This is a genomic window from Streptomyces sp. NPDC002776 (assembly GCF_053592195.1).
The window spans coordinates 214,050-326,796 of the sequence record NZ_JBSFVG010000003.1 but is presented as its reverse complement, the minus strand read 5'-3'; the positions used below and the strand labels follow the sequence as shown (position 1 = coordinate 326,796).

Annotated in this window: 107 protein-coding genes, 1 tRNA gene and 4 pseudogenes; 35 read left to right on the top strand and 77 right to left on the bottom strand. The window is 71.4% G+C overall.

Translation table 11 applies throughout. The features are described from left to right. Positions 1–245: 245 nt before the first annotated feature. Positions 246–2,072, bottom strand: a complete 1,827-nt coding sequence (locus ACWD11_RS09090; RefSeq protein ID WP_451282159.1) for a prolyl oligopeptidase family serine peptidase — start codon at positions 2,070–2,072, stop codon at positions 246–248. A 220-nt stretch (positions 2,073–2,292) separates the two neighbouring features. Between ACWD11_RS09090 and ACWD11_RS09085 the strand changes: the two genes are divergently transcribed. Continuing rightward, positions 2,293–2,487, top strand: coding sequence for a hypothetical protein (locus ACWD11_RS09085; RefSeq protein WP_451282157.1), 195 nt, complete (start codon positions 2,293–2,295; stop codon positions 2,485–2,487). Between the two features lie 43 nt (positions 2,488–2,530). Continuing rightward, complete coding sequence (locus ACWD11_RS09080; RefSeq protein WP_451282155.1) at positions 2,531–3,316, top strand: SURF1 family protein; 786 nt, start codon at positions 2,531–2,533, stop codon at positions 3,314–3,316. A gap of 484 nt (positions 3,317–3,800) precedes the next feature. On the opposite strand, the gene ACWD11_RS09075 is transcribed toward ACWD11_RS09080, so the two are convergent. The 7 genes from ACWD11_RS09075 to ACWD11_RS09045 all read right to left on the bottom strand — a co-directional run bounded on the left by ACWD11_RS09075 (position 3,801) and on the right by ACWD11_RS09045 (position 10,326). Beyond that, on the bottom strand, positions 3,801–4,850 hold the full coding sequence (locus tag ACWD11_RS09075) for a hypothetical protein (protein WP_451282153.1): 1,050 nt from the start codon (positions 4,848–4,850) through the stop codon (positions 3,801–3,803). Positions 4,851–4,936: 86 nt separating this feature from the next. Then, positions 4,937–5,620, bottom strand: coding sequence for a SigE family RNA polymerase sigma factor (locus ACWD11_RS09070; RefSeq protein WP_451282151.1), 684 nt, complete (start codon positions 5,618–5,620; stop codon positions 4,937–4,939). A 371-nt stretch (positions 5,621–5,991) separates the two neighbouring features. Then, positions 5,992–7,050, bottom strand: a complete 1,059-nt coding sequence (locus ACWD11_RS09065; RefSeq protein WP_389416817.1) for an aspartate-semialdehyde dehydrogenase — start codon at positions 7,048–7,050, stop codon at positions 5,992–5,994. Between the two features lie 163 nt (positions 7,051–7,213). Further along, a complete protein-coding gene (locus ACWD11_RS09060) occupies positions 7,214–8,491 on the bottom strand; it encodes an aspartate kinase (protein ID WP_389416816.1) in 1,278 nt (425 codons plus the stop codon). 184 nt (positions 8,492–8,675) lie between these two features. Beyond that, positions 8,676–9,335 (bottom strand): DUF5063 domain-containing protein, encoded by a 660-nt coding sequence (locus ACWD11_RS09055; protein WP_389416815.1) that lies wholly within the window; start codon positions 9,333–9,335, stop codon positions 8,676–8,678. Further along, positions 9,328–9,927, bottom strand: a complete 600-nt coding sequence (recR, locus tag ACWD11_RS09050; protein ID WP_389416814.1) for a recombination mediator RecR — start codon at positions 9,925–9,927, stop codon at positions 9,328–9,330. The genes ACWD11_RS09055 and recR overlap by 8 nt, the downstream gene beginning before the upstream one ends. A 60-nt stretch (positions 9,928–9,987) precedes the next feature. Then, positions 9,988–10,326: a YbaB/EbfC family nucleoid-associated protein gene (locus ACWD11_RS09045; protein ID WP_328876602.1), complete on the bottom strand. Its 339-nt coding sequence runs from the start codon at positions 10,324–10,326 to the stop codon at positions 9,988–9,990. Positions 10,327–10,554: 228 nt separating this feature from the next. Here ACWD11_RS09045 and ACWD11_RS09040 point away from each other — a divergent pair, with 228 nt between their 5' ends. Beyond that, complete coding sequence (locus tag ACWD11_RS09040; RefSeq protein ID WP_389416813.1) at positions 10,555–11,265, top strand: SLATT domain-containing protein; 711 nt, start codon at positions 10,555–10,557, stop codon at positions 11,263–11,265. Between the two features lie 24 nt (positions 11,266–11,289). Here the strand turns inward: ACWD11_RS09040 and ACWD11_RS09035 are convergent, their stop codons facing one another. From ACWD11_RS09035 to ACWD11_RS09015, 5 genes and pseudogenes are all read right to left on the bottom strand, one after another. Continuing rightward, the gene (locus tag ACWD11_RS09035; protein WP_451282325.1) at positions 11,290–12,837 is read right to left on the bottom strand and encodes a PstS family phosphate ABC transporter substrate-binding protein; all 1,548 of its coding nucleotides are present in this window, start codon (positions 12,835–12,837) and stop codon (positions 11,290–11,292) included. Positions 12,838–12,967: 130 nt separating this feature from the next. Continuing rightward, complete coding sequence (locus ACWD11_RS09030) at positions 12,968–13,378, bottom strand: hypothetical protein (RefSeq protein ID WP_451282334.1); 411 nt, start codon at positions 13,376–13,378, stop codon at positions 12,968–12,970. 942 nt (positions 13,379–14,320) lie between these two features. Next, positions 14,321–15,709: pseudogene (locus ACWD11_RS09025) on the bottom strand (protein kinase domain-containing protein); the annotation flags it as partial. Positions 15,710–15,787: 78 nt separating this feature from the next. Continuing rightward, positions 15,788–16,246: a MarR family winged helix-turn-helix transcriptional regulator gene (locus ACWD11_RS09020; RefSeq protein ID WP_389416812.1), complete on the bottom strand. Its 459-nt coding sequence runs from the start codon at positions 16,244–16,246 to the stop codon at positions 15,788–15,790. Continuing rightward, positions 16,243–16,848, bottom strand: a complete 606-nt coding sequence (locus ACWD11_RS09015; protein ID WP_451282148.1) for a type 1 glutamine amidotransferase family protein — start codon at positions 16,846–16,848, stop codon at positions 16,243–16,245. Before ACWD11_RS09015 ends, ACWD11_RS09020 begins: the two co-directional genes overlap by 4 nt. A gap of 229 nt (positions 16,849–17,077) precedes the next feature. Between ACWD11_RS09015 and ACWD11_RS09010 the strand changes: the two genes are divergently transcribed. From ACWD11_RS09010 to ACWD11_RS09000, 3 genes are all read left to right on the top strand, one after another. Further along, positions 17,078–18,433, top strand: a complete 1,356-nt coding sequence (locus tag ACWD11_RS09010) for an aspartate aminotransferase family protein (RefSeq protein WP_389416810.1) — start codon at positions 17,078–17,080, stop codon at positions 18,431–18,433. A 141-nt stretch (positions 18,434–18,574) separates the two neighbouring features. After that, a complete protein-coding gene (locus ACWD11_RS09005; RefSeq protein WP_389416809.1) occupies positions 18,575–19,273 on the top strand; it encodes a GntR family transcriptional regulator in 699 nt (232 codons plus the stop codon). 151 nt (positions 19,274–19,424) lie between these two features. Beyond that, positions 19,425–20,075, top strand: coding sequence for a hypothetical protein (locus ACWD11_RS09000; RefSeq protein WP_389416808.1), 651 nt, complete (start codon positions 19,425–19,427; stop codon positions 20,073–20,075). A 12-nt stretch (positions 20,076–20,087) separates the two neighbouring features. Here the strand turns inward: ACWD11_RS09000 and ACWD11_RS08995 are convergent, their stop codons facing one another. Further along, a complete protein-coding gene (locus tag ACWD11_RS08995) occupies positions 20,088–20,381 on the bottom strand; it encodes a DUF3303 family protein (RefSeq protein WP_389416807.1) in 294 nt (97 codons plus the stop codon). Positions 20,382–20,503: 122 nt separating this feature from the next. After that, positions 20,504–21,787 carry an adenylosuccinate synthase gene (locus ACWD11_RS08990; protein WP_389416806.1) on the bottom strand — a complete coding sequence of 428 codons (1,284 nt, stop codon included), beginning with the start codon at positions 21,785–21,787 and terminating at the stop codon, positions 20,504–20,506. A 174-nt stretch (positions 21,788–21,961) separates the two neighbouring features. Between ACWD11_RS08990 and ACWD11_RS08985 the strand changes: the two genes are divergently transcribed. After that, positions 21,962–22,801, top strand: a complete 840-nt coding sequence (locus tag ACWD11_RS08985) for a diacylglycerol kinase family protein (RefSeq protein ID WP_389416805.1) — start codon at positions 21,962–21,964, stop codon at positions 22,799–22,801. 339 nt (positions 22,802–23,140) lie between these two features. Next, positions 23,141–23,365 (top strand): hypothetical protein, encoded by a 225-nt coding sequence (locus ACWD11_RS08980; protein ID WP_389416804.1) that lies wholly within the window; start codon positions 23,141–23,143, stop codon positions 23,363–23,365. Here ACWD11_RS08980 and ACWD11_RS08975 read toward each other — a convergent pair. Next, positions 23,349–24,551, bottom strand: a complete 1,203-nt coding sequence (locus ACWD11_RS08975) for a cytochrome P450 (RefSeq protein WP_389416803.1) — start codon at positions 24,549–24,551, stop codon at positions 23,349–23,351. The genes ACWD11_RS08980 and ACWD11_RS08975 overlap by 17 nt on opposite strands. A 77-nt stretch (positions 24,552–24,628) precedes the next feature. On the opposite strand from ACWD11_RS08975, the gene ACWD11_RS08970 reads away from it, so the two are divergent. Further along, positions 24,629–25,444: a hypothetical protein gene (locus ACWD11_RS08970; RefSeq protein WP_451282145.1), complete on the top strand. Its 816-nt coding sequence runs from the start codon at positions 24,629–24,631 to the stop codon at positions 25,442–25,444. On the opposite strand, the gene ACWD11_RS08965 is transcribed toward ACWD11_RS08970, so the two are convergent. The 14 genes from ACWD11_RS08965 to ACWD11_RS08900 all read right to left on the bottom strand — a co-directional run bounded on the left by ACWD11_RS08965 (position 25,445) and on the right by ACWD11_RS08900 (position 39,374). Next, positions 25,445–26,110: a response regulator gene (locus ACWD11_RS08965; RefSeq protein WP_389416801.1), complete on the bottom strand. Its 666-nt coding sequence runs from the start codon at positions 26,108–26,110 to the stop codon at positions 25,445–25,447. Next, on the bottom strand, positions 26,107–27,432 hold the full coding sequence (locus tag ACWD11_RS08960; protein ID WP_451282143.1) for a sensor histidine kinase: 1,326 nt from the start codon (positions 27,430–27,432) through the stop codon (positions 26,107–26,109). The genes ACWD11_RS08965 and ACWD11_RS08960 overlap by 4 nt, the downstream gene beginning before the upstream one ends. An 84-nt stretch (positions 27,433–27,516) precedes the next feature. After that, the gene (locus tag ACWD11_RS08955; protein ID WP_389416799.1) at positions 27,517–28,377 is read right to left on the bottom strand and encodes an alpha/beta hydrolase; all 861 of its coding nucleotides are present in this window, start codon (positions 28,375–28,377) and stop codon (positions 27,517–27,519) included. 172 nt (positions 28,378–28,549) lie between these two features. Further along, on the bottom strand, positions 28,550–29,743 hold the full coding sequence (kynU, locus tag ACWD11_RS08950; RefSeq protein ID WP_389416798.1) for a kynureninase: 1,194 nt from the start codon (positions 29,741–29,743) through the stop codon (positions 28,550–28,552). Continuing rightward, entirely contained in the window at positions 29,736–30,575 is an 840-nt protein-coding gene (locus ACWD11_RS08945) for a tryptophan 2,3-dioxygenase family protein (RefSeq protein WP_451282141.1), read from the bottom strand. The genes kynU and ACWD11_RS08945 overlap by 8 nt, the downstream gene beginning before the upstream one ends. Positions 30,576–30,735: 160 nt before the next feature. Next, positions 30,736–31,149, bottom strand: a complete 414-nt coding sequence (locus tag ACWD11_RS08940) for a DUF3151 domain-containing protein (RefSeq protein ID WP_351984480.1) — start codon at positions 31,147–31,149, stop codon at positions 30,736–30,738. 22 nt (positions 31,150–31,171) lie between these two features. After that, complete coding sequence (locus tag ACWD11_RS08935) at positions 31,172–32,620, bottom strand: MFS transporter (RefSeq protein ID WP_389416796.1); 1,449 nt, start codon at positions 32,618–32,620, stop codon at positions 31,172–31,174. Between the two features lie 65 nt (positions 32,621–32,685). After that, on the bottom strand, positions 32,686–33,708 hold the full coding sequence (fbaA, locus tag ACWD11_RS08930; RefSeq protein ID WP_389416795.1) for a class II fructose-bisphosphate aldolase: 1,023 nt from the start codon (positions 33,706–33,708) through the stop codon (positions 32,686–32,688). Positions 33,709–33,835: 127 nt separating this feature from the next. Continuing rightward, the gene (gene pyrE, locus ACWD11_RS08925; protein ID WP_389416794.1) at positions 33,836–34,384 is read right to left on the bottom strand and encodes an orotate phosphoribosyltransferase; all 549 of its coding nucleotides are present in this window, start codon (positions 34,382–34,384) and stop codon (positions 33,836–33,838) included. 10 nt (positions 34,385–34,394) lie between these two features. Beyond that, positions 34,395–35,192: an aldose epimerase family protein gene (locus ACWD11_RS08920; RefSeq protein WP_451282140.1), complete on the bottom strand. Its 798-nt coding sequence runs from the start codon at positions 35,190–35,192 to the stop codon at positions 34,395–34,397. Between the two features lie 274 nt (positions 35,193–35,466). After that, positions 35,467–36,474, bottom strand: coding sequence for an SRPBCC domain-containing protein (locus ACWD11_RS08915; protein WP_451282139.1), 1,008 nt, complete (start codon positions 36,472–36,474; stop codon positions 35,467–35,469). Positions 36,475–36,525: 51 nt separating this feature from the next. Beyond that, positions 36,526–38,163, bottom strand: a complete 1,638-nt coding sequence (locus tag ACWD11_RS08910) for a polyamine aminopropyltransferase (protein ID WP_451282138.1) — start codon at positions 38,161–38,163, stop codon at positions 36,526–36,528. Positions 38,164–38,224: 61 nt separating this feature from the next. Then, on the bottom strand, positions 38,225–38,761 hold the full coding sequence (locus ACWD11_RS08905) for a DUF2617 family protein (protein WP_389416790.1): 537 nt from the start codon (positions 38,759–38,761) through the stop codon (positions 38,225–38,227). A 373-nt stretch (positions 38,762–39,134) separates the two neighbouring features. Beyond that, positions 39,135–39,374, bottom strand: a complete 240-nt coding sequence (locus tag ACWD11_RS08900; RefSeq protein WP_451282136.1) for a hypothetical protein — start codon at positions 39,372–39,374, stop codon at positions 39,135–39,137. Positions 39,375–39,518: 144 nt separating this feature from the next. Between ACWD11_RS08900 and ACWD11_RS08895 the strand changes: the two genes are divergently transcribed. Further along, the gene (locus ACWD11_RS08895; RefSeq protein ID WP_389416788.1) at positions 39,519–40,709 is read left to right on the top strand and encodes a pyridoxal phosphate-dependent aminotransferase; all 1,191 of its coding nucleotides are present in this window, start codon (positions 39,519–39,521) and stop codon (positions 40,707–40,709) included. A gap of 101 nt (positions 40,710–40,810) precedes the next feature. On the opposite strand, the gene ACWD11_RS08890 is transcribed toward ACWD11_RS08895, so the two are convergent. After that, the gene (locus ACWD11_RS08890; RefSeq protein ID WP_389416787.1) at positions 40,811–41,341 is read right to left on the bottom strand and encodes a YbjN domain-containing protein; all 531 of its coding nucleotides are present in this window, start codon (positions 41,339–41,341) and stop codon (positions 40,811–40,813) included. A gap of 102 nt (positions 41,342–41,443) precedes the next feature. Further along, the gene (gene clpB, locus ACWD11_RS08885; RefSeq protein ID WP_451282135.1) at positions 41,444–44,053 is read right to left on the bottom strand and encodes an ATP-dependent chaperone ClpB; all 2,610 of its coding nucleotides are present in this window, start codon (positions 44,051–44,053) and stop codon (positions 41,444–41,446) included. 130 nt (positions 44,054–44,183) lie between these two features. Here clpB and ACWD11_RS08880 point away from each other — a divergent pair, with 130 nt between their 5' ends. Further along, entirely contained in the window at positions 44,184–44,594 is a 411-nt protein-coding gene (locus ACWD11_RS08880) for a pyridoxamine 5'-phosphate oxidase family protein (RefSeq protein WP_389416785.1), read from the top strand. A 152-nt stretch (positions 44,595–44,746) separates the two neighbouring features. On the opposite strand, the gene ACWD11_RS08875 is transcribed toward ACWD11_RS08880, so the two are convergent. Beyond that, entirely contained in the window at positions 44,747–45,085 is a 339-nt protein-coding gene (locus tag ACWD11_RS08875) for a hypothetical protein (protein WP_351984511.1), read from the bottom strand. 312 nt (positions 45,086–45,397) lie between these two features. Here ACWD11_RS08875 and ACWD11_RS08870 point away from each other — a divergent pair, with 312 nt between their 5' ends. After that, positions 45,398–46,375, top strand: a complete 978-nt coding sequence (locus tag ACWD11_RS08870) for a helix-turn-helix transcriptional regulator (protein WP_389416784.1) — start codon at positions 45,398–45,400, stop codon at positions 46,373–46,375. After that, positions 46,372–47,370, top strand: a complete 999-nt coding sequence (locus tag ACWD11_RS08865; RefSeq protein WP_389416783.1) for a helix-turn-helix transcriptional regulator — start codon at positions 46,372–46,374, stop codon at positions 47,368–47,370. The genes ACWD11_RS08870 and ACWD11_RS08865 overlap by 4 nt, the downstream gene beginning before the upstream one ends. Here the strand turns inward: ACWD11_RS08865 and ACWD11_RS08860 are convergent. After that, on the bottom strand, positions 47,324–48,370 hold the full coding sequence (locus ACWD11_RS08860; protein WP_389416782.1) for a helix-turn-helix transcriptional regulator: 1,047 nt from the start codon (positions 48,368–48,370) through the stop codon (positions 47,324–47,326). The two genes, ACWD11_RS08865 and ACWD11_RS08860, sit on opposite strands and share 47 nt — an antisense overlap. 95 nt (positions 48,371–48,465) lie before the next feature. Continuing rightward, positions 48,466–49,572: a sugar ABC transporter substrate-binding protein gene (locus ACWD11_RS08855; protein WP_389416781.1), complete on the bottom strand. Its 1,107-nt coding sequence runs from the start codon at positions 49,570–49,572 to the stop codon at positions 48,466–48,468. A gap of 259 nt (positions 49,573–49,831) precedes the next feature. Between ACWD11_RS08855 and ACWD11_RS08850 the strand changes: the two genes are divergently transcribed. After that, on the top strand, positions 49,832–51,256 hold the full coding sequence (locus tag ACWD11_RS08850) for a PA14 domain-containing protein (RefSeq protein WP_451282131.1): 1,425 nt from the start codon (positions 49,832–49,834) through the stop codon (positions 51,254–51,256). A gap of 69 nt (positions 51,257–51,325) precedes the next feature. Here the strand turns inward: ACWD11_RS08850 and ACWD11_RS08845 are convergent, their stop codons facing one another. From ACWD11_RS08845 to ACWD11_RS08825, 5 genes are all read right to left on the bottom strand, one after another. After that, on the bottom strand, positions 51,326–51,775 hold the full coding sequence (locus ACWD11_RS08845; protein ID WP_250077746.1) for a heat shock protein transcriptional repressor HspR: 450 nt from the start codon (positions 51,773–51,775) through the stop codon (positions 51,326–51,328). A 6-nt stretch (positions 51,776–51,781) separates the two neighbouring features. Next, entirely contained in the window at positions 51,782–52,960 is a 1,179-nt protein-coding gene (dnaJ, locus tag ACWD11_RS08840; RefSeq protein WP_389416778.1) for a molecular chaperone DnaJ, read from the bottom strand. A gap of 24 nt (positions 52,961–52,984) precedes the next feature. Further along, on the bottom strand, positions 52,985–53,638 hold the full coding sequence (grpE, locus tag ACWD11_RS08835; protein ID WP_389416777.1) for a nucleotide exchange factor GrpE: 654 nt from the start codon (positions 53,636–53,638) through the stop codon (positions 52,985–52,987). After that, the gene (gene dnaK, locus ACWD11_RS08830) at positions 53,635–55,479 is read right to left on the bottom strand and encodes a molecular chaperone DnaK (RefSeq protein WP_250077749.1); all 1,845 of its coding nucleotides are present in this window, start codon (positions 55,477–55,479) and stop codon (positions 53,635–53,637) included. Before dnaK ends, grpE begins: the two co-directional genes overlap by 4 nt. Before the next feature lie 93 nt (positions 55,480–55,572). After that, complete coding sequence (locus tag ACWD11_RS08825; RefSeq protein WP_451282129.1) at positions 55,573–56,592, bottom strand: MraY family glycosyltransferase; 1,020 nt, start codon at positions 56,590–56,592, stop codon at positions 55,573–55,575. A gap of 206 nt (positions 56,593–56,798) precedes the next feature. On the opposite strand from ACWD11_RS08825, the gene ACWD11_RS08820 reads away from it, so the two are divergent. Next, positions 56,799–59,066, top strand: coding sequence for a (Fe-S)-binding protein (locus ACWD11_RS08820; protein WP_451282127.1), 2,268 nt, complete (start codon positions 56,799–56,801; stop codon positions 59,064–59,066). A 103-nt stretch (positions 59,067–59,169) separates the two neighbouring features. Beyond that, entirely contained in the window at positions 59,170–59,457 is a 288-nt protein-coding gene (locus ACWD11_RS08815; RefSeq protein ID WP_389416773.1) for a zinc-ribbon domain-containing protein, read from the top strand. 17 nt (positions 59,458–59,474) lie between these two features. Here ACWD11_RS08815 and ACWD11_RS08810 read toward each other — a convergent pair whose 3' ends face one another. Next, positions 59,475–59,825: an SCO4225 family membrane protein gene (locus ACWD11_RS08810; RefSeq protein WP_389416772.1), complete on the bottom strand. Its 351-nt coding sequence runs from the start codon at positions 59,823–59,825 to the stop codon at positions 59,475–59,477. Between the two features lie 80 nt (positions 59,826–59,905). After that, the gene (locus ACWD11_RS08805; protein WP_451282125.1) at positions 59,906–60,241 is read right to left on the bottom strand and encodes an SCO4225 family membrane protein; all 336 of its coding nucleotides are present in this window, start codon (positions 60,239–60,241) and stop codon (positions 59,906–59,908) included. A 210-nt stretch (positions 60,242–60,451) separates the two neighbouring features. On the opposite strand from ACWD11_RS08805, the gene ACWD11_RS08800 reads away from it, so the two are divergent. The 6 genes from ACWD11_RS08800 (at position 60,452) to ACWD11_RS08775 (ending at position 68,726) form a co-directional block, all read left to right on the top strand. Continuing rightward, positions 60,452–61,726: an FG-GAP repeat domain-containing protein gene (locus tag ACWD11_RS08800; protein ID WP_451282123.1), complete on the top strand. Its 1,275-nt coding sequence runs from the start codon at positions 60,452–60,454 to the stop codon at positions 61,724–61,726. Between the two features lie 190 nt (positions 61,727–61,916). Then, positions 61,917–63,389, top strand: a complete 1,473-nt coding sequence (locus ACWD11_RS08795) for an FG-GAP and VCBS repeat-containing protein (protein ID WP_389416769.1) — start codon at positions 61,917–61,919, stop codon at positions 63,387–63,389. A gap of 62 nt (positions 63,390–63,451) precedes the next feature. Next, positions 63,452–64,870 carry an FG-GAP-like repeat-containing protein gene (locus tag ACWD11_RS08790; RefSeq protein ID WP_389416768.1) on the top strand — a complete coding sequence of 473 codons (1,419 nt, stop codon included), beginning with the start codon at positions 63,452–63,454 and terminating at the stop codon, positions 64,868–64,870. A gap of 32 nt (positions 64,871–64,902) precedes the next feature. After that, on the top strand, positions 64,903–66,237 hold the full coding sequence (locus ACWD11_RS08785) for an FG-GAP and VCBS repeat-containing protein (RefSeq protein WP_389416767.1): 1,335 nt from the start codon (positions 64,903–64,905) through the stop codon (positions 66,235–66,237). 29 nt (positions 66,238–66,266) lie between these two features. Next, on the top strand, positions 66,267–67,703 hold the full coding sequence (locus ACWD11_RS08780) for an FG-GAP-like repeat-containing protein (protein ID WP_451282120.1): 1,437 nt from the start codon (positions 66,267–66,269) through the stop codon (positions 67,701–67,703). A 51-nt stretch (positions 67,704–67,754) separates the two neighbouring features. Then, positions 67,755–68,726 carry a Yip1 family protein gene (locus ACWD11_RS08775; protein ID WP_389416765.1) on the top strand — a complete coding sequence of 324 codons (972 nt, stop codon included), beginning with the start codon at positions 67,755–67,757 and terminating at the stop codon, positions 68,724–68,726. 88 nt (positions 68,727–68,814) lie between these two features. Here ACWD11_RS08775 and ACWD11_RS08770 read toward each other — a convergent pair whose 3' ends face one another. The 15 genes and pseudogenes from ACWD11_RS08770 to ACWD11_RS08700 all read right to left on the bottom strand — a co-directional run bounded on the left by ACWD11_RS08770 (position 68,815) and on the right by ACWD11_RS08700 (position 78,134). Further along, positions 68,815–69,597: a calcium-binding protein gene (locus ACWD11_RS08770; RefSeq protein WP_451282118.1), complete on the bottom strand. Its 783-nt coding sequence runs from the start codon at positions 69,595–69,597 to the stop codon at positions 68,815–68,817. Between the two features lie 285 nt (positions 69,598–69,882). Continuing rightward, positions 69,883–71,349 (bottom strand): recombinase family protein, encoded by a 1,467-nt coding sequence (locus ACWD11_RS08765; protein ID WP_451282116.1) that lies wholly within the window; start codon positions 71,347–71,349, stop codon positions 69,883–69,885. 90 nt (positions 71,350–71,439) lie between these two features. Continuing rightward, a complete protein-coding gene (repSA, locus tag ACWD11_RS08760) occupies positions 71,440–72,861 on the bottom strand; it encodes a replication initiator protein RepSA (RefSeq protein ID WP_451282114.1) in 1,422 nt (473 codons plus the stop codon). Continuing rightward, positions 72,858–73,526, bottom strand: a pseudogene (locus ACWD11_RS08755) (DNA cytosine methyltransferase); the annotation flags it as partial. The pseudogene ACWD11_RS08755 and the gene repSA, both read right to left, overlap by 4 nt. Positions 73,527–73,538: 12 nt before the next feature. Then, complete coding sequence (locus ACWD11_RS08750; protein WP_451282112.1) at positions 73,539–74,054, bottom strand: DNA cytosine methyltransferase; 516 nt, start codon at positions 74,052–74,054, stop codon at positions 73,539–73,541. Then, a complete protein-coding gene (locus ACWD11_RS08745; RefSeq protein ID WP_451282110.1) occupies positions 74,054–74,248 on the bottom strand; it encodes a hypothetical protein in 195 nt (64 codons plus the stop codon). Before ACWD11_RS08745 ends, ACWD11_RS08750 begins: the two co-directional genes overlap by 1 nt. 5 nt (positions 74,249–74,253) lie before the next feature. Then, positions 74,254–74,436, bottom strand: coding sequence for a hypothetical protein (locus ACWD11_RS08740; protein ID WP_451282323.1), 183 nt, complete (start codon positions 74,434–74,436; stop codon positions 74,254–74,256). 94 nt (positions 74,437–74,530) lie between these two features. Continuing rightward, on the bottom strand, positions 74,531–74,830 hold the full coding sequence (locus ACWD11_RS08735) for a SpdD protein (RefSeq protein ID WP_451282108.1): 300 nt from the start codon (positions 74,828–74,830) through the stop codon (positions 74,531–74,533). 23 nt (positions 74,831–74,853) lie between these two features. Next, the gene (locus ACWD11_RS08730) at positions 74,854–75,009 is read right to left on the bottom strand and encodes a hypothetical protein (protein WP_451282106.1); all 156 of its coding nucleotides are present in this window, start codon (positions 75,007–75,009) and stop codon (positions 74,854–74,856) included. 12 nt (positions 75,010–75,021) lie between these two features. Next, the gene (locus tag ACWD11_RS08725; protein WP_451282104.1) at positions 75,022–75,210 is read right to left on the bottom strand and encodes a mobile element transfer protein; all 189 of its coding nucleotides are present in this window, start codon (positions 75,208–75,210) and stop codon (positions 75,022–75,024) included. Positions 75,211–75,228: 18 nt separating this feature from the next. Continuing rightward, complete coding sequence (locus ACWD11_RS08720; RefSeq protein ID WP_451282102.1) at positions 75,229–75,897, bottom strand: DUF2637 domain-containing protein; 669 nt, start codon at positions 75,895–75,897, stop codon at positions 75,229–75,231. 79 nt (positions 75,898–75,976) lie between these two features. Further along, entirely contained in the window at positions 75,977–76,168 is a 192-nt protein-coding gene (locus ACWD11_RS08715; protein ID WP_451282100.1) for a hypothetical protein, read from the bottom strand. Next, the gene (locus ACWD11_RS08710; protein ID WP_451282098.1) at positions 76,165–76,383 is read right to left on the bottom strand and encodes a hypothetical protein; all 219 of its coding nucleotides are present in this window, start codon (positions 76,381–76,383) and stop codon (positions 76,165–76,167) included. The genes ACWD11_RS08715 and ACWD11_RS08710 overlap by 4 nt, the downstream gene beginning before the upstream one ends. Before the next feature lie 78 nt (positions 76,384–76,461). Then, positions 76,462–77,802, bottom strand: a complete 1,341-nt coding sequence (locus ACWD11_RS08705) for an FtsK/SpoIIIE domain-containing protein (protein ID WP_451282096.1) — start codon at positions 77,800–77,802, stop codon at positions 76,462–76,464. A 2-nt stretch (positions 77,803–77,804) separates the two neighbouring features. Next, a complete protein-coding gene (locus tag ACWD11_RS08700) occupies positions 77,805–78,134 on the bottom strand; it encodes an SCO3933 family regulatory protein (protein WP_400118461.1) in 330 nt (109 codons plus the stop codon). A 160-nt stretch (positions 78,135–78,294) separates the two neighbouring features. Here ACWD11_RS08700 and ACWD11_RS08695 point away from each other — a divergent pair, with 160 nt between their 5' ends. The 3 genes from ACWD11_RS08695 to ACWD11_RS08685 all read left to right on the top strand — a co-directional run bounded on the left by ACWD11_RS08695 (position 78,295) and on the right by ACWD11_RS08685 (position 81,043). After that, positions 78,295–79,089: a GntR family transcriptional regulator gene (locus ACWD11_RS08695; RefSeq protein WP_451282094.1), complete on the top strand. Its 795-nt coding sequence runs from the start codon at positions 78,295–78,297 to the stop codon at positions 79,087–79,089. Then, positions 79,086–79,751, top strand: coding sequence for a YdcF family protein (locus tag ACWD11_RS08690; protein ID WP_451282092.1), 666 nt, complete (start codon positions 79,086–79,088; stop codon positions 79,749–79,751). Before ACWD11_RS08695 ends, ACWD11_RS08690 begins: the two co-directional genes overlap by 4 nt. Positions 79,752–80,803: 1,052 nt before the next feature. Next, positions 80,804–81,043, top strand: coding sequence for a hypothetical protein (locus ACWD11_RS08685; protein WP_451282090.1), 240 nt, complete (start codon positions 80,804–80,806; stop codon positions 81,041–81,043). Positions 81,044–81,391: 348 nt separating this feature from the next. Here ACWD11_RS08685 and ACWD11_RS08680 read toward each other — a convergent pair whose 3' ends face one another. From ACWD11_RS08680 to ACWD11_RS08670, 3 genes are all read right to left on the bottom strand, one after another. After that, the gene (locus ACWD11_RS08680; protein WP_451282088.1) at positions 81,392–81,901 is read right to left on the bottom strand and encodes a phosphoribosyltransferase; all 510 of its coding nucleotides are present in this window, start codon (positions 81,899–81,901) and stop codon (positions 81,392–81,394) included. Positions 81,902–81,903: 2 nt separating this feature from the next. Beyond that, on the bottom strand, positions 81,904–82,479 hold the full coding sequence (dcd, locus tag ACWD11_RS08675) for a dCTP deaminase (RefSeq protein WP_250077761.1): 576 nt from the start codon (positions 82,477–82,479) through the stop codon (positions 81,904–81,906). Positions 82,480–82,575: 96 nt separating this feature from the next. Beyond that, entirely contained in the window at positions 82,576–82,758 is a 183-nt protein-coding gene (locus ACWD11_RS08670; protein WP_389416762.1) for a hypothetical protein, read from the bottom strand. Positions 82,759–83,031: 273 nt separating this feature from the next. Here ACWD11_RS08670 and ACWD11_RS08665 point away from each other — a divergent pair. After that, positions 83,032–83,105: transfer RNA gene (locus ACWD11_RS08665), tRNA-Gly, on the top strand. Between the two features lie 83 nt (positions 83,106–83,188). On the opposite strand, the pseudogene ACWD11_RS08660 reads toward ACWD11_RS08665, so the two are convergent. Further along, a pseudogene (locus tag ACWD11_RS08660) lies at positions 83,189–83,387 on the bottom strand (tyrosine-type recombinase/integrase); the annotation flags it as partial. 42 nt (positions 83,388–83,429) lie between these two features. Continuing rightward, positions 83,430–83,678, bottom strand: a complete 249-nt coding sequence (locus ACWD11_RS08655) for a hypothetical protein (protein WP_451282086.1) — start codon at positions 83,676–83,678, stop codon at positions 83,430–83,432. A gap of 129 nt (positions 83,679–83,807) precedes the next feature. Between ACWD11_RS08655 and ACWD11_RS08650 the strand changes: the two genes are divergently transcribed. Beyond that, complete coding sequence (locus ACWD11_RS08650; RefSeq protein WP_451282085.1) at positions 83,808–84,284, top strand: hypothetical protein; 477 nt, start codon at positions 83,808–83,810, stop codon at positions 84,282–84,284. A 290-nt stretch (positions 84,285–84,574) separates the two neighbouring features. On the opposite strand, the pseudogene ACWD11_RS08645 reads toward ACWD11_RS08650, so the two are convergent. Continuing rightward, positions 84,575–85,219 (bottom strand): annotated as a pseudogene (locus tag ACWD11_RS08645) (HTTM domain-containing protein); the annotation flags it as partial. Positions 85,220–85,296: 77 nt separating this feature from the next. On the opposite strand from ACWD11_RS08645, the gene ACWD11_RS08640 reads away from it, so the two are divergent. Next, a complete protein-coding gene (locus ACWD11_RS08640) occupies positions 85,297–86,823 on the top strand; it encodes a GMC oxidoreductase (protein WP_451282083.1) in 1,527 nt (508 codons plus the stop codon). Between the two features lie 83 nt (positions 86,824–86,906). Here the strand turns inward: ACWD11_RS08640 and ACWD11_RS08635 are convergent, their stop codons facing one another. From ACWD11_RS08635 to abc-f, 3 genes are all read right to left on the bottom strand, one after another. Further along, complete coding sequence (locus tag ACWD11_RS08635; RefSeq protein WP_389416757.1) at positions 86,907–87,392, bottom strand: carboxymuconolactone decarboxylase family protein; 486 nt, start codon at positions 87,390–87,392, stop codon at positions 86,907–86,909. A 2-nt stretch (positions 87,393–87,394) separates the two neighbouring features. Then, a complete protein-coding gene (locus ACWD11_RS08630) occupies positions 87,395–88,471 on the bottom strand; it encodes an NAD(P)H-dependent amine dehydrogenase family protein (RefSeq protein WP_389416756.1) in 1,077 nt (358 codons plus the stop codon). 88 nt (positions 88,472–88,559) lie between these two features. Then, positions 88,560–90,167, bottom strand: coding sequence for a ribosomal protection-like ABC-F family protein (gene abc-f, locus ACWD11_RS08625; RefSeq protein ID WP_451282081.1), 1,608 nt, complete (start codon positions 90,165–90,167; stop codon positions 88,560–88,562). A gap of 304 nt (positions 90,168–90,471) precedes the next feature. On the opposite strand from abc-f, the gene ACWD11_RS08620 reads away from it, so the two are divergent. Together ACWD11_RS08620 and ACWD11_RS08615 are read left to right on the top strand one after the other, a co-directional pair. Next, positions 90,472–91,434, top strand: coding sequence for a glycoside hydrolase family 11 protein (locus ACWD11_RS08620; protein WP_389416754.1), 963 nt, complete (start codon positions 90,472–90,474; stop codon positions 91,432–91,434). Positions 91,435–91,453: 19 nt separating this feature from the next. Further along, positions 91,454–92,410, top strand: a complete 957-nt coding sequence (locus ACWD11_RS08615; protein WP_451282079.1) for a polysaccharide deacetylase family protein — start codon at positions 91,454–91,456, stop codon at positions 92,408–92,410. 28 nt (positions 92,411–92,438) lie between these two features. Here the strand turns inward: ACWD11_RS08615 and ACWD11_RS08610 are convergent, their stop codons facing one another. The 3 genes from ACWD11_RS08610 to ACWD11_RS08600 all read right to left on the bottom strand — a co-directional run bounded on the left by ACWD11_RS08610 (position 92,439) and on the right by ACWD11_RS08600 (position 95,194). After that, positions 92,439–93,356, bottom strand: a complete 918-nt coding sequence (locus tag ACWD11_RS08610) for a LysR family transcriptional regulator (RefSeq protein WP_451282321.1) — start codon at positions 93,354–93,356, stop codon at positions 92,439–92,441. Next, on the bottom strand, positions 93,353–94,048 hold the full coding sequence (locus ACWD11_RS08605) for a type 1 glutamine amidotransferase domain-containing protein (RefSeq protein WP_451282077.1): 696 nt from the start codon (positions 94,046–94,048) through the stop codon (positions 93,353–93,355). Before ACWD11_RS08605 ends, ACWD11_RS08610 begins: the two co-directional genes overlap by 4 nt. A gap of 129 nt (positions 94,049–94,177) precedes the next feature. Beyond that, positions 94,178–95,194: a CHAT domain-containing protein gene (locus tag ACWD11_RS08600; RefSeq protein ID WP_451282319.1), complete on the bottom strand. Its 1,017-nt coding sequence runs from the start codon at positions 95,192–95,194 to the stop codon at positions 94,178–94,180. Between the two features lie 3,647 nt (positions 95,195–98,841). Between ACWD11_RS08600 and ACWD11_RS08595 the strand changes: the two genes are divergently transcribed. Together ACWD11_RS08595 and ACWD11_RS08590 are read left to right on the top strand one after the other, a co-directional pair. Beyond that, positions 98,842–99,225: a hypothetical protein gene (locus ACWD11_RS08595; RefSeq protein WP_451282075.1), complete on the top strand. Its 384-nt coding sequence runs from the start codon at positions 98,842–98,844 to the stop codon at positions 99,223–99,225. A gap of 2 nt (positions 99,226–99,227) precedes the next feature. Beyond that, positions 99,228–100,061, top strand: coding sequence for a hypothetical protein (locus ACWD11_RS08590; protein WP_451282073.1), 834 nt, complete (start codon positions 99,228–99,230; stop codon positions 100,059–100,061). Positions 100,062–100,274: 213 nt separating this feature from the next. On the opposite strand, the gene ACWD11_RS08585 is transcribed toward ACWD11_RS08590, so the two are convergent. The 3 genes from ACWD11_RS08585 to ACWD11_RS08575 form a co-directional block, all read right to left on the bottom strand. Further along, positions 100,275–100,949 (bottom strand): response regulator transcription factor, encoded by a 675-nt coding sequence (locus tag ACWD11_RS08585; RefSeq protein ID WP_389416748.1) that lies wholly within the window; start codon positions 100,947–100,949, stop codon positions 100,275–100,277. Continuing rightward, positions 100,946–102,172, bottom strand: coding sequence for a sensor histidine kinase (locus ACWD11_RS08580; RefSeq protein WP_451282071.1), 1,227 nt, complete (start codon positions 102,170–102,172; stop codon positions 100,946–100,948). Before ACWD11_RS08580 ends, ACWD11_RS08585 begins: the two co-directional genes overlap by 4 nt. A gap of 83 nt (positions 102,173–102,255) precedes the next feature. After that, complete coding sequence (locus ACWD11_RS08575) at positions 102,256–104,457, bottom strand: MMPL family transporter (RefSeq protein WP_451282069.1); 2,202 nt, start codon at positions 104,455–104,457, stop codon at positions 102,256–102,258. 269 nt (positions 104,458–104,726) lie between these two features. Between ACWD11_RS08575 and ACWD11_RS08570 the strand changes: the two genes are divergently transcribed. Next, the gene (locus ACWD11_RS08570) at positions 104,727–106,052 is read left to right on the top strand and encodes a lipase family protein (RefSeq protein WP_451282067.1); all 1,326 of its coding nucleotides are present in this window, start codon (positions 104,727–104,729) and stop codon (positions 106,050–106,052) included. Here ACWD11_RS08570 and ACWD11_RS08565 read toward each other — a convergent pair. Next, complete coding sequence (locus tag ACWD11_RS08565; protein WP_389416744.1) at positions 106,043–106,810, bottom strand: MBL fold metallo-hydrolase; 768 nt, start codon at positions 106,808–106,810, stop codon at positions 106,043–106,045. The genes ACWD11_RS08570 and ACWD11_RS08565 overlap by 10 nt on opposite strands. 83 nt (positions 106,811–106,893) lie before the next feature. On the opposite strand from ACWD11_RS08565, the gene ACWD11_RS08560 reads away from it, so the two are divergent. Both ACWD11_RS08560 and ACWD11_RS08555 read left to right on the top strand, forming a co-directional pair. Continuing rightward, entirely contained in the window at positions 106,894–107,502 is a 609-nt protein-coding gene (locus ACWD11_RS08560) for a CGNR zinc finger domain-containing protein (RefSeq protein WP_389416743.1), read from the top strand. A gap of 190 nt (positions 107,503–107,692) precedes the next feature. Next, entirely contained in the window at positions 107,693–108,235 is a 543-nt protein-coding gene (locus ACWD11_RS08555; protein WP_451282065.1) for a DUF7144 family membrane protein, read from the top strand. 38 nt (positions 108,236–108,273) lie between these two features. Here ACWD11_RS08555 and ACWD11_RS08550 read toward each other — a convergent pair whose 3' ends face one another. The 4 genes from ACWD11_RS08550 to ACWD11_RS08535 form a co-directional block, all read right to left on the bottom strand. Next, positions 108,274–108,630, bottom strand: a complete 357-nt coding sequence (locus ACWD11_RS08550) for a DUF6479 family protein (protein WP_389416741.1) — start codon at positions 108,628–108,630, stop codon at positions 108,274–108,276. 22 nt (positions 108,631–108,652) lie between these two features. Then, on the bottom strand, positions 108,653–109,465 hold the full coding sequence (locus tag ACWD11_RS08545) for a carboxypeptidase regulatory-like domain-containing protein (RefSeq protein ID WP_451282063.1): 813 nt from the start codon (positions 109,463–109,465) through the stop codon (positions 108,653–108,655). A gap of 110 nt (positions 109,466–109,575) precedes the next feature. Further along, complete coding sequence (locus ACWD11_RS08540) at positions 109,576–111,222, bottom strand: glycoside hydrolase family 13 protein (protein ID WP_451282062.1); 1,647 nt, start codon at positions 111,220–111,222, stop codon at positions 109,576–109,578. 81 nt (positions 111,223–111,303) lie between these two features. Beyond that, positions 111,304–112,089 (bottom strand): hypothetical protein, encoded by a 786-nt coding sequence (locus tag ACWD11_RS08535; RefSeq protein ID WP_389416738.1) that lies wholly within the window; start codon positions 112,087–112,089, stop codon positions 111,304–111,306. Between the last annotated feature and the right edge of the window lie 658 nt (positions 112,090–112,747).

Sequence of the window (112,747 nt, the reverse complement as noted above, 5' to 3'; positions counted from 1 at the left end):
GGGGACCCCCAGCACCCACCCGTGCCGCCCCAGCGGCACGACTGCCCGCAGTTGGGCGGGTAGGGCTGCGGTAACGGCGGGTATCGGCAACGCGCAGCGGCGGCGGGTGTGGGTGCGCCGCAGGCTGAGTCGCAGGGGTGGTCCAGCTTGCGCGAGCCGTGAACACCGCCGCTGGCGCGGGTGTTGTTGCCGGGTGGGGCCCGGCCCAGTGGCAGTGTTGGCTGCGGGTGGGCCGGATGGGGGTGTCAGGGGGTTAGGTGGCGGGCTGCGAAGTCGAGTTCCAGGCGTACTTGTTTGATGCGTTCGTCGACTACCAGGGAGCCGTGGCCGGCGTCGTAGCGGTAGACCTCGTGGGGTGCGCCGCGGGATGCCAGGCGTTGTACGTAGTTGTCGATCTGGCGGATCGGGCAGCGGGGGTCGTTCACGCCTGCGGAGATGTAGACGGGGGCTTTCACGTTGTCCACGTAGGTGAGGGGGGAGGAGGCCTCGAAGCGGTCGGGGACCTCCTCGGGGGTGCCGCCCAGGAGGGTGCGGTCCAGGGCCTTCAGCGCTTCCATCTCGTCGTGGTAGGCCGTGACGTAGTCCGCCACCGGGACCGCCGCGATGCCCAGGGCCCAGGCGTCCGGCTGGGTGCCCAGGCCGAGCAGGGTGAGGTAGCCGCCCCAGGAGCCGCCGGTGAGGATCAGGCGGGCGGGGTCGGCCAGGCCGGAGGAGACCGCCCACTGCCGGACTGCCTCGATGTCCTCCAGCTCGATCAGGCCCACCCGGTGCTTCAGGGCGTCCGTCCAGGCCCGGCCGTAGCCCGTCGAGCCCCGGTAGTTGACCCTGATGACCGCGTAGCCGTGGTCGACCCAGGCCGCCGGGCCCGCGGCGAAGGCGTCGCTGTCGTGCCAGGTCGGGCCGCCGTGGATGTCGAAGACCGTGGGGAGGGGGCCGCCGGTGTGGTTCGCCGGCTTCTGGATCAGGGCGTGGATCCGGCCGCCGGGGCCCTCCACCCAGACGTCCTCCACCGGGACCGAGCCCGGCGACCTCATTCCCGGCGGGTCCAGGACCACCTCGCCGGTCGTCGAGCGGACCGTCGACGGCTCGGCCGCCGAGGACCACAGGAACTCGACGGTGCCGTCGGGGCGGGCCGTCGCGCCCGAGACCGTGCCCTGGGGCGTGGGGATCCTGGCCAGTTCGTGGGTGGTGAGGTCGTAGCGGAAGAGCTCGCTGCGGGCCTCGTGGCTGTGCGCCACCAGCAGGCCCGAGCCGTCCGGGTACCACTCGGCGCTCACATCGCCGGGGAGGTCCAGGGACAGGTCCGTCTCCTCGCCCGTCGCCACGTCCCACACCAGCGGTTCCCAGCGGCCGCGGCGCTGGTGGCCGACGAGGAGACGGGTGTCGCCGTCGACCGGGGCGAAGCCCAGCACCTCCAGGCCCAGCTCCACGGTGCCGCCCCGGGTGTCGTCCAGTTCGGCGACCGCCGAGCCGTCCGGGCGCAGGACGCGCAGGGCGGAGTGCATCGCGTCGCCGTGCTCCGTGTGCTCGACGGCGATCAGCGAACCGTCGTGGGAGAGGTCACCGACGCCCGCGGACTCGCGGTGGCGGTAGATCTCCACCGGGGGCTCGCCGATGCGGGCGACGTGGATCGTGGTGCCCTCGTCGTCCGTCGAGCGGCCCACGATCGCCGTACGGCCGTCTCGGCCGAGGGCCAGGCCCGCCGGGTAGGAGGCGTCCAGGCCCGGGGTCGCCAGCTCGTCCTCGCCACCCGTGAACGCCTGGCGGCGCCACACGCCGAACTCGTCGCCGTCCTTGTCGTCGAACCACCAGATCCAGGCGCCGTCCGGGGAGAGCACGCCGTCCGTCGTGCCGTTCGGGCGGTTGGTCACCTGGCGCTGCTCGCCCGTGGCGCGGTCCCAGGCGTACAGCTCGTACGTCCCCGTCGCGTTCGACACGAACAGGGAGCGGTCCGGGGCGTCCTCCGCCCAGTCCGGCAGGGACACCCTGGGCGCCCGGAAGCGCTTCTCCCAGTCCGGCATGTCCCGGTTCTGCTGCTGATCCGGCGCGGCGGACCCGTTGCTCTCAGTCATGGCCCCATAGTGCCTGGCCGGACCGACACCGCGCTGGCCCGGTCCTCAGGCTGTGGATAACTTGCTGTGGATAACTTCCTTGGACGGTGACCGCCGCGGCGTTGTCAGTGGTGGGGTGCACACTGCGGGGCATGACCGAATTGCGGAAGACCGTCGGGGAGTTCTGGGCCGCCGCGGAGGCGCGGGACTGTTCAATCGGGAGTTTCCCGGGGACTGGCATGTGCGGATCGAGCGGATCGTCGCCGAGGCGGGGCAGGCCGTGAGCTGGATACGGTTCACGAACGGGGACGAGGTGAATGTGGGGATCTCCTTCTTCACCGGGGACGAGCGGGGGCTGATCACCGGGGTCACGGACTTCTGGCCCGAGCCGTACGAGCCGCCCGCGGACCGGGGTCATCTCACCGAGCGGTTCTGACCCCGCGGGTCGGGGGGTGGGGTGGTGCCCGTACCGTGGTGGCGTGTACCGGTTTCTGCTGACGCCCCGTTGGTGGGGGATCAACGTCTTCGTGCTGCTCGCCATCCCCTTCTGCATCTTCATGGGGTCCTGGCAGCTCAGCCGGTTCGAGGAGCGGGTGGCGGACCACCAGGGGGCCGGGGCGCGGGCCGCGTCGGACAAGCGGGAGGCTGCTCGGCCCCTTGCCGAGATGCTGCCTGTGGACAAGTCGACGGTGGGGAAGCAGGTCACGGCGACCGGGCGGTACGGGACGCAGTTGCTGGTGCCGGATCGGGAGCTGGACGAGCGGCGGGGGTTCTACGTCGTGACGCTGCTGCGGACCTCCGGGGGCTCGGCTCTGCCGGTGGTGCGGGGGTGGCTGCCTGGGGATGCCGATGCCGCGAAGGTGCCGGCCGCGCCGTCGGGGGTGGTGACGGTGACGGGGGCCTTGCAGGCGTCCGAGCAGCCCGGGGAGAACGGGGTGCCTGGGCAGGGCGGGTTGCCTGCGGGGCAGGCCGGGGCGATCAGTGCGGCGTCCTTGGTGAACCTTGTGCCCTACGACGTGTATGACGCGTGGGTGACCCTTAATGAGGGGGACGGCGGGATGAAGGCCGTGCCGGTGAGTGCGCCGGGGGGCTCAGGGTTGGATCTGAAGGCGTTCCAGAACCTCGGGTATACCGGGGAATGGTTTGTCTTCGCCGGGTTCGTGGTCTTCATGTGGTTCCGGTTGTTCCGGCGTGAGGTGGAGTTCGCGCGGGATGCGGAGCTTGGGCTGGTGCCGCGGGAGGATGACGAGCGGGTTGGCGTGTGAGGCGCCCCGGGGGCACTCGCCCTCGCTGGTGGAGTGCCGCTGCGTCCCGGTGACCGCCGGGTAGGACGCGCAGCCCGGCGCTGGCGGGGTGCCTCCCCCAGAGGGGGGACCCCCAGCGCCCACCCGTGCCGCCCCAGCGGCACGACTGCCCGCAGCTAGGCGGACACGGCTGGCCCGCAGCGGCGGCGGGGACGGCAACTCGAAGCCCCCGCAGCCGCACAAGCCCTGCGGGCGCCCGCTCCCGGGTGGGGCCCGCCCAGCGGCGCAACTCCCCGCAGCTGGGCGGATACGGCTGTGCCGCAGCGGTGGCCGGTACAGCCGTCCCGCAGACCTACGAGGCCGCTGCCTGGCGGCCCCGCCCTCAGTGGTCCACACCGCAAGAACAGCACGGCGGCCGGCTCAGTCGGCCAAGCGAGTGCGACTCCCCGCCGCAGCCGCGAACCGCAACCCGCGCCGCCGTGAATCCTGCCGCCCCGCCGGAGGCCTACGCCCCGGCCAGTACCCCGGTCCAGTACACCGTCCCCGCGCAGGCCCCCGTGATGGTGGCCTGGGCGCTGGGGGCGCCTGGTTCTGCCGTGTTGGTGACCGTCACCGTGCCGTCCGTCGTGCCGTCCTCGGTGAGGAGCTGGGTGGACATGCCTCCGTCGGTGCCGGTCGCGGTGCCCTCGGTCGTGCCCGTGCCGGTGGACGGGCTGGGGTCCGGGGTGGGTTCGCCGCCGCCGCCGACCGTGCCGCCCGAGTTGTCGCCCGTGGTGGAGCAGGCCTCCGAGGCGACCCAGGCGAACTTGACCTCGTAGGACGCGCCCGGCTTGAGCAGCAGGGAGGTCAGTTCCAGGGAGGGGTCGGGCAGGGCCATGGCCGGGTCGCCGGAGATGTGCCGGGCCGTGGAGATCTTCGTCGGGTCCGCCGCGCCACCCGCCACCGCGCTCAGCGAGCCGGGGTTGGTGACCGAGCAGTCCACGAGGGAGGAGTTGGTGAAGCGGAACGTGCCGTAGACCGTGCCCGCGCCGTCCGGCGCGTCCGCGCCCGCCGCGGCGACCGCCAGCTGCTCCGCCGTACACAGGGCCGCGCCCGTGCCGGTGGTCACCGCCGGGTCGGCCGAGCCGCCGGAGTCGGCGCCGCCGTCGTCGCCCTTGCCCTCGTTCTCCTTCTCCTCGTTCTCCTTGCCCTTGTCCTCGGTCTTCTCGGAGGAGCCGCCGGACGAGTCGTTGCCGGTGTCGGGGTCCACGCCCTGGCTGGCGCCGCCCTGCGTCTGGGTGCCGTGGCCCGCCACGGAGGGGTTGGCGCCCGGGCCGGTCGTCTGCGAGACGTGCACCAGCGCCGGAACCGCCGTACCCACGAAGAGGGCCGCGGCGGCCATGCCGACGAGGGCCTGCCGCTTGCGGGCCCGCCGGGCGGGCACCGCCCGCCGCAGATGGTCCAGTGTGCCGTCGCGCGGCTCGATCTCCTGCACCGCGTCGTGCAGCAGCCTGCGCAGGTCCAGATCGTCCGAGTCGAGCCCGAGTGGGCTCTGGCCGTCGGGGCCGTGGTTCACAGTTCCGTTCCCAGCGTGCGATTGCTTCGGCGTCCGGTCCCCGCCCGGGACGCCCGGGTGACGCCGTCGTTCGTCATGGTCGCCGCTCATGCGGGCGCCTCCATCGCGACCCGCAGCGCCGCGATGCCGCGCGAGCCGTACGCCTTGACCGAGCCCAGCGATATGCCGAGCGTCTCGGCGACCTGGGCCTCGGTCATGTCCGCGAAGTAGCGCAGGACGAGGACCTCGCGCTGGCGGCGCTGCAGGCCCTTCATCGCCTTGATCAGGGAGTCGCGCTCCAGCTGGTCGTAGGCCCCTTCCTCCGCGCTCGCCATGTCCGGCATCGGCTTGGACAGGAGCTTCAGGCCGAGGATGCGCCGGCGCAGGGCCGAGCGGGAGAGGTTCACGACCGTCTGGCGCAGGTACGCCAGGGTCTTCTCCGGGTCCCTGACACGTTTGCGCGCCGAGTGGACGCGGATGAACGCCTCCTGGACGACGTCCTCGCAGGAGGCGGTGTCGTCGAGGAGGAGCGCCGCGAGGCCCAGCAGCGACCGGTAGTGGGCGCGGTAGGTCTCGGTGAGATGGTCGACCGACGTACCGGCGGCCGCCGCGTCCTCGCCGTACTCGGCGCCGTCACGCTGACTGGGGATGCGGGTCGGCCGCGCTGCGGGCATGGGCGCGATCACCGGCATGCCGCCGGGCGTGCCGGGCATGCGGGTGCGGCGGGAAGGGCGCGGGGGCCGGAGGGCCGTGCCGCGCGTCGCCGCATGAAAGTCGAGTACCTCTGCCACGCCTGTTGGACACGCTTCCCCCCAAGAGGGTTGTACGTGCCGGACGTCACGTTTGTGTCAGGCAGCACGACTGACGGCGCCTCAGATGCACTCATGCGTCCCGCTCTTCCCTTATGTCCCATATGAACGGACGTCCCCACGCCCTGCTCATGGCGTCCCCACGCCAGAAAAACGCGTCCACACACCCGCCGAAGGGCGACCGCAAAGACGCTCCCCGCCCTCCGCGCGGTTGCGGAGGGCGGGGAGGAAATCTTCGAACGCCGAAGAGGTCCAGTTCAAGTGGTACGGACCATCATCCGGCTCACATCATTCACGCAGATCCTACAAACGATTCGTGGCAGGCCCCGGAGTTTTTCGGCCGACGGCCTCCGTCACGAAAACTCCGCCGCCACCAGCTCGGCGATCTGCGCGGTGTTCAGCGCCGCTCCCTTGCGCAGGTTGTCCCCGCACACGAAGAGCTCGAGCGCGGTCGGATCGTCCAGCGCCCGGCGTACCCGCCCCACCCAGGTAGGGTCGGTGCCGACGACGTCGGCCGGGGTGGGGAACTCCCCCGCCTCCGGGTTGTCGAAGAGGACGACTCCGGGGGCCGTGGCGAGGATCTCGCGGGCCCGGGCGACCGTGACCTCGCCCTCGAAGCGGGCGTGCACGGTCAGCGAGTGCGTGGTGATCACGGGGACCCGGACGCAGGTGACGGCTACGGGGAGCCGGGGCAGTCCGAGGATCTTGCGGGACTCGTCCCGGACCTTCATCTCCTCCGACGACCAGCCGTCGGCACGCGGCGTCCCGGCCCACGGGACGACGTTCAGCGCGACCGGCTCCGGGAAGGGACCGGTGTTGTCGCCCACGGCCCGCCGTACGTCGCCGGGGCTGGTCCCCAGTTCGGTGCCGGCGACCAGGGAGAGCTGCTGCCGGAGGGTCTCGACGCCCGCCCGGCCCGCGCCGCTCACGGCCTGGTACGACGACACCACCAGCTCGCGCAGGCCGAACTCGGCGTGCAGCGCGCCGAGGGCGACGATCATCGAGAGGGTCGTGCAGTTGGGGTTGGCGATGATGCCGCGCGGCCGCATCCGGGCGGCGTGCGCATTGACCTCGGGGACGACGAGGGGCACCTCCGGGTCCATCCGGAAGGCGGCCGAGTTGTCGACGACCACGGCGCCGCGCGCGGCGGCGACCGGCGCCCACCGCTCCGCGACCTCGTCGGGTACGTCGAACATGGCGATGTCGACCCCGTCGAAGGCCTCCTCCGACAGGGCCACCACCTCGACCTGCTCCCCGCGCACGGCCAGCTTGCGGCCGGCCGAGCGCGGCGAGGCGATCAGCCGGATCTCGCCCCAGATGTCGGCGTGCTGGGACAGGATCTGCAGCATGACCGTGCCGACGGCCCCGGTCGCCCCCACGACCGCGAGCGTCGGTCCAGCGCCTGCCGTCACCTTCCCGTCGTCCGCCCGCAGGGCGGGCCGCGCGGCGTCTGGTGCGTGCGATCGCAAGGCGCCGGAGTGCCCGCGTGGCGGAGTCACGTGGGCACTCCGGCAACGCGGCGAGCGTGCGTGCCAGGCGTCGCGCGGCAGGCGGGAAGGTGACGGCAGGCGCTGCTCATCGCCCGGTGCCGCCGTACACCACGGCCTCGTCGCTGTCGGAGTCCAGGCCGAAGGCGGTGTGGACGGCGCGGACGGCCTCGTTGACGTCGTCGGCCCGGGTGACGACCGAGATGCGGATCTCGGAGGTCGAGATCAGCTCGATGTTCACGCCGGCGTCGGACAGCGCGGTGAAGAAGTCGGCGGTGACGCCGGGGTTGGTCTTCATGCCCGCGCCGACCAGGGAGATCTTGCCGATCTGGTCGTCGTAGCGCAGCGAGTCGAAGCCGATGCCGTGCTTGTTCTTCTCCAGGGCGTCGATGGCCTTGCGGCCCTCGGACTTGGGGAGGGTGAAGGAGATGTCCGTCAGGCCGGTGGAGGCGGCGGACACGTTCTGCACGATCATGTCGATGTTGATCTCGGAGTCCGAGATCGTACGGAAGATCGCGGCGGCCTCGCCCGGCTTGTCCGGCACACCGACGACCGTGATCTTGGCCTCGGAGGTGTCGTGCGCGACACCGGAGATGATGGCCTGCTCCACCTTCTTGTCCCCTTGCTTGATCGGCTCACTGCTGACCCAGGTGCCCTGGAGTCCGCTGAAGCTGGACCGGACGTGGATCGGGATGTTGTAGCGGCGGGCGTACTCCACACAGCGGTGGAGCAGCACCTTCGACCCGGAGCTGGCCAGCTCCAGCATGTCCTCGAAGGAGATCCAGTCGATCTTCTTCGCCTTCTTCACCACACGGGGGTCGGCGGTGAACACGCCGTCGACGTCGGTGTAGATCTCGCAGACCTCGGCGTCGAGGGCGGCGGCCAGGGCGACGGCCGTGGTGTCGGAACCGCCCCGGCCGAGCGTGGTGATGTCCTTCTTGTCCTGGCTCACGCCCTGGAACCCGGCGACGATGGCGATGTTGCCCTTGTCCAGGGACTCCCGGATACGGCCCGGCGTGACATCGATGATCCGGGCTTTGTTGTGGACCGAGTCGGTGATGACCCCTGCCTGGCTGCCGGTGAAGGACTGGGCCTCGTGGCCCAGGTTTTTGATCGCCATCGCCAGCAGGGCCATGGAGATCCGCTCTCCGGCGGTCAGCAGCATGTCGAACTCACGCCCGGCAGGCATCGGGGATACCTGCTCGGCGAGATCGATCAGCTCGTCCGTCGTGTCGCCCATCGCGGAAACGACGACGACCACCTGGTGGCCGTTCTTCTTCGCTTCCACGATCCGCTTGGCGACGCGCTTGATGCCCTCGGCATCGGCTACGGAGGAGCCTCCGTACTTCTGCACGACAAGGCCCACGTGCGCTCCTCGCTCAGTCCGTGTGTGTCGGCTCAGTTTAACGAGCGCGTGAATTTCGCCTTCGCGGTATCGCATGGTGAGATCCGGCGCCCAGGTCAGCGCATGCCCGGAGAAACACTCCGGGAAAAGTGCCGAGCGTCACAGGAGGCCCCTGTGCATTGACGTTCAAGCACCCAGGGGACGGCTATTTGACCTCGCGCAGGCCCAGCGGCCCCGCGATCTCCTCCACCATGACGCGGCCGGCCTCGAACTCCAGGGTGTCGTCGCCCACGGACTGGTCGGTGTCCAGGCCGTCCAGCTCCGCCAGGGGCTGGTTCAGGCGGATGTGGGCGAGCACGGACTGCAGCGCGCGCAGGGTCGCGGACGCGGTGGAGCCCCAGTTGGAGAAGTAGGAGAACTGCCACCACCACAGCGCTTCCGTGGTGCGGCCCGCGCGGTAGTGGGCCATGCCGTGGCGCAGGTCGGTGATGACGTCGGCGAGGTCGTCGGAGATACGGGCCGGTACGGGCGCCTTGCGGGGCTCGTACGGGTCGAAGACCTCCGAGTAGACGTCCACCGGGTCCAGCATCCGGGCCAGGTTCTCGCGCAGCCCGTCCACGTCCGGCTCCGGGCCCAGGTCGGGCTCGTAGCGCTCGTCGGGGACGATGTCCTCGTGCGCGCCGAGCCGGCCGCCGGCGAGCAGCAGCTGGGAGACCTCGAGCAGCAGGAAGGGGATCGCCGATTCCGGCTCGTCGCCCTTCGCCACCTCGGTCACCGCTACGAGGAAGCTCTCGACCTGGTCCGCGATCTGGACCGCGAAGTCGTCCGGGTCCTGGTTCGTCGCGTGCAGCGTGGCGTCAGACATCTAGGAGTCGTCTCCCCTCGAAGGCGCGGCCGAGGGTCACCTCGTCCGCGTATTCCAGGTCGCCACCCACCGGGAGGCCGCTGGCCAGGCGGGTGACCTTGAGGCCCATGGGCTTGATCATGCGGGCGAGGTACGTGGCCGTGGCCTCGCCTTCCAGATTGGGGTCCGTGGCCAGGATCAGCTCCGTGACCGTACCGTCGGCCAACCGCGCGAGAAGTTCTCGTATACGCAGGTCGTCCGGACCGACACCTTCGATCGGGCTGATCGCTCCGCCCAGGACGTGGTAGCGGCCGCGGAACTCGCGGGTGCGCTCGATGGCGACGACGTCCTTCGGCTCCTCCACCACGCAGATGACCGCGAGGTCGCGGCGGGCGTCGCGGCAGATGTTGCACAGCTCTTCCTGCGCCACGTTCCCGCAGGTCGCGCAGAAGCGGACCTTCGCCTTGACCTCCAGGAGGGCATGCGCGAGGCGCCGTACGTCCGTCGGTTCCGCCTGGAGGATGTGGAAGGCGATCCGCTGCGCGCTCTTGGGACCGACGCCGGGCAGCCGCCCCAGCTCGTCGATCAGGTCCTGGACCACGCCTTCGTACAACGGACTGCCGCCCTTCCTGGGGGTTCCTTCACTACGTACGGTAGAGGGCCCGGGGCCGTCTTAGAAAGGCAGGCCGGGGATGCCGCCGCCGAGGCCCTGCGCCAGCGGGCCGAGCTTCTGCTGCTGGAGCGTCTGGGCGTTCTCGTTGGCCGCGTGCACCGCCGCGACGATCAGGTCGGCGAGGGTCTCGGTGTCCTCGGGGTCCACCGCCTTCGGGTCGATCTTGAGGGCGCGCAGTTCGCCGGCGCCGGTGACGGTCGCCTTCACCAGGCCGCCGCCGGCCTGGCCGTCGACCTCGGTCCTCGCCAGTTCCTCCTGAGCGTTCGCCAGGTCCTGCTGCATCTTCTGGGCCTGCTGGAGCAGCTGCTGCATGTTGGGCTGGCCACCACCGGGGATCACGATCAGCTCCTTGTCGTACGGCTACTGGAACGAGCCTACGTGGTCTGCCCAGCCATCGCCCCGGCACTCTTTCGAGTGAGTCGAATGTGGGGTCTATACCTGATCAAGGGCCACTTCCGAGCGGAAAAGCGGTGAAAGCTGTCCCTTCGCCACCCATTGGGCGGTAGGAAGTGTCTGCGCATGAGGAACCAGGTAGGGACCACGTAGGGACCAGGTAGGGAGTGCCGGGTGGGTCAGCCGGAGATGCAGCCCGAGTATCCGCCGGGCGATCTGACGGGGCGGGCGTTCCCGCTGGGCGACTGGGGCGAGCCCGCGGTACGGCTGGACGAGCTGTACCAGTGGGTGGAGCGCGGGGCGCTGGAGACGGCGGCCTGGTATCTCGCGGACCGGGTGTGGAAGCGGCGCGGGGCACGGGTGCTGCGCGCGGGTGCGGCGACCGGCGCGGTGGCGGGGGCCGCGCTGCCGTTGCTGGACCTGACGGGGGCGATGGGCGGGGCGGCGCCGTGGGGGTATCTCGCGCTGCTGCTCGCGGTGGCCTGTGTGGCGGTGGACCGGTTCTTCGGGGTGACGTCCGGGTGGATAAGGGACGTGGCCACGGCGCAGGCGGTGCAGCGGCGGCTGCAGGTGCTCCAGTTCGACTGGGCGTCGGAGAGCGTGCGGGAGGTGCTGGGGCCGACGGACGGGACGGCGAGCGAGGCCGCGGAGCGGTGTCTCGGGGTGCTCCGGCGGTTCTCGGAGGATGTGACGGAGCTGGTGCGCACGGAGACGGCGGACTGGATGGTGGAGTTCCGCACGGGGTCGGCGCCGATGGGGATCCAGGGGACCGTGGCCGGGGGTGGCCGGACGGACGGGACGGTGCTCCAGGGACGGTTCCCGCTGCCGCCGGGAGGTCCCGCGCGGCCGAACATGCCGCGGCAGCGGCCGCCCGAGGCCAGGTGACGCCAGCGGCCCGGGCGACGCCCGCTACGCGGACTCCCGGCAGAGCCGTTCCCCCTCGGGGGTCGAGCACGGGACGTGGTCGTGGGTGCGGATCAGGCTCTCGCCGCTGTTGCGGACGTAGTCGAGGAAGCTGCCGGCCAGGGAGCCGCCGGGCGGGTCGCCGTGGGTGTACGCGTACTCGACGCCGAAGTACGGGTACGGGGTCGGCTCCTCCACCGCCGCCACCGAGGCCGTGGCGCCGTCCAGCGGGACACTCGTGATGTTCCGCTGGGCCGTGGCGAGGTTCAGCTCGCTGTAGCCGATCGCGCCCCTGATCTCCGCCACCTTCTTCAACACGTCCTGCGTGGAATCCAGTTCGCAGCGGACGGGGGCCGAGCGGTCGGTGCGGATGTCGCAGTCCAGCGAGGTGCTCGGTACGCCCTCCCAGGTGCCGTCCAGGACCTGGTCCTGGAAGACCTGGCGGGTGCCGGAGTCCGCGTCCCGGCTCACCAGGACGATGCGCCAGTGCGGCAGCTTCGGGTCGAGCTGGTCCCAGTGCCTGAGGTCGCCCGAGTAGATGCGCCGCACGTCGGCCAGGGTCAGTCCGCCGGGGAACTCCAGGGCGTCGTTCACCACCACGGCGAAGACGGAGAGAGCGATCGGCAGGCGGGTCAGTGAGCCGTCGGCCCGCTTGCTGGGTCCGTCGTGGAACGCGATCATCGAGGCCCGCTCGCCCCTCGACTCGCCCTCCAGCGCGGCCAGTTCGCCGACGCCCGCCGAGCTGCCGCGTGCCTCCACCGTGATCGTGGAGCCCTCGCAGTCCTTCTCGTACTCCCTGGCCAGGTCGCGGACCACCGGTGCGAAGGCCGTCGAGCCCGTGATCGTGAGGCTGCCCTGCTCGCAGCCGAGCGGGGGCGGACTGTCGTCGCGGATCACGACCATGGTGGAGAGGGTGAGGACGGAGACCGTGAGCATGATGGTGATCAGCCGGGCCGCCCGGCTGAACAGCGGTGGCTTGTCGTCCGGGGTGGCGCTGCGGTTGGGGTGCACCTCGCCGTCCCGGATGCCGCCGATGAGGCGGATGTCGCAGCCCACGTCGCCGCCCGAGAGCAGGACGAGCAGCTTGAAGTGCTCGCCCCGGTTGAGGGGGACGCGCGGGATGCGGAGGGTGTTGCCGCCGGTGTCGTAGCCGAAGCCGGCGTGCGGGGTGAAGTGGCTCATCAGGTGGTCGGTGCCGGGGGGCTGGGTGACCGAGACGCCGCGGATGCTGCGGTTCGTGAACACCGCGGTCAGGCCGTGCAGTTCGCGGCTGGTGTAGTCGTCGTGGCCGATGCCCTGGGAGCCGTCGTTCTCGATGCGGAGCAGGACCAGGGTCGCCTGGTGCATGCCCGGGACCTCGTCGAAGAGGCCCATGCGGACGTTGGCGCGGCCGGATGTCACGTCGTCGCCGATGGGGTTGTCCATCTGTACGCGGTAGCCGATCCGCTTGCGGCGCGGTACGCGGCGTTCGTACCAGACCATGACGGCCGAGGCGGCGATGCCGGCCAGGGCCGTCGCCACGGCCACGACGTTCTCTGCGCTCAGCAACTCCATCGGGTGCCCCCGCAACTCCCTGGAGCCGGACACGTGTGCGGACACCATATGTTCGGCGGGGGTGGGATTCCGGACACGTCCGCAGACGTTCGCGCAGCGTTCAACTAGCGCGGTAATCGGGCCTGTTCGATCACTCCTTGAGGTACGTCAGCTTCTCGCCGGTGTCCGGGTTGAGCCGTTCCAGGCTGCCGTCTTCGAGGAGGGTGAGTCGCGTCGCGGCGCCCGGGGTGCAGGAGGAGGCCGGTTCGCCGACGGTGACGGTGGAGGGGCCGATCGCCAACGGGCCCTGTTCGGTGGGTTCTCCGGCCAGCTTCGCCTGGAAGACGCAGTGGTAGTCCGCGCCGTCCGCGACGAGCGAGAGCACGGTGTCACCCACCTCGCCCTGCCGGAGGGTGAGCCGACGGGTGTGGTGACCGGCGTCGTTGTCGAGGGCGGTGGACCAGGTGCCGAGGTAGTCGGAGGGGATGGGTCCGTCCGACGCCCGCGATGCCGTCGGAGACGGTTCCCCGGTCGAGGGCCCCGGTGTGACGGACCCGCTCACCCGAGGCGTGGACGTACCGCCCGCCCCCTCGACCCGACCCCCCTCGCCCCTGTCCATGAGGCCATACACCGACCCCCCTGCCGCCACCGCGACGACGACCGCAACGGCGAGAAGCAGAACGGTAGAACGCCGCCGCCCGGGCTCCGCCGGGGGCGGACCGTAGGGCGGGGGTGGGCCGTAGGGCGGGGTGGAGTAGGCGGGTGGCGGGGACTGATAGGCGGAGAACGGGTGAGCGGAGGGCTGGCGACCGGGCTGCGGATGGCCGTACGCGGGGTGCGGGGGGCCCGAGTGCGCGGAGGCCGAGTGAACGGGGGTCGGCTCTTCCGGCACGGGGTACGGCGGGGTGGCGTGGGCGGGTGCTGGGGGGTCCGAAGGGGGGTGGCCGGGTGCCGGGGGGCCTGACGCGGGGTGGCCGGGCGCCGGGGGGACCGAAGGGGATCGGCCGGGCGCCGGGAGACCAGAAGCGGGGTGGCCGGGTGCCGGGGGGACCGAAGGGGATCGGCCGGGCGCCGGGAGACCAGAAGCGGGGTGGCCGGGTGCCGGGGGGACCGAAGGGGAGTGGCCGGGCGCCGGGTGACCTGAGGCGGGGTGGCCGGGCGCGCTGTGTGCAGGACCCTGATCGCCAGGGCCCGGCTTCCCCAGGGCTGGATGCGTAGGAGCCTCATGAACAGCGCCCGGCTGGCTGAAGGCCGGGAACCCCGCCGCCGGAAGCGCAGGAGCCTCACGGCCGGGGGCCGGGAGCCCCGACGCCGGGGGTACGGGGCCCGCTGGGCCAGGAGAGGGCCGCCCGGATGCCGGGGAACCGGGGGCCGGATGGCTGGCGCTCGGGAGCCCCGAACCGGGATGCGGCGGAGCCGGGTTGTCAGGACCGGGCTCACCCGACACGGGAAGCGCAGGGCCCTGCTGGGCGGGGCCGGGTTGGCCCGACGCCGGATGCGCCGGACCCGGATGACCCGGCTCCCCTGCCACCGGAAGCGCAGGCCCCTGAAGGGCGGGACCTTGTTGCCCCGACGCAGAATGCGCCGGACCCGGATGACCGGGTCCTCGCTCTCCCGGCGTTGAAAGCGCCGGACCCCCTCGGCTGGGCCCCAGCTGGCCCGAACCCGGATGGCCCGAAGACGGATCCCCGGAGGCCGGATGGCCGGCACCCGGAGATTCCGGAACCGTATGCCCGGCCGCCGAATAACCCGCCGCCGGACGACCGGGACCCCCCTGACGGCCCCACTCCCCCGACACCGGAAGCGCAGGCCCCTGACGACCCGGCTCCCCCGGCACCGGAAGCGCAGGCCCCTCATCGGCGGGACCCGGTTGCCCCGGCGCCGGATGTGCCGGACCATGACGGCCCGGCTCCCCCGGCGCCCGTAGCCCGGGCCCCTGCTGCTGCCACGGGGCTGCCCCCTCGTCCCGCGGCGGAGGGGCCTCCGTTTCCAGGAGGTGTACCGCGTGGCGGCCGAGTTGGGCCACCAGGGCGCTCGGCAGCCAGGGGTCGTGGGAGCGGCCGTCCGTGACGGTGTCCTCGGCACCCGTACGTTCCAGGATCCGGGCCAGGGACGGGCGCGCCGCGGGATCCTTGCGCAGGCAGTCGCGGACCAGGTCGGCGATGCCCTCCGGCATGCCCTCCAGGTCGGGCTCCTCCTGGGCGATGCGGAACATCAGCGCGTGGACGCCGCTTCCGCCCGAGCCGAAGGGAAGGCGGCCGGTCGCGGCGTAGGCCAGGACCGACCCCAGGCAGAAGACGTCGCACGCGGGCGTGATGCGGTCGCCCCGGACCTGCTCGGGGGCCATGAAGCCCGGCGAGCCGACGAGTACGCCGGTGCGGGTGAGGCCGGGCTCGGTGATCGTCTCCATGGCCCGGGCGATGCCGAAGTCGATGACGCGGGGCCCGTCGAGGGTGACGAGGACGTTGGAGGGCTTGAGGTCACGGTGGACGATTCCGGCCGCGTGGATGTCGCCGAGCGCGTGCGCGAGCCCGGCGGCGAGGATCCGTACCGACCGCTCGGGCAGCGCCCCGTGGTCGCGCCCCACCGCCTGTTCGAGGCTCGGCCCGGCGACATACCCGGTGGCCACCCACGGCACCGCCGCCTCGGTGTCGGCGTCGAGGACCGGCGCCGTCCAGTACCCGCCGACCCGTCGCGCGGCCCGCACCTCCTGCCGGAACCGCGCCCGGAACTCCTCCCGCGCGGCGAGTTCCTCGCGCACCAGCTTCACCGCGACCGTACGTCCGCGCTCGGACCGGGCGAGATAGACGCGTCCCATCCCCCCGGCGCCGAGCCGAGCGATCAGCCGGTACGCCCCGATCCGCTGCGGATCCCCCGGCCCCAGCTGGTCCATGCAGGCCCCTCCCCCGAACCGCCCCGTACGACGAACCCACGATAGTGCGGGCATACGGGACGGGAGGCGCGCCCGCGTCTACGGTTCCGTAACAGCCGGGGCCGTCTCCTCCAGCACCTTCGACAGCCGTTCCAGCAGCCGTACGGCGTCCGCGAGTTCGGCCTCGCCGAACGCCCGCGCGAGCCGGTCGGCGAACGCCGCGTGCCCGGGGTCGATCCGGCGGACGGCCGCCAGCCCCTCCTCGGTCGGCGCGAGCAGTTTGGCGCGCCGGTGGGCGGGGTTGGGCCGGTACTCCGCGAGCCCCCGCTCCACCAGCAGATCGGCGATCCGCTGCACGCTCTGCCGGGTGATCCCCATCGCGCGGGCGATCCCGGCGACCGGCAACGGCTCCCGCAGCACCGCGCCGAGCACCTGCCACCAGGCCGCGGTGATCCCGGCCGGTTTCGCCAACTCCTCCGCCACGGCGAGGAATTGCCCGTTGAGCCGGAAGACCCCGAGCGCACCCCGGCTCAGCAGGTCCTGCCGCTCCCGGCTCACTGCGCACCGGCCTTCTCCAGTACGGCGTAGGCCTCCGGGTCGGAGTCGTGGAACAGCCGGTACCAGGCGTCCAGCACCTCACCGTCGTACACCCCGATGAGCCGGAGGATCTCGCGGGCGAAGGCGACGGGTTCGGTGGGCCCCGCGGTGATCAGAGCGCCGTCGGTGACGGCATCGGCGTCGACGTAACGCTCACCGCCGCCGTACCCCGTCGCGGCGAGATAGAAGGAGACGGCGCTGGTGTGGTCCCGGTCGTCGAGCAGCCCCTCCCGCGCGAGCCCCGCGGTGGCTCCGCAGATCGCGGCGACGGGCACCCCCGCGGCCAGGAACTCCCGCGCCTTGCGGGCGAAGGGCGCGAGGTCGTCGGAGGTGTCCCACAGGTCCGCGCCCGGGAGGATCAGCAGCGCGCTGTCCTCGGGCCGTACGTCGTCCAGGGCGAGGTCGGGCCGGACGCCCAGTCCGCCGATGCTGCGCACGGGGGCGGTGGTGGGGCCGACGGTGCGGATGTCGTGGCCGGCGCGGGCGAGGAAGGCGGTGGCGTACCCGGTCTCCCAGTCGGCGAAGGTGTCGTAGACGGCGAGGTGGACGGGATTGCGGCTCATGGGTGCCTCCTCAGGACCTCGGTCGATATGACAGCATCCTGTCGTAAGGACAGCACACTGTCAATAGCAGACCACTCCGCCGCACAACGACAGATCACAGCGCCGCAGGCCACCGCACCCGCCCCGCCCCCGCCCCCGCCCCCCACACGACAACCTGTCGCGGAAACCTTCGTCCCGCAGACAGGACGCCGATATCGCTTCCGCATCGCGGACATTTACCCTCGGGCGCATGACCCCTCAGCCAAACCCCGAGGTCGGCGCCGCCGTGAAGGCCGCGGACCGTGCCCATGTGTTCCACTCCTGGTCCGCGCAGGAGCTCATCGACCCGCTCGCCGTCGCCGGCGCGGAGGGGTCGTACTTCTGGGACTACGACGGCAACCGCTACCTCGACTTCACCAGCGGACTCGTCTACACGAACATCGGCTACCAGCACCCGAAGGTCGTCGCCGCGATCCAGGAACAGGCGGCGCGGATGACGACGTTCGCGCCCGCGTTCGCGGTCGAGGCACGGTCGGAGGCGGCCCGGCTGATCGCCGAGCGGACGCCGGGCGACCTGGACAAGATCTTCTTCACCAACGGCGGCGCCGACGCCATCGAGCACGCCGTACGGATGGCCCGGCTGCACACCGGGCGGACGAAGGTGCTGTCGGCGTACCGCTCGTACCACGGCGGCACCCAGCAGGCCGTGAACCTCACCGGCGACCCCCGCCGCTGGGCGTCCGACAGCGCCTCCGCCGGAGTCGTCCACTTCTGGGCGCCCTTCCTCTACCGGTCCCGCTTCTACGCCGAGACCGAGGAGCAGGAGTGCGCGCGGGCGCTGGAGCACCTGGAGACGACGATCGCCTTCGAAGGGCCCTCGACCGTCGCCGCGATCGTGCTGGAGACCGTGCCGGGCACGGCGGGGATCATGGTGCCGCCGCCGGGCTATCTCGCCGGAGTGCGTGAGATATGCGACAAGTACGGCATCGTCTTCGTCCTGGACGAGGTCATGGCCGGGTTCGGGCGGACCGGTGAGTGGTTCGCGGCGGACCTGGCCGGCGTGGTGCCGGACCTGATGACCTTCGCCAAGGGCGTGAACTCCGGGTATGTGCCGCTGGGCGGTGTGGCCATCTCGGGCGCCATCGCGGAGACCTTCGGCAAGCGGCCGTACCCGGGCGGTCTGACGTACTCGGGGCATCCGCTGGCCTGTGCCGCCGCCGTCGCGACGATCAACGTCATGGCGGAGGAGGGTGTCGTCGCGAACGCGGCCAGGCTGGGCGCGTCCGTGGTCGGGCCGGCGCTGCGGGAACTGGCGGAGCGGCATCCGTCGGTGGGCGAGGTGCGCGGGGTCGGGATGTTCTGGGCGCTGGAGCTGGTGAAGGACCGGGAGACGCGCGAGCCGCTGGTGCCGTACAACGCGGCGGGCGAGGCCAACGCGCCGATGGCGGCCTTCGGCGCCGCCGCCAAGAAGCACGGCCTGTGGCCCTTCGTGAACATGAACCGGACCCATGTCGTGCCGCCGTGCAACGTCTCCGAGGCCGAGCTCAAGGAAGGGCTGGCGGCGCTGGACGCGGCGCTGTCGGTCGCCGACGAGTACACGCGGTAGCCGAGTACACGCGGTAGCCGTCAAGGGCCGGTCCGGTGGCCGGGGTCGCCCCCGAGCGGCCGCGGAGCCCGAACGCGTAAGGTGGCGTGCTCGCAGATATGCGTGCATGCCACCCCGCGCGAAGAAGGAGACGTTCCGACCATGCCCGGCTCCAGCGGCAACGCCGCCGTGACCCGTAGCACCCTGCGGCAGCAGATCGCGGACGCGTTGCGGGACGAGGTGCTGGCCGGGCGGCTCCAGCCGGGGCAGGCGTTCACGGTCAAGGAGATAGCCGAGCAGTACGGCGTCTCCGCCACCCCCGTGCGCGAGGCGCTGGTCGATCTGTCCGCGCAGGGGCTGCTGGAGGCGGACCAGCACCGCGGCTTCCGGGTGCACGAGTACTCCGCCGACGACTACCGCGGGATCATCGAGGCCCGCGCCCTGGTCACCGACGGCATGTTCCAGGCCCTCGACGAAGGCCGCAGGGGGTACCGGCAGGCCGGGGACCCCCGGATCGCCGCCGCCCTGGCCGGCGTCCGCCGCCGCGGCGAAGAGGCCCAGCGGGCCGCCGGCGCCGGTGACCTCACCGTCCTCATAGGCTATGACCTGCGCTTCTGGCGCGAGCTGGCCTCCCTCTTCGGCAATCCCTACCTCGCCGACTTCCTGCACCGCCTGCGCGTCCAGTCCTGGGTGTGCGCCGTGCAGCATCTGCGGCTGCTGACCGACCTGCGCGGCGAGCTGTGGTCCGGCCACACCGAACTCGTCGACGCGCTGTCCGCGCGTGACACGGGCGCCGCGCGCTCGATCATCGCCGCGTACAACAGCCACTCCCTCTCCCTGATCGAGCGACTCGCGCCCTGAGGGAGGGGTAGGGGATCAGGGATGGGTATGGGATCTGCACAGCCCGTGCCCGCGACCGGTACTGGGGGGTTTCACCCCGGGCCGCACCCACTACTCTTCCTTGACCACCGCACTGCACCGCACTGCACCGCGCTACGCGAGGAGTCCTCTTTTGGCCTGTGACCTGTGGCTGGTACCGCTCGTCGACGTGTTGTGCCACACCCCCGACAACCCGTTCGCCGAGGAACTCGCGCAATACAACAAGGTGCTCGCCGAGGCCGGCCTCCCGCCGGTGCCGGTGTACCAGTACATGCCGGGCCTGACCGGCGAGGTCGCCCCGGTGGCCGGGTTCGACTACGACGCCCTGCACTTCCTGCGCCGGGCGTATCTCCTCCAGGTGTGCGGACTGCCGGTGACGCCGGTGGACGAACTCGGCGGCGACTACGAGCAGTTGCTGGAGATGTTCGAGGCCACGGCCCAGCAGTCGCACCTGGTCTGGCACTACGACCACGCCGGGGCGTATGTGCCCGTGGACTTCCCGCACCCCCTGTCGAGCGAGGAACTCCTCGCCGGGGGCGGTCCCCTGGGCTCCTCCCAGGCCCTGCTGCGGGAGCTGGAGTTCGTGGCCCCGTCGATCGGCATCGACCCGGCGAACCCCCCGGCGGCCCCCCAACCGCCGTCGGCTCCGACGGAGTTGGAGGAACCGGCCGTCCCGGCCCCGTACGATCCCAGTCCCTTCGCCCGGGAACGCCATGTCTGGCTGGGCCTGCACGCGGCGGCGACCCGCAGCCTGGCGCAGGGCTCGATGATCATCTTCAGCTGAGGCGGGAGAAGGTCAGCCGCCCAGCTGGGAGAGACCCTTCTGCAGATCCTCGACGTTCATGACCGGGGTGACGGTGACCTCGGCGTTGAGTTCGGTAAAGAACGGTTCGGCCGTCGGCGGGAGTTGGGAGCTGTCCTGGAGGTCCAGGACCATCCAGCAGGTACGGCGCCCGCCCTCCGGACCGAAGTACGCGGCCTCCGGCCTGAGCTTCTCCAGCGCGTTCTTCATCACCTCGGGCATCCTGCCGTTGCGGATGGCCTCGTTGCCCTTCTCGGTGTCCATGGTCGCTTTGAGCATCACTCGCATCGCAGCCTCCTCGACCGTGCCCCCGCTTCAGGATATGCCCGATATATCCAGAGCGGCACGGAAGAGGGGCGCCCCCGACGGGGACGCCCCTCCTCACCGCTCCGCCGCTGTGCCGGTCCGGGTCAGATGAACGAGTTGATCTCGATCGTCTCGTCCCGGCCCGGACCCACGCCGATCGCGGAGATCGGGGCGCCGGACATCTCCTCCAGCGCCTTGACGTACGCCTGGGCGTTCTTCGGCAGGTCGGAGAAGGACTTCGCCTTGCTGATGTCCTCGGTCCAGCCCGGCAGCATCTCGTAGACCGGCTTCGCGTGGTGGAAGTCGGACTGCGAGTACGGCAGCTCCTCGACCCGCTTGCCGTCGATCTCGTACGCCACGCAGACCGGGATCTGCTCCCAGCCGGTGAGCACGTCGAGCTTGGTCAGGAAGAAGTCGGTCAGGCCGTTGACCCGGGTCGCGTACCGGGCGATGACCGCGTCGAACCAGCCGCAGCGCCGGTCACGGCCGGTGGTGACCCCGCGCTCGCCGCCGATCCTGCGCAGCGCCTCGCCGTCCTCGTCGAGCAGCTCGGTCGGGAACGGACCGGCGCCGACGCGGGTGGTGTACGCCTTCAGGATGCCGATGACCCGGCTGATCTTCGTCGGGCCCACGCCGGCGCCGGTGCAGGCGCCGCCCGCGGTCGGGTTCGACGAGGTGACGAAGGGGTACGTGCCGTGGTCGATGTCCAGCAGCGTGCCCTGGCCGCCCTCGAAGAGCACGACCTTGTCGTCCTCCAGGGCCTGGTTCAGGACCAGCACCGTGTCGGCGACATACGGCCTGAGCTGCTCGGCGTAGGCCAGCAGCTCCTCGACCACCTGGTCCACGGCGATCGCGCGCCGGTTGTACAGCTTGGTCAGCAGCTGGTTCTTGACGTCGAGCGCCGCCTCGACCTTCTGCTGGAGGATGGACTCGTCATAGAGGTCCTGCACCCGGATACCGACGCGGTTGATCTTGTCCGCGTAGGTGGGTCCGATGCCGCGCCCGGTCGTGCCGATCTTCCGCTTGCCGAGGAAGCGTTCCGTCACCTTGTCGACGGTGACGTTGTACGGCGTGATGATGTGCGCGTTACCGCTGATGAGGAGCTTGGACGTGTCGACGCCTCGCTCGTTCAGCCCGCTCAGCTCGGAGAGCAGGACCGACGGGTCGACGACGACGCCGTTGCCGATGACCGGGGTACACCCCGGGGACAGGATTCCGGAAGGGAGAAGGTGCAGGGCGTACTTCTGATCGCCCACGACCACCGTGTGGCCGGCGTTGTTGCCGCCCTGGTAGCGCACCACATAATCGACCGAGCCACCGAGCAGGTCGGTGGCCTTTCCCTTGCCTTCGTCACCCCACTGAGCACCGAGCAGCACAAGTGCGGGCACGCGCGTACACCCCTTCCGGGCGGGGCATGTCCAAGGTCGAGGCGTACGGCATACGTACACCGGCGACCTGTGTCGGCCGCGACCCGTCGGACCGGATGCCCCGGAATAGACGAAGCCCCTGGCGCAATAGCGCAAGGGGCTCTTGCACAAAGATGCTACCCGAGGAAGCGAGGCATGGCCGAGGTGGTGACTTTCGCGACGTCCGATCAGCTGCTGGTGGTCATCGACCCGGTCGCCCGGAAATCGGACGGGGAGGCCGTGCGGATCGCGAAAGACGTGCTCAGCGCGGGTGCCGCGACGAAGGTGTGCCTGCCGGAGGGACCCGAGGAATTCGCCCGGATGCTCGCGCGCCGCGGGTCGCGCCGGCCCGTCGTGGTGGGCGACGACCGGGCGCTGATGCGCGCGGTGTCCCTGCTGCACCGTCGGCGGGAGCTGGCCGGATGTGCGCTGTCGGTGGTCCCGGTGGGCGGCGCGCTCTCCCTGGCCGGCGCCCTGGGCGTGCCCACGGGCACGGTGGCGGCCGCCCGGGCGGTCCTGGACGGGGTGGAGCGGCGCCTGGACCTGCTGGTGGACGACAGCGACGGGGTGGTGCTGGGGGCGCTGCGGATTCCCTCCCTGCCGCCGACGGGGAGCGCCGAGACCGTGGACGGCCGTCCCTGGCTGCGCACGTACCAGTCCCTGGTCCGCACCCTCGTCCCGGCCCGCCCGGCCCCGGTGCCGTCGGGCCCGGGTCCCACCCGGCTCCGGGTGGAGGTGGACGGGGTGACCCTGGTGGACCTGGACCAGCCGGTGGAGGGCGTCTCGGTGACCCCGCACGGCTCCGGTACGGCGTCGGTGGAGGTCCGCCCGGTGTCGGTGGGCGCGGAGGCGGCACCGCTGCTGGCGCGGGGCCGCAGGGTGACGGTGTCCGGCGCGGACTTCAGGTACCGGGCGGACGCGACGGAGGCGGGCCCGGTCCGCCGACGCACCTGGACGGTATGGGAGGGGGCACTCGGCCTGGTGGTACCGGGCTGAGGGGACGCCAGGGGCAGCCCCGACGGGCCGAGCGGAGACCCCTTGGCCGGGCGCAGGAAAGGGCTGAGGGAGCCCCTCCCGGCAGCGACCGAACAGGCTGAGGGGAACCTCCTGCTCGAAGCAGCCCGGACGGGTCGAGCGGAGACCCCTTGCCGGGGCGGCGCGAAGGGGCCGGGGCCCCTTGACCGGGGCGGTCGGCACGCTCCTCGGGCGCAGCCTCCAGCGCTGCGTCATCGCCGCCACCCCTCCGTCGGTGAACTCGAAGCAGGCCTGCGTCGGGCCGAGGCTCGCCACGCCTCGACGGAACCCGTGGGCGGTCCGCGCGCGTCACTCCCGGGCATGGGACAACGCGCACAAGCCGCCGGCGGCTGTCTGACCTCCGCGCTGGGCGCGGGCGCCGGACTCGCCGTGTGGTCGGCCGGCGCCCGGGGCCGGTTCCGGCGCTTCGAACAGGCCCCCGACTGGAGCGTGCTCTACGCCGAACTGCCGCTGGCGGTGCTCGGCGGCACCGCCGCCGCCCTCGGCGTATGGGCCCTGATCCGGCGCCTCACACCGACACGCTGAGCCCTTCCAGCCCCCGGATCACGAAGTTCGGCTTCCGTTCCGGCTCCGCCGCCAGGCTCAGCGTCGGCGCCCGCTCCAGCAGCGCCGTCATCGAGGCCGCCAGTTCGATGCGGGCCAGCGGTGCGCCGATGCAGTAGTGGATGCCGGCGCTGAAGGAGATGTGCGGGTTCTCGGTGCGGGTGAGGTCCAGCCGCTCGGGGTGTGCGAACACCTCGGGGTCGTGGTTGGCGGAGCCGAAGAGCATGGCGATCTCCGCGCCCCGGGGGATCGTCGTCCCGTCGATCTCGATCTCGTCCAGCACCCAGCGCTCGAAGAGCTGCAGCGGCGTGTCGTAGCGCATCAGCTCCTCCACGGCGGACGGGACCAGGGAGTGGTCGGCGCGCAGGGCCGCGAGCTGGGCGGGGTTGCGGAAGAGCGCGTACCAGCCGTTGACGGTGGAGTTGACGGTCGCCTCGTGCCCGGCGTTCAGCAGCAGGACGGCCGTGGAGATCATCTCCTGCTCGGTGAGCCGGTCACCCTCGTCGTGGGCGGCGATCAGCCCGGAGATCAGGTCGTCACCGGGCTCCTTGCGCCGCAGGGCGATCAGTTCCCGCAAGTACTCCGTGAACTCGACGGACGCCCGCACCGCCTTCGTGGCCGTCTCCTCGGACGGGTTCAGCTCGTACATCCCGCAGATGTCGGCCGACCAGGGCCGCAGCGGAGCCCGGTCCGCCTCCGGGATGCCCAGCATCTCGGCGATCACCGCGACCGGCAGCGGCTCGGCGACATCGGCGAGCAGATCCCCGCCGCCCGCCGCGACCAGCCGGTCGACGAGCTCCCCGGCGAGCCGGGTCACGTACGGCTTGAGCCGCTCGACCGTCCTCGGGGTGAACGCCTTCGACACCAGGCGCCGGATCCGGGTGTGGTCCGGCGGCTCCAGATCGAGCATCCCGTGGTCGTTGAGGGTGTGGAACGGCTCGTGCTCGGCGGGCGGAGCGGTCCGCCCGAACTCCTCGTGGGTGAAGCGGTGCTGGTACGTCCGCCCCAGGCGCCGGTCGCGCAGCAGCGCCGACACATCGGCGTGCCGCGGCACCAGCCACTGGTTCGTGGGCTCGAAGTACTGCACACGGCCCCGGGCGCGCAGCTCGGCGTAAGCGGGGTACGGGTCGGCGAGAAACGCCGGGTCCCACGGATCGAAGGCTCCCATGACCGGACGCTAGCCCGGCGGACCCGTCCCTGGCCAGGGGGTCCGGAATGCTCGGCTCCCCCTTTACGATCACGCGCATGTCGATCATGCCGTCGGTTCCGGTGTTGCGGGGCCGCAAGAACACCTCCCTCCAGCTCGACGGGTCCGTCCTGGTCCTGCGGGTGCGGGAGGAGGAGCACCGCATACCCCTCGCGGCCGTCGCCGAGGTCCGCAGCGAGCGCCGGTCCGTCGAGGTCGTGCTGACCGCGCCGCACGGGAGCCGGCCGGCCGTCCACCGGCTCGACGACGTCAGCGAGGCCGCCGCCGACGCCTTCGCCGGGGCCGTCAACGCCGCCCTGCCGGACGGGTCCGGCCCCGCCGTCGACGGTTCGGCCCTCGTCACCGTCCGGACCCTGGACGACGAGCGCCGCAAGGTCCGGCTGCGGCGGGCGATCGGGCTCGGCTGGCTCGCGCTGATCCTCGTGTTCGCCGGGGAGACCGTGCTGCTCACGCTCACCGGCGACGCCGAGATGATCTTCCTGATCTGGGTGTGCGGACTTCTCGGCGCGGTCTCCGTCCACGTGGGAGTGCGCCTGACCCCGTTCGGAAAGCCGGCCTGGCGGCTGCCCAGACACGGTGTCACGGTGCTGGCGGAGTACGACGGCTACCACGACGGGATGCACGTGTACGCCTTCACCGACCTGAGCGGCAAGAAGTACGGGTACACGCCGCCCGGTTACCGGGGCGACACCGTCGAGGTCGTCTACGACCCCCGCGACCCCTTCAGCGGCACCGAGCGGAGCATGCTCATGGGCCGCTCGACCCTGCTGATCCCGCTGATCATCTTCGGCGGCCTCGGCGGCCTGATGCTCCTGCTCGTCCTCACGATGATCCCCGCCGCCCTGTTCGGCTGATCACCCCGGCGTCACCAGCCGCGCCTCGTACGCGAACACCGCCGCCTGGGTGCGGTCCCTGAGGCCGAGCTTCACCAGGACGCGGCTCACATGCGTCTTGATCGTCGACTCGGCCACGACCAGGCGCTCGGCGATCTCCGCGTTGGACAGGCCCTGGGCGATCAGCACCAGGACCTCCGTCTCGCGTTCGGTGAGGTCGCCGTAGGCCGCCCGGGCGCCGGAGAAGGACCGCGGGGTCTCGGAGAGCTTGGAGAACTCCGTGATCAGACGGCGGGTGACCGAAGGGGCCAGCAGGGCCTCGCCGGAGGCCACCACCCTTACCCCGTCGGCGAGTTGGCGGGCCGAGGCGTCCTTCAGCAGGAAGCCCGAGGCACCGGCCCGCAGGGCCTGGTAGACGTACTCGTCCAGATCGAAGGTGGTCAGCACCAGCACCTTCGCCGCCCCGTCGGCCGCCACGATCTCCCGGGTCGCCTCGATGCCGTTCAGTTCGGGCATCCGGATGTCCATCAGGACGATGTCGGGGGCGAGTTCGCGGACCTTGGCCACGGCCTCCCTGCCGTTCACCGCCTCGCCGACGACCTCGATGTCCGGCATCGCGTTCAGCAGGACCGAGAAGCCCTCGCGCACCATCATCTGGTCGTCCGCGATCAGTACGCGGATCGTCATGCGGCACCCTCGTCCGGGGTCACGACCGGCAGGAACACGGTCACTTCGTAGCCTCCGTCGTCCGTCGGGCCGGCCGTCATCCCGCCGTTCAGCATCGTCACCCGCTCGCGCATGCCGGTGATGCCGTGGCCGGCCCCGGGCGACGGCTTGACCAGGGCGGGCGCGGGGGGCGGGGTGTTCACCACGCGCAGGCCCAGGCCGCCGAGGACGTATCCGATCTCGACCTTCGCACGCGCGCCGGGCGCGTGCCGCAGGGTGTTGCTCAGCGCCTCCTGCACTATTCGGTACGCCGACAGCTCGACGCCCTGCGGCAGTTCCCGCACCGCCCCGGTCACCGTCTTGTCGATGCCGAGCCCGGCGTCGCGCACATTGGCGAGCAGGGCGTCGAGGTCGCCGAGGGTGGGCTGCGGGGCGTCGGGGGCCTCGTAGTCCTCGGCGCGTACGACGCCCAGGACGCGGCGCAGTTCGGTCAGGGCCGCGACCGCGTTCTCCCGGATGGTGGCGAAGGCGCGCTCCAGCTCCGGCGGCGGGTTCTGCACCCGGTAGGGGGCGGCCTCGGCCTGGATGGCGACGACCGACATGTGGTGGGCGACCACGTCGTGCAGCTCGCGGGCGATCGTGGTGCGCTCCTCCAGCAGGGTGCGCCGGGAGCGCTCCTGCGCGGTCTCGGTCTGCTGCGCGGTGACCTCCTGCTCGGCGTCGCGGCGGATGTGCCAGACGGCCACGCAGAGCAGCACCAGCGCGGAGACGACCAGCATGGGGCCGGTGTTGGTGCTGTAGTAGTAGTAACTCGGGCCGTAGTCGGTTGCCTCCGCCACCAGGCCGTACGCCGCCGTCAGCACCCACATCCACCCCGCCGTGCGCGGCCGGGTGCGCACGGCCACGACCGTCAGCACCGCCAGATGACTGGCGAAGGCCCCGGCCGTCCACGGCCAGTCGGCCCAGCTGCCTGCCAGCACCCCGACGACCGGGGTGGCGGCCATGGACAACCAGAACGCCCCGACGGGCCGCACCATGGTCAGCAGCACGGGGAGCGCGCAGAGCGGACCGGCCAGCACCCACGGGCTGCCCGTGTCGATGGTGCCGAGCGGCAGGGTGAGCAGGGCCGCCGCGACGATCACGGCGTGCGGGAGCCAGGCCGCGTACTCCCGCAGCGGGCCGGGCAGCCGCCGGGTCAGCGGGCCGTCGACGCGCATCCGGGGCAGCGGACGGTAGGCGAAGGCGTCGTGGAACAGGTCCCGCCGCAGCCCGCGCAGGGCGTCCGCGGCCAGCCGGAACTCCGGGCTGTGGGTCTTGCTGGTCGTCTCGGTCACGTGCAGCACGGTAGGCGGCGGCCCGGGTCGCCGTCGTCACCTGCGAGAAGGGTCTCGCGGGGTCCGTCTCAAGTACTACGGCCGTACCCGCGCTCACCAGGCGAGCTGGGCGATCTCCTCCGCCACCACCGCGCAGGCGTCCGCCGCCGGGTCGATCAGCGGGAAGTGGCCGACGTCCTCCAGCAGCGTGAGCCCGACCACCTCGCCCGCCTTCGCCGCGGCGTCCGCGTAGGACTCGGCGACCAGCTGGGGGACATCCATGTCCGTACGGCCCTGCACGAGGGTGGTGGCGATGCCGGTGGGCAGCAGCAGCGCGGGATCGGCGTACGGCCGCCGCTCGGCGAACCCCTCGTCACCGCCGAGGAGTTGGCGGGCCGCGCCGCCGCAGACGCCGAGCTTGTCGGCGACCGCGAAGTCGGCGATGGGGGCGAGGGCCACCACACCCCGCAGGAAGGGCGGGCCCACGGTGCGCCAGGGGGCGTCGGCGGGCAGGAGGTGCCGGGCCGCCGCCCACAGCGCGAGATGGCCGCCGGCGGAGTGGCCGGTGACGACGGTACGGCGGGGGTCGGCCCCCGGGAGGGCCTCGCGGACCAGGTCCGGGAGGGCGTCCAGGGCGGCGGCCACGTCGTCGAAGGTGTCGGGCCAGCGGCCGGCCAGCTCGCTGGCGCCCTCCGCTCCCTTGCGGTACTCGACGTTGGCCACGGCGAAGCCCCGGCGGGCCAGGAAGGCGGCGAACGGCGTCATGTGGCGACGGTCGTAGGGGGCCCGCCAGGCGCCGCCGTGCAGGACGACCACCAGCGGGGCGAGGGGGCTCTCGGTGCGCGGGGCGTAGAAGTCGATCACCTGGTCGGGGTGGTCGCCGTACGCGGCGGTGGTGTCCGGGTCGACAGGCGGATGCGAGAAGGCCGACTGCTCCTCTGCGGCGGCCCGGGCTGCGGCAGCGTCGTCCGGCATGCTCCAACCTCTCAGCGGCGAAATACAGTTGGCGGACCAGGTGATGTTCTCGGCCGTTGGCGGGGACGGTATCAGGCCCGTGACGTGCGCGGACACCGGGATGTGACGCTGGGTGAGGGGTAAACGGTTCTGTCGGGGGCGGGGTGGGCGCCGCGCCGCCCCGCCCCCCGGGTCAGGCGAGCAGTTCGCCCAGCGTCCGCGCCGCCTTCTCCACGTCCGCGAACCCGACGTACAGCGGCGTGAAGCCGAAGCGCAGGACGTCCGGGGCCCGGAAGTCGCCCACCACGCCCCGCTCGATCAGGCGCTCCATCACCGTGCCCGCGTCCGCGCAGCGCAGGGCGACCTGGCTGCCGCGCTCCGCGTGGGCGGCCGGGGTCAGGGACTCCACGCGCCCCGCCGGCACGTACTGCGCCACGCACTCCAGGAAGAAGTCCGTCAGCGCCAGCGACTTGGCCCGTACCGACGCGATCGACACGTCCCGCCAGACGTCCAGTGCCGCTTCCAGGGCGAGCATGGAGAGGATGTCCGGGGTGCCGACCCTGCCGCGCAGGGCGCCCGCGGCCGGTGCGTAGTCGCCGCGCATGCCGAAGGGCTCCGCGTGGGAGTTCCAGCCCGGCAGCGGGGAGTCGAAACGGGGCTGCAGGTCACGTCGTACGTACAGGTAGGCCGGTGAACCCGGGCCGCCGTTCAGGTACTTGTACGTGCAGCCCACCGCCAGGTCGACGCCGTGGGCGTCCAGGTCCACCGGCAGCGCGCCCGCGCTGTGGCACAGGTCCCAGACCGCCACGGCGCCCGCCGCCCGTACCGCCGCCGTCAGCGACGGCAGGTCGTGCAGCCGGCCCGTGCGGTAGTCGACGTGGTTCAGCAGCACCGCCGCGGTCCGGGGACCGAGCGCCCCCGGCACCTGTGACGGCCGTACCGGGCGCAGTGTGCGGCCGGTCATCCGGGCCGCCGACTCGGCGAGGTAGCCGTCCGTGGGGAAGGTCGTGGCGTCCACGAGGATCTCGTCGCGCCCCTCCCCCGCCATCCGCACGGCCGCCACCAGCGCCTTGAAGACGTTGACGCTGGTGGAGTCGCCGACCACGATCTGCCCCGGCGCCGCCCCGACCAGCGGAGCGATCCGGTCGCCGATCCGCTCGGGCGCGGTCCACCAGCCGCTCTCCTCCCAGGACCGGATGCGCAGGGCGCCCCACTGCCGCGCGACCACGTCCGCGACCTTCTCCGGCACGTTCACCGGCAGGGCGCCCAGCGAGTTGCCGTCCAGGTAGACGGCCTCGTCGAGCGCGAACTCGGCGCGCTTGTGGGCGAGTTCGTCCGCCGCGTCCAGCTTCTCCGCCCGTGCGGACAGCTCAGACAGCTCAGACATAGGACCTCGCCGTCCACAGCTCGGGGAAGACGTTCTTGCGGGCCCGCTTTTCCAGCCAGGCCACCCCGGCCGAGCCGCCGGTGCCGGTCTTCGCGCCCATCGCGCGCCGGGTGGCGACCAGGTGGTCGTTGCGCCAGCGCCACACCAGCTCGGCGACGTCCGTCAACGCCTCGCCCAGCCGGGCGACTTCGTCACCGGCGTCGCCGGAGTAGACGGCGGTCCAGGCGGCCTCGACCGCTTCGGAGGGCTCGTAGCGCTGGGAGACGTCGCGCTTCAGCACCTCCTCGGGGATGGCGTGCCCGCGCCGCGCCAGCAGCCGCAGCACCTCGTCGTACAGGCTCGGCTCGTGCAGCGCCTTCTCCAGTTCCGCGTGGACGCGGGGCGCGCCGCGGTGCGGGACGAGCATGGACGCGGACTTGTCGCCGAGCAGGAATTCCATCCGGCGGTACATGGCCGACTGGAAGCCGGAACCCTCGCCGAGGGCGGAGCGGTAGGAGTTGAACTGGGCCGGGGTGAGCTGGCCCAGCGGCTTCCAGGAGGCGTTGAGCGCCTCCAGCTCCCGCACCGAGCGCTTCAGCGCGTCGATCGCGACCGGCACCCGGTCCTCGCGCAGGGCGTGCGCGGCGGTCTCCCACTCATGGACCACGACGGTGAACCACAGCTCCATGACCTGGGTGGTGACCAGGAAGACCATCTCTCCGGGATCGTCGGAGAGGGTGTGCTGGAGGTGGGTGAGCACATCCGCCTTGACGTAGTCCTCGTACGGCGTCGTGCCGGCGAAGTCGAGATGCGGGGTCTCGGGCTCGTGGGTTTCGTGAGCCTCTTGGGACATCGCTGTCTCCTGTGGTAACTCCGGGTAGCGGTCCGCCCCTGCCGTTACCGACACGGGGGCCCCGGTCCCCACCCGAATCCTCCGGTGTGTCCCCCGGAAAGTGCAAGGCCCGACTGGATCACAGCCGGACCCGCACTCGAGGCGCCGTCCCGCCGACGGGCTAGCCCAGTGTCTGGGCGGCCGCCGGTGAGGAGTCCTTCAGGAACTGCGTGCAGCGCTCGTACTCCTCCTGCTCGCCGATGGAACCGGCGGCCCGGGCGAGGGCGTGCAGGGCGCGCAGGAAGCCGCGGTTCGGCTCGTGCTCCCACGGCACCGGGCCGTGGCCCTTCCAGCCGCTGCGGCGCAGGGCGTCCAGACCGCGGTGGTAGCCCGTACGGGCGTAGGCGTACGACTCCACGACGCTGCCCCGCTCGAACGCCTCGTCGGCCAGCTGGGCCCAGGCCAGGCAGGACGTCGGGTACTGCGCGGCGACGTCCGCGGGGGCCGTGCCGGACGCGAGGAGCTCACGGGGCTCCGGGTCGTCGGGGAGGTGGGTCGGGGGCGGGCCCCCGAGGAGGTTCTCGTGAATCGTCATGGGCTCCAGTCTGAGGCATCCGCTAGGGGATGCGTCCCTTGGCCCGTTCCCCTTCCAGGGGCGGCGCGGTGATCGAGCCATGGGTGAGGCACTCCGGCCGCCGGCAGTCCGGCGGCAGCCGTCGTACGGTCGCGAAGGCCACGGCGGAGCCCACCACCATCACCCCGGCGCACAGCAGCATGGCCCGGCCGAAGGAGTCGTCGAAGGCGTCCGGGGAGCGGTAGGCGTCCTCCCCCATCCCGGTCAGCAACGGCAGCGCGGCCACCGCCACCAGACCGGCGGCGCGGGCGGCCGCGTTGTTGATGCCGCTGGCCAGGCCCGCCCGCGTGACATCCACGGAGGCGAGGACGGTGGAGGTGAGCGGGGCGACCAGGGTGACCAGGCCGGCCCCGAAGACGAGGACGGCGGGCAGCACGTCGGCCGCGTACGAGGCGTCCGGCCCGACCCGCAGCATCAGCAGCAGCCCGGCCGCGCACACCAGCGGCCCGGCGGTGAGCGGGATCCGCGGGCCGATCCGGTCGGCCAGCTCGCCGGACCGGGCGGAGAGCAGCAGCATCAGGACCGTCGTCGGCAGCAGGGCCGTACCCGCGGCGAGCGCCGAGTAGCCGGAGACGACCTGGAGCTGGAGCGCGGCGAGGAAGAAGAACCCGCCGAGGGCCGCGTACACGCACAGGGTGACCAGGTTGACGGCGGTGAACTGGCGGGAGGCGAAGATGCCGAGCGGCATCATCGGGTCGGGGCGCCGCTTCTCGACCTGGACGAAGGCGATCCCGAGGGCGACGCCCAGGGCCGCGCTGATCCAGTCCGACTCGATCAGCGCGTACGTCACCAGCGCGAGCGCCAGCGCGCCGAGGGCGGCACCGAGCACGTCGAAGCGGCCGTGTTTGCTGCCGTCGCCCGATTCCGGCACATGGCGCAGGGCGACCGGCACGCACAGCAGGGCCAGCGGCACGTTGAGCAGGAACACCCACCGCCAGCCGGGTCCGTCCACCAGCCAGCCGCCGAGGAACGGCCCCACGGCCGCCCCGATGCCGCCGAACCCGGACCACAGGCCCACCGCCCGGCCCCGGTCGTCGGGGTGGAAGGAGGCCTGGATGAGGGCGAGGGAGCCGGGCGTGAGCAGCGCCCCGCCGATGCCCTGGAGGGCGCGGGCGGCGATCAGGATCTCGGCGTTCGGGGCGAGCCCGCACAGCAGGGAGGCGACCGCGAACCAGATCACGCCGATGACGAAGATCCGGCGGCGGCCGTAGCGGTCGCCCAGGGAGCCGCCGAGCAGGATCAGCCCGGCCAGGGCCAGCATGTACGCGTTGACCGTCCACTGCAGGGCGGAGAGGTTCGCGTCCAGGTCCTCGCCGATCCGCGGGAGGGCGACGTTGACCACCGTCGAGTCCAGCAGGGCCATGCTGGATCCGAGCACGGTGGTGAGCAGGATCCACTTGCCCTGCGCGGAGGCGATCCGGACGTCACGCATGCCCCCAGGTATACAGCGAGCCCGGCGCCGTAGACAGGCGCCGGGCTCAGCAGTGCACTCAGGAACTACTTGATCTTGGTGCCCGTGGAGCGCAGGTTCCCGCAGGCCTCGACGACGCGCGCGGCCATGCCCGCCTCGGCCAGCTTGCCCCAGGTCCGCGGGTCGTAGGTCTTCTTGTTGCCGACCTCGCCGTCGACCTTCAGGACGCCGTCGTAGTTCTGGAACATGTGGGCGGCGACCGGACGCGTGAAGGCGTACTGGGTGTCGGTGTCGAGGTTCATCTTCACGACGCCGTTCTCCAGCGCGGTGGCGATCTCCTCCGCGGTGGAGCCGGAACCGCCGTGGAAGACGAAGTCGAACGGGCTGGACTTGCCGTACTTCTCGCCCACGCCCTGCTGGAGGTCCTTCAGCAGCTCGGGGCGGAGGACGACGTTGCCCGGCTTGTAGACGCCGTGCACGTTGCCGAAGGAGGCGGCCAGCAGGTAGCGGCCCTTCTCGCCCAGGCCGAGGGCCTCGGCGGTGCGCAGGGCGTCGTCGACGGTGGTGTACAGCTCGTCGTTGATCTCGTGGGTGACGCCGTCCTCCTCGCCGCCGGTCGGGGTGATCTCGACCTCGAGGATGATCTTCGCGGCGGCGGCGCGGGGCAGCAGCTCCTGGGCGATGGCCAGGTTGTCGGCCAGGGTCTCGGCGGAGCCGTCCCACATGTGCGACTGGAACAGCGGGTTGCGGCCGGCCTTCACGCGCTCCTCGGAGACCGCGAGCAGCGGGCGTACGTAGCCGTCCAGCTTGTCCTTCGGGCAGTGGTCGGTGTGCAGCGCGATGTTGACGTCGTACTTGGCGGCGACGATGTGCGCGAACTCGGCCAGGGCGACGGCGCCGGTGACCATGTCCTTGCTGTGCTGGCCGCCGAGGAACTCCGCGCCACCGGTGGAGATCTGGACGATGCCGTCGCTCTCGGCCTCCGCGAAGCCGCGCAGCGCAGCGTGCAGGGTCTGGGAGGAGGTCACGTTGATGGCCGGGTAGGCGAACTTGCCTGCCTTCGCCCGGTCGAGCATCTCGTTGTAGACCTCGGGGGTTGCGATGGGCATGTGTCCGCTCCTTGTGATGTGCGGGTTGCGTTCTGCGTGCTGACGGCCCTGACCTAGACCTGGGGAGGCGACATCGTCGTCGTCGCGCCCATCCTTCCAGACGAACCGGGATGCTCCGAGAGCCGTCTCAGTCCAGGCCCAGCTCGTCCTTGGAGTAGGCGAAAAGGTACGGCACCCCGGCGCCCTCCTCGATCTTCTCGGCGGCCCCGGTCGCCCGGTCGACGATCGTGGCGACGGCGACGACCTCGGCGCCGGCCTCGCGCACGGCCTCCACGGCGGTCAGCGGGGAGCCGCCGGTGGTGGAGGTGTCTTCGACGACGAGCACCCGGCGGCCCGCGATGTCCGGGCCCTCGACGCGGCGCTGGAGCCCGTGCGCCTTGGCGGCCTTGCGGACGACGAAGGCGTCCAGCTTGCGGCCGCGGGCCGCGGCGGCGTGCAGCATCGCCGCGGCGACCGGGTCGGCGCCCATGGTCAGGCCGCCGACCGCGTCGAAGTCCAGGCCGTCGGTGAGGTCCAGGAGCACCTGGCCGACCAGCGGGGCGGCCTCCCCGTCGAGGGTGATGCGGCGCAGGTCGACGTAGTAGTCGGCCTCCAGCCCCGAGGAGAGGGTCACCTTGCCGTGCACCACGGCCTTGTCCTTGATCTGTTGCAGCAGTGCGCCACGTGCGTCCGTCATGCCGAACAGCTTATTCGGCGTGGAGGCGGGTCCAGCTCCAGGTGGTCGTGGCCTCCAGCGGCTCCAGCGGGGTGACCAGGCGGGGGAGGGTGTTCAGTCCGTTCGGCGGACCGGTCTGCGGCTCCACGCAGACGGCGGCCTCCTGCTCGTCGTAGACGACGACCCATTTCTCGCGGCTGGTCACCCTCAGCGCGAGCCGGTCCGGCCAGGTGAGGGTGACGTCCACGCCGTCCGGCATGCCGAAGCAGTCGTCCCACGGGCCCGGCTTCGGGTCGATGCGGTGACCGGTGGGCAGGTGGTCCTCGCCGCGCTCCTCCTGCCAGGCGGGGGCGAAGTCGAGGGTGGCGTCCGTGCCGCCGAGGGTGCGGTTGAACCACGGGTGCCAGCCGATCTGGGCCGGGAAGGAGTCCTCGTACGTCTCCACCGACATGGTGAGCGTCAACGAGCTCTCGGTCAGGCTCACCACCTGGGTGACCCGTCCGCTGTGCGGCCACGGGTCCACCAGGTCGTACGTCATCACCGCCTCGTCCGGTGTCCGGCGGGCGGTGCGCCAGGCGCCGTCGCGGGCCGTGCCGTGGATGGCGTGGGGCGGGGAGTTCAGGGGCATCTGGACGACGTCGGCGCCGTCCCGGAAGCGGCCGTCCCTGATGCGGCCGCACCACGGGACCATCGGGAAGCACCCGAACCGGTCGCCCTGGCGCAGGAGTTCGGTTCCGCCGACACGGAGTCCTCCGATCCGGCCACCCTTGCCCGGTTGTACGGTCACCTCCGCGTCGCCCGCGGTCAGCGTGATCTCTGCATCACTCACGGGACGACCCTACTGGGCCGTTCAAGAGGGCCTACGCGCCACGTCGACCCTACGGGCGTCCCCTGATGACCCGGCTGACGCCAATCACGGAGGCAGGGCGAGGGCGGCCACGGGGGTCGCCCAGGGGAGCGCTGAGACGGCGGCGATGAATTGGGGCGCGGGGGCGGCGTCTCCGCAGCGCGCGACTCACGGCGATCGCGGAGGCCACGGCGAGCACCGCCTCAGGAGGCGCCCAGCGGAGCGCGGGGACGGGGGCGTAGTAGCCGCGTCGGTCCTACCGGCGTCGCCTCAGGGCCCGGCTGACGACGATCGCGGAGGCCACGGCGAGGGCCGCCGCGGGGGCCGCCCAGCGGAGCGCGGAGACGGGGGCGGTGGAGTGGGGGGCCGGGACGGGGGCGTAGCGGCCGCGGGGCGGGGCGTGGTCGACCTCTTCGGCGCTGCGGCCGATCATGGTGCGGCGCGCGTGCGCGGCTTCGGGGGCGGCCTGCGGAGCCTCCTCGCCGTCCGGGGATGGGGGCGGGCCCGGCGGAGTCTCTACGACATCCGCGGGCTCGGGGGCCTCGGGCGCCGGGGTCTCCGGCTCGGGGGTAGCAGGCTTTGTGTTCTCGGGCGCCGCAGGCTCCCGCTCGGAAGTGGCGGACTTCGCGGTCTCGGCCGCCGGAGCCTCCGACTCGGAGGCAGCAGGCCCCGCGGTCTCAGCTCCGGCGGTCTCCGGCTCGGGCGCCGCGGTCTTGGGCGCCGCGGTCTTGGGCGCCGCGGTCTTGGGCGCCGCGGTCTCCGGCTCGGAGGTAGCAGGCCCCGCAGTCTCGGGCGCCGCGGGCTCACGGTCGGGACGTGTAAGGGCCGCGTCCGGCTGGGGCTCTGTTGACGGGAGGTTTTCCGCGAAGCGGGTCAGTAGTCTCGTCATCGCCGAGTCGACCTGGTCCGGCGGGAGTTGGGCGATGCGGCCGTCCGCCGTCGCCGTGGCGTCGAAGGTCAGCGTCGAGCCGTCCTCCGCCTCGCTCACGCGCAGCGTCAGGGACAGCTTCACCGAACCCGTCCCCCGCGCCTCGGTCGCGTCACCCTCCACCGCGTACGTGCCGTCCTCCCGCGGTGCCAGCCGCAGGACGCCGCGGTACGTGATCGTGTGGCCGCCCACCCGTACCTTCAGGCGTCCGCTCATCGGGGTCCGCGCGCCCGCGTCCTGCTGGAGCCCGGGAAGCGCCCGGGCAACCCGCGCGGGGTCGGACAGCGCCTCCCGCAAGCGAGCCGTGGATACCGGAACGAACACGTCAAGCTCCATGTCAGCGGAGCCTACCCAGGGAAGGTGCCGTCGCACCCCTCGTCGCCGCAATCAGTAGCGCGGATGCACCAGCGTGGACGCCGGCAGCCCCCGTACCCGTGAGACCCCCGCCGCCTTCGCGTCCTCCCGCAGACGGGCCTCGGTCAGGGTGCGCAGGCGCGGCCCGTCGGGGGGCAGGCCCAGGACCGGGGCGGAACCCCGCGCCGCCAGGACGAAGCCCCAGTCGTGCGGTGCGTCCGCCCGCCTGGCGGAGCGGTCCGGACCCGCCGCGAAGCCGTGGTCCCGCCCCGCCACGCAGTACGGCGCCGTCCGCAGGCCCGCCGCCCGCAGCGTCGCCTCGACCGTCCAGAAGACCCCGGGCCGGGACACCGCCGGGCCCGTGTGCACCACCAGGCGTCCGTCGTCGGCCAGCACCCGCCTGACCAGGCCGTAGAACTCCTGCGAGTACAGCTTGGTGCTCGCCGTGATGCCCGGGTCGGGGAGGTCGGAGACGACGACGTCGTAGCGGACGGTGGGCGTTCCCCGCAGATGGCGGAAGGCGTCCGCCGTGACGACCCGCACCCGGGGGTCGGCGTGGACATGGCCGTTGAGGCGGCTGAGGGCCGGGTCCTCGCGGGCCAGCCGGACCACCTCCGCGTCCAGTTCCACGATGTCCACCCGGCGCACCCCGCGCTGCCGCAGCACTTCTCGCGCCGCCAGCCCGTCACCGCCGCCCAGGATCAGCACCCGCTCGTGCGGACCGTTCATCGCCGGGTGGACCAGGGCCTCGTGGTAGCGGTGCTCGTCGCGTCCGCTGACCCGGAGGCGGCCGTCGAGGTAGAGGTCGACCGGGTCGCCGTCGGTGCCACCGGTGAGGACCACCTCCTGGACGTCGGTCTGGACCGCCACGCGGACGTCGGCGCCGTACACCGCGTGCCGGGCGGCCCGCTCGAAGTCGTCGACATGGGCGGCGGCCGCGGCCAGGATGCCGAGGGCCACGAGATTGCCGGCGAGCAGCAGCAGCCGGGCGCGCCGGGTCAGGTCACCGCGGAACAGGCCGAGCACCAGGGCACCGCCGGCCAGCGCGTTGACCGCGCCGGTGATCAGGGCGCCGGTCAACTGGCCCAGCAGGGGCAGCAGGAGGAACGGAAAGGCGAGGCCCCCGACGAGCGCGCCGACGTAGTCCGCGGCGAACAGGTCGGCCACCGCGCCGCCCGCGTCCTGCCGCCGGATGCGCTGGATCAGCTCCATCAGCAACGGCACTTCGGCGCCGATCAGCAGGCCGATGGCGAGGGAGAAGGCGACCAGCAGCACCCGGGGCCCCTCGCCCCAAGGGCCGCCCCAGTCGCCGGTCCAAGCGAACACGCCGTACAGCGCCGGCGCGCTGCACCCGCCGACCAGGGCGAGGACCGTCTCGATCGCGCCGAACCCGGCGGCGGCGTGCCAGCGCAGGCGTTTGGCGACGAGCGAGCCGAGGCCCATGGCGAAGACCATGACGGACAGCACCACGGAGGCCTGGGTGACCGAGTCGCCGATCAAGTAGGAGGCGAGGGCGACCAGTTCGAGTTCGTACACCAGTCCGCAGGCGGCGCAGACGAAGACGCACGCGAGGACCAGGAACCGGCCCGTCGCCGGCCGGACGGGCAGCCGCGCCGGGTCGCCCCAGGGTGCCGGGGCGGCGGGCGGGGCGGGCGCGTGCGGTTCGATCACGCTGCGACGTTACGTCACGGGCGCGTCACGCTTTGTCACCCACACGTGTGGAACTGCCGTCTCAAACCCCCGATGCGCTCAGGGCGCTTGCCGGAACCCGGACCCCGACCCGGCTCCGGGTCGCCACCAACTGGCCGTCCTGCGGGTAGGCATGCCAGGTCCGCCAGTGCACCTGGCCCTCGCGCCAGTGCGCCAGCATCGCGGTGAACGCGTGCGGGCTGCCGGGGAAGACGCCGGCCAGACCATGCGGATGGTCGGCGACCAGCGCGAGCAACTCCTGGGCGCGCCCGGCGAACTGACCCGGCGCCAGCACCTCGACGCGGGCGGCGAACTCGTACTCCCAGTCGCCGACGCGCTTGGCGACGCCCAGCGGGAGGGGCGTGCTGCTGCCCGGGATGCACGCCACCGTCTCCGAGGAGTTGCCCCGCTCCTCCTCCAGGATGACCTGGTGGGACGCGCCGAGGAGTCTCAACTGGAGCTTCGCCGAGCACAGTTCGAGGTCGAGGGTGGCCAGTGCGGGGAGCGGCTCACGCCCCAGGGCCCAGGCGAGGTCGGCCGCGCGCGTGTCGGTGTAGGCGGTGTTCAGGGTCGTGAGCATGGATCGGCTCCGCTAGCGAGCAAAGAAAAGGGGAGGTGTGGTCCGGCGCATCCCGGTCGGCACCGGGAGATCGGCCCGGTCAGCCCGGTCGGCGAGTCAGGGGGGTGGCCGCGGGGCGTACGAGGGCTGCGTTGGTGATTTAGAGGGAATCATGAACGGCGGCGCCACCACAGCGTTTTTACCCAACTTCGTAGGGTTTCCATCCCTCAGGGGGCTGCACAGCGCAACTGTTCAACCCCCGCGTGCGCCGTGTCGGCTGGGTCGTACGCCGGAGCACGGCCCCAGCCGCGCCCACGACGGCGGGACCCGCCCTCGTGGGCGGGCCCCGCCGGTCCGGATGCGGTTCCCCCTGCCGGAGCTCAGCTGCCCCGTGTCAGCTGCCTCCCCCGCATCCGCCCCCGCCGCCCCCACCGCAGGACGACGATCCGCCCCCGCACGACGAGCCGCCGCTGTCCCCGCCCCCGGCCCACCAGCCGCCGCTGCCGCCGTCGGTGCCGTCGTGACGGCGGGACGAGCGCCGGCTGCCGTGGGCCATCTGCCGGTTACCGGCACCCACGATCGCCAGCATGATCAGACCCGCGAACAGAACCACCAGGATGATGCCGATAGCCATGGGCATGACGTCACCCTCCTCCCGTTTGGCGCAGCTCCCCCGAAGCGGCCCCCCGTGGGCGCCTCGCCAGCTGCGTGACCGGGAAATGCCCCTCCCGCTCGCGGCCCAAAGCAGAGTTGAGGAACTCCAGAGCTTCGGCGCAGGATGACCGCCATGACCTCACGCGCGCGTCCCCTTCTCAACCGCAGCCTCGCCGAGTTCGGAACGACGATCTTCGCCGAGATGTCGGCGCTGGCCCTGACCACCGGAGCCATCAACCTGGGCCAGGGATTCCCCGACACCGACGGTCCCGAGGAGATCCGGGAGGCGGCGGTGCGCGCGCTGCGCGACGGACGCGGCAACCAGTACCCGCCGGGCCCCGGCGTGCCCGAGCTGCGCACCGCGGTCGCCGCGCACCAGGAGCGCCGGTACGGCCTGTCCTACGACCCGGACACCGAGGTCCTGGTGACGGCGGGGGCGACGGAGGCGATCGCCGCGTCCTTGCTGGCGCTGCTGGAGCCGGGCGACGAGGTGGTGGCGCTGGAGCCGTACTACGACTCCTACGCGGCCTGTATCGCGATGGCGGGTGGCCGCCGGGTCCCGGTCACCCTGCGCCCGGACCAGGGACGCTTCCGTCTCGACCTCGACGAGCTGCGCGCCGCGGTCACCGACCGCACCCGGCTGCTGCTGATCAACACCCCGCACAACCCCACCGGCACGGTCCTCAGCCGTGAGGAGCTGGCCGCGGTGGCGGAGCTGGCCGTGGCGCGGGACCTGCTGGTGGTGACGGACGAGGTGTACGAGCACCTGGTCTTCGACGGCGCCGAGCACCTGCCGCTGGCCGGCTTCCCCGGGATGCGGGAGCGGACGGTCACCATCGGCTCCGCGGGCAAGAGCTTCTCGTTCACCGGCTGGAAGGTCGGCTGGGTGACCGCGGCTCCCGGGCTGGTGGCGGCCGTACGCTCGGCGAAGCAGTACCTGACGTACGTGGCCTCCGGGCCCTTCCAGTACGCCGTCGCCGAGGCGCTCGCGCTGCCCGACTCCTTCCTCGCCGGGTTCCGCGCGGACATGCAGGCCAAGCGGGACCTGCTCGCGGCGGGCCTGCGGGACGCGGGCTTCGGGGTGTTCACCCCGTCGGGCACCTACTTCATCACCACCGACATCCGCCCGCTCGGCGAGTCGGACGGCTTCGCCTTCTGCCGCGCCCTGCCCGAGCGCGCCGGGGTCGTCGCCATCCCCAACGCCGTCTTCTACGACCACCGGGACGAGGGCGCGCCCTTCGTCCGGTTCGCCTTCTGCAAGCGGACCGAGGTGCTGGCGGAGGCCGCGCGGCGGCTGAAGCACCTGGCCGGCTGACACCGGTCGACCGGTTGACCGGCGCGTACGGCAAGAGCCCGCCCCGGGCACGCGACCGAGTCGGTCGGTGCCCCGGACGGGCTCCCGTGGGTCCGGGCCGGTTACTCCTCGTCGCCCTCGGGCTTCTCGGTGTCGTTGACCTCCTGCTCCAGGCCGAGCTGCTCCACCAGCCACTTGTCGAACTCGATGGCGGCGCGCACCCAGCTGACCGTGGAGGAGACGAAGTGCTCCAGGCTGACGCCGGTGCCGATCAGCATCTGCGCCTCGCCGATCAGGCGGACGGTGCCGTCGTCGTGGGTGTGGGTGTACAGCTTGGGCCACAGGGTGCGCCGGTTCCAGTCGTCGATGGACTCCAGCAGCTGCGGCTTCTCGTCGATCTGGTGGGGGCGGTCGTAGAACGTCCGCACCGAGAAGATCTGCTGCTCACCCTCGCCGCGGAACATGAAATACGTACGGAACTGCTCCCACGGCGCCGCGAGGTCACCCTCGTCGTCGACGACGTACTTGAGCTCCATCTGGTCGAGGAGCTGCTTCACGAGGTCCTGATCCGGGACGACGGGGCCCGCCGGACCTTGGGGCTGCGGCTCGGGCTGGCCCCCGAAGTTCGGAATCGAGGACGGGTCGATGGTCACCGTGTATTTCCCTTCGTACGGATCCCGCCATCCTCTCCCATGCGGGGAGGGGGGTGGCAAGCCCCGCCCCGCATGGTTCACCTGCGGTTGGCGGATTTCAGCTCAGAGCGTTTTTCCGGCCGCCGGTCCTACGATCAGACCGTCGCCGAAGGTGTCCACGCGGACCGTGTCGCCGTCCTTGATCTCGCCGGCCAGGATCTCCTTGGCGAGGCGGTCGCCGATGGCCGTCTGGATCAGGCGGCGCAGCGGCCGGGCGCCGTAGGCGGGGTCGTTGCCCTCGTCGGCGAGCCAGGTCAGGGCCTCGTCGGTGATCTCCAGGGTGAGGCGGCGCTCGGCGAGCCGCTTGGCCAGGCGGTCGATCTGGAGGCGGGCGATCCGGCGCAGCTCGTCCTTGCCGAGCGCCGAGAAGACGACCAGGTCGTCCAGGCGGTTGAGGAACTCCGGCTTGAAGGCGGTCCGCACCACCTCCAGGACCTGTTCCTTCTTCTCCAGCTCGGTGCTGATCGGGTCGACCAGGAACTGGCTGCCGAGGTTCGAGGTCAGCACGAGGATGGTGTTGCGGAAGTCGACCGTGCGGCCCTGTCCGTCGGTGAGCCGTCCGTCGTCCAGCACCTGGAGCAGGATGTCGAAGACCTCGGGGTGCGCCTTCTCCACCTCGTCCAGCAGCACCACGGAGTACGGCCGCCTGCGCACCGCCTCCGTCAGCTGGCCGCCCTCCTCGTACCCGACGTAACCGGGAGGCGCGCCCACCAGCCGGGACACGCTGTGCTTCTCGCCGTACTCCGACATGTCGATGCGGACCATGGCCCGCTCGTCGTCGAAGAGGAAGTCGGCCAGCGCCTTGGCCAGCTCGGTCTTGCCGACGCCGGTGGGGCCGAGGAAGAGGAAGGAGCCGGTGGGCCGGTCGGGGTCGGCGATGCCCGCGCGGGTGCGCCGTACGGCGTCGGACACGGCCTGGACCGCCTCCGTCTGGCCGATGAGCCTGCGGCCCAGCTCCTCCTCCATGCGCAGCAGCTTCTGGGTCTCGCCCTCCAGCAGGCGTCCCGCCGGGATGCCGGTCCAGGCGGCCACGGTGTCGGCGATGTCGTCCGGCCCGACCTCCTCCTTGACCATGGTGTCCTTGGCGGCCTCCTCCTCGGCCTCGGAGGCTGCCTCCAGGTCCCGCTCCAGGGTCGGGATCTCGCCGTAGAGCAGCTTGGAGGCGGTGTCGAAGTCGCCGTCGCGCTGGGCCCGTTCGGCTTGGCCGCGCAGTTCGTCGAGCTTCTCCTTCAGCTCACCGACCCGGTTGAGGGACTGCTTCTCCTTCTCCCAGCGGGCGGTCAGGCCGCGCAGCTCCTCCTCCTTGTCGGCGAGGTCACGGCGCAGCCGCTCCAGGCGCTCCCGGGAGGCGGGGTCGGTCTCCTTGCTCAGCGCCAGCTCCTCCATCTTCAACCGGTCGACGGCGCGCTGGAGTTCGTCGATCTCGACGGGCGAGGAGTCGATCTCCATCCGGAGGCGGGAGGCCGCCTCGTCGACCAGGTCGATGGCCTTGTCGGGGAGAAAGCGGGAGGTGATGTAGCGGTCGGAGAGGGTGGCGGCGGCGACCAGCGCGCTGTCGGCGATCACGACTTTGTGGTGGGCCTCGTAGCGGCCCTTGAGTCCGCGCAGGATGGCGATCGTGTCCTCGACCGTCGGCTCGGCGACCAGCACCTGCTGGAAGCGGCGCTCCAGCGCGGGGTCCTTCTCGATCCGCTCGCGGTACTCGTCGAGGGTGGTGGCGCCGACCATGCGCAGCTCACCGCGGGCGAGCATGGGCTTGAGCATGTTCCCGGCGTCCATGGCGGAGTCGCCGCCGGCGCCGGCGCCCACGACGGTGTGCAGCTCGTCGATGAACGTGATGATCTGACCGTCGGAGTCCTTGATCTCCGCGAGCACGGTCTTCAGCCGCTCCTCGAACTCGCCCCGGTACTTGGCCCCGGCGACCATCGCGCCGAGGTCCAGCGCCACCAGCCGCTTGTCCTTCAGCGACTCGGGCACGTCCCCCTTCACGATCCGCTGGGCGAGGCCCTCCACGACGGCGGTCTTGCCGACGCCGGGCTCGCCGATGAGGACGGGGTTGTTCTTGGTACGGCGGGACAGCACCTGGACGACCCGGCGGATCTCCTGGTCCCGGCCGATGACGGGGTCGAGCTTGCCCTCCCGTGCGGCGGCCGTGAGGTCGGTACCGAACTTCTCCAGGGCCTTGTACTGGCCCTCCGGATCGGCTGTGGTCACCCGGCGTCCTCCCCTTGCCTTCCGAAACGCCTCCAGCAGCTTCTTCGCGGTGGCGCCCTGCTGGGAGAGTACGTCGGCGGCCGGGCCGCCCTTCGCCGCGATACCGATGAGCAGGTGCTCGGTGGAGAGGTACTCGTCCCCCAGCTCCTGGGCCTTGGCCTGCGCCTCGGCGATCGCCGCGAGCAGCTCCCGGTTGGGCTGCGGGGGCGCCACGGTGGAGCCGGTGACGCTGGGCAGGCCGGCGAGCACCCTCTCGGCCCCGGCGCGCACGGCCGCCTGGTCGGCCTCCACGGCGGTCAGCAGGTCGGTGATGTTCGCGGTGTCCTGCCCGCGGCCTTGCCCCTGCAGCAGAGCCAGGAGCAGATGGGCGGGTGTGAGGTCGGGGTGGCCCTCCGTCACGGCCCGGTTGCCGGCCGCGTTGATGGCGTCCCGGCTCCTGTTGGTCAGCTCTGCGTCCACGGTCGACTTCTCCTCCTGTCGAGAGCCCTTATCCACGCTGACTCAGCCAACGTACACAAAGTTGAGTCTATTCCACTCAAGGTGGGACCCGAATAGTGCCGGGAGGTTCCGGCGGCTAAGTTCCGGCGGCATGAGCTATTCCGTGGACCCGGGTGCCCCCGACGAGCCGTATCTCAGCTTCTGGCGGGAGCGGCACCTGTGCACGCTGACGACGCCGCGCCCGGACGGCAGCCCGCATGTGGTGCCGGTCGGGGTGACGTACGACCCGGAGGCGGGTCTGGCCCGGGTGATCACGAACAGGACGAGCGCCAAGGTGGCCCATGTGCTGGCCGCCGGGCCCGCCGGGGCGCGGGTCGCGGTGTGCCAGGTGGCCGGGCGGCGGTGGGCGACGCTGGAGGGGCGGGCGCGGGTGCGCACCGAGCCGGAGCGGATCGCGGAGGCCGAGCGGCGCTACGCCGAGCGCTACCAGCGGACGCCGGCGCCGAATCCGGCGCGCGTGGTGATCGAGATCGAACTGGAGCGGGCCATGGGGCGCGGCTGACCGGGCGCGAAGGACGGTTTTCGGCCAGCACGGGATCAGGCGGATAACCGGACATGTCCCGCAAAACTGCAGCGGCGTCACCGTGTTCAGGTCACGGTGACGCCGCTGCGGGGGGAAGCACCTGAGCGATCTGTTACGACGGGGGAATCGCGTCAGGCACTGCGGGGGGTGGCTGAGATGGTCCGGTCCACCGGGACCTCCGGGTCCACCAGTTGCTCGTGGTCCCGCTGGTCCAGGTTCACAAAGATCATTCCGTATCGGATGGCACAGCGCACCGGCTGCGGCGCCCCCCGGGGCCGTCGCAGACACCGGTAGGCACGCAGGTCCTCGTCCTCGTCCCGGGTGACGACGACCGGTTCTCCGAAGACAGTCACCATCAGCGAGTCACCAGGGTGGGGGATGGCGGTGACCAGATCGATGAAGTGCCAGCCGGAGCGGTAGGCGGTGGCCATCTCGCGACGGAAGGAGCGGTCGTCGGGTGGGGTCGTCACGTCAGCTCCACGCGCTGTCATCCGTGTGGACAGGAGTATCGCCCCCAGCCGCGCCGGCGGCCGGACTCGACCAGGCACTGTCACCGTTCACACCCGAGAGCCCACTCAGCGATCCGAAGGCCACAACGGCGGAGAAGGCGGCGACAAGTACCGAGCGAAGCATTCTCTTACGCATAGTCGGCTTCGTCCTCACTTGAAGGTCCCCTCTTCCCCCGTCGGATAAGACGATGGCTCATTCGGGCACGTCATGGCCACACGATCGGTGCATCATGTTCCTGCATGTTCAGGACCCTGGGGGGTGGAGATTTAGCAATGAATCGGACTAAAGCGACGCATCCCCACGCTGTGACGGAGCTGTGCGAGGAAGGCGGTCGTCTTTACGCGAACGCGTTGCGCATGGGACGTATCGCCCGCTCGGACACGGAATCCGCCCCGTGCCTGATGGAGTTCGCCCTGCTCCACCCCGACCCCGACGACGCGAGCTGGCTGCGCCCGGTGCCGCCCGCGGTCGCCCTGGCACAGCGGCTCAATCCCATAGAGCGGGAGATCACCGAGCACCGCCGGCTCTCGATCGAACTGGCCAACGCTTTCGAGCCGTTCATGGCCCTCAGCGCCCAGGGCGCGGCGTCCACCCACTCCATCACCGTATTGGAAGGCCTCGACCGCATCAACGCGGCGCTCGACCTGGCCATCGCCCAGTGCCAGAACGAGATGCTCACCGTCCAGCCCAGCCACCGGCACCCCGAGCGCCGGCTCGTCGAGGCGCTGGAGCGGGACAAGCTGCTGATCGAACGCGGGGTACGGATCCGCACCCTCTACCAGCACACCGCCCGCTACAGCCCCGAACGGCTCGCCTGGGTCGACCACTTCGCCGACGGCAAGGCGGAGTACCGCACCATCGACGAACTGGTCGAGCGGCTCATCATCTGCGACGAGGCGGTCGCCTTCATCCCCATCCGGGACGACCGGCAGGTCGCCCTGGAACTGCGCCACCCCGGCCTCGTGGGCTACCTCATCAAGGTGTTCGAGTTCATGTGGAGCCGCGCGGTCCCGCTGAGCGCCGGCGCCCCCTACGAGGCCGACCCGGACGGCATCACCGACATCCAGCACTCCATCGCCAAGCTGCTCGTGGAGGGCCATGTCGACGAGGCCATCGCCCGGCGCCTGGGCATGAACGTCCGCACCTGCCGGGCCCACATAGCCAAGCTCGCCAACGCCCTCGGCAGCGGCAGCCGGGCCCAGCTCGGCTACCTCATCGCACAGTCCGGGATCCTGGACCGCGAGCAGTGAACGGCACCGGGCACCCCGAACACGGCGTGGACGAGCTGTGCGCGCCCGGCGCACGCCTGTACGAGTACGCCCTGCGGCACGGCCCGATAGGCGCTCAGGAGGCCGCCCAGGCCCCTTGCCTGGTCGATGCGGGGCTGCTCCAGCCGACCGTGGGGGACATCGGCCTGCTGGAGCCGGTCGCCCCGGCCACCGCCCTGCACCGGCTGCTGCGCGCCTCCGCGGAACGCGTCGCCGAGGAGCGCCGGCGCGAACTGGCCCTCGCGGAGACCTTCGAGGCCTGGATGCGGATCGACGGCCGGCACGCGGCCGACGACCGGCAGCCGCTGATCGAGGTGATCGGCGGCAAGCGGCGCATCAACGATGTCCTCACCGAGGCCATGGCCGAGGCCGAGCGCGAAGTGCTCAGCATCCAGCCGCACACCAGTTACGGCTCCCGCACCAACCCCGCCACCCACCTCGCCGCCATGGCCCGCGACCAGGACCTGCTCGACCGCGGCGGCCGCATCCGCACCCTCTACCCGCACACCCTGCGCCACTCCCCCCAGGTCATGGCGCGGTACGAGGAACTGGTGGGCGATGTCGAGGCGCGCACCCTGGACGAGGTCACCGACCGGCTGATCTGCGTGGACCGCACGGTGGCCTTCATCCCGGCGAACGCCGACGCCACCCACGCCCTGGAGATCCGCCACCCGGCCCTGATCTCCTACTTCGCCACCACCTTCGACCGGCTGTGGCAGCTGGCGACGCCGATGTACCCCGAGGCGGTCCAGCAGCCGACGCTCAACGGCATCACCCCGCGCCAGCGCGCCATCGCCCGGCTCCTGGTGGAGGGCCACACCGACACCGCCATCGCGGACCGGCTCGGCATGAACGTCCGTACCGCCCGGGTGCACATCGCCAAGCTCGCGGCGACGCTCGGCAGTGAGAGCCGGGCCCAGCTCGGCTATCTCATCGGGCGGTCGGGGATCCTCGGCCGGGAACACCGGGAAGGCTGACCGGTCCGAGGCCGCCCGGCCGGGGCGGTCCGTCCAGGCCGGCCTGGGCGATCCGGACGCCGAGCTGGGTACGGCTGGCCGCTCCGAGCGTCTCCGAGAGCCGGGCGATATGGGCGCGGCAGGTGCGGACGCTGATGCCGAGGCGCTCGGCGATCACCGCGTCCTGATGGCCCTCGGCGAGCAGGGCGGCGATGGACCGCTCCCGGGAGGAGATGCCCTCGATGCCGGTCTCGGGCAGCGGCGCGGTGAGCGGGATCGCCAGGCGCCACAGCCGTTCGAAGACCGTCACCAGGTACTGCACGAGCGCGGGGTGGCGCAGTTCCAGGGCGAGGGTGCGGTCGGCGTTGGCGGGGATGAAGGCGACCGTGCGGTCGAAGAGGATCAGCCGGTCGATGACCTCCTCCAGGGTGCGCGCCTCGACCGTGTCGCCCATCAGCTCCAGGTAGTTGAGCAGCCCCTGCCCGTGCCGGGCCACATGCGTGTACAGGTCGCGCATCCGCACCCCGCGGGCGCGCAGGGCCATCGCGCGGTGCAGGCCCTCGGTCAGCTCGTGCTCGGGGCGGATGCCGCCCGGCTGCACGGTGAGCACCTCGGTGGTGCAGGCGTCGGTGGCCTCGTCCATCGCGGCCTGGATCCGGGACAGCCCGTCCAGGACACGGATCGCGCTGCCCTCCGCGGGGCCGTTGTGCGGCTGCGGGCCGAGCCCCGCGTACCACTCGAAGGCGGCGACCGCCGAGCCCATCCGCCGCTGGCTGGTGCTGACCTCGTCGTACACCCCGCGCAGCAGCCGGGTCATGACCTCCTGCGGAGAGGTCGGCACCAGCCAGGCCATGTCGTCGGGGTCCGGGTGCAGCAGCGCCAGTTCCAGCAGGCAGGGCACCGCCTCCGCGTCCTCGCGGGGCACACGGCCGCGCCGTACGGCCCGGGAATACACCCGATCCCCGGCCTCGCACAGTCGGTCAGCACCGTGTGGATGCCCGTCCGTCCCGTGCCCGGCCATCGTCCATCCCACCCCCGGTTCCAGCGTCTTCCGCAGCGCAAACTATGCGCGGACGGGACGTGGTCCGCAACACGCCTCGGCGGCCCCGGCGGTGGTTACGTGAGCCCGATCTCGTCGCACGCCGCCTCGTACTTGGCGGCGCAGATCTCGGAGAGCTTGTAGATGCCGTCCTCGACGACGGTCTCCTTGATGTTCTCCCGCGTCAGCGCGACCACCGGGACGAGCTGGGCGGGGATGTCCTGGGTGGTGGGGCTGTCCACGCGGTCCGCGGTGAGCGAGTCGAACTTGATGTCCTTGCCCTGGATCCTGGCCACGGCCATCTCGGCGGCGGCCTCGGCCTCCTCCGGGTAGGACTTGTACACGCTCATGTACTGCTCGCCGGTGACGATCCGCTGCACGGCGTCGAGTTCGGCGTCCTGGCCGGTGATCGGCGGCAGCTCGGTGACGCCCGCGGCCTCCAGGGCCTTGATGACACCGCCGGCCATGCCGTCGTTGGCGGAGTAGACGGCCGCGATGTTGGCGGCGCCGATCTCCTCGATCGCCTCGGCCATGTTGGCCTCGGCGTTCTCCGGCTTCCAGTCCTTGGTGTCGTAGGACTTGGCGATCGTCACCTGGCCCTGGAGCTCGGAGAGCGCGCCCGCCTTGAACTGCTTGGCGTTCGGGTCGGTGGGCGAGCCGTTCATCATGACGATCTTCGTCGAGGTGTCGACGTCACCGCCGAGCTCGGCCATCAGGGAGCGGCCCTGCACCTCGCCGACGAGTTCGTTGTCGAAGGAGATGTACGCGTCGATCGGGCCCTCGGCCAGGCGGTCGTAGGCGATGACCGGGATGCCGGCGTCCTTGGCCTTCTGCACGTCGGTGGCGATGGCCTGGGAGTCCACCGCGTCCAGCAGGATGACGTCGACCTCGTCGTCGATCATCTTCTGCATCTGCCGGCTCTGATTGGCGGCGCTGGCGTCGGCGTTGGCGTACGCGACCTGGCCCTTGTTGTCGGTGAGCTCGGCCACCTTGGCCCGGATGATGGGGTGGTCGAACTTGTCGTAGCGGGTGTTGGCCTTCTCCGGCAGGAGGAGACCCACCGTGATGTCGTTCCCCTTGGTCGGGCTCGCGTCGGCGCTGTCTCCCGTCACTCCCAGGGCGCCGCAGGCGGAGAGCGAGAGGGCCATCGAGGACGCGGCCAGACATATGGCGGTACGACGCATTGGGGAGCTCACTTCTGGTGCCTTCCGGACGAGGGCGCAGCATTGCGACCCAGGTGACTGAAAAGCCAACGCGGCGGTGCCATCCCGCGTCAAGCGGAATCACTTAACGAGTGCGCAACGCCACGCTCCGCTTGGCTTGTGAAGGTATGGCGGAACCCCCTCCAAACAGCCGTTACGACCCCTCCGTACAACCAACCCGCCTCCTCGCGGGTCGTGATCACGACAGCCGTCCCATGGCTGCCCTACCTCAGAGGACCGAATGAACCCAGCCAGAAGCACGGCCGCCGCGACCGTGCTCGCCACCGCGGCGGGCCTGCTCGCCGCCGTCGTCACCCCCGCCTCCGCGGCGGTCAGTTGCACCTCCCCCGTCTTCAAGCGGACGTTCTACGCGAACACCACCTTCTCCGGCACCCCGAAGAAGACGGACTGCGACAGCGTGATCGACCAGAACTGGGGCACGGGCGCCCCCGCGTCCGGGCTGCCGTCGAACAACTTCGGCGTCCGCTGGACCGTGACCCGGGACTTCGGCTCCGGGGGGCCGTTCACCCTCAGCGCCTCCGGCCTCGACGGCATCCGGGTCTACCTGGACCCCGGCACCGAGAACGCCCGCAAGATCAGCCTGTGGACGAACACCTCCACCACCGTCTCCAAGACCGTCGACGTCACCATCCCCAAGGGCAAGCACACCCTGCGCGTCGACTACGTCAACTGGACCGGCTCCGCCAAGGTCAAGTTCGCCTACACACCCCGCACTTCGGCGAGCGTCGACAAGGTCGGCCCGCTCACCCCGGCGGGCGCCGCGGCGACGTACGACCAGACCACCGGCAAGGCGAAGGTGACCTGGGCGAAGAACAAGGAGATGGACCTCGCGGGGTACCGGATCTACCGGCGCGCCAAGGGCGGTGCGTATCCCGGCACTCCGCTGGCGACGACGACGTCGACGTCGTACACCGACTCGACCCTCCCCGTGACCGGGGCCGCCTACGAGTACGCCGTCCACGCCTACGACAAGGCAGGGAACGTGTCGCCGAAGACCGCTTCCCTCGCCGTCACGACGGCCGACCGGACGGCGCCCGGTGTGCCGGGCGGGCTGAGCACCGCTTCCGAGATGGACGGGCTCCGGGTCAGGTGGACCACCGTCACGGGAGCTGCCTCCTACCGGGTGTACCGGGCGGCGACGGCGGACGGGACGTACACGCGGGTCGGCGGCACTGCCGAGGGCTCCTTCGTGGACTCCTCGACCGAGGAGGACGCCACCTACTACTACCGGGTGAGCTCGCTCGACGCGGCAGGAAACGAGTCCGCACGGTCCGCGGCCGTCAGCGGCGAGGGCCCGGACCTCACCCCGCCGTCCGCGGTGACCGGGGTGACCGTCGTCCCGACCGAGTACGGCTTCCACGTCAGCTGGGACCCCAATCCCACGCCCGATCTGGCGCGTTACGTCGTCCGCCGGGGTGAGCTGTGGGGCGACGAGGAGGAGCGCGTGTGTTCCCTCTACCCGGGCTACTACGTGTCCGCCGGCACCACCTCGTACGAGTACGAGACCGTCCCGGACGGTGAGGAGTCCTGCTTCATCGTCGACGCCGTGGACGACGACGGGAACTCGTCCTTCCAGTGGACCGGCGAGGCGCAGATCGTCGTCGCCACCGAACTGGACCTGACGACACCCGACTCGGCGCCATGAGAGAACCGGCATGAGAAAACCGGGCCCACCGCGGTGGGCCCGGTTCCTTCGTGCGCTTGCGTGCCGCGGTCAGTCCGACTGCTGCCGCTTGGGCCGCCACACCACCAGCGCGCTGGTCTGCTGGACCTCCTGATACGGCACCAGGTCGCGGCGGTACGACGCGTGCACCGCGGCTTCCCGCTGCTGCATCGCCGTGGCCGCGCCGTCCAGGGCCGACTGGAGTTCGGCGACCCGGTTCTGCAGGGCCGCCACCTGGTTCTCCAGCTCGATGATCCGCTTGATGCCGGCCAGGTTGATGCCCTCGTCCTGCGACAACTGCTGCACCTGGCGGAGCAGTTCGATGTCGCGGGCCGAGTAGCGCCTGCCCCGTCCGGCGGTGCGGTCCGGGGAGACGAGGCCGAGCCGGTCGTACTGGCGCAGCGTCTGCGGGTGCAGACCGGAGAGCTGGGCCGCCACCGAGATGACGTAGACCGGGGTCTCCTCGGTCAGCTCATACGGGTTGCGTCGACGGCCGTCCATCTGGCATCAAGCTCCCTTCGCGGACTGGAACAGCTCCGCCCGCGGATCCTCACCCGCGGTCGCCTCGCGATACGCCTCCAGTGCGTCCCGAGCCTTCCCCGTCAGGTCCTTCGGGACACTCACCTCGACGGTGACCAGCAGGTCCCCGCGGGTGCCGTCCTTGCGGACCGCGCCCTTGCCCCGGGCCCGCATGGTGCGGCCGTTGGGGGTGCCGGGCGGCAGCTTCAGGGTGACCGGCGGTCCGCCCAGGGTGGGCACCCTGACCTCGCCGCCGAGGGCCGCCTCCGGATACGTCACCGGGACGGTCACCGTGAGGTTGTCGCCCTTGCGGCCGAACACCGGGTGGGTGTCCACATGCACCGTGACGTACAGGTCTCCGGCCGGGCCGCCCCGCTCGCCGGGCGCGCCCTTGCCGCGCAGCCGGATGCGCTGGTTGTCGCTCACCCCGGCCGGGATGCGCACCTGCATGGTCCGCGACGACTTCGCGCGACCGCTGCCCTTGCAGATCTCGCAGGGGGTCTCCGCGATCAGACCGCGGCCCTTGCAGTCCGGGCAGGGGTCGGTCAGCGAGAAACCGCCGCCGGAGCCCCGGGCCACCTGTCCGGTGCCGACACAGGTCGGGCACACCCGCGGGTTGCCGTTCTTGTCGCCGGTGCCCGAACAGGCCTTGCACGGAGACTGCGAGGACATCCTGAGGGGCACGGTCGCGCCCTCGATCGCCTCGGTGAAGGTGAGCGTGACCTCGGTGTCGATGTCCTGGCCGCGCCTGGGCTGGACCCGGGTGGTACCCGAGCCGCCCCGGTTGAACAGGCCCCCGAAGACGTCACCGAGTCCGCCGCCGAAGCCGCCGGCTCCCTGGCCGCCCTGGGCGGCGCCGCCGAAGAGGTCGCCCAGGTCGAAGTTGAACGAGCCGCCGCCCGCTCCCGGCCCCGGACGGAACCCGCCGTTGCCGAAGAGGGCGCGGGCCTCGTCGTACTCCTTGCGCTTCTTGGGGTCGCCGAGGATGTCGTTGGCCTCGGAGATCTCCTTGAAGCGCTCCTCGGCCTTGGTGTTGCCCTTGTTGGCGTCCGGGTGGTACTCGCGGGCGAGTTTGCGGTACGCCTTCTTGATCTCGGCCTCGGTGGCGTCCTTGGGGACGCCGAGGACCTTGTAGTAGTCCTTCTCGATGAAGTCCTTGGTGCTCATCCCCGACGTCCCTCCTTCCCGTGATCAGCCCTCTTCAGAGCTGCTGTCCTTCTCCTCGCCGGCCTCGGACGCCTCCTCGGCCTTCACCGTCTGCGCGCCCGGCTGCGGTTCGGCGACGGCCACCCGCGCGGGGCGGATGGTGCGCTCGCCGATGCGATACCCCGGCTGGAGGATCGCGACGCAGGTCGTCTCGGTGACATCCGGCGCGTAGCTGTGCATCAGGGCCTCGTGGATCGTCGGGTCGAAGGGCTCGCCCTCCTTGCCGAACTGCTGCAGACCCATCTTCGCCGCGACGGTCTCCAGCGACTCCGCGACGGACTTGAAGCCGCCGACGAGCTCGCCGTGTTCCCGGGCGCGGCCGATGTCGTCGAGCACCGGGAGGAGTTCGGTCAGGAGGTTCGCGACGGCGATCTCCCGCACCGTGATCCGGTCCCGCTCCACGCGGCGGCGGTAGTTCTGGAACTCGGCCTGGAGCCGCTGGAGGTCCGCGGTGCGCTCTTCGAGCGCCTTGCGTACCTGGTCCAGCTGGGCCGTCAGACCGGCGATCTGGTTTGCGTCCCCGGCCGGGGCCGCCCCCTCGTCGTCCGACGGGGTGGCGGCCTGCGGCTCGGCGTCGTCGGGGGTCGCGCCGGAGGGGACGTCGGGCTTCTCCTCGAAGCCCGGGGTCTCCTCGGTCACGCGGCACCGTCCTTGCGCTCGTCGTCGACGATCTCGGCGTCGACGACATCGTCGTCGGCCTTCGGGGCCTCGTCGCCGGCGGACGCGCCGCCCGCGGCCTGGGCGCCCTGGGCGTCGGCGTACATCGCCTGGCCAAGCTTCTGCGAGACCGCGGCGACCTTCTCGGTGGCGGTGCGGATCTCGGCGATGTCCTCGCCCTTGAGCGCGGCCTTCAGCTCCTCGACGGACGCCTCGACCTCGGTCTTGATCTCGCCCGGGACCTTGTCCTCGTTGTCCTTGAGGAACTTCTCGGTCTGGTAGACGAGCTGCTCGCCCTGGTTGCGGGTCTCGGCGGCCTCGCGGCGCTTGTGGTCCTCCTCCGCGTACTGCTCGGCCTCCTGGCGCATGCGGTCGACCTCGTCCTTCGGCAGCGAGGAGCCGCCGGTGACGGTCATCTTCTGCTCCTTGCCCGTGCCGAGGTCCTTCGCGGTCACGTGCATGATGCCGTTGGCGTCGATGTCGAAGGCGACCTCGATCTGCGGGACGCCGCGCGGGGCGGGCGGCAGACCGGTCAGCTCGAACATCCCGAGCTTCTTGTTGTACGCCGCGATCTCGCGCTCGCCCTGGTAGACCTGGATCTGCACGGACGGCTGGTTGTCCTCGGCCGTCGTGAAGATCTCGGAGCGCTTGGTCGGGATCGTGGTGTTGCGCTCGATCAGCTTGGTCATGATGCCGCCCTTGGTCTCGATGCCGAGGGACAGCGGGGTCACGTCGAGGAGCAGGACGTCCTTGACCTCACCCTTGAGGACACCGGCCTGGAGGGCGGCACCGATGGCGACGACCTCGTCCGGGTTGACGCCCTTGTTGGCCTCGTTGCCACCGGTCAGCTCCTTGACGAGCTCGGCGACGGCCGGCATACGGGTCGAGCCACCGACGAGAACGACGTGGTCGATCTCGGAGAGGGCGATCCCGGCGTCCTTGATGACGTTGTGGAACGGCGTCTTGCAGCGCTCCAGCAGGTCGGCCGTCAGCTGCTGGAACTGAGCCCGGGTGAGCTTCTCGTCCAGGTGCAGCGGGCCCTCGGCGGACGCCGTGATGTAGGGCAGGTTGATCGAGGTCTCGGTGGAGGAGGACAGCTCGATCTTGGCCTTCTCGGCGGCCTCGCGCAGGCGCTGCAGGGCCATCTTGTCCTTGGCGAGGTCCACGCCGTGACCGGACTTGAACTGCTGCACCAGGTAGTCGACGACGCGCTGGTCCCAGTCGTCACCACCGAGGTGGTTGTCGCCGTTGGTGGCCTTTACCTCGACGACGCCGTCACCGATCTCCAGCAGGGACACGTCGAAGGTGCCGCCGCCGAGGTCGAAGACGAGGATCGTCTGGTCGTCCTTGTCGAGGCCGTAGGCGAGCGCCGCCGCGGTCGGCTCGTTGACGATGCGCAGGACGTTCAGACCCGCGATCTCACCGGCCTCCTTGGTGGCCTGGCGCTCGGAGTCGTTGAAGTACGCCGGGACGGTGATGACCGCGTCGGTCACCTTCTCGCCCAGGTAGGCCTCGGCGTCCCGCTTCAGCTTCTGCAGGATGAAGGCGGAGATCTGCTGCGGGTTGAAGGGCTTCCCGTCCAGCTCGATCTTCCAGTCGGTGCCCATGTGGCGCTTCACGGACCGGATGGTCCGGTCCACGTTGGTGACCGCCTGACGCTTGGCCACCTCGCCGACGAGCACTTCGCCGTTCTTCGCGAAGGCGACGACGGACGGCGTGGTCCTGGCGCCCTCGGCGTTGGTGATGACGGTGGGCTCGCCGCCCTCCAGAACGCTGACGACGGAGTTAGTCGTGCCCAGGTCGATGCCGACCGCACGTGCCATGGTTGATCCTCCAGCTGACTTGAGTGGAACGGACTCAAGTGTGCATGACCCGCCCCTCCCGGTCAACAGACCTGAGTCACCAGGGCTCAACTCTTATCCGTTCCTTACACGCAACTGCGGCCTGACCTGCATGGACGCCGTGGGACGAGGGCGCGCCCGCTTGACTTTCAGCAGCAGGAGTACGGCGAGCAAGGCGACGCCGCCCACCCACAGCGCCGCCGACGCGGCGATCCACCCCAGGTGCACCAGCACCCCGACGAGTACTCCACCGAAGGCGCCCGCACCGAGGAAGACGGCCGCCCCCTGCGCGGTGAGCCCGAGCCGCCGCAGCCGGTGGGCGAGATGGTCGGGCCCGCCGCGCAGCACCGGCCGCCCGGCGAGCCGGCGCGCCGCGACCACCAGGACGACGTCGGCGCTCGCGACGGCGGTGAGGGCGAAGAGCGCCCCCGCGCTGGCGGAGCCCTCGTACCCGGCGCGGGTCAGCACGGCCGCCGAGGCGAGCAGGAACCCGGTGAACAGGGAGCCGCAGGCGCCGAGTCCCACGCGCGCGGGGGGCCAGTTGTGCATGAGGAACCCGGTGAGCGCGGCGGCCAGCACGCTCAGCAGCACCGCGAGCCCGTCCATCACCTCGGCCGCCGCACAGACGCCCACCCCGAAGGCGGTGACCACGGCCACGGTGCCGGCGAGCGCGTCCGCGTGATCGAGCGACCGGAAGGCGAGCGTCACGCCCACGATCCAGCCGACGGCGGCCAGACCGCCCAGCACCCCGGTCTCCTCGTACGGCACCGCACAGGCCGCCGCCAGGGCCGTACCGCCCACCAGGAACCGCGCCTTGACCCGCCGCACGTCGGCGACCAGGCCGAGCGCGGCGACCGCCGCGGCCGCGACGAGCAGCCGGGCGATGTCCGAGCCGAGGGGAGCGAAGCCCGTCCGGTCGCCGGTCACCGCGACCAGACAGGTGACGAGCACGACGGCCACACCGCCGCCCAGCGGCAGGGCCCGCCGGCACCGCCGGTCCAGCAGCCCCAGGCGCAGGAAGGGAGCCCGGACCAGGGCAGTGAGGACGGCGGAGAGGAGCAGGGCGGCGGTGGCGGCGGCGATCCCGTAGAGCACGGCTCTAAATTAGTGCCATATGTACTAATTTGGCGTGAATAACACGATCGGTTCTTAAGGCAACCCTCAGCGACACAGATCACCGAGGCGCTGACTACAGTGCGACGGAGGATGGGGGTAGTCTCAGACGGACTGCATAAGTTACCGCTTAGTAATACCGCTAAGTGTCCTCCCCGAAGAAGCTCGCAGGCCCGAGGAGCCCCGAAATGCAACTCGCCGCGATCATCGTGTCGATGGTCCTCATGGCAGTCGGCGTCGCCCTGTTCGGCCGTGCCATCCTGCAGATCGTCCGCTTCATGATGCTCGGCCAGCCGCTCCCGGCGGGGGCCCGGACCGACGACCCCGTCCTGCGGACCGTCACCGTGGCCAAGGAGTTCCTCGGCCACACCCGGATGAACCGCTGGGGCGTCGTCGGCGTCGCGCACTGGTTCGTGGCGATCGGCTTCTACACGCTGCTGCTGACCATCGTGAACGCCATCGGCCAGCTCTTCCAGGCCGACTGGCTGCTGCCGGTCATCGGCGAATGGGCGCCGTACAACGTCTTCGTCGAGTTCATCGGCACCATGACGGTCCTCGGCATCCTGGTGCTGATCGTCATCCGGCAGCTGTCGCGGCCGGGCAAGGCGGGCCGCAAGTCCCGGTTCGCGGGCTCCAACACGGGCCAGGCGTACTTCGTCGAGGCGGTCATCCTCACCGTCGGCGTCTGCATCTTCATGCTGCACGCGCTCGAGGGCGCCCAGCACCACGTGGACAGCTACGAGGCCTCGTTCTTCATCTCGTACCCCGTGGTCTCCGCCCTGGAGGGCCTGGACCTCTCCACGCTCCAGAACCTCACCTACTTCTTCGCGGCCCTGAAGATCGCGGCCTCCTTCATCTGGATGATCACGGTCGCCCTGAAGACCGACATGGGCGTGGCCTGGCACCGCTTCCTGGCCTTCCCGAACATCTGGTTCAAGCGCAACGCCGACGGCGCCACCTCGCTGGGCGCGCTGCTGCCGATGACCTCCGGCGGCAAGCCGATCGACTTCACCGACCCCGGCGAGGACGACGTCTTCGGTGTCTCCCAGGTCGAGCAGTTCTCCTGGAAGGGCCTGCTGGACTTCTCCACCTGCACCGAGTGCGGCCGCTGCCAGTCGCAGTGCCCGGCCTGGAACACCGGCAAGCCGCTCTCCCCGAAGCTCCTCATCATGTCGCTGCGCGACCACGCGCACGCCAAGGCGCCGTACCTGCTCGCGGGCGGCGGCAAGACGATGGAGGGCGAGGAGAAGGCGTCCGAGGAGCAGCTGGCCCAGGTGCCCGCCGCCGCGCTGGCCGAGGCCGAGCGCCCCCTCATCGGCACCGCCGAGGAGAACGGCGTCATCGACCCGGACGTCCTGTGGTCCTGCACCACCTGCGGCGCCTGTGTGGAGCAGTGCCCGGTGGACATCGAGCACATCGACCACATCGTCGACATGCGCCGCTACCAGGTGATGATCGAGTCGGCGTTCCCGTCCGAGGCGGGCACGATGCTCAAGAACCTGGAGAAGAAGGGCAACCCCTGGGGCCTGGCCAAGAAGCAGCGCCTGGAGTGGACGAAGGAAGTCGACTTCGAGGTGCCGGTCGTCGGCAAGGACATCGAGGACCTGTCCGAGGTCGAGTACCTGTACTGGGTGGGCTGCGCCGGCGCCCTGGAGGACCGCGCCAAGAAGACCACCAAGGCCTTCGCGGAGCTCCTCCACATGGCGGGCGTCACCTTCGCCATCATGGGCGGCGACGAGAAGTGCACCGGTGACTCCGCCCGCCGCCTCGGCAACGAGCCCCTGTTCCAGGAGCTCGGCATGGAGAACGTGGCCGCGCTGAACATGGCGTTCGGCGAGGATGACGAGGACGAGGCGACCAAGAAGCCGAAGTCGGCCAAGAAGATCGTCGCCACCTGCCCGCACTGCCTCAACACGCTCGGCAACGAGTACCCGCAGCTCGGCGGCGACTACGAGGTCATCCACCACACCCAGCTGCTGCAGCACCTGGTGGACGAGGGCAAGCTGGTCCCGGTCACCCCGGTCGAGGGCATCATCACCTACCACGACCCCTGCTACCTGGGCCGCCACAACAAGATCTACACCCCGCCGCGCGAGATCATCGCCAATGTCCCCGGCCTGCGCAACGAGGAGATGCACCGCCACAAGGAGCGGGGCTTCTGCTGCGGCGCCGGTGGCGCGCGGATGTGGATGGAGGAGCGGATCGGCAAGCGCATCAACAACGAGCGCGTGGACGAGGCGCTGTCCGTGAACCCGGACATCGTCTCGACGGCCTGCCCGTTCTGCCTGGTGATGCTGACCGACTCCGTCAACGGCAAGAAGAACGAGGGCAAGGCCAAGGAGTCGATCCAGGTCGTCGACGTCGCCCAGCTTCTGCTGGAGTCCGTGAAGACCCCGGCCGACCCGGAGGACGCCGCGGAGACGGAGAGCGAGCCCGAGCCGGAGCCGGTGAAGTAACGGCCGCCGCGCTACGCCGGACGCCCCCTGCCCGCCCGGGTGGGGGGCGTTTGCCGTGATGGCCCACACTGGGACCAAGGAACCGATCCGGGAAGGCTGCGGCATGATCATCTTCGGTACCAAGGGCTACCTGTACCAGCTGGCGATACTCACCCTGATCTGCGCCCAGTGCGGCAACCCCGCCGCGCACACGCTGCGCAAGCGGGTCACCAAGTTCACGCTCTTCTTCGTGCCGCTGTTCCCGGTCTCGACGAAGTACGCGACACAGTGCACCTTCTGCGGCGCCGAGCAGAAGGTGACGAAGGAACAGGCCGAGCAGCTGCAGGCGCAGGGCGCCGGGGGCGCCGCCCAGCAGTACGGGCAGCCGCAGCAGCAGCAGCCGTACCAGTGACGCCCCAGCAGTGATGCTCAGGCCGCCGGGCGGGGCTGCGGGACGCGCACCCGGCGCACCAGCAGTCCGAGCACGGTGGCGTTGACCAGTCCGGCCGCCGCCGCTGCCGCGCTGAAGACGGCCGGGCCTAGCCACTCCACCGCCTGCACGGGCGTCGTCACCAGCAGGGCGAGGAAGCTGAACGGCGCCGTGGTGATCAGCGGATAGATGCCGGCGAAGCCCGGGTCCGGCGAGAGATAGGCGGCGTACAGGAAGAACCCGACCGACGCCGCGACCAGCGCGAGATACCCGCGCGAGAGCCAGTTGTCGGTGGCGGGGGCCAGCAGGGCGCGAAGACGGCGGGGGCGGGGGCGGGAGGAGCGCTCCATGGCTGTGTCCTTTGTCTGGCGGGTGCGGGTGGTCGGGGCGATCGGGATGGTCGGTGCAGCCGGGGCGGTCGTCGCCGACTTCACGCGTGCCGCGCTGCGCGGCTGTCGCGGATGTGGTGGCTGAGCGTGCCGACCGCGGCCGCGTAGACCAGTGCGGACAGCAGCAGCCATCCGGCCGAGAAGGACAGGGCGAGCGCCTGGGCCGGTCCGCCGCCCTCGGTGCCCGGGCCGAAGGGGAGGGCGATCGTCATGGTGGACAGCGGCGCCGTGAGCAGCAGATGGGCCGAGGCGAAGAGGCTGTCCGGGAAGACGAACGCGGCACCGAGCGAGGCCGCGCAGACGCCCAGATATCCCCGGGCGGGCCAGCTGTCCGTGGCGAGCGCGAGCAGCCGGCGCGGGCGGGAGTCCTTCGGCATGGTCAGTCCCCTGAGATCGTCGTCCGTGGTGCGGTGAGATCCACAGTGGCCCGACGGGCGCGGCCGGACATGAGTACGCGTACCTAGCGGCAGGGTGGGGCGTACCCACCCCACCCCTGTCGCCCTCGCTCGAACACATGCATCATGTCGAGGTCGTTGCCAGTGATGCTGACGAGGTGAGCGGTGCGCGTGCGAAGCAGCGGGACCTGTGTGGCTGCCCTGTTCCTGCTCGCCGCCTGCGGGCCCGCCCCGGACACCGATGCCCCGGCCACCGCGGCCCCCACCCGGACTCCCTCTCCGTCGGTACGGGCCGCCGACGCCCCGGCCGTACTGCCGGTCCCGCGCGGCGACGGCAGCCGCACCCCGGACGACTTCAACGGCGACGGCCACCGCGACCTCGTCCTCGACGAACTGGCCAGGCCGCAGCCGCACGCCGACGACCCGGGCATCGGCATCGTCTACGGCGGCCCCCGCGGCCTCCTCCCCGGCGCCCGCCAGCTCCTGAGCCCCGCGGAACACGCCGCCGCGACCGACGGCCGGCTCCCGGCGCTGTTCGAGGCGGAGACCGGCTGCAACCTGGACGGCGACGGGTTCACCGACCTCGTCATCGCCACCGACCCGCCCTACGACGGCCAGGGGCAGCCGCCGGTCCCGCTCCAGTTGCTCTTCGGCTCGCCCAGGGGCCTGACCGGCAAGGGCGTCGTCCTGGTCGTCCCCGCCCGGGCCCGCGTCGGCAACGACTGGCCGGACCGGCCGGTGTGCGGGGACTTCGACGGCGACGGCGCCGAGGATCTGGTCCTGCACGCCTCCGGCGGCCGGCTGAGCTTCCTGCGCGGCCCGTTCAGCCGCGAGGGCGCCCCCGAGGCCGCCGCCGCCCCGATCGCCGCCCCCGGCAACCTCCCCACCGGCCCGGCCGCCGACGTCGACCTCGACGGCGACGACGACCTGCTGATCCGTACCGCGGAGGGCTCCGGCCCCTCCACCGTGGTCCTCGGCGGCCCCGAGGGCCCGACCGGCGCCGGCGCCGCCCTGCCCGCCGGGATCGACGTCGCCCTCGGCGCCTTCGGCGAGGGCAAGGCGCTGGACGCCGCCGTCGGGACCATGGGCGAAACGTCCCTGCACTACGACCTCCCCACCACCGCCCGCGCCGCCCTCGCCTCCGCCGGTTCGATGCTCGACGCCGCCGACTTCGACGGCGACGGGCTGAGCGAACTCGTCTCCAGCGGCGCCCGCCTGCGGCTCTTCCCCGGCCGTACGGCAGGACTGTCGACCCGGGGCACGGTCACCGTCGAACCGGCCGCGTCCGGCACCACCCGTGTGGTGTCCGTCGCCGACCTCGACGGCGACGGCCGGGCCGACCTGACCGTGCGGACGTACGCGAGCGAGACGCGCGACACGGTGGCCGTGTATCCGGGCACGGAACAGGGCCTGGTCGCGCGGGAACCGGCGGTCACCTTCTCGACGGCCGCGTTCCTGAGCCGCTGACGCTCGGGCGGCTCACAGGTGGTTCAAAAATTTACCGAACGCACGTACAACCCTTACGCATCAGTGCGGGTCTCTTGATCGCCGACCGAGACGTGAATCGCGGGACAACTCCCGGCGAACGCGACCGGCCGCACCCCATTGACTGCGGATGCCCCGCCAGGCATCCCCCGCATGCAGCAGGAGAACCCGCATGCACCAGACGCTGCGACTCGCCCTCGCGACGGCCACCGCCGCCGCTCTGACGGGCGGGCTGCTCACCTTCACGGCCGCCACCGCGACGGCCGCGGACTCCACCGCCGTCGCCCAGGCCGACTTCAACGGCGACGGGGTCGGGGACCTCGCCTTCTCCGCGGAGGGCGCCTACGTCAGCGGCAAGAAGGGGGCGGGCCAGCTGGTCGTCCTCTACGGCTCCGCCACCGGGGTCACGTCCACCAAGCGCGCCACCGTCAGCCAGAACACCACCGGCACCCCGGGCACCGCCGAGGCCGGCGACCACTTCGGCCACGACACCGCCTACGCCGACTTCAACGGCGACGGCTACGACGACATCGCCGTCGGCTCGGCCGGCGAGGACATCGGCGGCGACACCGACGGCGGCAGCCTGGCCATCCTGTGGGGCTCGGCCTCCGGGATCACCGGCAAGGGCGTCACCGTCGCCGACCCGGCCCCCTCCTCGCACGACCGCTGGGGCGAGAACCTCGCCGCCGGGGACTTCGACGGCGATGGCAAGGCCGATCTGGCCGTCGGCACCAACACCGCCACGGTCCACGTCTTCAAGGGCGGTTTCTCCGCCACCGGCACCGCGGGCGGCCGCTACACCGTCAAGCCCCCGATCATGGGCTCGGACGCGGGCGGCCCGATGAACCTGACCGCCGGCGACGTCAGCGGCGACGGCCGCACCGACCTGGTCGTCGACGGCTTCGAGACTCAGACCGAGTACGGCTGGAACCGCAACTACTACCTCCCCGGGTCCACCAGTGGCCTGTCCACGGCCGGCATCAAGACCATCAAGCCCGGTGTGATCACCGCCATCGGCGACATCGACGGCGACGGCTTCGGCGACATCGTCAGCGGCGCGTCCTGGAACCCCACCCTCGGCGACGGCACGACCGTCCCCGACTCCGGCAAGGGCGGCAAGGTCTGGGTGACGTACGGCACGGCCACCGGTCCCGGCACCGCCACCGGCATCACCCAGGACACCGGCAACGTCCCCGGCACCGCCGAGGGCAACGACTGGTTCGGCCACGAGCTCGACCTCGGCGACATCAACGGCGACGGTTTCCTCGACCTCGCCATCGGAGTCGCGGGCGAGAACATCGCCGAAGCCGCGAACACCGGCGCGGTCACCATCCTCTACGGCACCGCCGACGGCCTGAACACCGGCTCCGGCGCCCAGTCCTTCGCCCAGAGCACCGCGGGCGTGCCCGGCACCGACGAGGACGACGACTTCTTCGGCCTGGACGTCAAGCTCGACGACCTCACCGGCGACGGCCGCGCCGACCTGGCCGTCGGCTCGGGCGAGAACGCCTACAACGGCGCCGTCACCTACCTGCCGTCCAACGGCACGAAGATCACCACCACCGGCTCCCGGGCCATCTCGCCGAGCACCTCGGGCGTCTCGACGACCGGCACGCCGTACTTCGGCGCGAACTTCGCCGACTGACCCGCCGTAGCCCCCCTTGGGCCCGCACCCGACGGTGCGGGCCCCCCGACTGGAGTCCTCTCTTGCGCACTCTCGTGATCGCCGCCGCACTCACCACCGGCGTGCTCACCGTCCTGCCCGCGACCCCCGCCGTCGCCGCCCCCTCCGGGCTGGCTAGCGACTTCAACGGCGACGGCTACCGGGACATCGCCATCGGCGCCATGGGCGCCGACGTCGGCTCGGCGAGCAGCGCCGGTGCCGTGGTCGTGCTGTACGGCTCGTCCTCGGGCGTTCCGTCCACCAAGAAGACCGTGATCACCCAGAACTCCACCGGAGTTCCCGGCACCGCCGAGTCCGACGACCGCTTCGGCGCGAGCCTCGCCACCGGCGACCTGAACAAGGACGGCTACGCCGACCTGGTCGTGGGCGCCGAGTTCGAGAGCATCGGCACCCGCAAGGGCGTCGGCAGCGCCACCGTCATCTGGGGCGGTTCCGCGGGCCTGACCGGCGGATCGGCGCTGCCGCAGCCCCCGGCGGAGCAGCTCGCCGAGTGGGGCGGCTACTCCCGGGGCGTCGCCACCGGCGACTTCGACGGCGACGGCGACACGGACGTCACCGCCACCGGCCAGACCCACACCCACCTCTACCAGGGCCCCTTCACCCGCACCGGCACCCCGGTCGGCCACTCCGGCGTCTACGAGCTGGGCACGACGTACGAGGTCGTCGCGGGGGACCTGACCGGCGACGGGAAGGCCGAGCGCGTGTACCCGTTCGCGCACGACGGCGACGTGGGCGGCGACATCCGCTACTTCCACCACGACCTCGGCGGCTGGGACCAGCACCCCGAGTCCGACTACGCCATGGTGGCCCTGCCGAAGGCCGACGGCTCCCTCGGCGCGAGCGGCGACATCAACGGCGACGGCTACGGCGACCTCGTCCTCGGCGACCACGCGGGCCCCGCCGCCCCCAAGGGCGGCCGCATCACCGTCTGGTACGGCGGCCCGAACGGCCCCGACCCGCAGCAGACGCCCACCGTCGTCCACCAGGACACCCCGGGCGTGCCCGGCACCGACGAGGAGGCCGACCTGTTCGGCTCCGCGGTCGACGTCGGCGACATCAACGGCGACAAGTACGCCGACGTCGTCGTCGGCGCCTGGGGCGAGGACATCGGCTCGGCCCGCGACGCCGGCTCGGTGACCGTCCTGTTCGGCTCGGCCACCGGACTGCGGACCACCGGCGCCAAGTCGTACACCCAGAACACCGCGGGCGTGCCCGGCTCCGCCGAGACCGGCGACGCCTTCGGCATGTCCGTCCGGCTGCTCGACCTCGACAAGACCGGCAAGGCCGACCTGGTGACCGGCGCGGGCTACGAGAACAGCAACGGCTCCGTCACCTACCTGCGCGGCACCGCCTCCGGCCTGACCACCACCGGCGCCAAGTCCCTCACCGCCGCCGGCGCCGGCCTCAAGGGCTCGACGTTCGGCTGGGACCTCGCCAGGTGACCCCACCCCGAGCCCGTCAGGAGACCTCCGTCATGTCCCGACGCACCGCCACCGCACTCGCCGCGGCCCTCCTCGCCACCGGCGTCACCCCGCTGTTCCTCACCGCCCCCGCCGCGGCGGCCGTCGCCAAGCACTACGACGACTTCAACGGCGACGGCCACCGCGACGTGGCGTACGGCGGCTACAACGGCGTCGGGCAGCACGGTGGCACGGTCACCGTCGTCTACGGCACCGCGAACGGCCTCGACACCGCGCACCCGAAGGCCATCCACCAGGACACCGCCGGCATCCCCGGCACCGACGAGGACGGCGACCGGTTCGGCGACTCCCTCGCCGGCGCCGACCTCAACAAGGACGGCTACGCGGACCTGGTCGTCGGCAACCCGACCGAGGATGTGAGCAGCCACCAGTACCGCGGCTCGGTCACCGTCGTCTGGGGCTCCGCCTCCGGTCTGTCCGGCGGCACCAGCCTGGTCCTGAAGTCCGGCGCCCAGGGCCACTTCGGCCGCGACCTCGCCACCGGCGACTTCAACGGCGACGGCTCGCCCGACCTCGCGGTGGTCGGCGGCGGCGAGACCTGGTTGTACCGGGGCGGCTTCAGCAAGTCCGGTACGACCGGCGCCGTCAGCGAGATCGACAAGGAAGGGGCGGGCTGGTACTCGTACAGTCTCGCCGCCGGAAAGGTCAACGGCGACGGGCGGACCGACCTGGTCGTCCTCGGCGAGCAGTTCGTCGACGGGCAGCCCGTCGAGCGCGCCTGGTACCTCAAGGGCGCCTCGGGCGGCCTGACCTCCGGCCCGTCCAAGACGGTCACCGCGACGACCGCCGCGATCGGCGACTTCGACAAGAACGGCTACGGCGACATCGCCTTCGGCAGGCCCGACTCCCACGACGGGAAGGGCTCCCTCCTCGTCTGGCTCGGCACGTCCGCCGGCCCGAGCGGCTCGGCGATGTACAACCAGGCCACCACCGGTGTCTCGGGCAGCGCCGAGGCGGGCGACAACTTCGGCTACGCCCTCTCGGCGGGCGACGTGAACGGTGACGGCTACCCGGACCTCGCGGTCGGCGTCCCGCACGAGGACGTCAGCGGCAAGGAGGACCAGGGCGGGGTGACCCTGTTCCACGGCGGCCCCGGCGGCCTGGACGGCCTGCGCTCCGCCTGGATCCCGCAGACCGTGAACGGCCCCGCGGACTCCCATGCCTCCTTCGGTCACACCCTGCGCCTGCGCGATGTGACGCACGACGGCAAGGCCGACCTGGGCATCGGCGCCGCGAACACCTCCCTGGTCCTGCGCGGCACCACGGCCACCCCGACGGCCACCGGTGCCTTCGTCCTGCCGGAGCTCGGCGGAACCTTCGCGGACTGAGGCCGCTCTCCCTTCACGAACGGAACCTGATGCACAAGAAGACGGCTCTCCTCCTGGCCACGGCCCTGACCACCGGTCTGCTCTGCGCCCTCCCGGCCGGCTCGGCCGCCGCCGCGCCCTCGGGCCTGTCCGGCGACTTCAACGGCGACGGCTACCGCGACCTCGCCATCGGCGCACCCCTGGCCCAGATCGGCACCAAGTCGAACGCCGGTTACGTCGGGGTCGTCTACGGCACCGCGAGCGGCCTCGACACGACCAAGCGCCAGATCATCAGCCAGGCCACCACCGGCATCCCCGGGACCCCCGAGTACGGCGACTCCTTCGGCGACCGCCTCACCACCGGTGACCTGGACGGCGACGGCTACACCGACATCGTGGTCGGCGTGCACGGCGAGCGGATCGGCACGACCGACGAGTACGGCGCGCTGACGGTGCTGTGGGGCGGGGCGAGCGGGATCACCGGCGGGACGGACATCAGCTCGCCGCTGCCGGAGCACCGCAACGAGCTCGGTTGGTCCGTCGCCACCGGCGACTTCGACGGCGACGGCGACACCGACCTGGCCGCGGCCAACCTGGCGCTGCCCGAACTGAACATCGTCGAGGGCCCGTTCACCCGCACCGGCCAGGCCGCGGGACTCACCGGCATCGACACCTACGAGCAGACCGGAGTCACCACCGACCAGATCGCCGCGGGCGACGTCACCGGCGACGGCAGGACCGACCTGCTGGTCATGGGTTACGAGGACATCACCGACGGCGTCCGCACCCGCGGCGTCCTCTACAAGGGCTCCGCCTCGGGCCTGGTCCCGGGCAGCAAGGTCGCGGGCGGCTACGCGGCGGCCATCGCCGACGTCAACAAGGACGGCTACGGCGACATCGTCACCGGCAACTTCTCGGAGAAGTCCACCGACGAGCCCAACGGCGGCCTCGGCGGCGCGATCACCGTCACCTACGGCGCGTCGACCGGCCTGAGCACCCGTACCCCGGCCCGCTTCACCCAGGACACCACGGGCGTGCCCGGCACCGCCGAGAAGAACGACCGCTTCGGCTGGAGCGTGGCCGCGGGCGACACCAACGGCGACGGATACCAGGACATCGCGGTCGGCGTGGCGGACGAGTCCCTGGGCTCGAAGGCCGACGCGGGCTCGGTCGTCGTCCTGCGCGGCTCCGCCTCCGGCCTGACCGGCACCGGAGCCAAGTCCTTCTCCCAGGACACCACCGGCGTCCCCGGCACCGCCGAGTCCTACGACTACTTCGGCGACTCGGTCTTCCTCACCGATGCCGACAAGGACGGCCGCGCCGAGCTGATCGCGGGCGCGCGGGGCGAGAACGACGGCGCGGGCGCGGTGTGGGTGCTGCGCGGCACCTCCACGGGTACGACGGCGACCGGCGCGAAGTCCTTCAGCAGCACCACGCTGGGGGGCCCGTCGGGCACGACGTACTTCGGCACCGTACTGAAGGGTTGAGCCGCCGGTCCCTGACCCACCCCCCAAGTCCCCCGTAGGGTCCCTTAGGGGATGTCACAGCTCGGCCGCAAAGCCGGGCCCGGAAGCCCGGGCCCGGCACGCCACTCTCCGGGACCAGGTACGTTCGAAGACGTGGCTGGATTCAGGATCGGACGCGGCGGCCGGGACAACCGGGCCCCGCAGGCGCGAGGGCAACAACCTCCGTACGGGCAGCAGGGGCCGTCGCAGGGCTACCCCCCGCCGCCGCAGCAGCCGTACCACGGCGGCTACGGCGGTCAGGGCCATGGCCAGGGCTACGGCGGCCAGGGCGGCGGCTACGGCGGTCAGGGCGAGCCGGAGTACTTCGGCGACGGCGGCGCACACCACCCGCAGGGCCCTGACCCGTACGCGGCGAACAACCCTGGCCACACGCAGGCGTTCTCGATCCACGAGGACCCCTACTCCCAGGGCCAGACCTACCACGCCGGCGCGGCCCCGGTCGGGCCCCGCCTGCACTGGAAGGACCTCCTGAGGGGCATCGTCCTGTCCCCCGCGAGGACGTTCCTCCAGATGCGGGACTACGCGATGTGGGGCCCCGCCCTGGTCGTGACGTTCCTCTACGGCCTGCTCGCGGTCTTCGGCTTCGACGGCGCTCGTGAGGACGCGATCAGCGCGACCCTGTCCAACGCGGTCCCGATCGTGCTGACCACGGCGATCGCGATGGTCCTGTCCGCCTTCATCCTGGGCGTGGTCACCCACACCCTGGCCCGTCAGATCGGCGGCAACGGCGCCTGGCAGCCGACGGTCGGCCTGTCGATGCTGATCATGTCGCTGACGGACGCCCCGCGCCTGGTGGTCGCCATGTTCCTCGGCGGCGACGCGGCCTTCGTGCAGGTCCTCGGCTGGGCGACCTGGGTCGCGGCCGGCGCCCTGCTGACGATGATGGTCAGCCGCTCCCACGACCTGCCGTGGCCGAAGGCGCTGGGCGCGTCGGCGATCCAGCTGGTGGCGCTGCTGTCGATCGTGAAGCTGGGCACGTTCTAGGACGCATGCAGGACGAACGCGGAAAGGGCCCCCGGCGTGCAGTGCACGCCGGGGGCCCTTTCCGCTGCTGTGTCTTTGTGCTGTGCGACTACTGGACGTCCACGAAGTCGCCGGCCGCGCTGACCGCCGGAGTCGTGCTCGTGCCCGCGAAGCTGTAGCGGAAGTAGCCGTCGGTGGCGGCGGTGACGGTCGTCTTGAGGCTGCCCGTCGAACTGGACTTGATCGTCTTCACCGTGGTGTAGGTGCTGCTGCCCTTCTTGCGGAACTGCAGCTTCACCGACTGGTTGGCGTAGCCGTGGTACAGGTTGTCCTCCCAGTTGGCCCGGGAAAGCTTGCCGGTGACCGTGATGGTCCGGCCCTTCTTCACCGGCTCCGGCGAGGCGTTGACCGTCAGCTTGGAGTAGCGCTGCACCTGGAAGGTGGTGGCCGCGTCCCGGTGGATGTAGTCGGAGTCCAGGGCGGCGACCAGCGTGCTGAGCCGCCAGGTGGCCGCCGCGTTGTTGCCGTTGATGGCGGAGCCGCCCTGTGGGTCGAACGTCAGCGTGCCGGTGCAGGTCGAGGTGGTGGCGCTCACCTTGACGCAGCTGATCTCGCCGTCGTCGTACCAGATCTGGTCGTAGTTCGGCGTCGGGCCGTAGGCGCTGATGTACGTGGTCTCGTCGATGCCCGAGTCGTCCGACGCGGTGACGGAGACCTTGGCGGACACGACGTTGGTGGTACCGACCACGACCGGCTTGCCGCCGTTGACGACGACCTTGTCGATCGTGATGTCGCCCGAGCCACCGTCCGCTGCCCGGGCGGTGGCACCGGTAGCCCCGGCGACCAGCGCGACGCTGGTTCCGAGCACGGCAAGGCGCATGGCTGAGCGCATGAACATCCCCCACGGAGTATGCGAATGACCAGAATTTGATCAGAGGAAGCGTACGTGACCCCAGTGACCGCAGTGACCGCAGGTCAGAGCGCTTCCTTGTTCTCCTTGGCCACTTCCCCCGACCTGCTGACCGGCGGCAGGACACTCCAGGCATCATTGACCGAATGAGGGTCGTTCCCGGCAAGGCATACGCGCAGGTCATCCGCATGGTGCGGGACAACGCAAAGGACGCGCGGCCGGCAGGTGCACAGCCACGCGTCCAGGGTCGGTGATGGACCGTTCCGATCATCGCCACACAGGCTCGATCAAGCTCGGGTCGAACTTGCGCGATCCCCTCCCGGCGGGATGGATCAGCACTGCCGAGAGGCTGTGAAGGACGAGAGCTTGCTGCCGCTCAATCGGAAGGGACAGGAAGTCCTCAAGGGTGCCGACGCTGAGAGCGGCGGTCTGCTGTCGCGCCTTGCTGAAACGCCCCCGCTCCAGCTTCAGCTCATCACGCCGGCGTTCCAGGTCCGGCAGAAGCTGAAGCAACGCCGAGACAGTAATCTCTCTGGCCTTTGCAGCTTGGGTCAGGGCGGCGATGTCCGACTCAACATCAATCAGCTCAGCCGCGTTGGGCCAGGACTCGACCTCTTCCACCGTGGTGGCCATGGCTCGCTCCCGCTGCTCGGCAAGTACGAGGCTGATGACGAACTCGTCCACGGCCTCCCCGGCGCGTCCGACCTTGCCGCACCCTCCGTTCACCACAGAGCACTGGTAGCTGAACCTGGCGGCCTTGGAGCCCTCTTTCCGTCGGCGGTTCACCTGCCCGCGAATCTTCGCGTGGCAGAGCCCGCATCGAGCGATCCCGGACAGCAGGTACTTCCGGGCCAACGAGCGACCGGGATACTTCTGCTTCCGTTCCGCGACCACCGCGCACACCGCTTCCCACTCTTCAACGGTGTTGATCGGCTCCCAGGCGCCGATGACCGGACGTCCCTCCTCGTCATCGAGGAGTACTTCGCCACGATAGGTGCGGTAGCCGCACAGTCTCGGGTTCGTCAGCATGCGTTCCACGAGGTGATGAGGAAGCCGAGTAGTCCCCTCGCGAGGATGGCCCAGTCCCCGGCGCTGCCAATCCGTGCGGATGGTTCCGATACGTACGCCGGCCAGCAGGTCTTTCTGAGCAGCGCGAATGTGGCCCGCCGCAACAGGGTCGACCGTACGTCCGTCTTTCTGCCATCCATAGGGAGCCGGACCACCACTCGACTTCCCCTGTCGCGCCAGTTCGAGATGCTTGCGTTGGATGCGGCGTGATGCGTCGTGCGAGGACTTGTTCGCGAAGGCCACCATCACGCGCGCCACGGTGCGGCCATCAGCCGTCCCCAAGTTCACGTCGTTGGTGACGGTGGCGAACACACGGCGCCTCCGCTCGTCGTACAGGTCGATGAGGCGTTCAAGATCCTTCGGCTGCCGGGCGAGCCGGTCAAGGTCATACGAAACAACGCCATCGATCAAGCCATCCGCCAGGTCGCTCAGCATCAGCTCGAACTCAGGCCGTCGGACGTTCCTCTTGTAGGCGGACACGTCGTTGTCCTGGTAGACCTTCGCGACCGCCCATCCTCGGAGATCCACCAGGCGTTCGCAGTCTTCGCGCTGCCGTGCGACTCCGAGACCATCGCCCTCGTCATCTCGGGAGATTCGCGTGTAGACCGCGACTCGGGGAGACACAGCTAGGCCCTCCCCTGAAGAACGAGAAGACGGTGCACCCATTCCTCATCCCTCGCCGGCGCACGCCGAAGGTGCTGCGCGATCCACTCGTCTTTCGTCATCACGGGCCGACGGGTCGTCTGCTCAGTCTTGCTAGCCATCACGGTCACCTCCATCCCAGTCGGCGAGCGCTTCGCGTGCGGCTTCGCGGTTGTGCTGGATGTCGCGGCGGATGTTGGCGGCGATCCAGGATTCGCCGGGGGTGTGGCCGTGGCCGGCGTAGGTCCAGTGGGCGAGGGTGAGCGTGGTTGCCTCGGTCTCGTCATCGGGATCGGGCAGGCCGAGGGCTTGGCGTTGCTGGGCTGCGCGGTAGTCGGCGCGGACCTGGCGGAGGGCTCCGAGGGTGGTGGAGTAGCGGCGGGACTTGGTGGAGAAGTGGCCGCGGAAGCCGAGCATGTGGGCCCAGTCGCGGAGCTTGCGGTCCGGGTAGAGGGCGTGCAGGTCGAGGCACATGGCGATGAGCCGGGCGGGGTGGTCGGGCACTTCGAGCAGGGCCAAGGCTTCCTTGTTGCCGATCCGGCGGTCGACGGTGCCTGTGGTCTCGGCGGCTTTGGTGGCGTACTTGGCGACGTAGGAGGCCACGGCCTGTTCGGTGATCTCCTCGCCGTTGCCGAAGGCCTGGATAGGTCGGACGTCGAGCTGCGTGCCCCAGCGCAGGGTGCGGGCCGGCTGGGTGATGGCCGGTTGGTCGGGGTCCGGCTGGTAGCGGGCTGGTGGCACGTCCACCTCGACGCGGGCGGCGGCGGCCTGGATGGCGTCGGTGAGCAGGTCGAGGGTGGCCCAGGCCGGCGGAGAATCGTCGGGTCCTCCCGGTCCGTCGAAGCGGATCACGGCATGGAAGTGCACGGCGCCGCGCTTCTGGTACTCGGCGACCTTGCCGAAGGAGACTCGTGATTCCTCGCGGGCGGCTTTCTGGGTGAGGCCGGCTCGCTTTGCGATCTCACGGCGCAGGTAGATCGTGAAGTAGCGCCACAGTTCGGAGGCGTGGTTGTTCCACAGCACCGCGCCCGCGTAGTCGTACGTCTCGGGGTCGAGCGGGGTGCCCAGCTCCGGGGCGTCCTCACCGTGGCGGACACCGCAGCGGCAGGGCCGGTTGCCCGGGCGGTTGTGGACGGGGCCGAAGCTCGGGGCGGTGAGGGTGGCGAACACCCGCGGATGGTTTCGGATGGTGTGCGGCGTGCCCTTGGCGGGATCGCCGACGAGTCCGGCACGGATGAGGTGGTAGGTGTCGCCGGCGTAGGTCCAGGCGCAGGCAGGGCAGCGCGAGGCGCGACGGTTGCCGCAGGCGATGCGCAGCCGGCCACCGGGTTCGGTGTCGGTGGAGTAGGAGTGCAGTACCTGCTTGGTGGCGGTGTCGCGGGTGACGGTGGAGCCGATCAGGTGGATGGGGTCGGAGCAGCCGCCCGTGCGTTTGATCTGCTCTTGGAGGCGGTCGAAGCCGTATGACCCGGCCAGCCTCAGTACGTCGGCGAGGGTGGCCGGGTCCAGGCCCGCCATGGTGGCGGTGTCGGTCACGCGGCGACCTCCAGTGGCGCGGGGACCAAGGGGCGGAGGACAGCGGAGGCGAGCAGCGGCGGAACGGCGTTGCCGATCTGCTCGAACTGCCGGGTCTTGGTGCCCTGGAAGGGGTAGCCGGTGGGGAAGGTCTGGAGGGCGGCGGCTTCCTGGACTGTGATGCGGACGGATTCCGGCCCCGCGGAGCCGTCCTTGTGCCATGACACGTCGTTGCTGGCCCGTGCGAAGAGCAGGGTGGCGGCGGGTTCATCGGCGCGGCGGATGGTGGCGTTGCGGCGGTTGCTGTGCCGCAGGACCCACTGGCCGCCTGCCTTTGCCGTGAACGTAGGTGCGGGCGCACTATGCGGGCAGGTGGTCTGCCGACTGCCGTCGGGCATCTGATTGCGGTTGGTGTGCAGCACCCACGAGCCGCGCCGTTGGGCGTCCATGAGCGCCTTGCGGGCCGAGGTGGGGAAGGGCTCCGGTCCGCCGCTCTTGCCGCCGCCGGCGGTGACGGTGGGGGTGGGGCGGTCGGTGGCGCCCCAGCCGAGGGCGTCGGCCATGGTGACCCACGGCGCCGGAGCGGGGCCGAACAGGGTGTCGGGTCCGGGCGCTTTGGCGTGGGTGGGCTCGGGCGGTGTCGCGGTGCGGGTGCGGGAGGCGAGGAGGAAGGCGCGGCGGCGGGTCTGCGGGACGCCTTAGTCGGCCGCGTTGAGTACGCCGGTCCATGCCGAGTAGCCAAGGCCGCGCAGGATGCCCGCGATGTGGGCGAACAGGGGCGCCACGGCGGGGACTTCCTCCAGGGCGATCCAGTCGGGGCGCAGGTCGAGGGCGTAGCGCAGCGGCTCGACGACGAGGAGCGAGCGCGGGTCCGCGCAGGCGGTGCGCAGCGCGGCGCGGGTGTCGCTCCCGCGGGCGATGTCGTCAAGGCCCTGGTGGCACAGGTCCATGTCGTCGTTTCCGGTGCGCAGTCCGGCGGCGCTGAAGGTCTGGCAAGGCGGGGAGGCGATCAGCCCGGCGACCTTTCCGCAGAGCGGTGCGGTGGGGTATGCGGCGACGTCGGCGCGGATTGTGGTGTGCCCGGCGGCGGCGCGGGTGGCGCAGGCGGACGGGTCGATCTCAATCCCGACGTCCCGCAGACCGAGGGCGCGCAGACCTTCCGACCAGCCGCCGGGGCCAGCGAAGAGGTCCAGCGCAGGGAGCGCGGTGTTCATCACTTGCCTCCCATGGCGTGGGCGGGACCGTGGTTGGCGGTGTAGTCGTCGACCAGCGTTTTGACCTGGGCGTCACCCTTGGCGGTGGCGCGGGCACCGCAGTGGCAGACCGCCGATGCGGTGGCGGTGGCGAATGAGGACGGCTTGCTGACGTGCAGGCCGGGGCGGTCCGGGGTCGGGGTGAGGTCAGCCACGGCGGTCACCGCCCGGCGCGGGCGAGCGTGGAGGCGGGGGCGGTGTGGCCGGTGCCCTTGCAGGTCGGGCAGGTCACGCGGAGGGTGGCGCGGGTGCCGTCGGCGTGGCGGGTGCCGGTGGTGATGGCGGCGGTGGCGAAGCCGTCGCAGTGGCGGCAGACGCGCGTGTTCTGGGCGTGCTGGGGCATCATGGGGCTTCCCTTTCGGGTCCGTTGGATCAGGAAGGTGGGAAGGCGCCCGGAGCGGACGAAACTTGGCGGTAGAGGCCGCTCCGGGGGCCGTTCAGTGCTTGTGCAGGTCCTTGATGAGCAGGCGCAGGACGACCGCGACCACGGCGACGGAAACGCCGGTGATGGCGACCGCGAGCAGGAGCGAGACCAGGACCGCGCCGACGACGAGGACCACGGCGCCACCGCCGGCGGCCAGGGCGAGAGCGCTGCCGGGTGTGAGCTGGACGGTGGGCCGGTTCAAGGCCGGAGCGACCGCAACCGACGCGGGTACGGCAAGCGCCTGGGCGTTGGTCACCGGGGCCGATGCGGCGGTCGGGGCGGTGTCCGGGGGCGGGTATTTGGGAGTGAACACGGCTGGTTTCCCTTCGAGTCGGGTTACTTGAGGGCGGTGCCGACGGCAGGCCCGAGGAAGCTGCCGGCGATGAGGTAGCCGCCGACCAGGAGCACGACCACCAGCCACATCGGCGGACGGGCGAGCTTGACGCCGAGCCATCCGACGACGAGCAGGGCGAGCCAGAGCGGTACGTCCATGGCGATCTCCTGTCAGGCCTTGCAGCGGTGTGTGCGGGCGGCGAGTTCGGCGGCGGAGCGGTCGGTGTAGTCGGCGGAGAAGCCACAGCCGGGGGCGGTGCAGGCAGCGGCGTGCTTGTCGCGGCCCCGGCCGTCGTAGTAGGTGGCGACCTCCACAGGTCCGATGCGGATCCGGTCGCGGAAGCGGCGGTAGGCAGTCACGGGCGGTCTCCCTTCTGGTCAGGTGAGCTGGAGTTCGGCGGCGATGGCGTCGGCCATCGGGGCGGGCAGTTGGAGCCGGGCGGTCAGGGCGTCGGCGGGCATCGGGGCCCCGGTGGAGGCCCGGTGGGCGTCTGCGATCTTCCGGGCGTGGTCGAGCAGCGCGGCCGGAACGACAGGGGCGCCGGGCGCGGGCTTGGGCGGGACCGGGGTCAGCTCCGGCACGGTCGCGACAGAGGCCGGGTCGGGGGCGGGTTCGTCGGTTCGGTGCATCTCGACTTCCGGCGACGCCGGTTCGTCCACAGGCTGTGCAGAAGGAGCGGCCGGTTCGGCGGGCGAGTGGACCAGGAGGGTTCCGCCGAGGAAGGCCAGGGCGGGCCAGCCGGCGACGAGGATGCGCAGCCAGGCGGGCACGTTGGCCAGGTCGAGGAGTCCGGCGGTCGCGATGTTCGCGCCGAGCGAGGCGAACAGGGCGATCACGAACCACGTCCAGGCGGAGCGGTCGTAGCGGGCCGTGCGCAGCCGGCGCCAGGCGGCGACAAGGAGCAGGTCGACGCTGACCGGGTAGGCCCATGCCTTCCAGCCGGTCTGTCCGGCGGCCTCGGCAAGGTCGTGCAGGTGGGCGAAGGACAGCGCGCCGGCGATAACGGCTTGTACGAGTACGGCATCCACGCGGATCGAGCGGGACATGCGGGCACCTCCCTTCAAGGGGGGTCGGGCCAGGGGCGGGCGGGGAGCGGTGTCCGGCCGCCCCTGGCCCGGCGGGGGTTCAGTCCGTGGGCGCTTCGCCGGACCCCAGGCAGGCCAGGCACAGGCCGGTCTGCCGGCCGACGGTGCGGCGCTTGCGGCCGACGCGGACGGTGCGGGAGACCTCCCCGGAGCCCTGGCAGATTGGGCACTTCGCGGGCTCCGGATCGGCGGTCACCGGGGCGGGGGTCTTCCGTGTGGCCACGGCGATCACGACTCCAGACGCGGGTAGTCGTGTCCGACGGGCGGGTATGCACCCTCAGCGCGGGCGGCGAACTCGGAGTCCAGGGCGTCACTCACGACCATGACGAAGTGGTCCGTGTCCAGGCCGAGGTGCATGTCGTTCTGCAAGGTTTCGAACAGGAAGCCGAGGCGGTTGGCGTCGTCTCGCTCCTGCGGGGTGAACTCGAACCAGGGCTTGCCGCGCATTGCTGTCCTCCTGTTTTCGGCATGGCGGGGGTAGGGACCTGGCGCGAAGCAGTCGCGCCGACCGTGGTGGAGCGGGTGCTACTCGGTGACCGGGCGGGGCTTGACCAGCGGCGGACCGGCCGCCGACGCGGGGGCGGGCACGTAGGGGCGGAACGGGTCGAGGAACGGCAGATCCGGGACCAGGTGGGCGAACTTCCGGCAGACCGCAACGACTTCGGCACGCGACGTTTCGGGGGTGCGGATCTTCGACCAGCCACCGGAGGAGTCCGCCGCGACAGCGGTTCCGGGGCGGTTCATCGGGATCAGGCTCGCGGCCGGGACCGCGTCCGGGGCCACGTCCGCCAGGCCCATTTCGGCGGTCTGCTTGTCGTTGACGCGGTGCACCACACGGCCGGTGAGCTGAGCGCGGAGCATGGTGGCGCCCTTGCCCAGGTCGGAGCCGAAGCGCTGCCCGCAGATCTCCAGGTAGATGCCGATCGCGCGGGCCATCTGCGCCAGCCGGATCAGCGCGGTGACGATCCGCTCCCGGCGCTCCTCATCCTTCTTCGAGGAGATCAGGAACAGTTCCGCCACCTCGTCGACCAGGACGACCACCGGCACTGGGCGCAGCTCGGAGGGCAGTTCCCACAGATCCGAGACGCCGTTACGGCTCAGCAGGTCGAAGCGGTCTTCCATCTCCGCGACCAGGACGCCGAGCAGTGAGGCGGCATCGTCGGGGTTGGTGACCAGCGCCGACAGGCGGGGCGCGAAGGCGGACTGTTCTACCCCGCGCTTGCAGTCGACACCGACCAGGGCCACCGGCAGTTGCGCCAGTCCCTTGATCAGGTTGCGCTGGTACATGGACTTGCCGGAGTGGTTGGCGCCCAGGGTGAGTGCCATTGGCGCCTTGCGGTAGTCCCGCTCGAACGCTGTCCCGTCCTCCCGCACCGCGACCGGAACGGCCATCCCGTGAGGCACGGCCTTGCGGGGCATCCGCACCCGGCGCAGCACGTCATAGCCGGTCATCCGCAGTTCCACGAAACCAGGCTTCGTCTCCACTACGGTCACCGAGTGGACACCCCAGGCGTGCCGGAGCCGTTCTGAGGATGCGATCACGTCGGCGGGCTCCAGGCCGGCGGGAAGCCGCAGGGTGACCCGCAGTCCGGTCGGCGTGCCGCGTACCCGGCGGATCTTCGGCGGGACCGGCTGAACCTCACGGCGGGCGACGCTGCGGGTCATGAACGCCCGCAGCCCCGACGGGTGCACCGTCAGCCCGCACACGTCCATCGTCGAGCGGTACGAGAAGGTGAACCGACCCCAGGTCATCGGCATCCCGACCAGCGACCAGTACACACGCGGCGCGCGCTCCTTCGCGAAACCGAGACCGCCGGCAACCACCAGGGCTCCCGTGGCCTCCAGCCACATGGACAGGTCGGTCATGGTCAGGCCGCCGGGGTGATCGCGACCGCGCGGAACGAGATCCCGTGCCGCTTCTGGCCGTTGAACTCGTTCTCCCAGTCACGGGCCTTCAGACCGATGACCTTGACCGGCATGCCCGGCACGAGACCCTCGGGGAGACCGGTCTCCGGCACGGTCACCTGGTAGAGATTGCCCTCCCCCTCGTCCGAGACCAGCAGGCCCACGGTCGAAAGGCTCGCGTTGGTCTCCCGGTCCACGGCCCGCTCACCGGTCTTCTTGTTGACCATCTTCGGTTCCGGCGCGGTCGCCACGAACACCACAGCAGTCGAAACGTCGATCTTGAACGACGGCATGAGCACTCCCTGTCTCAAAGCTTTGGCGCAGCCCAAAGAAGGCCTTCCTTCCCGCTGTCCTAGGACTGCGGTGGACTTACGGAGACTGTGGCACGCAGTCCTAGGACTGTCAACAGTCCTGGGACTGTGCTTGACTGGTCTTGTTGAGAGGAGTCATGCAATGGCGCCCAAGTGGCGGGAGCTGGCGAACAAGCTGGCTGAAGAGATCAAGAGGGGTGACTACGCCCCCGGCCAGCAGCTCCCGCAGATCAGGGAGCTGGTTGCGGCGGGCGAGGGCTCCAAGTCCACCGTCCATCAGGCGTACAAGGCTCTTGAAGCCGAGGGCCTGGTGACGTCATCGCGTGGCCACGGAACCGTGGTGCGTGAGCGCGTGCCTCTCAAGCGGCTCGGCATTGCCAGGTACGACAAGGCCAAGTGGCGGGACGGTGACGAGGTCGCCTTCATTGCGGACCGCGTGGCTTCCGGACGGGGATACCGCCGGAACGAACAGACCCAGACGGTTAGCCGCGTCGTAGCACCGCCGGAAGTGGCAGCCGCACACGGGTTGCCGGAAGGCGCCGAGGTCTATGCCCGAGCGAGGCTGGTCAAGGAAGGTGATCAGCCGACGCACACGCTGACCAGCTACTACCGCCCCGAGCACGTCGAAGGCACGCGCCTAGTGGATCCCACGCCAGGGCCTGCCGGCCGAGGCGGCGGGTTCCGCGTGTTGTACGACGCAGGTTACGAGATCGATCACATGAAGGAGCGCTTGTTTGCCCGTGCGGCCACGCCGGACGAGGTGAAGCAGCTCCAACTACCGCCCGGGGAACCGGTCGTCGAGCTGCACCGGACGACCTACACGGCTACTGGCACTGTCGTTGAGTTCGCCATCGGGGTACACGCAGCATCGCGCTTCGCGTGGGAGTACGACTTCAAGGTGCCCGACTCGGCGAAGGACAGGGAAGATCAGCAGTGATCTCGACACAGGATTGGGCAGATGCCCGGCGCGTCTGGGACTACCACCAGATGGGCCACTCGCCCCGGCCATGCTCGGTTGCCATCGGGCTTGGTAGCCACGATCTAGGCGTGGCCGACACGGCCGTGGACCTGTACAAGCGCGGCATGGCTCCCCTGCTCGTCTTCACCGGTGCCACGAGCCTTACGACCCGGGAACGCATGCCCCGCGGTGAAGCCGTCCACTACCGCGAGCGGGCGCTTGAGCTTGGTGTCCCCAGTACGGCGGTCCTCGTGGAACCCCGTGCCCGCAACACGGGTGAGAACATCCGCTTCTCGCGAGAACTGCTGGAGGAGGCAGGCATCGAGGTTGCCTCAGTCCTGCTGATCAGCAAGCCATACGAGGAGAGGCGAGCGTACGCCACGGCACGCAAGCTCTGGCCCGAAGTCGAGGTCGTCAGCGCTTCGACTCCCATGACGCTCGACGAGTACGTGGACTCCATCGGTGACGCCCGTCTCGTGATTGACATGCTGGTCGGGGCGCTTCAGCGACTGATGATCTACCCGGAGCAAGGGTTCATGATCAGCCAGCCGGTACCCGTCGATGTCCTCAAGGCGTACGAGCGCCTAAGCCAAGCCGGCTTCACAAGCCGACTTCTGACCACCGATGCACCTTCGCCCTGACCCAGACGAGACCCGAGCTGTTACAGGTTTCTCTACCTCATCAAGCCCCGGCTGCGCTCCGCTCCGCCGGGCGCGCTTCCCGGCTCCGCTCCGCCGCCGCTCCTGCCTTCGGCCCGCTCCGGCGGGCTGCGCCGACGCGCGCCCACGCGTGGATAGGGCCGTAGCCACGAGTCGATCACCGCACACAACGCCCGCGGGTTAGAACAGTGCCTCCGGCGGGGGATCGGCCGGCACCGGGATGGAGGGGGCTCCGTCCCCGACTGCGGGTCCGTAGGGGCATGCGCTGGAGGCTCCCCCATCCCGTACGCCATCGACCCAGGCAGAGCCGAGCATACGCGGCCCATGGCGTCCAGGTCGTTCGTACAGTGGCGCGCTCCACCTGGACGCCATGGACCACGTCCGCTCCACGGTGTGTGGGTCGACGGCGTACGGGATGGGAGCTGGGGTGGGTTGTGGTTGAGGGACGAAGCTGCATCACGATCGACGTGAATGACTGACGCAGGCCGTCCCCAGAGTCCAAAATGCTTCGATGACTTTGCGAATGACGGAGCCTTACGCAGCCACCGTAGCGGCAGTAGCGCCGGTGATCTTGCTCGTAGCAGCAGTAGAGGTGCAGCAGATAAGCCAGAGGACGAGAGAGCGCAGTGCCGCTATGGCCAGCGCGTACGAACAAGCTAATTTTCGACTGCTTACCCGGAGTTCGACTTTCTCGGCACAAGAATTGCAAGAAGTAACTGAAGAAGTAAGCCGCCTAGAACGCGAACTAGATAATCGATTCTCGGGACTTACTCGCTTCCTCTACTACACCTGGGGGATGACGTCAACGTTGCTATTGTCGATCCTCGCAAGCTGCCTGTGGTGGCTTGCCGACGACTCCCAGGGTGCGGACCCGTTCTGGGCCATTTTCTTCCTCGTCTCCCTCATCTGGGGGGCTTTCGTAGTGGTTAACTTGCCTCTTGTCGCTTGGATCTCGCAAAGTCGCCAGGAGCTTGCGGCAGCCGAGACTTACCGAGATACCGTGCTCAGGGTCGCAAGCGAGTCACAATCAAGCGATGACGCCCGGTAACTTTCGCAGCGAAATCGGGGACTGGATTTGTCGAGGCCGCGTGCGGTTAAGCTTGCGCTGCGTGGATAGCTTCCTGCACGCTCTTGATTGCCTCATCGACAGCACGATCAAGCCGATTAGTCAAATCTCGTTGAGCCGCCACTCTGCTCATGCGCTGATTCTCATCCAGGTATGGAGCGGCTACCAGAATAGACGCATGACCATAGGTGGCCTGAACTACAGCTAGTCTCGACGCTACTCCGTGATTGGACTCCAGCGCGGGCTCAGCCTCAGACAGTCTACGAATTGCGTCTTTAGCTGGCGTGCCGTCCCACCACTCGGCATCTCTATATGATCTGCGCACCTCTTGGACAGCGGCCTTAACCACCAATAGATCACGCAGAACTTCTGCGGATGGGGCGTGGCGGAGAGCTTCACGCCGCCGAGCGTCGCGAAGTGTCTGCTGGCGCTGGTGATAGGCAGCCCACAACCCGGCCGGTCCTCCGAGCGCCCCCACCGCACCACCGACCGCACCTATCCAAGCAGTCAGATCAGCCATCACACCCCCCGGTGAAACCCATTCAGTTACTACTGTTCAGAGCGCTTCCTTGTTCTCCCTCGGCGCCTCGCCAGACTTATGTACTGGAGGCAAAACACTCCACGGGAAGTTGATCCAGTCGTCGGTCCGCTTCCACACGTACTCGCACTTCACGAGGGAGTGGGACTTCTCGTAGACGACGGCGGAGCGGACCTCGGCGACGTGGTCGAGGCAGAAGTCGTGCACCAGCTTGAGCGTCTTGCCGGTGTCGGCGACGTCGTCGGTGATCAGGATCTTCTTGTCGGAGAAGTCGATGGCGTTGGGGACGGGAGCGAGCATGACGGGCATGTCCAGCGTGGTGCCCACTCCGGTGTAGAACTCGACGTTCACCAGGTGGATGTTCTTGCAGTCCAGGGCGTACGCGAGCCCGCCGGCGACGAAGACACCGCCGCGCGCGATGGAGAGGACGATGTCGGGCTCGTAGCCGTCGTCGGCGATGGTCTGCGCGAGCTCGCGGATGGCGACGCCGAACCGCTCGTAGGTGAGGTTCTCCCGTATGCCGCTCATGCTCACACCTGGGTCCGATGGAAGTTCAGGAAGGACCGGGAGGCGGTCGGGCCGCGCTGCCCCTGGTACCGGGATCCGTACCGCTCGCTGCCGTAGGGGAACTCGGCGGGCGAGCTGAGCCGGAACATGCACAGCTGCCCGATCTTCATGCCGGGCCAGAGCTTGATGGGGAGCGTGGCGAGATTGCTCAGCTCCAGCGTGACGTGCCCGGAGAACCCGGGGTCGATGAACCCGGCGGTGGAGTGGGTGACGAGCCCGAGCCGCCCGAGGGAACTCTTCCCCTCCAGCCGCGAGGCGAGATCGTCGGGCAGCGAGATGACCTCGTACGTGGAGGCGAGCACGAACTCGCCGGGATGGAGGATGAACGGCTCGTCGCCCTCGGGCTCCACGAGCCGTGTGAGGTCGGCCTGCTCGATGGAGGGGTCGATGTGCGGGTACCGGTGGTTCTCGAACACCCGGAAGTACCGGTCCAGCCGTACGTCGATGCTGGACGGCTGCACCATGGTCTGGTCGTAGGGATCGATCCGTACCCGCCCGGCGTCGATCTCGGCCCGGATGTCCTTGTCTGAGAGAAGCACGTCCCGAGGATACGCAAGGCGCGCGGACCGACCGAATCGGACGGCACCCGCGCGCCTGCGCCCCAGCTCTGACTTGCCACGGCCTACTGCTGCTCGCTACCGCTTACTACTGCTGACTGCCGGCTCCAACGCCACCGGCACCGGCACGACACTGCGGAGCCGGGCACAACGCGGACACCGGACCAGTCGTCCGGGACCGAGCCGCTCGGCCTGCTGCATCGGGAACGAGGCGGTGCTGAATACGTGCCCATCGGCACAACGGACGACGGTGTGCTCCATCAAGTCCTTCGAGTCCCTTCCCCAAGAGCCGCGCCCGGCTGCTGCCCGCCGGGCGACGAAAGCCCACATTACGGGATGAAAGGGACGGCCCTCCAGGCGGCACTCCGACCCATCCGAACCCACTCCCACACCTCCACCGTACGCCCCAACTCCGGGCGCCCGCAGCCGCATCCCACCCCTGAAGCACAGTCAGACCCCGCGGCCTGAGCACCGGGGGTCTGCCATGAGGTACAGTGAGCGAGCATTCGACACCGACTCCGGTCGGGGTCTTACGCGGGTGTAGTTTAATGGTAGAACATCAGCTTCCCAAGCTGAGAGCGCGAGTTCGATTCTCGTCACCCGCTCCATGCGAAACCCCCAGGTCATCGACCCGGGGGTTCTTTGTTGTCCAGCCCGGTGGGCGGGGCGCGCACCATTAGCTCTCGGTGACCTACTCGCTGTGGTGCGCGGGGTCGCCCCTATGGTGCTTCGCACGCTCGGCGCGAAACAGGTCGTCGCACCTCGCACTGCCGCTCCTCGCCGGAGTGCTGATAGATCAGCGCGGCTTTCCCGGAGGACTGGCCCGCCCTGACCATCGTGTCCTTGAGCGTGGCACCCGAGCGCGTCGAGAGGGTGTGGCAGGTGTGCTTGCTACCGCTCTCGCGAGCAGCCCTCACGTCCAGTCCTATGCGCTAGTTCCTCCGGCGACGCCCCTGCGCATAGGGGCCGTGGCGGTCATGTTCCCGCCATTCCTCGTCATGGGGGTCGCGGTCTTCGCCGCCCGCGTTATCTCCAGGAGTCGGAATGTGCTCCCCCTCGTTGACCTTGGCCAGCAGCGAGGCGAGGGGATCAAGGGGATCATCGCTGAAACGATCGGAGCCGCGCTCGGGCAGCGGACCCGGCTCTGTCCTGTCGTCACGCGCCCGTGATGTACCGCTCATGAGTAACCCCCTCCGACTCACTGAGATGCACTTGAGGTCTTTCCCTCGAAGCCGCTCCCAAGACCGGCCGCGCATGAGCGCAGGTGAGCAGCCCTGTACGGAGCCCTGCGAGGCGCCAAGACAGTTGGCATGCGCGTCGGTGAGGGAAGTCTTCTTGGCATGGACGCATGGGGGACGCTTCTGGCAACCATTACCGGCGCGGCGATTGCTCTGCTGGGACAACACCTGAACAAACGCAGTGAGGCACGCGCCAAGACTGTCGAGCTGCTGATGGATGCTTGCGCCCAAATCGCTGCTTCGAGCGGAGATTTCCTCAACCGCGTCTGGGAAGAGCAAGTACTGAACCTTGAGGGCCGCGTGATCGAGTGGGATCTGGCGAGTCATCGTCTGGCATCCGCACGGCTGCAGATCCTGGCCCACGACGCCGGGCTGCTGCCCGCGCTACGAGAGGTGAACGACGCCGGCCAGGCTCTGGGAGCCTACTGGCGACGGGGAGACACGGAAGAGCCCGAGTACCGAGCCCGGCGAGACCGGTGCCGTGCGGCCATGGACTCGTTCATCGAGCAGAGCAGCCGTGTGATCGGCAAGCGCCTGGAGCGCCCCTGACGGCCCGCTGCACAGCACGTCGGAGTCACGCGTGTACTCGAAGTAGATGAGCGTCATCCACAGGGGTGTGGAAGGGCAGCACAGGGATGCCGTGGGCATCGAAGGGATCGGCGTCGAGATCCCGGTTCGTTCCGCGAGGCCGGCAGCAGGCTGCTAGCGCCTCGTCCGTTTCCAGGAGACGGTCCCAACGAACGCCTCTACTACGCGATCCGGACCGGCACCGCCGACCGCTGGGGTGAGCTGCCGGTACGGCACCTCTCCGGCAACCCATGGCTCGTGGTTTTCCCTTGTCACAGATGTGAGGCCGTTGGCTGGGGCGGCACGAGGGGTTGTTCTGCGCGGGGTGGATCTTCCGCCTTGCTCCTGGCATCCGGTTGCCTGCTCGTGGGTCGGCGGCGGCGGGGCAGGGATTGGTAGAAGCGGTCCGGTAGGAAGGTTGCGTCCGCGATGATCATCGCGGCTGAGAAGAGCGGCAGGCCCATGAGTACGGCGATGCTTGCGTGCATGCCCAACAGCAGCGTCAGGACCGGGTACTTGAGGCGTCCGAACAGGACGAAGGGGAACGCCACCTGCAGCAGCACCGTCAGGTAGCAGGCGATGCTGATCAAGACCTCGTGCTGGTCCACCATGAGCGAGAGTTCGGGCCAGGGGCGGAACAGGTCGAGGTTCAGGACGTAGTGCAGGGCGGTGCCGTTGGCCCAGGTGGCGCCCTGCACCTTGTAGAGGCCCGCGGATCCGTAGAGGAAGCAGACCTGGGCCGCGATGACGAACATGGCGCAGTTGTGGAGTACGGCCGTCAACGTCCGGTGCGTGTATCGGAGCCCGGACGTCGGCGGACTCGTGGTCTTGGTCGTGGCGGCTCGCCGGCGGGTTCTTCTTGCGTCCAGGGACCAGCGTGTGCCGCAGGCAGTGAAGACCAGGTAGATCCGAAGCAGACGTCAGACCGGAAGGAAGAGAACTTTCCCGACGACGTTTCATTGGTAGAACTGGTTCTATTTTTGGCGCCGCCGCATTGGGGGCATTCGAGCTGCCCGCCGCCGCGGCGCTCCCTCTCGAAGAGCAGGTCGACGCTCTCGTCATCGGCACCGGATACGGCGGTTCCGTCACCGCGTTGCGGCTCGCTCAGGCCGGGGTGGACGTCCGCATGGTGGAAATGGGCATGGCCTGGGACACCCCGGGGACGGACGGCAACGTATTCGCCAACACCACCAGCCCGGACCACCGGTCCTTCTGGCTCCGCACCCGGACCAGGCAGCCGCTGAGCAACTTCCTCGGCTTCCCGCTCGACAAGGACGTGCCGCGGTACACGGGGATCCTGGACGCCGAGGACATGGGCGGCATCGTCGTGTACCAGGGGCGGGGCGTCGGCGGCGGGTCGCTCGTCAACGGCGGGATGGCGGTCACGCCGCTGCGCTCCCGTTTCCCCGGAATCCTGCCCTCCGTCGACGTCGCCGAGATGTACGACGTGTACTACCCGCGCGCCAACAGCACCCTCGGCGTCAGCGGCATCGACCCCGCCTGGCTCGAGACCGCGGAGTGCTACGGGTACGCCCGCGTCGGCCGCAAGCACGCGGGACGGTCCGGTTTCCGCTTCCTGTTCGTGCCCAACGTCTACGACTGGGACTACATGAAGCGGGAGGCGGCGGGAGCGGTGCCCAAGTCGGCGCTGGCCGGCGAGATCCTCTACGGCAACAACCACGGCAAGAAGTCCTTGCCGAGGACCTACCTCGCGCAGGCCCGCGCGACCGGCCGGGTGTCCATCTCACCGCTGCACCGGGTCACCGCCGTCACGCCCGCCACCGGCGGCTACGCCGTGACCGTCGAGCAGCTCGACACGGGCGGCGCCGTCATCGCCACCAAGTCGGTACGGGCCCGGCGGGTGTTCTTCGCCGCCGGAAGCGTCGGCACCAGCAAGCTGCTGGTCCGGCTGAAGGCCACGGGCGCACTGCCGCACCTCAACGCCGAGATCGGCAACGGCTGGGGCGAGAACGGCAACGTCATGTGCGGCCGGGCCAACCACCTGTGGGACCCGACCGGCGCGCTGCAGTCGTCGATCCCGACGGCGGGCATCGACAACTGGGCAGCGGGCGGGGCGTTCGCCGAGGTGGCGCCGCTGCCGACGGGCATCGAGACCTGGGCGTCGTTCTATCTGTCGATCACCGACAACCCCCACCGCGGCCGGTTCACCTGGAACGCGGCGGCGGGGAAGGTGGAGCTGAACTGGCAGACGGCGTGGAAGCAGCCGTCGATCACCATGGCGAAGACGATCTTCGACAGGATCAACGCCACCGAGGGCACCATCTACCGCACGGACCTCTTCGGCGCCCACAAGATCTGGGGCGACCATCTCACGTACCACCCGCTCGGTGGCGCGGTCCTCAACCGGGCGACCGACAACTACGGTCGGCTGCACGGCTATGCGGGGCTCTATGTGATGGACGGCGCGCTGATCCCCGGCAACGTCACCGTCAATCCGTTCGTGACCATCACCGCACTCGCCGAACGCAACATCGAGAGGATCATCGCCGAGGATTTCTGAGCCGCCCGTGATCCCGCATGACTGTGGGCCGGGGCCTCCGGGTCCCGGCCCACACCCTTGTCCCCACCCTTGTCCCCCACCCTTCAACCGCGCGCCGACGGCAGGACGCAGACGCTGTCCAGCCCCAGCACATGGTTGAGGCGGCCGAATGCCAGCCAGGAGCCGATGCTCATGCTCAGCTCCACGATCTCCGCCTGGCTGTAGTGCGCCGTCATCCGCTCCCAGAAGTCCCCGTCCAGGCCGTGGTGGTCTAGTGCGTAGCGCTCCGCGTACTCCGCGGCCAGCCGGGTCCGTTCGTCGAAGGCGTCCGTCGTACGCCACCGGGCGACCGCGTCGAGGAAGCCCTCCTCGACCTTCTGCCCGTCGCGTTCGGTGCGCCAGTCCAGGCAGAACAGGCACCCGTTGATCTGCGCGACGCGCAGCCGGGCGGCCTCGAACTCACGCAGCCCGAGCGTCGTGTGCTCATAGACGGCGAGGGAGAAGGCACTGGCCGCCGGGCCGATCCCGGGCACCATCTCGCCCCAGACGTACGCGAGGGGCTCGGCGCCCTCGGGAATGTCGATCCGCATGGTCACCTCTTTCCGAGTCGGCCCACGGCTGGGCGCAGCGGGACGTCGAGGGCGTCGTAGAGACCCGGTTCGGCTGCTACGAGCCAGTCGACGGCGTTCACCAGACGGCCGGCCGCCGTGGCGTTGCCGCCGGCGGCTCGGTTGTCCCCCTCGTCCGTGGCCTCGACCGTGACCTCGATGCGGGGGCGGCCCTCGATGATCACGCGGTGTGCGCCCGCGCCGCCGCCGGGCGGCACCGGCCAGTCCGGGGCGCAGCCGGGGTGGATGCGGGTGATGTGCTCGATGACGAGGCGGGGCTCGCCCGCCACCATGCCGCGCACTTCGAGACGCACCGCGCCCTGGGTACCGGCCGCGAACTCCCCCATGGTGTCCGTGTGGACGGGCGCGTCGAGCGGCCGGCGCTCCAAGTGCTCTTCGGTGTGGTCGAGTTGGGCGCCCATGGCGCGGGCCATCATCCGCAGCTGGCCGCCCCAGATCATCGTGGGGATGCCCTCGGCGAGCATCAGCGGCTGGTAGTCCAGCGGGTGCCCCATGCCGATGAGATGGCGGACCGATTCCTCCTGGTCGTACGTCGAGTAGTCGAAGATCTCCTGGCAGCGGACCGCGTCGATGTCGGATCCCAACCCGCTGACCAGGAGCGGGAGTACGTCGTTGGCCCACCCGGGGTCCACGCCGGAGACGAACAGGGCGCCGCCCCCGGCCCTGGCGGCTTCGAGCAGGCCGGCACGGATCTCGTCGGGGGCGTTGGTGCAGTCGTACATGCCGTACAGGGAGGGGGTGACGACGACGGCGCCGGCGCGCAGGGCGCGGCTGATGTCCTCGATCGCGCCGTCCGGGCGTACGTCACCGGAGGCGGCGTACACGACCGCGCGCGGGCCTGCGGAGAGGACGCCGTCCACGTCGTCGGTCGCCGTCACGCCGAGGGTGCGGCCGAGGCCGCCGAGTTCGCCCGCGTCCTTGCCGACCTTGGCGGCAGTGGAGACCAGCACGGCCACCAGGCGGAGCATCGGGTGGGCCGCGACGGCCCGCACGGCCGCGCGCCCGACGTTGCCTGTGCCCCAGACCACCGTGGGAATCATGGGCGGAGGGTAACGACGCACCCCAGAACTTCCCATAGCCGTGCACGGGGAATCGGGGGCCGGGGCAGGGCAGGGGGCGGGACGGTCGTCAGATCGGGCTCAGTTCCAGGGTGGGGCCGGATAGGGCCGAGCGGAGGCGGCGGTCGTGGGTCACGATGATCACTGTTCCCGTGTAGTCGGCCAGGGCCGCTTGCAGGTCCTCCACCAGGGCCGGGGCCAGATGGTTCGTCGGCTCGTCGAGGAGGAGCGCGTCGTGCGGCTCGGTCAGGAGGCGGGCCAGTTCCAGGCGGCGGCGCTGGCCCGTGGACAGGTCCCGCACCCGCTGGTCCAGGTCGGGCTCGCGGAAGAGGCGCAGCGAGAGCAGCTCCTGCGCCCGGTGCGCCCCGAAGGCCGCCGCCAGGGAGAGGTCGTCCTCGCTCGGCGTCCGCGGTGTCACCTGGCGGAGCAGCCCGGCTCGCGCGGGCCGCCGTACCGTCGCGCCGGGCTCCGGGGCCAGTTCACCGGCCAGGACCCGCAACAGTGTCGATTTCCCGGCGCCGTTGGGACCGGTGACCAGCAGTCGGCCGCCCGCGGGCACGTGCAGGGAGTCCAGCAGCAGGCGTCCGGGCACCCACACGTCGGCCGCCTCCACCGCCCGGTCCGCCGAACCCTCGATCCGAGCGGCGAACCGCAGCGGTTCCGGCGGTGCGGGCACCGGGTTCTCCGTGAGCCGCTGCACCCGTTCCCGCGCGTTGCGGATCCGGCTCATCGCCCCGTGCGCCCGGGAGCGGGCCCGGAAGGCGCCCGCCCCGCTGAACGCCCACGGCGCCTTGCGGGGGATCGCGTCCAGGCGCCCGATGTGGGAGTCGGCGAGCCGGGACTGGCGGGCCACCTCCGCCCGCCATTCGGTGTACTCCCGTTCCTGGCGGGCGCGTTCGGCGGCCTTGGCGGTCAGGTATCCCTCGTAGCCGTCGCCGTAGCGGCGGACGGTTCCGGCGTCCACCTCCAGGATGGTGTCCGTCACGCGGTCCAGGAAGGTCCGGTCGTGGGTCACGGCGACAAGCGTGCCCCGGTGGGCGCGCAGCCGCTCCTCCAGCCAGGCCACCGCCTCGTCGTCCAGGTCGTTGGTCGGCTCGTCGAGGAGGAGCAACTCCGGCGAGGAGGCCAGCGTCGCCGCCAGGGCCAGCCGTGAGCGCTGGCCGCCGGAGAGGGTGCCGAGCCTGCGGGACCGGTCCAGGGCGGCCGACTCGCCCAGGTGGCGCAGGGTCACGTCGACCCGGCGGTCCGCGTCGTAACCGCCGCGCGCCTCGAACTCCGCCTCCAGCGCGGCATAGTGCTCGTACGCCGAGGAGTCGGCGAGTTCGGCCCCGGCCTCCCGCAACCGGCGCTCCAGGGTGCGCAGTTCGGACAGCGCCAGGTCGACGGCGTCACCGACGCGTGCCGTGTCGGGCAGGTCCAGGGTCTGCGCCAGATGACCGATCCCGCCCGGTGCTACGACGGTGAGGTCGCCGTTGTCGGGTGGTACGGCGCCGGCGAGCAGCCGCAGGAGCGTGGACTTGCCGGAGCCGTTGTCCCCGACGACCCCGGCCCGCTCACCGGGCCGGACGGTGAACGACACACGGTCCAGGACGAGCCGGGTGCCGTAGCGCTTGCTGACCTCGGTGACGGTGAGCTGGGGGACGGCGACGGGGGAGGGTGCTTCGGGAGCATGGAACAAGTGGGTCCCTTTCGATGGATCATCTACGAGACGAGACGTCTCGTCTTGGCGAGACTCCTGGACCGTACCCCCTACGCTCGATTGACGCAAGACGCTGCGTCTCGCTCGCCCACGATCGATGAATTCCACGAAATCTTTCGGAATTAGGCTCGGGCCACATGATCAGGTAGATGGCGAGAAAAAAGTCAGGCGGCATCGGAAAGGCTGGTGAAATGCAGAAATAGCCGATTCCGGGCCTCCGAATGTTTCGTAACAAAAACCGAAACCATTGACACTTGTCGTGCCCCGGCCAACACTCCGCCGCATGAAGAACTCACTCACACGGCTCCGACTGCTCATCAGCAGCGCCTGTGCCGTCCTGCTGCTCGCCATCGGATCGGTGACCGCCCACGCGGACACCGTCGTCACCACGAACCAGACCGGTACCAACAACGGCTACTACTACTCGTTCTGGACCGACGCCCAGGGCACGGTCTCCATGAACCTCGGCTCCGGCGGCAACTACAGCACCAGCTGGCGCAACACCGGGAACTTCGTCGCCGGGAAGGGCTGGGCCAACGGCGCGCGCCGGACCGTGACCTACTCCGGCACCTTCAACCCGTCCGGCAACGCCTACCTGACGCTCTACGGATGGACCGCGAATCCGCTCGTGGAGTACTACATCGTCGACAACTGGGGCACCTACCGCCCCACCGGCACCTTCAAGGGCACGGTCACCACCGACGGCGGCACGTACGACATCTACAAGACGACCCGGTACAACGCCCCCTCCGTCGAGGGCACCAAGACCTTCGACCAGTACTGGAGCGTCCGGCAGTCGAAGCGGACGGGCGGCACCATCACGACCGGCAACCACTTCGACGCGTGGGCCCGCGCCGGAATGCCGCTCGGCAGCTTCAACTACTACATGATCATGGCGACCGAGGGCTACCAGAGCAGCGGCAGCTCCAACATCACGGTGGGCGGCACCGGTTCGGGCGGCGGGGGCGGCGGTGGCGGCACCGGCTGCTCCGCCACGCTCTCCGCCGGCCAGCAGTGGAGCGACCGCTACAACCTCAACGTCTCGGTCACCGGGTCCAGCAACTGGACCGTCACCATGAACGTCCCCTCCCCGGCGAAAGTCCTCTCCACCTGGAACGTCAGCGCCAGTTACCCCAGTCCACAAGTCCTCACCGCCAGGCCCAACGGCAGCGGCAACAACTGGGGCGCCACCATCCAGCACAACGGCAACCACACCTGGCCCACCGTCTCCTGCACGGCGAGCTGACCGCGAAGGAGGCCCGACCATGCGTCCCTTGATCGCGAAACTCGCTGTGGCCGCACTGGCCGTAGCGAGCACGATCACCGTCAGCACCGCCAATCCCACCCCGGCACAGGCCGCGACCTGCAACGGCTACGTCGCCCTCACCTTCGACGACGGCCCGTCCGGCAGCACCCCGGCCCTGCTGAACGCACTCACCCAGAACGGCCTTCGGGCCACGATGTTCAACCAGGGCCAGTACGCCGCCGCCAGCCCGGCGCAGGTCCGCGCCCAGGTGAACGCGGGCATGTGGGTGGCCAACCACAGCTACACGCACCCGCATCTGACCCAGCTCAGCCAGGCGCAGATCGACTCCGAGCTCTCCCGTACCCAGCAGGCGATCAGCAACGCGGGCGGCGGTACGCCGGTGCTCTTCCGTCCGCCGTACGGCGAGACCAACGCGACCGTGAAGGCCGTGGCCGCCAAGTACGGTCTGACGGAGGTCATCTGGGACGTCGACTCCCAGGACTGGAACGGCGCGACCACGGACGCGATCGTGGCGGCCGCGGGGCGGCTCACCAACGGACAGGTCATGCTGATGCACGACTGGTCCGCCAACTCCCTGGCGGCGATCCCGCGCATCGCGCAGGGACTGGCGAGCCGTAATCTCTGCGCCGGGATGATCTCCCCGCAGACCGGCCGGGCGGTGGCGCCGACCGGCTCCGGCGGGGGCGGTGGCAGCTGTACGGCCGCCCTGTCCGCCGGCCAGCAGTGGAGCGACCGCTACAACCTCAACGTCTCGGTCACCGGCTCCAGCAACTGGACCGTCACGATGAACGTGCCCTCGCCCGCGAGGGTCCTCTCCACCTGGAACGTCAGCGCCAGTTACCCCAGTCCACAAGTCCTGACCGCCAGGCCCAACGGCAGTGGCAACAACTGGGGCGTCACCATCCAGCACAACGGCAACCGGACCTGGCCCACGGTCAGCTGCACCGCAAGCTGACCCCGGAGAGCGTGGGTCCCACCCCGTGTCACCAGGTGGGGCCCACGCGCAGCAAGGTGTCCCGGACCCGGGTGACATCGAGGTTTCCGGCGGGTCCCGGGCGCTGGACCACGTACGCCGTGTTGATCGGTGGGTCCTCGGGGTCGTGCAGGAGGGTGAGGGCGGCCGAGGCGAGTTCGTGTTCGCACAGGTAGCGGGGCAGGACCGAGAAGCCCGCGCCCGCGGTGACCGCCGCCAGGACGCCTCGCAGGTCGGGCAGGGTGACGGCGGCGCGGCAGTTCAGGCGCCGGCCGAAGACGTGCCGCCAGTAGCGGCGGAGGATGGGCAGGTCCTCGGCGTAGGCGATGAGCGGGACGGTGTGCAGGACACCGGGGCCCTCGGCCGTCACCCGGCCGCCGATGCGGTCCGCCCACACCGGCGCGGCGACCAGCACGAACTCCTCGTCGGCCAGCGGGGTCGCGAGCAGGGTACGGCCGCGCGGGCGGGTGGTGGCCAGGACCAGGTCGTGGCGGCCCGCGCGCAGTTCGTCGAGCAGGGGATCCGTCAGGCCCGGTGTCACCCGCAGCCGCAGCCCCTCCGCGACCAGCGGCGCCAGCGCGGGCAGGACGCGCAGGCAGAGGAGTTCGGCCGGGCCCGCGAGGTGGACCGGCGCGGGCGGGCCCGACTCCGCCGGGCCGTGGCCGGTGGCCTCCAGCAGCGCGTCGAGCGGGCCCGCGATCCGCGCCGCCAGGTCATGGGCGTACGGCGTGGGCGCCACGCCCCTGGGCAGGCGGGCGAAGAGCTCGCGGCCCGACTGCCGCTCCAGGGCCTTCACCTGCGTGGTCACCGTGGGCTGGGAGATGCCCAGCAGCTGCGCGGCGGCGGTGAAGGAGCCGGAGCGGTAGACGGCCAGGAACGTCCGGGCCAGGTTGAGGTCCTGGATGCCCGTTCCCGGGGACGCGCTCAGCTCAGCCTCTTCAGCAGCTCGGCCGCGAGCGGGGCCGAGGAGGCCGGGTTCTGGCCGGTCACCAGGTTGCGGTCGACGACCACGTGCGGCGCCCACGGCTCGCCCGCCTCGACCTGCACGCCCGCCTCCACGAGCCGCGACTGCAGCAGCCACTTCGCCTTGCCGGCGAGCCCGGCCTGGGTCTCCTCGGCGTCGGTGAAGGCGGCGATCCGGTAGCCGGCGAAGGCGTTGGCGCCGTCCTCGCGGGTGGCGGCGAGCAGCGCGGCCGGGCCGTGGCAGACCACGCCGAGCGGCTTGCCGGAGTCCAGGGCGTCGACGAGGAGCCGGCCGGAGACGGCGTCGACCGCCAGGTCCTCCATGGGGCCGTGGCCGCCGGGGTAGAAGACGGCGGCGTAGTCGTCGAGGTCGACGTCCGCCAGGCCGACCGGGTTCTTCAGGTCGGTCATCGCGTCGAGGGCCCGGGCGGTCTCGTCCGCGCCCTCCTGGCCGCCGTTGGCCTCCGGGGCGAGGCTGCCCCGGTCGACGACGGGCACGACTCCGCCGGGCGTGGCGACGACGATCTCGTGGCCCTCGGCCTTGAACCGCTGGTAGGGGGCGACGACCTCCTCGGCCCAGAAGCCGGTGGGGTGGCGGGTGCCGTCGGCGAGCGTCCAGTGGTCGACGCCGGTCAGCACGAACAGGATCTTCGACATGGGGTGATCTCCAGAGGTTGAGGTGGACCTCGAACGTAAGCCCGTCGACCCATAGGTCTCCAATGAGGATTCCGATCCCGGGCATCGGAATTCCGATGGGTCACCGGGAATACGCCACCACCCGCGAATCTAGGTCCCCGCGTGCACGTACGCCGCCCACACGTGCGGCCGGTCGGGGATGCGGCGACGGAGTCCGCGGACCGCCTCGTGCAGGGCTCGGGCCGCGCCCGGGGTGTCCGGGGCCGTCGTACGCCGGTAGAAGTCGCGGGTCATGTGGTCCGCGTGGGTGCTGTCGATGGTCCACAGGGTGCCGACCGCCGCGGGGAACCCGGCCAGCAGGAACGAGCTGGTGATGTGGATGGCCTCGTCGGTGAGGCGTTCCGCCGTCCGGGCGGTGCCGCAGGCCGCCAGGAACGCCAGCCGCGCCGCGCTCGGCCGGGCCCGGCAGATCTCCAGCACCGACACCGGCTCACCGCTCGGCAGGCGGAGCAGGGCGCCGGAGGGTTCCGCGGGGTCGGTGGCCGCGTGGCAGCCGAAGTGGGCCCAGGAGGCGTGGTGCAGGGCGCCGAGGACGGCCTCGCGGGTGGCGGCCGCACCGATCAGCGGGGCGGGCGCGCCGAGGAGTCCGGCGGCGTAGGCGGTGGCCGCGGCTACTCCCGGGAGTTCCTGTTCCGGCTCGGCGACCAGCAGGGCACCGCCGGGGCCGGGCCGGCGGCGGGCCCGGGAGCGGGCGTGGGCGAGGGTCTTCAGGCCCGGGACGTAAGACGACACCACCGCGTCCAGCGCCGCTCCGCAGCCGTCCTGCGCGCAGTCCGGTGCCGTGCACTGGGCCGCGTGCAGGGGCAGTGCGCCGAAGGCGCCGGTCGGCACCCACCACAGGCGGGGCCAGCTGCCGTGCCGGGGGACCGGCTCCGCGGCGCCCACCAGGTCCAGGACCGGACGGACGACCTGGTGCCAGGTCCACGCCAGCGTCTCGCGGACCGTGGTGCCCGCGGCGACCAGTTGCCGGGGGGGAGGGCCGGGCGGTGCCCTGGGCGTTGATGGCGTCGACGGCGTCCCGCAGCCGCCGGGCGGCGCCCGCGACCTCGTCGGCCCCGACGTCGAGGTGCAGGGCGGTGATCGAGCGGGCGGTGACGACGAGGGCATGGCAGTGGCGGCGGCCCTGGTTCAGGACCACGACCGGGCCGTCGGCCGCGAGGTCCCGCAACTGCGGTGCGGCCAGGGGCCGCAGGAAGTCCTCGAAGCCGGGCGCGGTCCGGATACGGGCGATCAGCGCGTCGAGTTCGCGTGAGGCACGCAAGGCCGCGAGCCGGGCCCACTCGGCGTGCCCGGCGGGGGCGAGGGCGCCCTCGGGACCGGCCGCGAGCGTGTCCGTCAGCCGATCGAACCCGACGGGTCCGGCCGGAGCGTCGGCGCCCTCGGGACCGGCGCCGAGCGCGTCCGTCAGCCGCTCATACCCGGCGGGTCCGGCCAGGGCGTCGGTGTCCTCAGGACCAGCGCCGAGCGCGTCCGTCAGCCGCTCATACCCGGCGGGTCCGGCCGGGGCCCCGCCATCCCCGGGACCGGCGGCAAGCGCGTCCGTCAGTCGTTCGAACTCGGCCGCCAGATCCGGGTGCCCGGCGCGCAGGGCGTCGAGGTCGGCGCGGGCCTCGATGCGCCGGGCCAGCAGCAGCCCGCGGCCCCGGTCGAGGAGTTCGGCGGCCCGGTCCACCTCCGGTCCGGAGGCGGTGCGGGCGTGCGCGGACGGCAGGCGCAGGGCCGCGAGGGCCTCGCGTACCGCGTCCGGGTCGTCGCCCGCCGCCGCCCGCTCGGTCACGGCCTTGAGACCAGCCAACTCCCCCGGCAGCCGCGCCGCCAGGTCCCGTCCGACGAGGTGCGTGAGGATCAGCTCGACGATCGTCCGGATGTCCCCCTCGAACGTGGACAGGCCGTGCTCGGCGGACCGCTGGTCACTGCCCCGGTCGGTGAGCCCGGCCATCGCCTCGACGCCTGCTTCGAGATGGTCGAGGGCGAGGTCGACCCGGGGCCGGGGCCTGCCCAGCGCACCGGCCGCGGCCGCGATCTCGCCGTGGGCCCGCATCCACACCGGGACCGCCGGGTCCCGCCACATCCTGGGGTCCGCGGCACCGGCGAAGCGGTCCCGCAGGGGGCCCATGACCGTCTCGAACAGGTCCGCCGGCGGCCTGCCCGGCGCCTGCGAGGTCGTCGCCTCGGGGAGCCGTCCCCGGGCCATGAGGTCGACGAACATACGGATCGTCCCGGCGATGTCCGGCGCCCCCTTGGGCGTCCCCTCGCCGAGCACGCGCCCCAGTTCGTCCGCCTCCGCCACCAGGGCCGCCGCCCGCTGCGGTTCGGCCGGGCGGAGCAGCAGCGCGCGCTGGACGAGCGCCCTGGCCAGTGTCGTACCGGCCATGGGCCGCATCGGATGTCCGGCGGGGCAGGCCGCGAAGGTACGGCGGCACTGCTCGACGATCTCGTCGCCCAGGTCGCCGCGGGGGCCGCCGCCGGGGCCGACGGTCTCGACCAGGTCGGCGTAGGCGTCGCCCATCAGGTCGTACCAGGGGCGGTCGCCGGTCGAGGGTCCGCGGGTCAGCTCCCGCATCCGGGCGGCGGTCCGCCGGGCCCGCTCCAGCTGGGCCGGTTCATGGCCGAGGAGGTAGTTCTGGAGGGCGCTGTGGAACTCGGTGCGGGCCGCGAGGACGGCGTGGTCGGTCTCCGTCAACGCCACTTCGCCGTACGGGGGTTGGGGTCCGTCCGTGGGGGCCGGGGAGGTGGCCGAGGCGAGCAGGGCGGAGGCCTCGCGGGCGTTCTCCGGGTCGAAGCGGCCCACGGACAGGGCGGTCAGGGCGTCGGCGAGGAGCTTGTCGAGGTGGCCCGCCATATCGGGGGCGTGGGTGCGGGCGTAGCGCAGCAGCTCGACGACCTCGTCCAGGGTGGCCGGGTCGCTCCGCCCGGCGGACCGGGCGGACAGGGCGCTGCCGAGGGCCGCGGCGAGGTAGGGGCGCAGGGAGGTGTCGTCCTCGTCGACGTCCGCGAACATCTCCCGGATGACCGCGATGTCGGAGTCGAGGTTCTCGGGGGCGTCGAGACGGATGTCCTGCATACGGGACAACTGCGCGGTGAGCTTGACCAGTTCATCCGGCAGGGGCTCGCCGCTCACCGACACGACGGCGATGGGCAGGGCTGCCTCGTAGGCTTCCCGGCGCAGCAGGTCCGTCGCCGGGAAGCCGGGCGGGGCCTGTGCGGCCACCTCCTCGGTGAGTTCCCGGGACTCCGCCGCGAGGAGGTCGGCGCGGGCGGGCGCCGTCGGCCGCAGCGCCTGTGCGCGCATGCCGGTGAGGGCGGCCAGGACGGCGACGTAGGCGTGGCGGCGGGTGCCGTGGGCGGGGAGGGCCGCCCGGTAGCGGGCTATGCGGGCGTCGGCGGTGTCGTCGGGGACGAAACCGGAGGCCAGGTCGAGGATCTCGACGTCGACGTCGGGCGGGCCACCGGTACGGGTGGTGTGCCGACGCACCTGCTCGACGAACCGGCCCAGGGCGACCGGCGACCCGTCGGACTCCAACTCCCGGTAGGCGTCGAGCACGGCCCGCTGTTCGTCGCCCAACAGGCCGGCGGAGTCGAGCAGTTCTATCACCTCCAACGCCTCGTCACCGTCCTGGGACTTCGGGCCGGTGGCGCCGGGCTCGGTCAAGGCGCCTGCTGACCGCAGGAGTTGGGCCGCTTCCCGGGCCGCTTCCCGGTCGTCGCGGGCTCGGACGAGGGCCGTGAGGGCCTGGGCCAGGGCTGTGGTGGTCCAGGCGTGGGCGGGGTGGTCGGTGGGGGTGGCGGCACGGGCTGTGCGCAGGCGTCGTACGGCGCAGGCGATGCGGCTCGGGTCCTGTTCGGCGACGCCCGCCTCCGCGATGGCCGCGCCGATCCGGAGATCGCGTTCGCCGGGCCAGGTGACGGGCTGGGCGACCAGCAGGCGGAGCGTCGCGAGGCCGTCGGAGTTCTCCTGGGTGAGCGAGCCGTCCGGTGCCATCGCCACCAGCCGCTCCACGACGGCCAGTTCGGGGACTCCGAGCAGCCGGGCCGCGTCCACGACCGTGCGCAGGGCGACCGAGGCGGCGGCCCGCGCGAGGTCGGGGTCGAGGAGGGGCAGGCGTTCGCACACCGCGCGGCCGTAGCGGGCGGCCGCCGCCAGGGAGCCGGGCTCCGCCTCGCGCTGGAAGCGGAGGACGTGGAGTTCCAGGGCCTGGACCGCGACCTCCACGAACCCCGCGTGGTCGTCGTCCCGCACGTGATCGAGGGCCGTCTCCGCCCACGCCAGCGAGCGGTCGAGGGCCACCGCCCCGCCCTCGCCGGTGACTTCCTCCCCGTACGCCGAGCTGATCAGATGGGCGAACCGGGCTTCGTGGGAGGGGTCCCCGGGATCGAAGCCCTGACGGAGGGCGTCGGGGAGATTGGCCTCCGCGGGCAGCCGGGGGCACAGGAAACCGAACGTGCCGAAGACGACCGTCAGATTCAGCTGGGCCTCGGGGTCCTCGTCGCCCCCGTGCCGGAACCAGAAGGTCCAGAACACCGCCGCGACCGATTCGAGGTCGATCGTGCCCTCGGGCACCGGCGCGGCCTCCCGCAGCAGGGCCAGCGCGTCGGCCGCCGCCTCCGCCGCGCGCAGCGGCGCGGGGTCGCGGGCGCTCTGGGCCGTGACGAGACGTGCGACCACTCGATCCCGAAGCTCCGTCATCGCTCGTTACATTAGTCTGACCGCCTGTCAGGGGGCAGTGGTTCTCGTGAGTTGCAGGGAGGCCGCCGTGGGCGACGGGGCGATGGCGCGGCAGGTGTACGAGGACGCCGTCGAGTATCTGTGCCGCAACATGGACGATCTGCGCGCCCTGGTCGGGCCCGGTGCCTGGGAGGCCGCATTCCCCGCCGTACGGGACGCGGATCCCGCGAGCCCCGAGTGGCGGGACGGCGTACGCGCCCTGCACGACGCGGTCGAGGCGGCCGGGGTGCCGGGCGGACTCGGGCTTGATCCCACGCTGGGCGTCGGCGGCTGGCCCGGCGCTCCGACGCCCCGGTCGGCCGGCTGGGTGTGCCCCACGCGCCGCTGCGGCCGGGTCGACCTGCGCGAGGAGGGCCCGGCCGCCACCCCGGCCTGCGCGCTGCACGGGCAGCCGATGCGCCTGGTGGACTGACCGTGGTGGGACTCCTCGCGGAGCTGCAAAAACGCATACCCGACGGCTGGTTCCTGCGCCGGCTGCTGCCCGCGGCGCTGTTCGTCGTGGTCGCGCTGGTCGGCGGCGGGGCCCTCGGGCACAGCCGGTGGAACGACGTCCCGCTCGCCCGCGCGCGGATCGCCGACGCCCTGCGCACGAGCGGCGGGCTGACCGCCGACGGGATCGCCTCGCTGGTGCTGTTCGCGGTACCGGTGGTCGCCGCGGCGTTCGCGGTGCCGTATGCGGCCGCCGCGATCGGGGCGCTGGCGTCCGGGGCCTGGCCCTGGTGGCTGATGCCGGTGGGGCGGCGGGTGACCGCCTGGCGGGCGGCGCGCTGGGTGCCGCCGGATGTGCTGGCCCGGCAGTCGGTGCGGGCCCGCGCCGACGGCCATGCCCTGCGCGCCGACCGGCTCGACGCGCGGGCCGCCCGCGCCCGCTCGGCAGACCGCCCAGGCTCCCCCACCTGGTGCGGCGACCGGTTCCGGCGCACGGAGGCGCAGGTCGCGCGGGACACGGGCGGGGACGTGACGAGCGGCTGGACGGCCCTCCTGCTCGGCGCGGAGGAGGCACCGCGCGCCGCGCTGGCGGAGACCCGCGACTCCTACGACGCGGCCTGCGAGGCGCTCGCCTGGAGCGCGGCGTTCACGGTACTCGGCGCCTGGTGGTGGCCGGCGGCCGTGGCCGGGGTCCTGCTGGGGCTCGCGTCCTGGCGGTCACTGCGCACCGCGGTCGAGGCCCTGTGCCGCACGACGGAGGCGGCCTTCACCCTGCACTCCCCGGAGCCGCCTGCACCGGGCCCGCCCGAACCGCGATGACAACCGTCTGAGCCCGCTCGACGGCGCCTGTTTCGGTCATCACCGCGCCCCGGGGGAGCTATGCGCCGTACGACCGAGGCGGCCCTCACCCCGCACCCTCCGCACCGGCCCCGATCCGCGATGACGACCGTCTGGGCCCGCTCGACGACGCCCGGCTCGGTCGATCACTGCCCACCGCAGTGAAACCGCGGCGCCGTACAACCGAAGCGGCCCTCACCCCGGACCCGCCTGCACCAGCCCCGTCTGGTACGCGATGACGACCAGTTGGGCCCGGTCGCGGGCGTGCAGCTTGGTCATCGCGCGGTGGATGTGGGTGCGGACGGTCAGGGGGCTCACCGTGAGCAGGTCCGCGATCTCCCCGTTCGACTTGCCCTCCGCCGCCAGCGCCATCACCTCCCGCTCCCGGACCGTGAGTTCGGCCAGCCGCTCGGGCGGCGCCGACTGGGTGCCCGGTGCGGGAGAGGTGAGGAAGCGGGTGATCAGGGTGCGGGTGGCGCCAGGAGAGAGCAGCGCCTCGCCGGAGGCCACCGTGCGGATGCCGGCCAGCAGGGCGTCCGCGGTGACGTCCTTGCCGAGGAACCCGCTCGCCCCGGCCCGCAGCGCCTGGGCGACGTATTCCTCGGTCTCGAAGGTGGTGAGGATCAGCACCTTCGTGGCGGTGAGGCCGGGGTCGGCGCAGATCGCGGAGGTGCCGGACAGGCCGTCCGTGCCGGGCATCCGGATGTCCATGAGGACGACGTCGGGGTGGTGGGCGCGGGCCAGTTCCAGCGCCTCGGCGCCGTCGGACGCCTCGCCGACGACCTCCATGTCGGGGCAGGAGTCGAGCAGGATCCGGAAGGTGGCCCGCAACAGGGCCTGGTCGTCGGCGAGCAGCACCCTGATGGTCATGGACGGTCTCCTTCTGGGACGGCGGCGGACGGCTGCAACGGCAGTGCGGTGGTGACCTCGAAGCCGCCCTCGGGGCGCGGGCCCGCGCACAGTTCGCCGCCGATGGAGTGGGCGCGTTCACGCATGCCCATCAGCCCGAAGCCGCCGGAGCGCGGGGCGGGACCGACCGGTCCGTCGTTGCTGACCGTGATGAGCAGCCGGGAGTCGGCGTAGGTGAAGCGGACGCGGGCGCTGCGGGCGGCGGCGTGCTTGGAGACGTTGGTCAGGGCCTCCTGCACGATCCGGTACGCGGTCAGGTCCACGCCGGGCGACAGGGACCGCGGTACGCCCTGAGTGGTGACGGTGACGTCGAGGCCCGCCGAGGCGCACGCCGAGATCAGCTCGGGCAGCCGGGCCAGGCCGGGGGCGGGCTCCAGGCCCCCGTTGCTCGGGTGGTCGTCGTCGCGCAGCAGGCCGAGGGTGGCCTTCAGCTCGCGCAGCGCCGAGGAGGTGGTGCCGGTGAGGTCGTCGAGGATCTTCTGGGTCTGCTCGGGGTCGCGGCGCGCGAGGTGGGCGGCGGTGCCGGCCTGGGCGTTGGCCAGGGCCAGGTGGTGGGCGACGACGTCGTGCAGCTCGCGGGCGATGCGCATGCGCTCCTCGGTGACGCGCAGGCGCGCCTCCTCCTCCCGGGTGCGCTCGGCGTGCTCGGCGCGGGCCTGCACGGACTCCAGGTAGGCGCGCCGCAGCTGGGTCATCCGCCCGGCGGCGAGCGGCAGCGCCAGCCAGAAGACCGGGCCGATCAGCTGCAGGACCACGGTGAGGCCGTCCATGGAGTCGGCGGTCACGTTCGCGGTGCTCAGCGCCACCACGATGACGGTGCCGAAGACCCGGACGGTCTTCGGCTCGCAGAGCACCGCCAGCCAGTACAGCGCCGCGAGCAGCGGGGCCAGCAGCAGCGGGGTGAGCAGATAGCCGCGGGTGATGGCGGCGAGGGTGATCAGGGCGACCACGACGAGGACCGTGCGCGGATGGGTGCGGTACTTGAGCAGGACGAGGCAGCTCAGGCCGAGGAGGATCTCGGTGGGCCGGCCGGAGCCGGGGGGCCGGCTGCCGGGGAGGCTGAGCTGGGTGCCGAGGACCGCACAGCCGATCAGCGCGACGACCATCATCACGTCGAGGATGTGCGGGAAGCGTGCCGCGTACTGCTCGAAGCGGTCGGCGTAACGCTCCAGGCTCTTGCTCATCGGGGGCTCTCCCGGTCAGGTACTGAGGTCCATGGTGGACGACGGACGGGCCGCCCGGCTCGCGGGCGGCCCGTCGGCCCGGCTCAGGCGCGGGCGACCTCTTTCTCGGCCGGGGCCGGTGCGGGCTCGGCGGGGCGGCTGAGCGCCTCGCCCTCCACGTCGACCCGCGGCAGGATCCGGTCCAGCCACTTCGGCAGCCACCAGGCCCGGTCGCCGAGCAGGGCGAGGACCGCGGGCACGATCGCCATCCGGACGACGAAGGCGTCGAACAGGACGGCGGAGGCGAGCCCGAAACCGATCATCTTGATCATGGAGTCGCTCTCGCCGATGAACCCGGCGAACACCGCGATCATGATCAGCGCGGCGGCCGTGACCACCCGGGCGCTGTGCCGGAAGCCGGAGGTCACGGCCTGGGCCGGGCTCTCCCCGTGGACGTACGCCTCCCGCATCCGGGAGACCAGGAAGACCTCGTAGTCCATCGCGAGTCCGAAGACGATGCCCACCAGGAAGATCGGCATCAGGCTCATGATCGGTCCGGTGGTCTCCACGCCCAGCAGTCCCGCGCCGTGGCCCTGCTGGAAGACCACGACCACCGTGCCGAGGGAGGCGAGCACCGAGAGCAGGAAGCCGAGGGCCGCCTTCAGCGGGACCAGCACGGACCGGAAGACCACCAGCAGCAGGACGACGGCGAGCCCGACCACGACGATCAGATACGGCACCAGCGCGGACTGCACCTTCTCGGCGATGTCGATGTTCAGCGCGGTGGTGCCGGTGACCTCGAAGCTCGCCCCGGTCGCGGACTCCACGTCCGGCCGCTCGCCGCGAATGGTGGTGACCAGGTCCTTGGTCTTCTCGTCGGTGGGGGCGGTGGCCGGTACGACGGAGAGGACGGCGGTGTCACCGGCCTCGTTGAAGCGGGCGGGCGACACGGAGACCACGCCCTCGGTGGAGCCGATCCTTTCGGCGACGGTGGCCGTGGCGGCCTTGGGGTCCTCGGCGCCCCGGGCGTCGACGACGACGGTCAGCGGCCCGTTGAAGCCGGGCCCGAACCCCTCGGCGAGCGCGTCGTAGGCCCGCCGCTCGGTCGTCGAGGTGGACTTGGCCTCGTCGCCGGGCATGCCGAGCTGGAGGTCGGCCACGGGTATCGCGAGGGCGCCGAGGCCCACGACGCCGAGCAGCAGCACGGGCAGCGGGCGGCGCAGCACGAACCGGGCCCAGCGGGTGCCGCCGTTGTCCTGGGCGGTCTCCTCGGTACGGCCGCGGCGGCGGGCCCGGCGGGAGAGCACGGCGTCGGGCCAGAAGCCGAGGAAGGCCGGGACGAGGGTCAGCGCGATCAGTACGCCGACGACGACCGCGCCCGCCGCGGCGAGCCCCATCTTGGTGAGCATCGGGATGCCGACCACGGAGAGTCCGGCGAGGGCGATGACGACGGTGAGGCCCGCGAAGACGACCGCGGATCCGGCGGTGCCGGTGGCGAGGGCGGCGGCCTCCTGGGGCGCGGCCCCCTTGGCGCGCTCCTCGCGGTAGCGGGAGACGACGAACAGGGCGTAGTCGATGCCGACGGCCAGGCCCAGCATCATCGCCAGGGTGCCGGTGGTGGTGGACAGGCCCAGGGCGCTGGACAGGGCCAGGATCGTGGCCATGCTCACGCCGACGCCGATCACGGCGGTCAGCAGCGGCAGCCCGGCCGCGGCCAGCGAGCCGAAGGTGACCAGCAGCACCACGGCCGCGATGGCGATACCGATCGCCTCGGCCGCGCCGCCGGGTCCGCCGCCGTCCTCCAGGGCGGTCCCGCCGGCCTCGACGGTGAGCCCGGCGTCCCGGGCCTGCTCCAGGGTCTGATCCAGCTGGGCCGTGCTCGCGTCGGTGAGGTCGGCGGGGCCGACCTCATAGGTGACGGTCGAGTACGCGGTGGTGCCGTCCTCGCTGACCGCGCCCGCCTGGAAGGGGTCGACGGCACCGGCCACCTGGGAGCCGCCGGCGAGTTCGGCGACCGCCGCCTCGACGGCCTCCTTGTGCTCGGCCGCGGTGACCTTCTCACCGCCCGGCGCGACGAAGACGACCCGGGCGGTCGCGCCGTCCGCCGTGGTGCCGGGGAAGCGCTCCTCCATCAGGTCGAACGCCTGCTGCGACTCGATCCCCGGCATGGAGAACTCCTCGTCGGCGGCGCCCGGGGCCTTCATGGCGCCGAGCCCGACGGCGGCCAGCACCGCCGCCCAGACCAGGACGACGTACCAGCGCCGCCGGAAGGCCAGGCGGCCCCATCGGTAAAGGAAAGCAGCCACGGGGGAGGTCTCCACATCTGGATGTCGAAGGTGCCTCCAGGCTCTCCGGGCAGGGGGTGCCGTGTCGTCGTGCGGCTGCCGACACTGCGGCGTACTGAAAACGCAGTACGCGCCGCTGCGCGCCTCACTCCACGGGACGAGGGCCCCTCCCGCCTCACATTACTGAAACGTAACCTACCGGCCGGTATCCCTTAAGGTGTTACCGACGGTACGGTCCCTGGCGAGCCCTTCCGCACCTTCCTGCCAGCCGCTTCACCAGGAGGTTCGCCATGCCCGCACGCAGACGGCTCGTGGCCGGGGGCGTCATCGCCGCCGCCTGCCTCGGCGCCCAGACCCTCACCGGCACCGCCGCCACGGCGGCCGACGAGGTCGTGTCCCGAGGGGTCACCATCCCCGCGTTCTACCACCCGCCCGCCACCCTGCCCGCCGCCGACGGCGCCCTCGTGCGCAGCGAGCCGCTCAAGCTGGCCCTGAGGCTGCCGAGCCTGAACGGCCCGCTGCCGGGCCGGGCCACCCGCCTGATGTACAAGTCCACCGATTCCACCGGCCGCCCGGTCGCCGTGACCGGCGCCTACATCGAACCCGCCGCAACCTGGAAGGGCGAGGGCCCCCGCCCGCTGGTGGCGCTCGCGCCCGGCACGATGGGCCAGGGCGACCAGTGCGCCGCGTCCATGGGCCTGGAGCACCCGCTCCGGTTCAACGGCGAGACGGTCTCCGTCGGCTACGAGGACCTGGCGATCTACCGCCTGCTCGCCACCGGTACGGCCGTCGTCGTCACCGACTACGCCGGACTCGGCGCGACCGACCGGCTGCACACCTACGTCAACCGGGTCGACGGGGCCCACGCCCTGCTGGACGCCGCCCGGGCCGCCCGTGCGGTGAGCGGGGCCTCGGTGACGGACCGGTCCCGGGTGGGGCTGTTCGGGTACAGCCAGGGCGGCGGGGCAAGCGCGGCCGCCGCGGAGCTCCAGCCCTCCTACGCCCCCGACGTCAACCTCGCCGGGACGTACTCCGGCGCCCCGCCCGCCGACCTGACCGAGGTCACCCGGGCGATCGACGGCAGCGAACTGGCCGGCGCGCTCGGCTGGTCCCTCAACGGGTTCGTCCAGTCCGAACCGGCCCTGAAGCCGATCGCGGACGCCCACCTGAACGCGGCGGGCAAGGCGGCGCTCAACGACCTGTCGACGATGTGCGTGGGCGACGCGCTGTTCGGGTACGGCGGGGCCAGAAGCACGGCGTGGACGACGGACGGCCGCTCGGTCAGCGACATCATCGCCGCCACCCCGGCACTGAAGTCCTTCCTGAACAGCCAGCGCATCGGCGCCCTGAAGCCGGCCACTCCGGTACGGGTGGCGACCGGGGTCAGCGACAACCTGGTCCCCCACGCCCAGTCCCGGCGCCTGGCGACCGACTGGTGCGCGAAGGGCGCGAACGTGACCTACGACCCGGTGCGCCTGCCCGACTCCGGCAGCGCCCTGCTCAACCACTTCGCCCCGCTGCTCACCGACCAGGGCGACGCGGTCGAGTGGCTCACGGACCGCCTCAAGGGCAGGCAGGCCTCCTCCAACTGCTGGAGCATGCCGCTTCAGCCGTGAAGGTCGAGCACCTCCTGAAGGCCGGCCTCGGCGAACGCGGCCACCAGCTCCTCGCGCCCCTCGGTGAAATGGGCCCAGCTGTCGTAGTGGACGGGGACCACCCGGCGGGCGCCGAGGAGGCGGGCGGCCTCGGCGGCCTGGGCGCTGTCCAGGACGAGCGGGGCGTTGTCGAAGAGGACCGGGAAGCGGGGGGCGCCTGCGAAGAGGACGGCGGTGTCGACGGGGCCGAAGCGGTCCGCGATCTCCTTGACCGCTTCCAGGGAGGCGTTGTCGCCGCTGACGTAGACCGAGGGCAGGCCCTCGCCGGTCAGCACGAATCCGACGACCTCGCCGGTGAGCGGTTCCACCGCCTCCCGGGGGCCGGGGCCGTGGATCGCCGGTACGGCCGTGACCGTGACGGTGCCGCCGCCGGGGCGGTCGAGGTCGAGCGTCTCCCAGTCCGCCATGCCCTTGGCGTTGCCGCCGAGCCGGCTGCCGCCGCCGGGGGTGGTCAGGGTGAGCGGGACGTCGGCCAGCAGGGCGCGGCCCGCGTGGTCGAGGTTGTCCGCGTGCTCGTCGTGGGAGAGCAGCACCACGTCGATACGGCCCAGGTCGGCGGGGGTGACCGGGGCCGGGGTCAGCTTGCGCAGGGTGGGGCGGCCCGGGCCGCCGTACTCGCCGGGGGCGTCGAAGGTCGGGTCGGTGAGGAAGGTCAGGCCGCCGTACTCGAAGAAGGCGGTCGGGCCGCCGAGGACGCGCACGGGCAGGGGTATGGACATGGATCAAGTTCTCCTCACGGATGGTGAATCGTCTATCCGTGAGAGACAGTAGACCTGTCTCACGGTTGGAAGCAAGACATACCATGAGAGTCATGACACAGACCGTTGCTGTCGACGGTGCGCTCCCGCCCGCACCCGGCGCGGAGCAGTACCCGGCGCTCGACTTCGCCAACAGCGCGATCGCCTTGCCCGGGGGGCATTACGTCGACTTCCTCGGCACCCCCGGGGGCGCTGGGCGGTGGCTGGAGGAGCGCGGGCTCGCGCCCGCGGACGCGGGCATCCGGGAGATGTGCGCCGCGCAGTTGCGGTCGCTGCGCGAGCAGATCCGGGCGCTGCTCGCCGCCCGCCTCGACGAGGCGCCCGCGCCCACGGGGGCGCTGGCCGCGGTCAATGACGCGCTCAGGCGGGCTCCGGCCGCGGCGCTGCTGCACTGGGACACCGGCCGCGGGCTGTACCGGGCCACCGCCCACCCCGTCGACCAGATCCTCGACCACGCGCTGGCGAACCTCGCCACGAACGCCGCCGACCTGCTGACCGGCCCCGACGCCGACCGCCTCACCGCCTGCGGCTCACCTCCCTGCAACCGCTACCTCCTGCGCCACGGCCGCCGCCACTGGTGCTCCACCCGCTGCGGCGACAGAGCCCGCGCAGCCCGCGCCTACGCCCGCCGAACGGGCACCCCAGAGCCCTGACCGAGGGGGCTGCGGAGCCCTGACCCCGTATGGCAGGGCTTCGGGTCCCTGTAGGTCTGGGCTCCGGGTTCCCGTCAGTGGGCGCAGGCCCGCGAGTCGCTCACCCGGACGGTCCACCCCCGTGGCCGGAGGACCGGGGCGCGCGGAGGGTGGGGGCAATGACTGCCTATGAAGGAAGCGGGGTAGGTCCATGACCCAGCAGCCGCACGCCACGCCGCCGGCCGGCGGGGGGCGCCACTCTCAGGCGCCCTCGCAGGAGGCACCCGTCTGGGACGACGCCCACCGTCCGGCCGGGACCGCGCCCGGGACCAGGGGCTCCGCCGGGCCCGGTGGACCTGGCACCGACTGGCAGACCGGCGGGCTGGTCTTCGCCGGTGTCCTGATGATGGTCAACGGCATCGTCGCCATCCTCCAGGGCATCTCCGCGCTCGCCGCGGACGACGTGTACGACCGCATCGGCGAGTACGTCTACGAGATCAGCCTCACCGGCTGGGGCGTCATCCTGATCTGCCTGGGCGCACTGGCCGCGGTCGTCGGCTACGGCATCCTCAAGGGCGCCTGGTGGGCCCGGATGACCGGCATCTTCCTGGCGTCCCTGAGCCTGGTGGCGCACTTCCTCTTCCTGCCCTACCAGCCCGTCTGGTCGATCCTCATGATCGCGCTGGACGTCTTCGTGATCTGGGCCCTCGCCACGGCACCCGGCAAGCCCGGCATGTCCCCCGCGGGCCGGTAACCCCGGCTCCACACGACCGGCCGGTGAGCGGCCACGGCTCAGACGTGCCCGAGACCGCCGCTTCCGAAGGACCCACTCGACCCCGGAAGCCAGCGCTTGCGCTTCTGGTCCGCGCCGCGCCTGGTGCTCTGCCGCCGGAGCTCGTGCGGCATGAGCCGCTCACCGCCCGCCGCCAGCGGTATCTCCTCCGCCTCCCGCATCTCACTGATCTCCCGGATGGGCCCACCGACGGGCAGCGTCGGCTGCTCCTCGGGGCTCGGGTGCGGAAGCTCCCGGTCCATGACCCGCATGCCGAACTGCACCGCGAACACCAGTGCGCCGGCGATGAACAGACCACCGGCGAAAGCGGCGACCACGTTGAGGACGTCGCTTCCCGCGGCCGCAAGGTCAACCATCGAAGCACTCATAGCCCAATTATCACCCAATCAGCCGATTAGGCTCCTTATGGGTGTCTGCTTTCTTGTTCGGTTTCTCGTTCGGTTTCTTGTTCTTCTTCTCGGCTCTGCCCTCGACCGTCACGGCGATCTGCTCGCTCACCGCCCCGGCACCGTTCAGCGTGGCCACCGCCTGGAGCAGCCCCGGGCCCGCCGCGAGCGGGAGGCCCGGCACGCAGGACCAGTCGCCGTCGGCGGTGGCGGTCGTGGAGCAGACCTCGTTCTCCAGGGCGTCCCGCACGGTGACCTGCGCGCCCGGGTAGGCGGTCCCGGAGGTCTCCGGGCGCGCGCTCAGCGTCCCGCCCGGCCGTGGCCGCAGCAGCGTCGGCGCGGGCAGGCCCACGGTGACCGCGCAGCTGCCCCGGTCCCGCGGCACGCCCTCCGCGTCCGTCAGCACCAGCGCGCAGCCGGTGAGCCGGGTGCCGGGGACCGCCTCCGCGGGCACCGCCAGCACGAACGGGAAGCCGCGGCCCCGCCACTGCACGCCCGCCGAGGGCCCGCCGAAGGTGTACGTGCCGCTGTGGCCGCCGCTGCCGACGGCACCGCGGTAGCCGCGGGCGTCGAGGGGCGTGCCCGTGACGACGGCCGGGGCAGGAGCCGTCAGTGTCAGCGCCGATCCGGCGCCGAGGCCGGGCCCGGTGTACCCGGCGACCTCGACGACGCCCTCCCGGCCCGGCTCGATGGTGGCGGCGCCCCACAACTCGCCCCCGCTCTCCGCGCGAGCCTGCCCCGGCTCCCCCGCCAGCAGGGCGCCCGCCAGGGCGAGCCCGGACACGGTCGTGCGGTATCTGTTCATCGTCGGCAGAGCTCCTCGCACCGGGGGGCGACACACCTGCTGTGATTCTCGCGGCCACCCCCGCAACGGACCTGCGCAGGTGGGCCGTACGGACGAGCCCCGGGCGCCGGTCAGGTGAGCCAGACGGTCGTGTCGTTGCCCAGCCGTCCGTCCGGCTCCAGCGGGGAGCTGCTGATGACGACCTCGCCCGCCGGAAGCGGCACCGGCTCCCCCGACAGGTTGGCGACGCACCGCCACCCGTCGGACCGGGCGAACTGGAGCACGCCCTCCGGCCCGTCCTCGGCCCAGGTCAGGAACTCCCCCTCCAGCAGCTTGCGCCGCAGCCGCAGCGCCCGCCGGTACAGCTCGAGAGTCGCCCCCTCCACTCCGTCCTGGGCCTCGACGGAGTACTCGGCGAACCACTCCGGCTGCGGCAGCCAGGCACCGGACCCGCCGAACCCGTAGGACGGGCCGCCGGTGGTCCACGGCAGCGGCACCCGGCACCCGTCCCGCCCCTTGCGCACCCGTCCGGTCTGCTCCCAGATCGGGTCCTGGAGGACGGTCACCGGCAGATCGGCGACCTCGGGCAGCCCGAGTTCCTCGCCCTGGTAGACGTACGCGGATCCCGGCAGCGCGAGCATCAGCAGGGTGGCGGCCCGGGCGCGCCGCAGCCCGGCCGACCGGTCCACGGCCGGGGCCCGGCCGCCGGACAGCAGCCAGGCGTTGTCGTCGGTGCCCGGCGGGAGCATCAGGCGGGAGGCGTGCCGGACGACGTCGTGGTTGGACAGCACCCAGGTGGCGGAGGCGCCGGCGGCATGGGCCTGGGCGAGGGAGTCGCCGATGACGCGCCGCAGTTCCCGGGCGTCCCAGGCGGCTTGCAGGTATTCGAAGTTGAACGCCTGGCCGAGTTCCTCGGGGCGGGCGTACAGGACCCGTCGGGGGCCCGGGACCCAGGCTTCGGCGACGGCCATGCGAGGTGGGGAGTAGCTGTCGAGGAGCTGCCGCCAGTCGCGGTAGATCTCGTGGACCTCGTCGCGGTCGAAGAAGGGATGGCTGCCGGGGGGCATCCCGGCCAGGGCCTCCTCCCCGCTCAGCGCCGGATCGCCGAGGTCGCGCAGGGGCTCGGCCAGATCCTTGGCGAGGGCGTGGGCGACGTCGATCCGGAAGCCGTCCACGCCGCGGTCGGCCCAGAAGCGCAGGGTGGTGCGGAAGTCGGCGCGGACCTCGTCGTGCGCCCAGTTCAGGTCCGGCTGCTGGGCCGCGAACAGATGCAGGTACCACTGCCCGTCCGGCACCCGCTGCCAGGCGCTGCCGCCGAAGACGGACTGCCAGTCGGTGGGCGGGAGTTCACCGCGAGCGCCGCGGCCGTCCCGGAAGACGTACCGCTCCCGCGCGGCCGAACCGGGCCCGTCCACGAGCGCCTGCTGGAACCAGACGTGCTGGTGGGAGGTGTGGTTGGGCACGATGTCGACCATGACCTTCAGCCCGAGGCGATGGGCCTCCTCGACCAGGGCGTCGAAGTCGTCGAGGGTGCCGAGGCGGGGGTCGACATCGCGGTGATCGGCGACGTCGTACCCGCCGTCGGCGAGCTCGGAGGGGTAGAAGGGGCTCAGCCACAGGGCGTCGACACCGAGGGTGGCGAGATGGGCGAGCCGCTCGGTGACACCCCGGATGTCGCCGAACCCGTCACCGTCGGCGTCGGCGAAGCTGCGCGGATAGACCTGGTAGACGACGGCCTGGCGCCACCAGTCGGGGTTGCGGGACGAGAGGTCGGGCACACGGTCTCCTCTGCGAGGCGGAACAGGGCGGCAACGAGAACACTGTCCACTTCGGGCGGCGCCCAGTGCGGCAAGGCGCGATCACACCTCCACGCGCCCCAGTCTCCGTACCTCCGCCAGCCTGCGCGCCCCGAGGTCGGTCGCCGTCCAGGTCGCTTCCGCCGGTACGTCGCCGAGGCCGCCGTTGGTGAGGACCAGCGTGTCGTCGCCGACGCGGACCGCGGCCAGGTCGAGCGTGAGGGTGGTGTCGTCGGGGGTGCTCAGCATGATGCGCAGGCCCTGGCGGGCGTCGCCGGCGTCCGGCAGGTCGGTCTCGTACACCTCGGCGTACTGCCGCTTCCCGGCCGCGGTCACCGCCGTGAACTCGCCGCACCTTTCGGGCAGGGACCGCAGCCAGGCCAGGGTGCGGTCGACCTCTTCGGCCGGGTGCGCCACGACCTGGTAGCGGAGCTGGGCGCCGTCCCAGTCGTCGTCCAGCCCGGTCACCGCGCGGGTGCGGGCCTCGGGGCCGAAGAACTCCTCCGTGTAGAGGACGTCCAGCAGCCGCCGGCAGTCGGCCCGGTCGGTGCTCGCCTTGAGCATGCCGTCCCGCCAGGTGGCGGCGCCCTGGGTCGCCGACCAGGGCTCCCCGAGGTCCGCCTCGGTGATCAGGGCCGCTCGGGCCTGCGCCTCGGTGAGGGCGGGAGCGGACGCCCGGGACGGGGCGGGGGCACTCGGGACGGCGGTGGGGGAGGCGGGGGAAGCGCTCGCCGGGGGCTTGGCGGTGGCGTCCGGTCCCTCGGCACCGCAGGCGGTCGCGGTCAGCAGGGCGCCCAGGGCGAGGGCCGGGGCGGCGAGAGCGCGGGTGCGGGCCGGGGGTCGGGGCATAGGGGAGCCTCCTGAGGGCTGCGAGCGGGGGCCGGCGGACCGGCGATGATCGACGGCGTACTTTCAAGGCACCATCACGCGCGCCCGTCCACCAGCGCGCCGGTCCGTCCGGGTGAGCCCGGCACCCGGCCGGGGGCCGTGCTCCAGCCTCCGGCCCCGTCGCCCGGACCGCCCCGGGACACCCGGCCCGGGGGCGTGCTCCAGCCTCCAGGCCCTGCCGTCCGGATCGGCCCGGACGCGAGATGCGGGGGCGTGCTCCACTCCGCGGACCCGGCGTCCTGATCGGCCTGGGACACCCGCCCGGGGGGGCGTGCTCAGCCTCCAGGCCCCGTCGTCCGGATCGGCCCGGAGCACCCGCCCGGGGGGAGCCGTGCTCCAGCCTCCGGGCCCTGCCGTCCGGATCGGCCCGGACGCGAGATGCGCCACCTCTCGGACCAACACGCGGGGCCGTCCACCAGCGCGCCAGACCGTCCGGGCGAGCGGGGCACCCGACCGGAGGCGTGCCTCAGACTCCGACCCCGCCGCCCGGAACGGCCCGGGGCCCCCGGCCCGGCCGGGGGCGCGCTCCAGCCTCCGGGCCCTGCCGTCCGGATCGGCCCGGACGCGAGATGCGCCACCTCTCGGACCAACACGCGGGGCCGTCCACCAGCGCGCCAGA

Bases quoted from the DNA above. Each gene is read 5' to 3' on its own strand.
- ACWD11_RS09090 (WP_451282159.1), bottom strand. From the start codon at position 2,072: ATGACTGAGAGCAACGGGTCCGCCGCGCCGGATCAGCAGCAGAACCGG.
- ACWD11_RS09055 (WP_389416815.1), bottom strand. From the start codon at position 9,335: ATGTCTGACGCCACGCTGCACGCGACGAACCAGGACCCGGACGACTTC.
- ACWD11_RS09035 (WP_451282325.1), bottom strand. From the start codon at position 12,837: ATGGAGTTGCTGAGCGCAGAGAACGTCGTGGCCGTGGCGACGGCCCTG.
- ACWD11_RS09015 (WP_451282148.1), bottom strand. From the start codon at position 16,848: ATGAGCCGCAATCCCGTCCACCTCGCCGTCTACGACACCTTCGCCGAC.
- ACWD11_RS09010 (WP_389416810.1), top strand. From the start codon at position 17,078: ATGACCCCTCAGCCAAACCCCGAGGTCGGCGCCGCCGTGAAGGCCGCG.
- ACWD11_RS09005 (WP_389416809.1), top strand. From the start codon at position 18,575: ATGCCCGGCTCCAGCGGCAACGCCGCCGTGACCCGTAGCACCCTGCGG.
- ACWD11_RS08995 (WP_389416807.1), bottom strand. From the start codon at position 20,381: ATGCGAGTGATGCTCAAAGCGACCATGGACACCGAGAAGGGCAACGAG.
- ACWD11_RS08985 (WP_389416805.1), top strand. From the start codon at position 21,962: ATGGCCGAGGTGGTGACTTTCGCGACGTCCGATCAGCTGCTGGTGGTC.
- ACWD11_RS08980 (WP_389416804.1), top strand. From the start codon at position 23,141: ATGGGACAACGCGCACAAGCCGCCGGCGGCTGTCTGACCTCCGCGCTG.
- ACWD11_RS08975 (WP_389416803.1), bottom strand. From the start codon at position 24,551: ATGGGAGCCTTCGATCCGTGGGACCCGGCGTTTCTCGCCGACCCGTAC.
- ACWD11_RS08970 (WP_451282145.1), top strand. From the start codon at position 24,629: ATGTCGATCATGCCGTCGGTTCCGGTGTTGCGGGGCCGCAAGAACACC.
- ACWD11_RS08965 (WP_389416801.1), bottom strand. From the start codon at position 26,110: ATGACGATCCGCGTACTGATCGCGGACGACCAGATGATGGTGCGCGAG.
- ACWD11_RS08955 (WP_389416799.1), bottom strand. From the start codon at position 28,377: ATGCCGGACGACGCTGCCGCAGCCCGGGCCGCCGCAGAGGAGCAGTCG.
- kynU (WP_389416798.1), bottom strand. From the start codon at position 29,743: ATGTCTGAGCTGTCTGAGCTGTCCGCACGGGCGGAGAAGCTGGACGCG.
- ACWD11_RS08945 (WP_451282141.1), bottom strand. From the start codon at position 30,575: ATGTCCCAAGAGGCTCACGAAACCCACGAGCCCGAGACCCCGCATCTC.
- ACWD11_RS08940 (WP_351984480.1), bottom strand. From the start codon at position 31,149: ATGACGATTCACGAGAACCTCCTCGGGGGCCCGCCCCCGACCCACCTC.
- ACWD11_RS08935 (WP_389416796.1), bottom strand. From the start codon at position 32,620: ATGCGTGACGTCCGGATCGCCTCCGCGCAGGGCAAGTGGATCCTGCTC.
- fbaA (WP_389416795.1), bottom strand. From the start codon at position 33,708: ATGCCCATCGCAACCCCCGAGGTCTACAACGAGATGCTCGACCGGGCG.
- pyrE (WP_389416794.1), bottom strand. From the start codon at position 34,384: ATGACGGACGCACGTGGCGCACTGCTGCAACAGATCAAGGACAAGGCC.
- ACWD11_RS08915 (WP_451282139.1), bottom strand. From the start codon at position 36,474: ATGGAGCTTGACGTGTTCGTTCCGGTATCCACGGCTCGCTTGCGGGAG.
- ACWD11_RS08905 (WP_389416790.1), bottom strand. From the start codon at position 38,761: ATGCTCACGACCCTGAACACCGCCTACACCGACACGCGCGCGGCCGAC.
- ACWD11_RS08900 (WP_451282136.1), bottom strand. From the start codon at position 39,374: ATGGCTATCGGCATCATCCTGGTGGTTCTGTTCGCGGGTCTGATCATG.
- ACWD11_RS08895 (WP_389416788.1), top strand. From the start codon at position 39,519: ATGACCGCCATGACCTCACGCGCGCGTCCCCTTCTCAACCGCAGCCTC.
- ACWD11_RS08880 (WP_389416785.1), top strand. From the start codon at position 44,184: ATGAGCTATTCCGTGGACCCGGGTGCCCCCGACGAGCCGTATCTCAGC.
- ACWD11_RS08870 (WP_389416784.1), top strand. From the start codon at position 45,398: ATGAATCGGACTAAAGCGACGCATCCCCACGCTGTGACGGAGCTGTGC.
- ACWD11_RS08860 (WP_389416782.1), bottom strand. From the start codon at position 48,370: ATGGCCGGGCACGGGACGGACGGGCATCCACACGGTGCTGACCGACTG.
- ACWD11_RS08855 (WP_389416781.1), bottom strand. From the start codon at position 49,572: ATGCGTCGTACCGCCATATGTCTGGCCGCGTCCTCGATGGCCCTCTCG.
- ACWD11_RS08850 (WP_451282131.1), top strand. From the start codon at position 49,832: ATGAACCCAGCCAGAAGCACGGCCGCCGCGACCGTGCTCGCCACCGCG.
- ACWD11_RS08845 (WP_250077746.1), bottom strand. From the start codon at position 51,775: ATGGACGGCCGTCGACGCAACCCGTATGAGCTGACCGAGGAGACCCCG.
- dnaJ (WP_389416778.1), bottom strand. From the start codon at position 52,960: ATGAGCACCAAGGACTTCATCGAGAAGGACTACTACAAGGTCCTCGGC.
- dnaK (WP_250077749.1), bottom strand. From the start codon at position 55,479: ATGGCACGTGCGGTCGGCATCGACCTGGGCACGACTAACTCCGTCGTC.
- ACWD11_RS08820 (WP_451282127.1), top strand. From the start codon at position 56,799: ATGCAACTCGCCGCGATCATCGTGTCGATGGTCCTCATGGCAGTCGGC.
- ACWD11_RS08815 (WP_389416773.1), top strand. From the start codon at position 59,170: ATGATCATCTTCGGTACCAAGGGCTACCTGTACCAGCTGGCGATACTC.
- ACWD11_RS08810 (WP_389416772.1), bottom strand. From the start codon at position 59,825: ATGGAGCGCTCCTCCCGCCCCCGCCCCCGCCGTCTTCGCGCCCTGCTG.
- ACWD11_RS08805 (WP_451282125.1), bottom strand. From the start codon at position 60,241: ATGCCGAAGGACTCCCGCCCGCGCCGGCTGCTCGCGCTCGCCACGGAC.
- ACWD11_RS08795 (WP_389416769.1), top strand. From the start codon at position 61,917: ATGCACCAGACGCTGCGACTCGCCCTCGCGACGGCCACCGCCGCCGCT.
- ACWD11_RS08785 (WP_389416767.1), top strand. From the start codon at position 64,903: ATGTCCCGACGCACCGCCACCGCACTCGCCGCGGCCCTCCTCGCCACC.
- ACWD11_RS08780 (WP_451282120.1), top strand. From the start codon at position 66,267: ATGCACAAGAAGACGGCTCTCCTCCTGGCCACGGCCCTGACCACCGGT.
- ACWD11_RS08775 (WP_389416765.1), top strand. From the start codon at position 67,755: ATGTCACAGCTCGGCCGCAAAGCCGGGCCCGGAAGCCCGGGCCCGGCA.
- ACWD11_RS08770 (WP_451282118.1), bottom strand. From the start codon at position 69,597: ATGCGCTCAGCCATGCGCCTTGCCGTGCTCGGAACCAGCGTCGCGCTG.
- ACWD11_RS08765 (WP_451282116.1), bottom strand. From the start codon at position 71,349: ATGGGTGCACCGTCTTCTCGTTCTTCAGGGGAGGGCCTAGCTGTGTCT.
- ACWD11_RS08750 (WP_451282112.1), bottom strand. From the start codon at position 74,054: ATGAACACCGCGCTCCCTGCGCTGGACCTCTTCGCTGGCCCCGGCGGC.
- ACWD11_RS08740 (WP_451282323.1), bottom strand. From the start codon at position 74,436: ATGCCCCAGCACGCCCAGAACACGCGCGTCTGCCGCCACTGCGACGGC.
- ACWD11_RS08730 (WP_451282106.1), bottom strand. From the start codon at position 75,009: ATGGACGTACCGCTCTGGCTCGCCCTGCTCGTCGTCGGATGGCTCGGC.
- ACWD11_RS08720 (WP_451282102.1), bottom strand. From the start codon at position 75,897: ATGTCCCGCTCGATCCGCGTGGATGCCGTACTCGTACAAGCCGTTATC.
- ACWD11_RS08710 (WP_451282098.1), bottom strand. From the start codon at position 76,383: ATGCGCGGCAAGCCCTGGTTCGAGTTCACCCCGCAGGAGCGAGACGAC.
- ACWD11_RS08705 (WP_451282096.1), bottom strand. From the start codon at position 77,802: ATGACCGACCTGTCCATGTGGCTGGAGGCCACGGGAGCCCTGGTGGTT.
- ACWD11_RS08700 (WP_400118461.1), bottom strand. From the start codon at position 78,134: ATGCCGTCGTTCAAGATCGACGTTTCGACTGCTGTGGTGTTCGTGGCG.
- ACWD11_RS08695 (WP_451282094.1), top strand. From the start codon at position 78,295: ATGGCGCCCAAGTGGCGGGAGCTGGCGAACAAGCTGGCTGAAGAGATC.
- ACWD11_RS08685 (WP_451282090.1), top strand. From the start codon at position 80,804: ATGACGCCCGGTAACTTTCGCAGCGAAATCGGGGACTGGATTTGTCGA.
- ACWD11_RS08680 (WP_451282088.1), bottom strand. From the start codon at position 81,901: ATGAGCGGCATACGGGAGAACCTCACCTACGAGCGGTTCGGCGTCGCC.
- ACWD11_RS08670 (WP_389416762.1), bottom strand. From the start codon at position 82,758: ATGGAGCACACCGTCGTCCGTTGTGCCGATGGGCACGTATTCAGCACC.
- ACWD11_RS08655 (WP_451282086.1), bottom strand. From the start codon at position 83,678: ATGAGCGGTACATCACGGGCGCGTGACGACAGGACAGAGCCGGGTCCG.
- ACWD11_RS08650 (WP_451282085.1), top strand. From the start codon at position 83,808: ATGCGCGTCGGTGAGGGAAGTCTTCTTGGCATGGACGCATGGGGGACG.
- ACWD11_RS08635 (WP_389416757.1), bottom strand. From the start codon at position 87,392: ATGCGGATCGACATTCCCGAGGGCGCCGAGCCCCTCGCGTACGTCTGG.
- ACWD11_RS08630 (WP_389416756.1), bottom strand. From the start codon at position 88,471: ATGATTCCCACGGTGGTCTGGGGCACAGGCAACGTCGGGCGCGCGGCC.
- ACWD11_RS08620 (WP_389416754.1), top strand. From the start codon at position 90,472: ATGAAGAACTCACTCACACGGCTCCGACTGCTCATCAGCAGCGCCTGT.
- ACWD11_RS08615 (WP_451282079.1), top strand. From the start codon at position 91,454: ATGCGTCCCTTGATCGCGAAACTCGCTGTGGCCGCACTGGCCGTAGCG.
- ACWD11_RS08605 (WP_451282077.1), bottom strand. From the start codon at position 94,048: ATGTCGAAGATCCTGTTCGTGCTGACCGGCGTCGACCACTGGACGCTC.
- ACWD11_RS08600 (WP_451282319.1), bottom strand. From the start codon at position 95,194: ATGCCCTCGTCGTCACCGCCCGCTCGATCACCGCCCTGCACCTCGACG.
- ACWD11_RS08585 (WP_389416748.1), bottom strand. From the start codon at position 100,949: ATGACCATCAGGGTGCTGCTCGCCGACGACCAGGCCCTGTTGCGGGCC.
- ACWD11_RS08580 (WP_451282071.1), bottom strand. From the start codon at position 102,172: ATGAGCAAGAGCCTGGAGCGTTACGCCGACCGCTTCGAGCAGTACGCG.
- ACWD11_RS08570 (WP_451282067.1), top strand. From the start codon at position 104,727: ATGCCCGCACGCAGACGGCTCGTGGCCGGGGGCGTCATCGCCGCCGCC.
- ACWD11_RS08565 (WP_389416744.1), bottom strand. From the start codon at position 106,810: ATGTCCATACCCCTGCCCGTGCGCGTCCTCGGCGGCCCGACCGCCTTC.
- ACWD11_RS08560 (WP_389416743.1), top strand. From the start codon at position 106,894: ATGAGAGTCATGACACAGACCGTTGCTGTCGACGGTGCGCTCCCGCCC.
- ACWD11_RS08555 (WP_451282065.1), top strand. From the start codon at position 107,693: ATGACCCAGCAGCCGCACGCCACGCCGCCGGCCGGCGGGGGGCGCCAC.
- ACWD11_RS08550 (WP_389416741.1), bottom strand. From the start codon at position 108,630: ATGGTTGACCTTGCGGCCGCGGGAAGCGACGTCCTCAACGTGGTCGCC.
- ACWD11_RS08545 (WP_451282063.1), bottom strand. From the start codon at position 109,465: ATGAACAGATACCGCACGACCGTGTCCGGGCTCGCCCTGGCGGGCGCC.
- ACWD11_RS08535 (WP_389416738.1), bottom strand. From the start codon at position 112,089: ATGCCCCGACCCCCGGCCCGCACCCGCGCTCTCGCCGCCCCGGCCCTC.